General features: G+C 72.8%; 96 protein-coding genes, 2 tRNA genes and 2 pseudogenes (2 of these 100 cut by a window edge). 50 read left to right on the forward strand and 50 right to left on the reverse strand.

All coding sequences use genetic code 11. The features are described 5' to 3' along the window. The 3 genes from ACWCXH_RS04140 to ACWCXH_RS04150 form a co-directional block, all read right to left on the reverse strand. Positions 1-888, reverse strand: the 5' portion of a protein-coding gene (locus tag ACWCXH_RS04140; protein WP_449799759.1) for a LuxR C-terminal-related transcriptional regulator. 69 nt of this gene lie to the left of the window's left edge; the window shows 888 of its 957 coding nt (coding positions 1-888); its start codon is at positions 886-888; its stop codon lies off the left edge, out of view. Between the two features lie 43 nt (positions 889-931). Beyond that, positions 932-1,966 carry a LuxR C-terminal-related transcriptional regulator gene (locus ACWCXH_RS04145; RefSeq protein ID WP_449799760.1) on the reverse strand — a complete coding sequence of 345 codons (1,035 nt, stop codon included), beginning with the start codon at positions 1,964-1,966 and terminating at the stop codon, positions 932-934. A 628-nt stretch (positions 1,967-2,594) separates the two neighbouring features. Continuing rightward, on the reverse strand, positions 2,595-3,707 hold the full coding sequence (locus ACWCXH_RS04150; RefSeq protein WP_449799761.1) for a TDT family transporter: 1,113 nt from the start codon (positions 3,705-3,707) through the stop codon (positions 2,595-2,597). Positions 3,708-3,777: 70 nt separating this feature from the next. Here ACWCXH_RS04150 and ACWCXH_RS04155 point away from each other — a divergent pair, with 70 nt between their 5' ends. The 8 genes from ACWCXH_RS04155 (at position 3,778) to pyrE (ending at position 14,005) form a co-directional block, all read left to right on the forward strand. Further along, entirely contained in the window at positions 3,778-4,719 is a 942-nt protein-coding gene (locus tag ACWCXH_RS04155) for a LysR family transcriptional regulator (protein ID WP_449799762.1), read from the forward strand. Positions 4,720-4,791: 72 nt separating this feature from the next. After that, positions 4,792-7,413, forward strand: coding sequence for an ATP-dependent chaperone ClpB (clpB, locus tag ACWCXH_RS04160; protein ID WP_449799763.1), 2,622 nt, complete (start codon positions 4,792-4,794; stop codon positions 7,411-7,413). A gap of 216 nt (positions 7,414-7,629) precedes the next feature. Continuing rightward, positions 7,630-8,190: a YbjN domain-containing protein gene (locus tag ACWCXH_RS04165; protein WP_449799764.1), complete on the forward strand. Its 561-nt coding sequence runs from the start codon at positions 7,630-7,632 to the stop codon at positions 8,188-8,190. 118 nt (positions 8,191-8,308) lie between these two features. After that, positions 8,309-9,469: a pyridoxal phosphate-dependent aminotransferase gene (locus ACWCXH_RS04170; RefSeq protein WP_449799765.1), complete on the forward strand. Its 1,161-nt coding sequence runs from the start codon at positions 8,309-8,311 to the stop codon at positions 9,467-9,469. Between the two features lie 472 nt (positions 9,470-9,941). Continuing rightward, a complete protein-coding gene (locus ACWCXH_RS04175) occupies positions 9,942-10,472 on the forward strand; it encodes a DUF2617 family protein (protein WP_449799766.1) in 531 nt (176 codons plus the stop codon). Positions 10,473-10,611: 139 nt separating this feature from the next. Beyond that, a complete protein-coding gene (locus ACWCXH_RS04180; RefSeq protein ID WP_449799767.1) occupies positions 10,612-12,246 on the forward strand; it encodes a fused MFS/spermidine synthase in 1,635 nt (544 codons plus the stop codon). A 136-nt stretch (positions 12,247-12,382) separates the two neighbouring features. After that, positions 12,383-13,381, forward strand: a complete 999-nt coding sequence (locus ACWCXH_RS04185; protein WP_449799768.1) for a hypothetical protein — start codon at positions 12,383-12,385, stop codon at positions 13,379-13,381. Positions 13,382-13,468: 87 nt separating this feature from the next. Further along, positions 13,469-14,005, forward strand: a complete 537-nt coding sequence (gene pyrE, locus ACWCXH_RS04190; protein WP_449799769.1) for an orotate phosphoribosyltransferase — start codon at positions 13,469-13,471, stop codon at positions 14,003-14,005. A 100-nt stretch (positions 14,006-14,105) separates the two neighbouring features. On the opposite strand, the gene ACWCXH_RS04195 is transcribed toward pyrE, so the two are convergent. Beyond that, on the reverse strand, positions 14,106-14,822 hold the full coding sequence (locus ACWCXH_RS04195; RefSeq protein WP_449799770.1) for a DedA family protein: 717 nt from the start codon (positions 14,820-14,822) through the stop codon (positions 14,106-14,108). Positions 14,823-15,121: 299 nt separating this feature from the next. On the opposite strand from ACWCXH_RS04195, the gene fbaA reads away from it, so the two are divergent. After that, positions 15,122-16,144, forward strand: a complete 1,023-nt coding sequence (fbaA, locus tag ACWCXH_RS04200) for a class II fructose-bisphosphate aldolase (protein ID WP_449799771.1) — start codon at positions 15,122-15,124, stop codon at positions 16,142-16,144. Between the two features lie 72 nt (positions 16,145-16,216). Here fbaA and ACWCXH_RS04205 read toward each other — a convergent pair whose 3' ends face one another. Next, positions 16,217-16,636 carry a DUF3151 domain-containing protein gene (locus ACWCXH_RS04205; RefSeq protein WP_449799772.1) on the reverse strand — a complete coding sequence of 140 codons (420 nt, stop codon included), beginning with the start codon at positions 16,634-16,636 and terminating at the stop codon, positions 16,217-16,219. Between the two features lie 119 nt (positions 16,637-16,755). On the opposite strand from ACWCXH_RS04205, the gene ACWCXH_RS04210 reads away from it, so the two are divergent. After that, positions 16,756-17,619, forward strand: a complete 864-nt coding sequence (locus tag ACWCXH_RS04210; protein ID WP_449799773.1) for a DUF3152 domain-containing protein — start codon at positions 16,756-16,758, stop codon at positions 17,617-17,619. Then, positions 17,616-17,825: a hypothetical protein gene (locus ACWCXH_RS04215; RefSeq protein ID WP_449799774.1), complete on the forward strand. Its 210-nt coding sequence runs from the start codon at positions 17,616-17,618 to the stop codon at positions 17,823-17,825. Before ACWCXH_RS04210 ends, ACWCXH_RS04215 begins: the two co-directional genes overlap by 4 nt. Here ACWCXH_RS04215 and ACWCXH_RS04220 read toward each other — a convergent pair. From ACWCXH_RS04220 to purS, 4 genes are all read right to left on the reverse strand, one after another. Then, entirely contained in the window at positions 17,822-18,637 is an 816-nt protein-coding gene (locus tag ACWCXH_RS04220) for a sterol carrier family protein (protein WP_449799775.1), read from the reverse strand. The genes ACWCXH_RS04215 and ACWCXH_RS04220 overlap by 4 nt on opposite strands. Positions 18,638-18,702: 65 nt before the next feature. Beyond that, positions 18,703-20,958, reverse strand: coding sequence for a phosphoribosylformylglycinamidine synthase subunit PurL (gene purL / locus ACWCXH_RS04225; protein ID WP_449799776.1), 2,256 nt, complete (start codon positions 20,956-20,958; stop codon positions 18,703-18,705). Continuing rightward, positions 20,958-21,659, reverse strand: coding sequence for a phosphoribosylformylglycinamidine synthase subunit PurQ (purQ, locus tag ACWCXH_RS04230; RefSeq protein ID WP_449799777.1), 702 nt, complete (start codon positions 21,657-21,659; stop codon positions 20,958-20,960). Before purQ ends, purL begins: the two co-directional genes overlap by 1 nt. Further along, positions 21,656-21,910 (reverse strand): phosphoribosylformylglycinamidine synthase subunit PurS, encoded by a 255-nt coding sequence (gene purS / locus ACWCXH_RS04235; protein WP_030278336.1) that lies wholly within the window; start codon positions 21,908-21,910, stop codon positions 21,656-21,658. The genes purQ and purS overlap by 4 nt, the downstream gene beginning before the upstream one ends. Before the next feature lie 466 nt (positions 21,911-22,376). On the opposite strand from purS, the gene ACWCXH_RS04240 reads away from it, so the two are divergent. From ACWCXH_RS04240 to ACWCXH_RS04270, 7 genes are all read left to right on the forward strand, one after another. After that, entirely contained in the window at positions 22,377-22,694 is a 318-nt protein-coding gene (locus ACWCXH_RS04240) for a histone-like nucleoid-structuring protein Lsr2 (protein ID WP_030304494.1), read from the forward strand. 154 nt (positions 22,695-22,848) lie between these two features. Next, a tRNA-Gly gene (locus tag ACWCXH_RS04245) sits at positions 22,849-22,921 on the forward strand. 39 nt (positions 22,922-22,960) lie between these two features. Continuing rightward, a tRNA-Gly gene (locus ACWCXH_RS04250) sits at positions 22,961-23,033 on the forward strand. Positions 23,034-23,197: 164 nt separating this feature from the next. Next, a complete protein-coding gene (locus ACWCXH_RS04255) occupies positions 23,198-24,211 on the forward strand; it encodes an ABC transporter ATP-binding protein (protein ID WP_449799778.1) in 1,014 nt (337 codons plus the stop codon). Continuing rightward, positions 24,208-25,038: an ABC transporter permease gene (locus ACWCXH_RS04260; protein WP_449799779.1), complete on the forward strand. Its 831-nt coding sequence runs from the start codon at positions 24,208-24,210 to the stop codon at positions 25,036-25,038. Before ACWCXH_RS04255 ends, ACWCXH_RS04260 begins: the two co-directional genes overlap by 4 nt. 112 nt (positions 25,039-25,150) lie before the next feature. After that, positions 25,151-26,380 (forward strand): sensor histidine kinase, encoded by a 1,230-nt coding sequence (locus ACWCXH_RS04265; protein ID WP_449799780.1) that lies wholly within the window; start codon positions 25,151-25,153, stop codon positions 26,378-26,380. Positions 26,381-26,471: 91 nt separating this feature from the next. After that, the gene (locus ACWCXH_RS04270; protein ID WP_449799781.1) at positions 26,472-27,122 is read left to right on the forward strand and encodes a response regulator transcription factor; all 651 of its coding nucleotides are present in this window, start codon (positions 26,472-26,474) and stop codon (positions 27,120-27,122) included. 34 nt (positions 27,123-27,156) lie between these two features. On the opposite strand, the gene ACWCXH_RS04275 is transcribed toward ACWCXH_RS04270, so the two are convergent. The 4 genes from ACWCXH_RS04275 to purD all read right to left on the reverse strand — a co-directional run bounded on the left by ACWCXH_RS04275 (position 27,157) and on the right by purD (position 33,356). Beyond that, entirely contained in the window at positions 27,157-28,056 is a 900-nt protein-coding gene (locus ACWCXH_RS04275; RefSeq protein ID WP_449799782.1) for a phosphoribosylaminoimidazolesuccinocarboxamide synthase, read from the reverse strand. A 118-nt stretch (positions 28,057-28,174) separates the two neighbouring features. Further along, positions 28,175-29,719, reverse strand: a complete 1,545-nt coding sequence (locus tag ACWCXH_RS04280) for a N,N-dimethylformamidase beta subunit family domain-containing protein (protein WP_449799783.1) — start codon at positions 29,717-29,719, stop codon at positions 28,175-28,177. Positions 29,720-29,988: 269 nt separating this feature from the next. After that, a complete protein-coding gene (locus tag ACWCXH_RS04285; protein WP_449799784.1) occupies positions 29,989-31,548 on the reverse strand; it encodes a hypothetical protein in 1,560 nt (519 codons plus the stop codon). Positions 31,549-32,108: 560 nt separating this feature from the next. Then, the gene (gene purD / locus ACWCXH_RS04290; protein WP_449799785.1) at positions 32,109-33,356 is read right to left on the reverse strand and encodes a phosphoribosylamine--glycine ligase; all 1,248 of its coding nucleotides are present in this window, start codon (positions 33,354-33,356) and stop codon (positions 32,109-32,111) included. A 364-nt stretch (positions 33,357-33,720) separates the two neighbouring features. Here purD and ACWCXH_RS04295 point away from each other — a divergent pair, with 364 nt between their 5' ends. Continuing rightward, on the forward strand, positions 33,721-34,506 hold the full coding sequence (locus ACWCXH_RS04295) for an SLATT domain-containing protein (protein WP_449799786.1): 786 nt from the start codon (positions 33,721-33,723) through the stop codon (positions 34,504-34,506). A 79-nt stretch (positions 34,507-34,585) separates the two neighbouring features. On the opposite strand, the gene ACWCXH_RS04300 is transcribed toward ACWCXH_RS04295, so the two are convergent. From ACWCXH_RS04300 to ACWCXH_RS04310, 3 genes are all read right to left on the reverse strand, one after another. Continuing rightward, positions 34,586-35,233, reverse strand: coding sequence for a hypothetical protein (locus ACWCXH_RS04300; RefSeq protein ID WP_449799787.1), 648 nt, complete (start codon positions 35,231-35,233; stop codon positions 34,586-34,588). A 117-nt stretch (positions 35,234-35,350) separates the two neighbouring features. Next, the gene (locus tag ACWCXH_RS04305) at positions 35,351-36,334 is read right to left on the reverse strand and encodes a GntR family transcriptional regulator (RefSeq protein ID WP_449799788.1); all 984 of its coding nucleotides are present in this window, start codon (positions 36,332-36,334) and stop codon (positions 35,351-35,353) included. 179 nt (positions 36,335-36,513) lie between these two features. Further along, the gene (locus ACWCXH_RS04310; protein WP_449799789.1) at positions 36,514-37,311 is read right to left on the reverse strand and encodes a carbon-nitrogen family hydrolase; all 798 of its coding nucleotides are present in this window, start codon (positions 37,309-37,311) and stop codon (positions 36,514-36,516) included. Between the two features lie 173 nt (positions 37,312-37,484). Here ACWCXH_RS04310 and ACWCXH_RS04315 point away from each other — a divergent pair, with 173 nt between their 5' ends. Then, positions 37,485-38,306 carry a maleylpyruvate isomerase family mycothiol-dependent enzyme gene (locus tag ACWCXH_RS04315; protein WP_449799790.1) on the forward strand — a complete coding sequence of 274 codons (822 nt, stop codon included), beginning with the start codon at positions 37,485-37,487 and terminating at the stop codon, positions 38,304-38,306. Between the two features lie 195 nt (positions 38,307-38,501). On the opposite strand, the gene ACWCXH_RS04320 is transcribed toward ACWCXH_RS04315, so the two are convergent. The 3 genes from ACWCXH_RS04320 to ACWCXH_RS04330 form a co-directional block, all read right to left on the reverse strand. Continuing rightward, entirely contained in the window at positions 38,502-39,830 is a 1,329-nt protein-coding gene (locus ACWCXH_RS04320) for an MFS transporter (RefSeq protein WP_449799791.1), read from the reverse strand. A gap of 72 nt (positions 39,831-39,902) precedes the next feature. Beyond that, entirely contained in the window at positions 39,903-41,135 is a 1,233-nt protein-coding gene (locus tag ACWCXH_RS04325) for a M64 family metallopeptidase (protein ID WP_449799792.1), read from the reverse strand. Positions 41,136-41,315: 180 nt separating this feature from the next. Next, positions 41,316-42,557: a benzoate/H(+) symporter BenE family transporter gene (locus ACWCXH_RS04330; protein WP_449799793.1), complete on the reverse strand. Its 1,242-nt coding sequence runs from the start codon at positions 42,555-42,557 to the stop codon at positions 41,316-41,318. A 207-nt stretch (positions 42,558-42,764) separates the two neighbouring features. Between ACWCXH_RS04330 and ACWCXH_RS04335 the strand changes: the two genes are divergently transcribed. Together ACWCXH_RS04335 and ACWCXH_RS04340 are read left to right on the forward strand one after the other, a co-directional pair. Further along, positions 42,765-43,718 (forward strand): LAETG motif-containing sortase-dependent surface protein, encoded by a 954-nt coding sequence (locus ACWCXH_RS04335; protein WP_449799794.1) that lies wholly within the window; start codon positions 42,765-42,767, stop codon positions 43,716-43,718. 187 nt (positions 43,719-43,905) lie between these two features. Beyond that, positions 43,906-44,901, forward strand: coding sequence for an LAETG motif-containing sortase-dependent surface protein (locus ACWCXH_RS04340; protein WP_449799795.1), 996 nt, complete (start codon positions 43,906-43,908; stop codon positions 44,899-44,901). A gap of 70 nt (positions 44,902-44,971) precedes the next feature. On the opposite strand, the gene ACWCXH_RS04345 is transcribed toward ACWCXH_RS04340, so the two are convergent. The 3 genes from ACWCXH_RS04345 to pdhA are packed head-to-tail and all read right to left on the reverse strand — an operon-like array spanning position 44,972 to position 48,555. Beyond that, entirely contained in the window at positions 44,972-46,411 is a 1,440-nt protein-coding gene (locus tag ACWCXH_RS04345) for a dihydrolipoamide acetyltransferase family protein (protein WP_449799796.1), read from the reverse strand. Between the two features lie 15 nt (positions 46,412-46,426). After that, positions 46,427-47,401, reverse strand: a complete 975-nt coding sequence (locus ACWCXH_RS04350; RefSeq protein WP_449799797.1) for an alpha-ketoacid dehydrogenase subunit beta — start codon at positions 47,399-47,401, stop codon at positions 46,427-46,429. Then, positions 47,401-48,555, reverse strand: a complete 1,155-nt coding sequence (pdhA, locus tag ACWCXH_RS04355; protein WP_449799798.1) for a pyruvate dehydrogenase (acetyl-transferring) E1 component subunit alpha — start codon at positions 48,553-48,555, stop codon at positions 47,401-47,403. Before pdhA ends, ACWCXH_RS04350 begins: the two co-directional genes overlap by 1 nt. A 418-nt stretch (positions 48,556-48,973) precedes the next feature. Between pdhA and ACWCXH_RS04360 the strand changes: the two are divergent. Further along, positions 48,974-49,221, forward strand: a pseudogene (locus ACWCXH_RS04360) (DNA-binding response regulator); the annotation flags it as partial. Positions 49,222-49,340: 119 nt separating this feature from the next. Next, the gene (locus ACWCXH_RS04365) at positions 49,341-50,450 is read left to right on the forward strand and encodes a phosphotransferase enzyme family protein (protein ID WP_449799799.1); all 1,110 of its coding nucleotides are present in this window, start codon (positions 49,341-49,343) and stop codon (positions 50,448-50,450) included. 145 nt (positions 50,451-50,595) lie between these two features. Here the strand turns inward: ACWCXH_RS04365 and ACWCXH_RS04370 are convergent, their stop codons facing one another. The 9 genes and pseudogenes from ACWCXH_RS04370 to ACWCXH_RS04410 form a co-directional block, all read right to left on the reverse strand. Beyond that, positions 50,596-52,353, reverse strand: a complete 1,758-nt coding sequence (locus ACWCXH_RS04370) for a protein kinase domain-containing protein (RefSeq protein ID WP_449799800.1) — start codon at positions 52,351-52,353, stop codon at positions 50,596-50,598. Between the two features lie 113 nt (positions 52,354-52,466). Then, positions 52,467-53,858: a protein kinase domain-containing protein gene (locus tag ACWCXH_RS04375; RefSeq protein ID WP_449799801.1), complete on the reverse strand. Its 1,392-nt coding sequence runs from the start codon at positions 53,856-53,858 to the stop codon at positions 52,467-52,469. A gap of 312 nt (positions 53,859-54,170) precedes the next feature. Next, positions 54,171-54,758, reverse strand: a complete 588-nt coding sequence (locus tag ACWCXH_RS04380; protein ID WP_449799802.1) for a bacterial proteasome activator family protein — start codon at positions 54,756-54,758, stop codon at positions 54,171-54,173. 208 nt (positions 54,759-54,966) lie between these two features. Beyond that, on the reverse strand, positions 54,967-55,560 hold the full coding sequence (locus ACWCXH_RS04385) for a hypothetical protein (RefSeq protein ID WP_449799803.1): 594 nt from the start codon (positions 55,558-55,560) through the stop codon (positions 54,967-54,969). A gap of 121 nt (positions 55,561-55,681) precedes the next feature. After that, the gene (locus tag ACWCXH_RS04390) at positions 55,682-56,659 is read right to left on the reverse strand and encodes an NAD(P)H-quinone oxidoreductase (RefSeq protein WP_449799804.1); all 978 of its coding nucleotides are present in this window, start codon (positions 56,657-56,659) and stop codon (positions 55,682-55,684) included. A 144-nt stretch (positions 56,660-56,803) separates the two neighbouring features. Then, complete coding sequence (locus ACWCXH_RS04395) at positions 56,804-57,973, reverse strand: molybdopterin molybdotransferase MoeA (protein WP_449799970.1); 1,170 nt, start codon at positions 57,971-57,973, stop codon at positions 56,804-56,806. A 50-nt stretch (positions 57,974-58,023) separates the two neighbouring features. After that, positions 58,024-58,306: pseudogene (locus ACWCXH_RS04400) on the reverse strand (DUF6457 domain-containing protein); the annotation flags it as partial. A 150-nt stretch (positions 58,307-58,456) separates the two neighbouring features. Continuing rightward, positions 58,457-59,050: a molybdenum cofactor guanylyltransferase gene (mobA, locus tag ACWCXH_RS04405; RefSeq protein ID WP_449799805.1), complete on the reverse strand. Its 594-nt coding sequence runs from the start codon at positions 59,048-59,050 to the stop codon at positions 58,457-58,459. A gap of 31 nt (positions 59,051-59,081) precedes the next feature. After that, complete coding sequence (locus ACWCXH_RS04410) at positions 59,082-59,717, reverse strand: FMN-dependent NADH-azoreductase (RefSeq protein ID WP_449799806.1); 636 nt, start codon at positions 59,715-59,717, stop codon at positions 59,082-59,084. A gap of 106 nt (positions 59,718-59,823) precedes the next feature. Between ACWCXH_RS04410 and ACWCXH_RS04415 the strand changes: the two genes are divergently transcribed. Next, the gene (locus ACWCXH_RS04415; RefSeq protein WP_449799807.1) at positions 59,824-60,228 is read left to right on the forward strand and encodes a winged helix-turn-helix transcriptional regulator; all 405 of its coding nucleotides are present in this window, start codon (positions 59,824-59,826) and stop codon (positions 60,226-60,228) included. 99 nt (positions 60,229-60,327) lie between these two features. On the opposite strand, the gene ACWCXH_RS04420 is transcribed toward ACWCXH_RS04415, so the two are convergent. Then, complete coding sequence (locus ACWCXH_RS04420; RefSeq protein ID WP_449799808.1) at positions 60,328-61,092, reverse strand: polyprenol monophosphomannose synthase; 765 nt, start codon at positions 61,090-61,092, stop codon at positions 60,328-60,330. Positions 61,093-61,429: 337 nt separating this feature from the next. Between ACWCXH_RS04420 and manA the strand changes: the two genes are divergently transcribed. Next, on the forward strand, positions 61,430-62,629 hold the full coding sequence (gene manA / locus ACWCXH_RS04425) for a mannose-6-phosphate isomerase, class I (protein ID WP_449799809.1): 1,200 nt from the start codon (positions 61,430-61,432) through the stop codon (positions 62,627-62,629). A gap of 112 nt (positions 62,630-62,741) precedes the next feature. Here the strand turns inward: manA and ACWCXH_RS04430 are convergent, their stop codons facing one another. Beyond that, entirely contained in the window at positions 62,742-65,903 is a 3,162-nt protein-coding gene (locus ACWCXH_RS04430; protein ID WP_449799810.1) for a BTAD domain-containing putative transcriptional regulator, read from the reverse strand. A gap of 192 nt (positions 65,904-66,095) precedes the next feature. Here ACWCXH_RS04430 and ACWCXH_RS04435 point away from each other — a divergent pair, with 192 nt between their 5' ends. Beyond that, positions 66,096-66,830, forward strand: a complete 735-nt coding sequence (locus ACWCXH_RS04435) for a helix-turn-helix domain-containing protein (RefSeq protein WP_449799811.1) — start codon at positions 66,096-66,098, stop codon at positions 66,828-66,830. 33 nt (positions 66,831-66,863) lie between these two features. Here ACWCXH_RS04435 and dnaB read toward each other — a convergent pair whose 3' ends face one another. Continuing rightward, positions 66,864-68,447 carry a replicative DNA helicase gene (gene dnaB / locus ACWCXH_RS04440; protein ID WP_449799812.1) on the reverse strand — a complete coding sequence of 528 codons (1,584 nt, stop codon included), beginning with the start codon at positions 68,445-68,447 and terminating at the stop codon, positions 66,864-66,866. Between the two features lie 426 nt (positions 68,448-68,873). On the opposite strand from dnaB, the gene ACWCXH_RS04445 reads away from it, so the two are divergent. After that, a complete protein-coding gene (locus ACWCXH_RS04445; protein ID WP_449799813.1) occupies positions 68,874-70,208 on the forward strand; it encodes an MATE family efflux transporter in 1,335 nt (444 codons plus the stop codon). Between the two features lie 111 nt (positions 70,209-70,319). Here the strand turns inward: ACWCXH_RS04445 and rplI are convergent, their stop codons facing one another. The 4 genes from rplI to rpsF all read right to left on the reverse strand — a co-directional run bounded on the left by rplI (position 70,320) and on the right by rpsF (position 72,090). Next, a complete protein-coding gene (gene rplI / locus ACWCXH_RS04450; protein ID WP_270145722.1) occupies positions 70,320-70,766 on the reverse strand; it encodes a 50S ribosomal protein L9 in 447 nt (148 codons plus the stop codon). 17 nt (positions 70,767-70,783) lie between these two features. Further along, a complete protein-coding gene (gene rpsR / locus ACWCXH_RS04455; RefSeq protein ID WP_030304537.1) occupies positions 70,784-71,020 on the reverse strand; it encodes a 30S ribosomal protein S18 in 237 nt (78 codons plus the stop codon). Between the two features lie 80 nt (positions 71,021-71,100). Beyond that, positions 71,101-71,703 (reverse strand): single-stranded DNA-binding protein, encoded by a 603-nt coding sequence (locus ACWCXH_RS04460; RefSeq protein WP_449799814.1) that lies wholly within the window; start codon positions 71,701-71,703, stop codon positions 71,101-71,103. A gap of 96 nt (positions 71,704-71,799) precedes the next feature. Beyond that, entirely contained in the window at positions 71,800-72,090 is a 291-nt protein-coding gene (gene rpsF, locus ACWCXH_RS04465; protein WP_030233085.1) for a 30S ribosomal protein S6, read from the reverse strand. A 317-nt stretch (positions 72,091-72,407) separates the two neighbouring features. Between rpsF and ACWCXH_RS04470 the strand changes: the two genes are divergently transcribed. The 3 genes from ACWCXH_RS04470 to ACWCXH_RS04480 all read left to right on the forward strand — a co-directional run bounded on the left by ACWCXH_RS04470 (position 72,408) and on the right by ACWCXH_RS04480 (position 75,045). Then, positions 72,408-72,707, forward strand: coding sequence for a hypothetical protein (locus tag ACWCXH_RS04470; RefSeq protein WP_449799815.1), 300 nt, complete (start codon positions 72,408-72,410; stop codon positions 72,705-72,707). A 171-nt stretch (positions 72,708-72,878) separates the two neighbouring features. Continuing rightward, positions 72,879-73,997, forward strand: coding sequence for a lipid II:glycine glycyltransferase FemX (locus ACWCXH_RS04475; protein WP_449799816.1), 1,119 nt, complete (start codon positions 72,879-72,881; stop codon positions 73,995-73,997). A 13-nt stretch (positions 73,998-74,010) separates the two neighbouring features. After that, complete coding sequence (locus ACWCXH_RS04480; RefSeq protein WP_449799817.1) at positions 74,011-75,045, forward strand: alanine racemase; 1,035 nt, start codon at positions 74,011-74,013, stop codon at positions 75,043-75,045. Positions 75,046-75,077: 32 nt separating this feature from the next. On the opposite strand, the gene ACWCXH_RS04485 is transcribed toward ACWCXH_RS04480, so the two are convergent. Then, the gene (locus ACWCXH_RS04485) at positions 75,078-76,655 is read right to left on the reverse strand and encodes a glycosyltransferase family 87 protein (RefSeq protein ID WP_449799818.1); all 1,578 of its coding nucleotides are present in this window, start codon (positions 76,653-76,655) and stop codon (positions 75,078-75,080) included. A gap of 149 nt (positions 76,656-76,804) precedes the next feature. Further along, the gene (locus ACWCXH_RS04490; RefSeq protein ID WP_449799819.1) at positions 76,805-79,426 is read right to left on the reverse strand and encodes a transglycosylase domain-containing protein; all 2,622 of its coding nucleotides are present in this window, start codon (positions 79,424-79,426) and stop codon (positions 76,805-76,807) included. A gap of 353 nt (positions 79,427-79,779) precedes the next feature. On the opposite strand from ACWCXH_RS04490, the gene ACWCXH_RS04495 reads away from it, so the two are divergent. The 5 genes from ACWCXH_RS04495 to ACWCXH_RS04515 all read left to right on the forward strand — a co-directional run bounded on the left by ACWCXH_RS04495 (position 79,780) and on the right by ACWCXH_RS04515 (position 84,974). Then, complete coding sequence (locus tag ACWCXH_RS04495) at positions 79,780-80,463, forward strand: PadR family transcriptional regulator (protein WP_449799820.1); 684 nt, start codon at positions 79,780-79,782, stop codon at positions 80,461-80,463. A 127-nt stretch (positions 80,464-80,590) separates the two neighbouring features. Beyond that, positions 80,591-81,673, forward strand: coding sequence for an inositol-3-phosphate synthase (locus tag ACWCXH_RS04500; protein ID WP_238860443.1), 1,083 nt, complete (start codon positions 80,591-80,593; stop codon positions 81,671-81,673). A 208-nt stretch (positions 81,674-81,881) separates the two neighbouring features. Continuing rightward, positions 81,882-83,219, forward strand: coding sequence for an MFS transporter (locus tag ACWCXH_RS04505; protein WP_449799821.1), 1,338 nt, complete (start codon positions 81,882-81,884; stop codon positions 83,217-83,219). A gap of 97 nt (positions 83,220-83,316) precedes the next feature. Further along, complete coding sequence (locus tag ACWCXH_RS04510; protein WP_449799822.1) at positions 83,317-83,934, forward strand: LppU/SCO3897 family protein; 618 nt, start codon at positions 83,317-83,319, stop codon at positions 83,932-83,934. 56 nt (positions 83,935-83,990) lie between these two features. Further along, the gene (locus ACWCXH_RS04515; protein ID WP_449799823.1) at positions 83,991-84,974 is read left to right on the forward strand and encodes an LppU/SCO3897 family protein; all 984 of its coding nucleotides are present in this window, start codon (positions 83,991-83,993) and stop codon (positions 84,972-84,974) included. Between the two features lie 55 nt (positions 84,975-85,029). Here the strand turns inward: ACWCXH_RS04515 and ACWCXH_RS04520 are convergent, their stop codons facing one another. Next, a complete protein-coding gene (locus ACWCXH_RS04520; protein WP_449799971.1) occupies positions 85,030-86,457 on the reverse strand; it encodes a CCA tRNA nucleotidyltransferase in 1,428 nt (475 codons plus the stop codon). Positions 86,458-86,851: 394 nt separating this feature from the next. On the opposite strand from ACWCXH_RS04520, the gene ACWCXH_RS04525 reads away from it, so the two are divergent. From ACWCXH_RS04525 to trxA, 7 genes are all read left to right on the forward strand, one after another. Next, positions 86,852-89,350, forward strand: coding sequence for a DUF6049 family protein (locus tag ACWCXH_RS04525; protein WP_449799824.1), 2,499 nt, complete (start codon positions 86,852-86,854; stop codon positions 89,348-89,350). A 57-nt stretch (positions 89,351-89,407) separates the two neighbouring features. Continuing rightward, complete coding sequence (gene murJ, locus ACWCXH_RS04530) at positions 89,408-91,846, forward strand: murein biosynthesis integral membrane protein MurJ (protein ID WP_449799825.1); 2,439 nt, start codon at positions 89,408-89,410, stop codon at positions 91,844-91,846. A 305-nt stretch (positions 91,847-92,151) separates the two neighbouring features. Continuing rightward, a complete protein-coding gene (locus ACWCXH_RS04535; protein WP_449799826.1) occupies positions 92,152-94,185 on the forward strand; it encodes a protein kinase family protein in 2,034 nt (677 codons plus the stop codon). A gap of 38 nt (positions 94,186-94,223) precedes the next feature. Continuing rightward, positions 94,224-94,949, forward strand: coding sequence for an RNA polymerase sigma factor SigM (sigM, locus tag ACWCXH_RS04540; protein WP_449799827.1), 726 nt, complete (start codon positions 94,224-94,226; stop codon positions 94,947-94,949). Then, positions 94,946-95,872: a hypothetical protein gene (locus ACWCXH_RS04545; RefSeq protein WP_449799828.1), complete on the forward strand. Its 927-nt coding sequence runs from the start codon at positions 94,946-94,948 to the stop codon at positions 95,870-95,872. The genes sigM and ACWCXH_RS04545 overlap by 4 nt, the downstream gene beginning before the upstream one ends. 203 nt (positions 95,873-96,075) lie before the next feature. Continuing rightward, positions 96,076-97,041: a thioredoxin-disulfide reductase gene (trxB, locus tag ACWCXH_RS04550; protein ID WP_449799829.1), complete on the forward strand. Its 966-nt coding sequence runs from the start codon at positions 96,076-96,078 to the stop codon at positions 97,039-97,041. Positions 97,042-97,195: 154 nt separating this feature from the next. Beyond that, positions 97,196-97,522, forward strand: a complete 327-nt coding sequence (gene trxA, locus ACWCXH_RS04555; protein WP_449799830.1) for a thioredoxin — start codon at positions 97,196-97,198, stop codon at positions 97,520-97,522. Between the two features lie 81 nt (positions 97,523-97,603). Here the strand turns inward: trxA and ACWCXH_RS04560 are convergent, their stop codons facing one another. The 9 genes from ACWCXH_RS04560 to rpmH all read right to left on the reverse strand — a co-directional run bounded on the left by ACWCXH_RS04560 (position 97,604) and on the right by rpmH (position 104,346). Continuing rightward, complete coding sequence (locus ACWCXH_RS04560) at positions 97,604-98,221, reverse strand: GNAT family N-acetyltransferase (protein ID WP_449799831.1); 618 nt, start codon at positions 98,219-98,221, stop codon at positions 97,604-97,606. 125 nt (positions 98,222-98,346) lie between these two features. Then, positions 98,347-99,414 (reverse strand): ParB/RepB/Spo0J family partition protein, encoded by a 1,068-nt coding sequence (locus ACWCXH_RS04565; protein ID WP_449799832.1) that lies wholly within the window; start codon positions 99,412-99,414, stop codon positions 98,347-98,349. Beyond that, on the reverse strand, positions 99,411-100,361 hold the full coding sequence (locus ACWCXH_RS04570) for a ParA family protein (protein WP_449799972.1): 951 nt from the start codon (positions 100,359-100,361) through the stop codon (positions 99,411-99,413). Before ACWCXH_RS04570 ends, ACWCXH_RS04565 begins: the two co-directional genes overlap by 4 nt. A gap of 271 nt (positions 100,362-100,632) precedes the next feature. Next, entirely contained in the window at positions 100,633-101,463 is an 831-nt protein-coding gene (gene rsmG, locus ACWCXH_RS04575) for a 16S rRNA (guanine(527)-N(7))-methyltransferase RsmG (protein WP_449799833.1), read from the reverse strand. 178 nt (positions 101,464-101,641) lie between these two features. Continuing rightward, positions 101,642-102,172, reverse strand: a complete 531-nt coding sequence (locus ACWCXH_RS04580) for a Jag family protein (protein ID WP_449799834.1) — start codon at positions 102,170-102,172, stop codon at positions 101,642-101,644. A 67-nt stretch (positions 102,173-102,239) separates the two neighbouring features. After that, the gene (gene yidC, locus ACWCXH_RS04585; protein WP_449799835.1) at positions 102,240-103,397 is read right to left on the reverse strand and encodes a membrane protein insertase YidC; all 1,158 of its coding nucleotides are present in this window, start codon (positions 103,395-103,397) and stop codon (positions 102,240-102,242) included. Then, positions 103,394-103,765 carry a membrane protein insertion efficiency factor YidD gene (gene yidD / locus ACWCXH_RS04590; protein ID WP_449799836.1) on the reverse strand — a complete coding sequence of 124 codons (372 nt, stop codon included), beginning with the start codon at positions 103,763-103,765 and terminating at the stop codon, positions 103,394-103,396. The genes yidC and yidD overlap by 4 nt, the downstream gene beginning before the upstream one ends. Next, entirely contained in the window at positions 103,762-104,190 is a 429-nt protein-coding gene (gene rnpA, locus ACWCXH_RS04595; RefSeq protein ID WP_449799837.1) for a ribonuclease P protein component, read from the reverse strand. The genes yidD and rnpA overlap by 4 nt, the downstream gene beginning before the upstream one ends. An 18-nt stretch (positions 104,191-104,208) precedes the next feature. Further along, the gene (rpmH, locus tag ACWCXH_RS04600) at positions 104,209-104,346 is read right to left on the reverse strand and encodes a 50S ribosomal protein L34 (RefSeq protein WP_030059672.1); all 138 of its coding nucleotides are present in this window, start codon (positions 104,344-104,346) and stop codon (positions 104,209-104,211) included. A 364-nt stretch (positions 104,347-104,710) separates the two neighbouring features. Between rpmH and dnaA the strand changes: the two genes are divergently transcribed. The 7 genes from dnaA to gyrA form a co-directional block, all read left to right on the forward strand. Then, a complete protein-coding gene (gene dnaA / locus ACWCXH_RS04605) occupies positions 104,711-106,507 on the forward strand; it encodes a chromosomal replication initiator protein DnaA (RefSeq protein ID WP_449799838.1) in 1,797 nt (598 codons plus the stop codon). Positions 106,508-107,481: 974 nt separating this feature from the next. Beyond that, entirely contained in the window at positions 107,482-108,612 is a 1,131-nt protein-coding gene (gene dnaN, locus ACWCXH_RS04610) for a DNA polymerase III subunit beta (RefSeq protein WP_449799839.1), read from the forward strand. Between the two features lie 160 nt (positions 108,613-108,772). Then, entirely contained in the window at positions 108,773-109,648 is an 876-nt protein-coding gene (gene gnd / locus ACWCXH_RS04615) for a phosphogluconate dehydrogenase (NAD(+)-dependent, decarboxylating) (protein WP_449799840.1), read from the forward strand. 86 nt (positions 109,649-109,734) lie between these two features. Next, entirely contained in the window at positions 109,735-110,868 is a 1,134-nt protein-coding gene (gene recF, locus ACWCXH_RS04620) for a DNA replication/repair protein RecF (RefSeq protein WP_449799841.1), read from the forward strand. Positions 110,869-111,000: 132 nt separating this feature from the next. Then, a complete protein-coding gene (locus ACWCXH_RS04625) occupies positions 111,001-111,540 on the forward strand; it encodes a DUF721 domain-containing protein (RefSeq protein WP_449799842.1) in 540 nt (179 codons plus the stop codon). Positions 111,541-111,801: 261 nt separating this feature from the next. After that, complete coding sequence (gene gyrB / locus ACWCXH_RS04630) at positions 111,802-113,832, forward strand: DNA topoisomerase (ATP-hydrolyzing) subunit B (RefSeq protein WP_449799843.1); 2,031 nt, start codon at positions 111,802-111,804, stop codon at positions 113,830-113,832. 131 nt (positions 113,833-113,963) lie between these two features. Further along, positions 113,964-115,343, forward strand: partial view of a DNA gyrase subunit A gene (gene gyrA / locus ACWCXH_RS04635; RefSeq protein ID WP_449799973.1) — the 5' portion only. The gene runs 1,158 nt beyond the window's last position; the window shows 1,380 of its 2,538 coding nt (coding positions 1-1,380); the start codon lies at positions 113,964-113,966; its stop codon lies beyond the right edge, outside the window.

Below are 115,343 nucleotides of genomic sequence, written 5' to 3' on the forward strand. Positions count from 1 at the left end.
CAGTCGGGAGATGTGGCCGGCGACGGTGCGTTCGCTCAGGCCCAGGCGGGTGGCGACGGCGCGCTGGGTGAGGCCCTTGCTCAGCATCGTGACGACGCGGTCGGCGGTCCGGCCGGGGGTGGCGCTCGACCAGTCGGTGATGTCGGCCCGGGCCCAGTCGCGTTCGAAGACGGCGGCCATGGCGGTGACGGCGGCGGGGTCGGTGATGAAGGCGGCGGCGCCGTGGTCGGCGCGCGTGGAGACGATGGCGGTCCGCCGGTCGACGATGAGCATCCGGTCGAACGGCTCGTCCAGGACGCGGATCAGCGAGCCGTGCCGGGTCATTTCCCTCGCGTACGCGATCACGTGGGGCTGGCGACGGGCGACGGGCTGGTAGAGGGTCCGGATCCGCCGGCCGCTGGTGAGCAGCGGGAGGTCCTGGCGGAGGGCGAGTTCGAGGGTGTTCGCCTGCCGGGTGCCGGGCTGGGCGGTGAGCAGTTCCTCGTCGCACTCGGCGAGTGCCCGGGAGATCCGCAGGCGGATGGCGTCCTGGCCCTCGACGTGGGTCGCCTCGCCGGTGGGGGAGGTGGTGCGGGGCACGGCGTCGTAGGCGCGGGAGAGCGGGGCGAGGGCGGCGGGGAGGTCTTCGGCGTGGACGAGGAGGCGGGTGGCGCGGGTACGCAGTTCGGCGCCGAGGCGGTCGCCGACGGAACGCGGGTCGACGGCGGTGTAGCCCGCGGCGGTCGGGGTGAGCAGGCCGCGGGCGACGAGGACGGCGAGGGTGGGGCGGTCGGCGGGGGCGAGGTCGTCGGGGCGCAGCTGCCCGCCGCGGCGGATGGCGTCGAGGTAGAGGGCCCGCTCGGCGGCGGTGGGCTCAAGCGCCCACCTCGCTGCGCTCGGCAGGGGCATTCGCCCATGCGCATTCTTCGGATGATGACTTCGCTGCGCTCGCTCATCGGTCATCGCGGGAGCCTCGCATCAGCCAGCCGAGCTGGAAGAGGGTCTGGGCGCCGTAGCGGTCGCGCAGTCGGGAGATGTGGCCGGCGACGGTGCGTTCGCTCAGACCCAGGCGGGTGGCGACGGCGCGCTGGGTGAGGCCTCGGGCGAGCAGGCGGCCGACCCGGTCGGGGGTGCTGCGGGCGGGGCCGTGGCCGAGGGCGGCGGCGGCCTCGGTGGTGTCGGCGCGGGCCCAGTCCCGTTCGAACGCGCCGACCAGGTAGGTGATGGCGGCGGGGTCGGTGATGAAGGCGGCGGTGCTGTTGTCCTCGCTCGCGGAGATCACGGCGACGGTGCGGTCGAAGACGATGAGCCGCTGGAAGGGCTCGTCGAGGATGCGGATCAGCGAGCCGTGCCGGGTGACCTCGTCGGCATAGGCGAGGGCGGGCTGGTCGGCGAACGCGACCGGCTGGTAGATGGTGCGCAACGAGCAGCCGCGCTGGAGGAGTTGGACGTCCTGGAGCAGGGCGACCTGGAGCGTGTCGGCGGGCCGGTGGCCGGGCTGGGCGGTGAGGACCTCGGTGCGGCAGTCGGAGACGAGCTGGGAGATCCGCTGGCGGATGTGGACGTGGCCCTCGACGTAGACGGCGCCGCCGGCCCGGCCGGCCGGGCGGGGCATCGCGTCGTAGGCGCGGGTGAGGCCGTCGAGGGCGCCGGGGAGGTTCTCGGCGCGCACGAGCAGCCGGGTGGCCTCGCTGCGGAGTTCGGCGCCGAGGCGGTCGCTGACGGAGCGCGGGCTGACGGCGGTGTAGCAGGCGTCCAACGCGTTGGGCATCAACAGGCCGATGTCGACGAGCTGGTGCAGGGCGGCGTGGTCGGTCTCGTGGACGCCGCAGAACGGGATCCGGCCGCCCTCGGCGAGGATCGAGAGGTAGAGCTGACGGGCCGCCTCGTCGGGTTCGCCCGCTCCGGTGAGTCCGCCCGCGCCGGTGCCGGTGTGGCCCCCCGCGTACTGGCCGTGGTCCGGTGCGACCGCCGGTTCCGCCGTCACGTCGAACTCTCCCTGCCGGACGCCCTTCGGATGTGCCTGCCCCCGTGTCCCGTGTCCCCGCCGTCCGCGGCCGCGAGGGCCCGGCGGTCACGGTACCGGGCGGCCGGCGGACCCCTGGGGCCCGGGTGCCGTCGCACGTCCGGGAGGCCCAGGGGCCGCCTTGCCACGCCATGCCTAGGCGCTTCCGGCGAGGCGGAGCAGCAACGCCTCGCCGACTCCGGTTCCGGGGGCCATCACCACACATGGCGTCCCGGCCGGCGCTCTTCCCCCGTTATGCAGGCACGGGATGTCCTGCATCCATTTGAAGAGCAAGTCGCCACCATCGGGCCGCGGTTGCCCGGACGACTTGGCGTGACTCCACCATCACAGCGTGACCGCCGGTGAACAAGTGCCACCCGAGTGCAGGTTCTCGCAATTGCAGCTATCCGCACGGCGGGCCGGTTCCGACAGGCCGGGCGGCGGGCCGGATTCCGGTAAACGCCAAGGCTGGTGGGGTGTGCGGACGACCCCTGAAACCGGCCCGGTCGGCGGCGGACGGGCAGAAGCGGCCTGCGCGTTCCTGCAGCCGCGCGATTCCCGCGGCCCCGCGGCCGGCCCCGGCTTCCGGAACCGGAAGCCGGGGCGCCGCTCACCGCGCCAGCAGCCGCCCGCGCACCAGCCCGGCCACCGTGCCGCTCGCCGCGGCCACCCAGGCGACGGCCAGCAGCGCGTACAGCCCGACGGCCAGCCCGGAGAACCCGCCGAAGCCGGTGTGCCGGGCGAGCGCCGAGACGCCGGTGACGCAGGTGCCGACCGGGAAGGTGTACGCCCACCAGGTCATCGCGAACGGCATGCCGGCCCGCCGGGCGCGCAGGTTGGCGGTGAGCGCGACGGCCAGCCAGAGCATCGCGACGCCGATCACGGCCACGCCGTACAGCTCGGCGAGGGCCGTCATGGCGGGCGCCAGCGCGGGGAGCACCGGACGGGCGGCGTCGGCGAGCTGGTGGACGGCGGTGACGGACTGGCCGAGCGGCCCGAGCACCAGGAACAGCGCCGGGGTGAGCACGAGGGCCGGCACCTTGCTGTGGAAGAGCCCGGTGAACACGACCGGCAGCAGCACCAGGGTGGCGAGCAGCCCGACGCCGAACAGCCCCCAGCAGGCGTACAGCATGGCCTGCTGCGGCAGGCCGGCCGGCAGGTGCGGGACGAGGGCCGGGCCGCAGGCCGAGGCGACCAGCGGGGCGACGACGGGCAGCAGCCAGGTCGGGTCGGCCTCCAGCGCGGAGACCGGGTGCCTGGTGATCATCAGGTACGGGATGCCGCCGGCGACGGCGAGCGCGTACAGGGTGCCGACGGTCCAGAGCACGGCGTCGATCGCCACGGCCGGCCCGGTGCCGATCACGTGCGAGCCGAGCAGCAGCGTGCCGAGGCCGACCGCCAGCAGGGCCATCGGCGGGCAGCCGTAGAAGACGGCGGTGGCCGGGTTGTCCAGCAGCTGGGTACGGGCGGCCTCGCGGTGCCGGGTGAGGTGCACCAGCCGCGCACCGCCGAGCACCAGCAGGGCGGCCAGGCCGAGCGCCCACATCACCTCGCCGAAGCCGACCAGCCCGGGCGGGCGGACCGGCAGGAGGGCCGCGCCGTTGCCGAGGATCGCGGTGCCCATGACGGCGGCGTACCAGTTGGGGCCGAGCTGGGCGAGGTCGAACCGGGGACGGGCGACGGAGCGGCGGGTGAGCGGACGGACATCGGCCAAGGTGGACATGGCACCACCGTCGCTCCGCGAGGCCGCGGCCGGTAGCGCCCGCCGCTCTATGAGGACATAGCCTGAACCTATGGCCCTCTCCCCGCGCGTCCCCGAACTCGGCGCCCTGGAGCTGCTGCTCGCGGTGGCCCGGCTGGGCAGCGTCGGCCGGGCGGCGGCCGAGCTGGGCGTCAGCCAGCCGACCGCGAGCGCCCGGATCAAGGGCATGGAACGGCAGATCGGCGTCCCGCTGCTGGAACGCTCCCCCCGGGGCAGCCGGCCGACCGAGGCGGGCCGGCTGGTGGTCGAGTGGGCCGGGCACGTGGTGGAGGCGGCGCAGGCGCTGGACGCCGGGATCGACGCGCTGCGCGGGCGGCGGGACGCCAAGCTGACGGTGGTCGCCAGCCTGACCGTCGCCGAGTACCTGATGCCGGGCTGGCTGCTGGCGCTCGCCGAGGCCAGTCCGGGCACGGCGGTGACGCTGCGGACGGCGAACTCGGCGGAGGTCGCCGGGCGGGTGCTGGCCGGGGAGGCGGACCTCGGCTTCGTCGAGGGCCCGTCCACCCCGCCCGGGCTGGCCGGCGCCGTGGTGGCCGCGGACCGGCTGGTGGTCGTGGTGGCGCCCGGCCACCCGTGGGCGCGCCGCCGGGCGCCGCTGACCGGGCCCGAACTGGCCGGGACGCCGCTGGTGCTGCGCGAGCCGGGGTCGGGCACCCGGGAGGTGCTGGAGATGGCGCTGGCCCCGTACGGGGGCGCGGCGCGGCCGCGGCTGGAGCTGGCCTCGTCGACGGCGCTGAAGGCGGCGGCCATGACCGGCGCGGGGCCGGTCTGCCTGAGCGAGCTGGCGGTGATGGAGGAGCTGGCGACCCGGCGGCTGGTCGCGGTGCCGCTGGCGCCGGGGCTCGACCTGCGGCGCCCGCTGCGCGCGGTGTGGCCGGCCGGGCAGCGGCCGGGCGGGCCGGCCCGGGAGCTGCTGGTGCTGACCCGGCGTGCCCCCCGGGCATCGCGGGTGCCGCAGAAAAATCAAACCTGAGCGGAATAGACTCAACTTAGTGCATGCTGTTGGTAGCAGCAGTGAAGGACGACGAGGGAGGACCCCCCAGCAGTGGACGCCAGCAAGTTCACCACCAAGACGCAGGACGCCCTGTCCGCCGCGATCCGGCAGGCCGGCGCGGCCGGGAACCCGGACGTCAAGCCGGTGCACATCCTGATCGCCCTGCTGGAGCAGCCCGAGGGCATCGCCGGGCCGCTGCTGGAGGCGGTCGGCGCCGACGCCGCGCGGATCGACGCCGAGGCCCGCCGCCAGCTGACCGCGCTGCCCAGCGCGAGCGGCTCGACGGTCGCCGCCCCGCAGCTCGCCCGGGACACCCTCGCGGTGCTCACCGAGGCCGGCAGGCGCGCCGACGACCTCGACGACCAGTACGTCTCCACCGAGCACCTGATGGTCGGCCTGGCCGCCGAGGGCGGGCCGGTCGCCGAGCTGCTGGTGCGCCAGGGCGCGACGCCCAAGGCGCTGCTGGCCGCGTTCAAGGACGTGCGCGGCAGCGGCCGGGTCACCTCGCCGGACCCGGAGGGCACCTACAAGGCGCTGGAGAAGTACGGCACCGACCTCACCCAGGCCGCCCGGGACGGCAAGCTCGACCCGGTGATCGGCCGGGACCAGGAGATCCGCCGGGTCGTCCAGGTGCTCTCCCGCCGCACCAAGAACAACCCGGTGCTGATCGGCGAGCCCGGCGTCGGCAAGACGGCCGTGGTCGAGGGCCTGGCCCAGCGCATCGTGGCCGGCGACGTGCCGGAGTCGCTGCGCGGCAAGCGGCTGGTCGCGCTGGACCTCGGCGCGATGGTCGCGGGCGCCAAGTACCGCGGCGAGTTCGAGGAGCGGCTGAAGGCCGTCCTCAACGACATCAAGCAGAGCGACGGCCAGGTCGTCACCTTCATCGACGAGCTGCACACCATGGTCGGCGCGGGCGCCGGCGGCGACTCGGCGATGGACGCCGGCAACATGCTCAAGCCGATGCTGGCCCGCGGCGAGCTGCGGATGGTCGGCGCCACCACGCTGGACGAGTACCGCGAGCGGATCGAGAAGGACGCCGCGCTGGAGCGCCGCTTCCAGCAGGTGCTGGTCGGCGAGCCCAGCGTGGAGGACTCGATCGCCATCCTGCGCGGCCTCAAGGGCCGGTACGAGGCGCACCACAAGGTGCAGATCGCGGACGCCGCGCTGGTCGCCGCGGCCACCCTGTCCAACCGCTACATCACCTCCCGCTTCCTGCCCGACAAGGCGATCGACCTGGTCGACGAGGCGGCCTCCCGGCTGCGGATGGAGATCGACTCCTCCCCCGTCGAGATCGACGAACTCCAGCGCTCCGTCGACCGGTTGCGCATGGAGGAGCTCGCGCTGGAGAAGGAGTCGGACCCGGCCTCGGTCGACCGCCTCGCCCGGCTGCGGCGCGATCTCGCCGACAAGAGCGAGCAGTTGAGCGTGCTGACGGCGCGCTGGGAGCAGGAGAAGAAGAGCCTCAACCGGGTCGGCGAGCTCAAGGAGCGCCTGGACGACCTGCACGGCACCCTCGAACGGGCCCAGCGCGACGGGGACTTCGAGCGCGCCTCGAAGCTGATGTACGCCGAGATCCCGGCCGCCGAGAAGGAGCTCACCGACGCCCAGGAGCGCGCCGCGACCGCGAACACCGAGTCCGGGTCCAGCTCCACCTCGATGGTCAAGGAAGAGGTCGGCCCGGACGACGTGGCCGACGTCGTCGCCTCCTGGACGGGCATCCCGGCCGGCCGTCTGATGGAGGGCGAGAGCGCCAAACTCCTGCGCATGGAGGAGGAGTTGGGCAAGCGGCTGATCGGCCAGACGGAGGCCGTGCAGGCCGTGTCGGACGCGGTGCGCCGCACCCGCTCCGGCATCGCCGACCCGGACCGCCCGACCGGCTCGTTCCTGTTCCTCGGCCCGACCGGCGTCGGCAAGACCGAACTGGCCAAGGCGCTGGCCGACTTCCTGTTCGACGACGAGCGGGCGATGGTCCGCATCGACATGAGCGAGTACGGCGAGAAGCACTCCGTCTCCCGCCTGGTCGGCGCCCCGCCCGGGTACGTCGGCTACGAGGAGGGCGGCCAGCTCACCGAGGCGGTCCGCCGCCGCCCGTACAGCGTCGTGCTGCTGGACGAGGTGGAGAAGGCCCACCCGGAGGTCTTCGACGTGCTGCTCCAGGTGCTGGACGACGGCCGGCTCACCGACGGCCAGGGCCGCACGGTGGACTTCCGCAACTCGATCCTGGTCCTCACCTCCAACCTGGGCAGCCAGTTCCTCGTGGACCCGGCCATCCCGGAGGACCGGAAGAAGCAGCTGGTGCTGGACTCCGTCCGGGCCGCGTTCAAGCCGGAGTTCCTCAACCGGCTGGACGACATCGTGGTCTTCGACCCGCTGGGCACCGGCGAGCTGAGCCGGATCGTCGACCTCCAGGTGGCCCGCCTCGGCGAGCGGCTGCGCGAGCGGCGGCTCACCCTCCAGGTCTCCGAGGCCGCGCGCGACTGGCTGGCCCTCACCGGATACGACCCGGCGTACGGCGCCCGCCCGCTGCGGCGGCTGGTGCAGTCCGCGATCGGCGACCAGCTGGCGCGGGCGATCCTCTCCGGCCAGGTGCACGACGGCGACACCGTCCTGGTCGAGCGGGACGAGGCGCACGACCGGCTCACCGTCCGCGCTCGCGGACCGCTGGAGAAGTAGTCGACGACCGCGCGCGGGCCGTCGCTCCCAAGGGGGCGGCGGCCCCGTCCGCACGTCGGGAAAGCGCCGCGCCCCGGAGGCCGCAACACCACCCGGTACGAAGATCGACGGACGGCCGGGTACCCCTGTGAGGCGGGCCCGGGATGAGGCAGGATGGGAAGTGGAAAGGGCGGCCTCTCTTGCCGGCCACCACGTGCACTGAGGAAGAGGACCCCCATGAGCATCGACCCGTCGTCCATCCCGTCGTTCGGCGCCCCCCAGGGCGGGCAGCCTGGCGGCCAGGGACGGCCGGCCGGCCCTCCGCCGATCGTCGTCCCGGACCAGAACCTGGTCACCCAGCTGCTGGACCAGATGCAGCTCAAGCACGTCGTGGACGAGGAGGGCGACCTCACCGCCCCCTGGGAGGGCTTCCGCGTCTACTACATGTTCCGCGGTGAGCAGAAGGAGCTCTTCGCGGTGCGCGCCTTCTACGACCGCGCGTACCCGCTGGAGCGGAAGGGCGAGATCCTCGACCTGATCGACGAGTGGAACCGCGAGACCCTCTGGCCGAAGGTCTACACCCACACCCACGAGGACGGCGTGGTCCGCCTGATCGGCGAGGCCCAGATGATCGTCGGCACCGGCGTCAACCTGGACTACTTCGTCACCACCACCGCCAACTGGACCCAGGCCTCGGTCGGCTTCGAGCAGTGGATCGTCGAGCGCCTCGGCCTGCAGAAGGACATCGAGGGCGAGGAGGGCGAGGGCGAGGCCCCCGAGGGCACCGACGAGGACTGATCGCTCCCCCCGACGCGTCGGGACGGCCCGCCACCGCACGCACCGGTGGCGGGCCGTCCTTGTCCCCGGCCCCCGCCTGCCCCAGGATGGGGCCGACGACGACGCGGGAGGAGCCGTGATGGGTACGAGGCCGCTGCTGAACCGCAGGCTGGCGGGCATGGGGACGACGATCTTCGCCGAGATGTCCGCCCTGGCCACCGCCACCGGCTCGATCAACCTCGGCCAGGGCTTCCCGGACACCGACGGGCCCGAGGAGATCCGCGAGGCGGCCGTACGGGCCCTGCGCGAGGGCCGCGGCAACCAGTACCCGCCCGGCCCCGGCATCCCCGAGCTGCGCCGGGCGATCGCGGAGCACCAGCGGCGCTTCTACGGCCTCTCGTACGACCCGGACACCGAGGTGCTGGTCACCGCCGGCGCCACCGAGGCCCTCGCCGCCGCCCTGCTCGCGCTGCTGGAGCCCGGCGACGAGGTGATCGCCCTCGAACCCTTCTACGACTCCTACGCCGCCTGCATCGCGATGGCCGGGGCCACCCGCGTCCCGCTCACCCTCCGGGCGCCCTCGTTCCGCCCGGACCTGGACGAACTGCGCGCCCTGATCACCCCGCGCACCCGCCTCCTGCTCCTCAACACCCCGCACAACCCCACCGGCACCGTCCTCACCGCCGACGAGCTCGCGACGATCGCCGCGCTCGCCGTCGAGCACGACCTCCTGGTGATCACCGACGAGGTCTACGAGCACCTCGTCTTCGGCGCCGCCCACCACCCCATCGCCGCCCTGCCCGGCATGCGCGAGCGGACCGTCGCCGTCTCCTCCGCCGGCAAGACCTTCTCCTTCACCGGCTGGAAGGTCGGCTGGGTGACGGCGAGCCCGGCCCTCGTCTCGGCCGTCCGCACCGCGAAGCAGTACCTGACCTACGTCAGCGCGGGCCCGTTCCAGTACGCCGTCGCCGAGGCGCTCGCGCTGCCCGACGAGTACTTCGACACCTTCCGCTCCGACCTGCTGCGCAAGCGCGACCTGCTCGCCGAGGGGCTCGCCGAGGCCGGCTTCCGCGTCTTCAACCCCGAGGGCACGTACTTCATCACCACCGACATCACGCCGCTCGGCGAGAAGGACGGCATCGAGTTCTGCCGGGCCCTGCCCGAGCGCTGCGGCGTCGTCGCGATCCCGAACGCCGTGTTCTACGACAACACCGACGCCGGGCGCAGTCTGGTCCGCTTCACCTTCTGCAAGAAGGACGACGTGCTCACCGAGGCGGTCTCGCGGCTCCGGCAGCTCTGACGGCCCTGTCGGCCCCAACGGCCCCATCGTTCTGATGTTTCGTCAACTGACCTTCCATATAAGCCCTGTTGATGCCTGAGAGGCAATCACCTCAGCCTCCTTGGCACACGCCGCCGCCCGCCGGGCCCACCACCCGGCGGGCGGCGGCGCATTCGGCGCACGGCCCGCGCACAACCCGCGCGCACGGCGCACAGCCCGGAGCATGGAGCGCACGCTGTGCAGACTCGCACACCGGGTCGATCGGAGCCGGGAAGCCGGAGTGCTCGAACCGGTGAATGCTTGACACAGTTGGGTAAATCCCCGACGGACCCGGCGTATTCATGCTTCTCTGCTGCTGAATCTCCAGCCGGAATCCTTCCTTCCACGGTCGGCCGCGCCCAGCGCCGCACAGCCACGAACAGCCTCGCCATCGCCTAGGCCTAGTCGCTGCTGCTTCGGCGGGCGCGCACGGAGCTGAAACGCGGAGCCGAGCATGCTCACCACACTGCAGACCTCCTACACGGACACCCGCGCCGGTGACCTGGCGTGGCGCCTGGGCGGCGAACCGCTGCCCGCTCTCGCGGTCCGCGACCTGAGACTCGACGGCGACGGCCGCACCGGCACGACCGACACCCTCCAGCTGCGGCTGCTCGGCGCCTCGCACCAGGTGGTCATCGCGGCCGGCCCGGGCGAGTGCCTGGAGACCGTCGCCTGCCTGCCCGGCCGCCGCACCCCGCTGCCCGCCCGGGTGGCCAAACAGGTGGGCGGCTGGGAGTACGAGTTCGCCGCCCGCATCGAGGTGCTGCCGCCGCACGACTTCGCGGCCCGCGCCCAGGAGCTCCTGGCCCTCGTCGAGGGCCACCCGCGCGGCCTGGCCGGGATCTTCCCCGGCGACCCGAGCGCCTTCACCGCGCTGGTCACCCAGGGCGGCGTGGACCGGCTGCTCTGGCGCACCTGGCACGCCTATCCGCAGGAGGGGCAGCTGGTCTGCACGCGCTCCTCGCTCGTGGTGCCGCAGCCGTGAACCACACCGGCCGAGGGGGCGGCGACGAGCCCGCCATGATCCTTGAATCGCACGCTGGAACGATTCGTCAACCGGGCGCCCCCCACAGTCCGTCGGATGGGTGCAGCTATCCATCCCGCACGTCGCCTAGCGTTTGTTCGTGATCAATCATCCAGCCGGTCCGCCCACGCACCCGGGCCTCGACCTCGACGACGACAGCCCACCCCGGCCCGGGCGGAACCTCACCCCGCTGCCCGCCCGCCGCCGGTCCCGGCTGCGCTCCCACCCCCGGCTGGCCCGCCTCACCGTCCTGCTGGCCGCGTTCGTCTGCGCGGCCTGCGGACTCGTGTACGAGCTCGAACTCGTCGCGCTCGGCGACTACCTGCTCGACGACACCGTCACCCAGACCTCCGTCGTGCTCTCCGTCATGGTGTTCGCGATGGGCCTCGGCTCGCTGCTCGCCAAACGCCTCACCCGCCGCCCCGCCACCGCCTTCGCCCTCGTCGAGTGCGCCCTCGCACTCACCGGCGGCCTCTCCGTCCTCGCCCTGTACTCCTGCTGGGCCTGGATCGGCCGCTACCAGGCCGCCATGGTCGGCCTCACCTGCCTGATCGGCATCCTCATCGGCGCCGAGATCCCGCTCCTGATGACCCTCATCCAGCGGATCCGCCGCGAGGACGCCGGCCGGGCCACGGCCGACCTCTTCGCCGCCGACTACGTCGGCGCGCTCATCGGCGGCCTCGCCTTCCCGTTCCTCATCCTCCCCGCCCTCGGCCCGGGCACCGGCGCCCTCGTCACCGGCGCCGTCAACGCCGTCTCCGGAGCCGCCGTCGTGCTCTGGCTGTTCCGGGAGGAACCGGCCCCCCGGATACGCCTGCTGCTCTGGGCCGGCTGCGGGCTCGTCCTCGCCCTCCTCGCCGGCGCCGCAGCCGGCTCCGACGCCATCGAGCGCGCCGCCCGACACGCGCTCTACGGCGCCGACATCCGCTACGCCACCCACAGCCGCCACCAGGAGATCGTCCTCGCCGGGCCCGCCGACGGCCCGCTCCGGCTCTACCTCGACGGCCGGCTCGCCGTCTGCGGGCCCGACGAGTACCGCGGCAGCGAGGCCCTCGTCCACCCCGCCATGGCCGCCGGCCCGGACGCCCGCGTGCTGCTCCTCGGCGGCGGCGACGGGCTCGCCCTGCGGGAGGTGCTCCGGCACGGCGGGGCCCGCACGGTGCGGGTCGTCGACCCCGACCCCGTGCTCACCGGGCTCGCGCGCACCGACCCGGGCCTCGCCGCCCTCACCGGGCACTCCCTCGACGACCCCCGGGTCCGGACCACCACCGCCGACCCCCTGGAATGGATGCGGCACTCCCCCGACGACCACCCGTACGACGTCGTCGTCGCCGACCTGCCGGCCCCGGACGACGGCGGGCCGGTGAAGTTCCACTCCCAGGAGTTCTACGGCCTCGCCAGCCGGCTGCTCGCCCCCGGCGGCCGCATCGCCGTCCGGGCCGGCGGGGACGGGCACGGGCTCTGGCAGGTCGAGTCCGGGCTCAGGGCGGCCGGCCTGCGGACCGTCCCGTACGCCGTCCAGGGCACCGCCGCGGCGAGCTGCCGGCCCGCTGCGGCGGAGGGCACCCAGGACTTCCTGCTCGCTTCCGCGGCCGAACCACCGCTCACCCTCGCCGCGGACGCCCCGCCCCCGCGCGCCCTCACCGCCGACGCCCTGGGCGAGGCGGCCACCCGCCTCACCGCCCTCCGCCCGGCCCACCCCCCGGCCGCCTTCACCCTGCTGGGGCCACGCTGAACGCGGTGGACCGGGGCAGCCGCCCCGCGTGCTCCACGTACGGCCTGCGGCGCAGGGGGCGGGTGTCGGGGGTGGCGGAAAACCGGGTGGGCGGTAGGTGGGGACCAGGTGGGGTTGGGTCGGTAGGCTCCGTGGCATGGAGCATGAGGTTGTCGTCCCGATGGCTGCCGAGCTGGTGCGGCAGGCGCTGCAGGATCCGGCCGTGCTGGCCCGGAGTGTCCCGGGGCTGAGCACCGAGCCGGCGGCCGTCGGCGGGGGGCCGGCCGAGGAGATCGCTGGCCGGCTGCGGGTGCGGATCGCCGGCTCCACCATCACGTACAAGGGCGTGCTGTCGCTGATCGAGGGCCGGGAGGGCGTGCTGACCGTGCTGGCCGAGGGCCAGGAGGCGCGTGGCAGCGGCGAGGCGACGGCCACCGTTCGGGTGAGCGTCGCGGCCGGCGCCGAGGACGGCACCGCCGTGGTCCGCTTCACCGGCGACCTCAGCGCGACCGGCCGCCTCACCGAGTTCGACGACGACACGCTCGCCGCCGCCGGCCGCCGCCTGCTGGACCGGTTCGCCGCCGCGCTCGTCTCCCCGGACGAGGCGGCCGACGACGAGGCCGAGAACGAGCCCGAGAGCGAGACGGACGCGGAGTCCGGGACCGCGCAGGCGGACACCGCCGCCGGTCCCGAGGACGAGGCCAGCGTCCTGTTCATCGAGGAGCACCAGGACCGCCCCGGCGACGACCTCGACGACGACCTCTCCGACCTCATCGCCTTCTCCGACGCCGACGCGGAGCGCTTCGGCCTGCCCACCGGCGGCGCCGACGAGCACGAGGACGCGGTGGCCGAGGAGCTCCCGGCCGAGCTGCCGTTCGAGTACGAGGAGGAGCCGGTGCTGACCGGCCCCGTGCGCCGCAGCATCGTCGGCCGCTCCGCCGAGGAGGTCGATCACGCCCCGCCGCGCGGCCGCTACGCCCCCGCCCTGCCGGCCCGCAGCGCCCGCGCCCGCGCGGCGTCCCGCTGGGGCGGCGAGGCCGGCGGGATCGTCGTGCCGGGGCCGGGCGGCCGCAGCGCGGTGCCGTGGGTGATCGGCGGCGGGGTGGCCCTGCTGGGCGGCGCCGTGGTGCTGGTGCGGGTCCTGCGCCGCAGGTAGGGCCGACGGGCCACGGCCCCGCCCGGGGTTCTTGTCGATGCCGCCACGCAGGCAGGAGTTCGACGACAGGCCCTAGACTGGACGCTCATGAGCAACGACCGCGACGCCCTGCTGGCACAGATCAAGGACAAGGCCGTCGTGCACGGCAAGGTCACCCTTTCCTCCGGCAAGGAGGCCGACTACTACGTCGACCTGCGCCGGATCACGCTGGACGGCGAGGCCGCCCCGCTGGTCGGCCGGGTGATGCTGGACGCGACCTCCCACCTGGAGTACGACGCCGTCGGCGGGCTGACCCTGGGCGCCGACCCGGTCGCCGCCTCGATGCTGCACGCCGCCGCCGCGCGCGGGCAGAGGCTGGACGCCTTCGTCGTCCGCAAGGCGGGCAAGGCGCACGGCCTGCAGCGCCGGATCGAGGGCCCGGACGTGAAGGGCCGCCGGGTGCTGGCGGTCGAGGACACCTCCACCACCGGCGGCTCGGTGCTGACCGCCGTGGAGGCGCTGCGCGAGGCGGGCGCCGAGGTGGTCGGCGTCGCGGTGATCGTCGAGCGTGGCGGCGCCGCCGCCGTCGAGGCGCAGGGCCTGCCGTACGTGACCGCCTACACCGCGGCCGACCTGGGTCTGTAGTCCTCCGCGCAGGACCCCGAGCAGGACAGAGGGGCCCGGTCCCGTTCCACGTGTTTCACGTGGAACGGGACCGGGCCCCTCTGCTGGAAGCCTCGGGCACTCAGCCCCGCCGGTGGCGCCCGCCGCCGCTCTGCACGGCGTCGCCCACGGCCTCGACGCCGCCCGCCTTCTTCTTCTTGCGCTCCCGCACGACCTCGATGAGGATCGGCGAGATCGACAGCAGGACGATCAGCAGCACCGCGGGGATCAGGTACTTGTCGATCACCGGGGCGAGCGCGTCACCGAAGAAGTAGCCGATCAGCAGCATGGACTCGGTCCACAGCACACCACCGACGACGTTCCACAGGAAGAACGTCCGGGCGGGCATCTCCAGGGTGCCCGCGACCGGGTTGAGGAAGGTGCGGACGATCGGCATGAAGCGCGCCAGCACGACGGCCTTGCCGGGTCCGAACTTGGTGAAGTACTCCTCCGCCTTCACCACGTACTCGCGGCGGAAGATCTTCGACTCGGGCTTGTCGAACATCCTGGGCCCGACCTTCATCCCGATCAGGTGCCCGAGCTGGGCGCCCGCGACCGCCGCCACCGGGGCGCCGACGAGCAGGACCGCGATCGGCAGCTTGGCACCGGTGCCGAGCACCGACGAGGCGGCGTTCGAGGCGGCCACGCCGGCGATGATCAGCAGCGAGTCGCCCGGGAAGAAAAACCCGACCAGCAGGCCGGTCTCCGCGAAGATGACCGCGAGAAGCCCGATGGCGCCGAGGGACGAGATCAGTTGTTTGGCGTCGAGCAGGTTGACGGCCAGCTGGTTGGGGTCCATGGGCGCAGGATAGCGGTCGTTCCTTGACGGCAGCCTCCCCGTGCGCCCCCGCAGCGGCGTTCCGACAGGCGGGCTCCTGCTGACCTGCGAGCACGAGTCTGGGAAGATGGCACCGGCGTCAGGTCCGCGGTCGCAAAACACCCTCGTTGTCCGCCGCGGTGGTCGCCCCGAACCTTGGTACCGGTGAGCCGGACCCGCAGAGCCGCGCGTCGGCGGCCGGTACCCCGGAGTCGTCACGAAGGCGTACCCAGCGTCGGACAGCACCGTCCGTACGCCGCAACCCGACAGGAGCGGATCGCATGCCCATCGCAACTCCCGAGGTCTACAACGAGATGCTGGACCGGGCCAAGGCGGGCAAGTTCGCCTACCCGGCCATCAACGTCACGTCGTCGCAGACCCTGCACGCCGCGCTGCGCGGTTTCGCCGAGGCCGAGAGCGACGGCATCATCCAGATCTCGACCGGTGGCGCGGAGTTCCTGGGCGGCCAGCACAAGAAGGACATGGTGACCGGCGCCGTGGCGCTGGCCGAGTTCGCCCACATCGTCGCCGCCAAGTACGACATCACCGTCGCGCTGCACACCGACCACTGCCCGAAGGACAAGCTGGACGGCTACGTCCGCCCGCTGCTGGCGATCTCCGCCGAGCGCGTGGCCAAGGGCCAGAACCCGCTGTTCCAGTCGCACATGTGGGACGGCTCCGCCGAGACCCTGGCCGACAACCTGGCCATCGCCCAGGAGCTGCTGGCCCAGGCCGCCGCCGCCAAGATCATCCTTGAGGTCGAGATCACCCCGACCGGCGGCGAGGAGGACGGCGTCTCGCACGAGATCAACGACGAGCTGTACACCTCCGTCAACGACGCCGTCCGCACCGCCGAGGCGCTGGGCCTGGGCGAGAAGGGCCGCTACCTGCTGGCCGCCTCCTTCGGCAACGTGCACGGCGTGTACAAGCCGGGCAACGTCGTGCTGAAGCCGGAGCTGCTGCGCGAGCTCCAGGACGCGATCGGCAAGCAGTTCGGCAAGACCGACCCGTTCGACTTCGTCTTCCACGGCGGCTCGGGCTCGACCGCCGAGGAGATCGCCACCGCGCTGGAGAACGGCGTCGTGAAGATGAACCTCGACACCGACACCCAGTACGCCTTCACCCGCCCCGTCGCGGCGCACATGTTCCAGAACTACGACGGCGTGCTGAAGGTCGACGGCGAGGTCGGCAGGAAGAACACCTACGACCCCCGCACCTGGGGCAAGCTGGCCGAGGCCGGCATGGCCTCCCGCGTGGTGGAGGCCGCCCAGCAGCTGCGTTCGGCGGGCAACCGCCTGAAGTGAGCGCGGTAGCGGCGTGAACGTCGGTGCCCCCGGTGGTCCGTCCACCGGGGGCACCCGCGCATCCGTCCGCGGCTACTGCTTGAGCGCCTCGTACGCCTCTTCGCTGCTGTCCTTCAGGAACTGCCAGCAGCGGGTCTCCTCCTCCGTCTCCTTGATCGCGCCGGCCGCGCGGGCCAGCGCCGCCAGGCAGCGCAGGAAGCCGCGGTTGCCGCGGTGCTCCCACGGCACCGGGCCGTGGCCCTTCCAGCCGTTGCGGCGCAGCGCGTCCAGGCCGCGGTGGTAGCCGGTGCGGGCGTAGGCGTACGACTCGACGTAGCGGCCGGCCGCGTAGGCGTCGTCGGCGAGCATGGCCCAGGCCAGGCAGAACGTCGGGAAGTCGGCCGCGACCTGGGTCGGCGAGGCCGACTCCTCCGCCAGCATGCGGTAGGGCTGCTCGTCCTCCGGCAGAAGGGTCGGTTCGGGGCCGTCGAGAAGATTCCTGTGAATCGCCATGAAGTGCAGTCTGCCATCCGAGCCGCAGGGGTCAACCGCCGCCGCGGGTTCGTACCGGGTCTGAAATTGCATACCGAGTATGTAGACATTCACCGGTTCGCCATGTCAGGGTGTCGAGCGTGCCCACAGCCCGAACCGCCTCGCGCGGGAGTGCCCGCGCCGGCCGCAGACGCCGTCCGCGGCGCCGCCGAACAGGCCCTGCCACGCTCGTGGCGCTCGTCGCGACGGTGGTCGTCCTGTCCACGGCGATCGTCCTGCTGATGAGCCGCCAGTCCGGCGCGCCCGCCGCCGGCCCGACGACGCAGGCACGGGCCGTACCGCCGGCCGAGGTCAGCACCCCCGCTCCCACGCCGACACCCGCCCCCACGGCGACGCCGACGCCGACCCCCACGCCCACCCCCACGGCGCCCGACCCTGGCCCCACCAAGGGCGCCGGGACGTTCACGGCGGCCTCCGTCACGGCCCCGGCCGTCGGCAAGGGCAAGATCCGCCGCTACAAGGTCGAGGTCGAGGACGGCATCGGCATCGACGCCTCGGCGGCCGCCAGCCTGATCCACGGCATCCTCGGCGACCGGCGCGGCTGGACCAACAACCACGTGGACGGCTTCCAGCTGGTCTCGAACGGCTCGTCCGACTTCACCGTGAAGATCGCCTCGCCGGCCACCGCCGACCGGATCTGCGGCGCCGCGGGCCTGAACACCCACGGCGAGGTGAACTGCGACGTCGGCGACCAGGTGATCGTCAACTCCAAGCGCTGGAACACCGGTTCACCCGAGTTCGACGGTCCGCTGGACGAGTACCGGGCGCTGATCGTCAACCACGAGGTCGGCCACCGGATCGGCCACGGCCACGAGACCTGCCCCGGCCCGGGCAAGCCGGCGCCCGCGATGATGCAGCAGATCTACGGCCTCAAGGGCTGCACCGCCAACGCCTGGCCGTACTCGGCGGACGGGACGTACCTGAGCGGGCCGTCCGTGCCGTGAACCCGGCCACTCCCCTCGGACTCGCCCCCGGAAAGGGCACGGCTGCCCTCGCCCGGATCACTCCCGGGGGCGAGGGCGACATCGTCCCGCGCCTCGCCCAGGGCATCCGGAACACCGACCCGGATCAGGCCTTCACCGGCGAACCGCTCCGCAAGGCCGCCGAGGCCCTGGCCGGCCGGATCCGCCAGGAGCCCGTCCGGTTCTAGCCGAGGAGCGGCAAGTAGGCGCTCAGGTCGCTGCGTTCGCCCGAGGCCGAGACCGTGGCGGCGTCCACCGCCGCGGCCCAGCCGGTGCGGCCGGTGGCGAGCCGGATCCAGGTCAGCGGATCCGTCTCCACCACGTTGGGCGGGGTGCCGCGGGTGTGCCGGGGGCCCTCGACGGCCTGCACGACGGCGTACGGCGGGATCCGCAGCTCGACGGCGCCGCCGGGGACGCGGTCGGCCAGGGCGTCGGCCAGCAGCCGGGTGACGGCGGCGACGGCCTGGCGGTCGTGCGGGAAGCCGTCGAGGCCGAGCGCGTCGGCCAGGTCGTCGGCGTGCACGACGGCCTCCACCAGCCGGGTCACCAGGTAGTCGGTCAGGAGCATCGGGTGGCCGGTCCCGAGCGCGATCCGCCGCCCGGGTTCGGCCACCGCCGGGCCGTCGAGCACGGACCGCACGGCGGCGGTGGTCCGCTCGAACGCGGCGGCCACCTCCTCGGGCGGGCCGGCGAACCCGGCCGCCGTGAAAGCGGCTGCCGCGGCGTCGACCGCCTCGGCGAGCGCGCTGGTCAACCCGGTGTAGCCGGCCAGGGAGAGCGCCGGCCCGTCCGGCACCGGATCGTCCAGGCGGTCCGGCAGCGAGCCCAGCGCCAGGCTCAGGTGGGCCACCAACTCCCGCACCCGCCACGTCCCCAGACGGGTCGGCACGTCCAGCTGCTTCGCGGTGAGACCGTGCACGGCGGCGCTCAGCGCCCCGGTCTGGGCGGCCAGTGCGGCGCGGACCTTCTTCGGTTGGTACGTACGGGACTTGGGAGGCATGCGCCCCAACATACGCCGAGGGGCGGACGGTTCCGTCGGACCGTCCGCCCCTCAGGCCACGCGGGTCAGGCCAGCAGGGCCTCGATGACGCCGGTGTGGGCGTCCTCCAGCTCCGCCAGCGTGACGCTGAACTGCCCCTGGACGTCGATGCTGTCGCCGTCCACGACACCGATCCGGGTGGCCGGCAGGCCCCGGGCGGTGCACATGTCGTTGAACCGGAGCTCCTCGCTGCGCGGCACCGCCACGACGGCGCGCCCGGCCGACTCGGAGAACAGGAACACGAACGGGTCCATGCCCTCGGGCACGATGATCCGCGCGCCGTGGCCGCCCTTGAGGCAGCTCTCCACGAGCGCCTGGCCGAGGCCGCCGTCGGAGAGGTCGTGCGCGGCGTCGATCATGCCGTCGCGCGAGGCGGCGATCAGGATGTCGCCGAGCAGCCGCTCGCGGTCCAGGTCGACCCTGGGCGGCAGGCCGCCCAGGTGCTCGTGGACGACCTGGGACCAGGCCGAGCCGCCGAGCTCGTCCGCCGTGTCGCCGAGCAGGTAGAGCAGCTGCCCCTCCTCGGCGAAGGCGACCGGGGTGCGCCGGGTGACGTCGTCGATGACGCCGAGCACCGCGACCACGGGGGTCGGGTGGATGGCGACCTCGCCGGTCTGGTTGTACAGCGAGACGTTGCCGCCGGTGACCGGGGTGCCGAGGGTCAGGCAGGCGTCGGCCAGGCCGCGGGTGGCCTCGGCGAACTGCCACATGACGTCCGGGTCCTCGGGGGATCCGAAGTTGAGGCAGTCGGACACGGCGAGCGGCTTGGCGCCGCCGGCCGCGACGTTGCGGTAGGCCTCGGCGAGGGCCAGCTGGGCGCCGGTGTACGGGTCCAGCTTGGTGTAGCGGCCGTTGCCGTCGGTGGCGACCGAGACGCCGAGGTTGGTCTCCTCGTCGATCCGGATCATGCCCGAGTCCTCGCCGACCGAGAGCACGGTGTTGCCGAGCACGTAGCGGTCGTACTGGTCGGTGATCCAGGACTTGGAGGCCTGGTTCGGGTGGCCGGCGACCTTCAGCAGGTCGGCCTTGAGGCCCTCGCCGGTGGTCGGGCGGGCCAGCCGCTCACGGGTGGGGGCGTCGGCCTGCAGCGCGTCCTGCCAGCTCGGGCGGGCGTACGGGCGCTGGTAGGTCGGGCCCTCGTGGGCGACGGTGCGCGGCGGCACGTCGACGACGAGCTCGCCGTGCCAGAAGATCTCCAGGCGCTCGCCGTCGGTCACCTCACCGATGACGTTGGCGATGACGTCCCACTTCTCGCAGATCTCCAGGAAGCGGGCGACCTTGTCCGGCTCGACGATCGCGCACATGCGCTCCTGCGACTCGCTCATGAGGATCTCCTCCGGCGAGAGCGTGTTGTCGCGCAGGTGCACGGTGTCGAGGTCGATCCGCATGCCGCCGGAGCCGGCCGAGGCCAGCTCGCTGGTGGCGCAGGACAGGCCCGCGCCGCCGAGGTCCTGGATGCCCTTGACGAGCTTCTCGCGGAAGATCTCCAGGGTGCACTCGATGAGGAGCTTCTCCTGGAACGGGTCGCCGACCTGGACGGCCGGACGCTTGGCCGGCTTGGTGTCGTCGAAGGTCTCGGAGGCCAGCACCGAGACGCCGCCGATGCCGTCGCCGCCGGTGCGGGCGCCGTACAGGATGACCTTGTTGCCGGCGCCGGAGGCCTGCGCGAGGTGGATGTCCTCGTGCTTCATGACGCCCACGCACAGCGCGTTGACCAGCGGGTTGCCCTGGTAGCAGGAGTCGAAGACGACCTCGCCGCCGATGTTCGGCAGGCCCAGGCAGTTGCCGTAGCCGCCGATGCCCGCGACGATCCCGGGCAGCACGCGCCGGGTGTCCGGGTGGTCGGCCGCGCCGAACCGCAGCGGGTCCATGACGGCGACCGGGCGGGCGCCCATCGCGAGGATGTCGCGCACGATGCCGCCGATGCCGGTGGCCGCGCCCTGGTAGGGCTCGATGTACGACGGGTGGTTGTGCGACTCGACCTTGAAGGTCACCGCGTAGCCCTGGCCGACGTCCACCACACCGGCGTTCTCGCCGATACCGACGAGCATCGCGTCGGAATCGGGCTTCTTCTCGCCGAACTGCTTCAGGTGGACCTTGCTGCTCTTGTACGAACAGTGCTCCGACCACATGACCGAGTACATCGCGAGTTCCGCCCCGGTCGGGCGGCGGCCGAGAATCTCCCGGATCCGCGCGTACTCGTCCTCCTTGAGGCCGAGTTCGGCCCACGGCTGGGCCGTGTCCGGGGTCTGCTCGGCGTTCTTGACGGTGTCGAGGCTCATCAGGCGTTCACCAGCTGCTTCAGGACGGAAGTGAAGAAGCCCAGGCCCTCGGTGGTCGGACCGGTGAGCGGCTCCACGGCGTGCTCCGGGTGCGGCATCAGGCCGACGACATTGCCGGCGGCGTTGGTGATGCCGGCGATGTCGCGGTACGAACCGTTCGGGTTGCCGTAGCCATCAGCGGCGTTGCCGCGGGCCACGTACCGGGCGACCACCCGGCCCTCGGCCTCCAGTTCGTCCAGGACGTGCTCGTCGGCGACGAACCGGCCCTCGCCGTTCTTCAGCGGAACCACGATTTCCTGGCCCGCCGAGTAATCCCGGGTCCACGCGGTGCCGGCGTTCTCGATCCGCAGCTTCTGGTCGCGGCAGACGAAGTGCAGCGAGTCGTTGCGGGTGAGCGCGCCGGGCAGCAGGTGCGATTCGCACAGCACCTGGAAGCCGTTGCAGATACCGAGGACCGGCATTCCGAGCTTCGCCTGCTCGATGATGGTGGCCATGACCGGCGAGAAGCGGGAGATCGCCCCGCAGCGCAGATAGTCGCCGTAACTGAAACCGCCCGGCAGGACCACCGCGTCGACCTGGTGGAGATCCTCGTCACGGTGCCAGAGGGCGACCGGCTCGGCGCCGGCCAGCCGGACCGCGCGCTGCGCGTCGCGGTCGTCGAGGGAACCGGGGAAAGTGACGACGCCTACGCGGGTGGTCACTTCGCCGCCTCCTCGACGCGGACGGTGAAGTCCTCGATCACGGTGTTGGCGAGAAAGGTCTCGGCGGCTTCGCGGATACGGGCGAGCGCGGCGTCGTCGACCGGACCCTCCAGCTCCAGCTCGAAACGCTTGCCCTGGCGGACGTCGGCGATCCCGGTGAATCCGAGACGGGGCAGTGCGCGCTGCACCGCCTGTCCCTGGGGGTCGAGGATCTCCGGCTTGAGCATGACGTCGACTACGACGCGTGCCACTGGCACTCCCGGTGGTGTCTTCGTGAGGCGGGGGAACTCCAGACTACCGGTGGTTTCGGGCCGGATTGCTGGCCGGGGAGGGCGACGCGCGTAGACCCGAGACCCTTACGCCGCAAGGGATCCAGCGCCCCCGACCCCCACCCCGGGCACCCGATTTCAGCGGATTGGGCGGCCCGCGGGAGAACCCCCGAAGAACACCCGAATACGGCACTCCGGGACAGAACCGCCCGTCCCGCGCGCCGGTATCCGCAAGTCCCACGAAGAGACGTGAATATCCGGAAAAGAATGCCGGACTCTTCGATTTCGACCAGCTTCGGGTGCAGAATAGGGCCACCTGTCGCGGCAAGTGCTGCGTATCCGGCGGGCCACCAGGCCTGCCCGTATGCGCTTGCGCGAGTGGTGCACATCAGGCCCCGGGGCGCACCCCGCGCGCCGAAGGCCGAATTGCCCGAGAGGATTGACACCCATGGCTCAGCGTGTAGTTGTCACGCTCTCCGACGACCTGGACGGCGGCGCCGCCGCGGAAACCGTCCACTTCGGCGTCGACGGGAAGTCGTACGAGATCGACCTGTCCGTGGACAACGCGGAAAAGCTGCGGGAGGCCCTCGCACCGTTCGTCGCGGCCGGGCGCCGGCAGAGCCGCACCGGAAAGTCCTTCCGCCGCACCGCGCTGACCCCGGACCCGGCCGCGGTCCGCGCCTGGGCCCAGTCGCGCGGAATGGAGCTGCCGGCCCGCGGCCGGATCCCCAAGCACGTGTACGAGGCGTTCGCCGAGGCGAACTGACCCCGGCGGGGCGTCCGGCCCGAGCCCGGAGACCCCGCGGTCGCCCTGCCCGCCGAAAGGGTGGGGCGACCACCCCGAACGATGCTGTAGAGTATTCCTCGTCGCCGCAACGGAGAGATCCGAAGAGGCGGCGGGTGCCCCCACCGGGCACCACGCGGACGTGGCTCAGTTGGTAGAGCATCACCTTGCCAAGGTGAGGGTCGCGAGTTCGAATCTCGTCGTCCGCTCGCAGTGCGCGAGCACAGCACAACTCAATAGTTTGACCTGCGGACGTGGCTCAGTTGGTAGAGCATCACCTTGCCAAGGTGAGGGTCGCGAGTTCGAATCTCGTCGTCCGCTCCGAAACGAAGGGCCCCTCGGTCGAGGGGCCCTTCGGCATTTCCCGGCACGCGCGGGCGCGGCACCGACCGATGACATTTGTCATCGCCGACCCGTGGATCCGCGTCCCCTTCCGATGACGGCGCGCACTGACCGCGCGGCCCGGGCGCCGGAAGGCTGGAGCCATGGAAACGCGCCAGTCCGCCGGCTCCCCCGGCCCCGTGATCGAGGTCACCGACCTCCAGCGCCACTACGGCACCGGCACCACCGGCTACCACGCCGTCCGCGGCGTCGACCTGACCGTCGGCCGCGGCGAGCTCTTCGCCCTGCTCGGCACCAACGGCGCCGGCAAGACCTCCACCATGGAGCTCGTCGAGGGCCTGGCCGCGCCCAGCGGCGGCACCGTCCGGGTGCTCGGCCACGACCCGTACCGGGAGCGCGCCGCCCTCCGCCCGCGGATCGGCATCATGCTCCAGGAGGGCGGCTTCCCCGGCGAGCTCACCGTCGCCGAGACCGGCCGCACGTGGGCCGGCCTGACCAGCGGCGCCCGCCCGCTGGACGAGGCGCTGGAGCTGGTCGGCCTCGGCCACCGGCGTGACGTGCGGGTCAAGCAGCTGTCCGGCGGCGAGCGCCGCCGGCTCGACCTCGCGATGGCCCTGCTCGGCCGCCCCGAGGTGCTCTTCCTGGACGAGCCCAGCACCGGCCTGGACCCGGAGGCCCGCGCCGCCGTCTGGCGGCTGGTCCGCGAGCTGCGCACCCAGGGCACCACGGTGCTGCTCACCACGCACTACCTGGAGGAGGCCGAGGAACTCGCCGACCGGCTGGCGATCATGCACGGCGGCCAGGTCGTCACCACCGGCACCGTCGCCGAGGTGATCGCCGGACGGCCGTCCCGGATCAGCTTCGAGCTGCCCGCGTTCACCGGGGCCTCGCTCCCGCTGCTGGCCGGGGCCGAGGTCACCGTCGACGGCCGCAAGGTGACCGTGCAGACCTCCGCCCTCCAGCGGAACCTCCACGAGCTGCTCGGCTGGGCCCACCACCACGGCGTCGTGCTCGGCGCCCTGGACGCCCGCAGCGCCTCGCTGGAGGAGGCCTTCCTCGCCATCGCCTCCGAGGCCGCGGCCCACCAGGACCCGCCGCAGTCCCCCGCCGCCCGCACCTCCCGCACCTCCCGCCGCCTGATCGGATCCGCCCGATGACCACCGCCGTCCCCACCACCGCCGGCCCGCAGGGCACCACCACCCTCCGCCGCCTGGCCTCCCTCGGCCGCTCCGAGGCCACCCTGCTGCTGCGCAACCGCTCGGCCCTGTTCACCGCCCTGCTGCTGCCGGTGCTGATGATCGGCGCCCGGCGCGGCACGCTGAAGCAGCAGGCCTCCTCCCACCCCGGCCTGGACGTCGACTCGCTGCTGATCATCGGCACCATCGGCGGCATCCTGGCCTTCGTCGTCTACTACAACCTGACCGCCGCGTACGTCGGCCGCCGCAACGAGCTGGTGCTCAAGCGGCTGCGGACCGGCGAGGCCCGGGACCTGGAGATCCTGGCCGGCACGGCCGTGCCCTCGGTGAGCCTCGCGCTGCTGATGAGCGCGGTCGTCACGGGCGGCGGCGCCGCCTTCCTGCGCCTCGGTGCCCCGGTGAACCCGCTGCTGCTGGCCGCCGGGCTGGTCCTGAGCATCGCCACCATGATGGCGATGGCCGCGCTCACCAGCGCCTTCACCAAGACCGTCGAGACCGCCGGCATCACCACCCTCCCGGTGGTGCTCATCTCGCAGTTCGGCTCCGGGCTGTTCATCCCGCTGGAGGTCATGCCCGGCAAGGTGGCCGACTTCTGCCGGCTGCTGCCCACCACCCCGGGCTTCCAGCTGATCCGGATCGGCTGGACCGGCACCGACGGCTCGGCCGCCGCGACCGGCTTCGGCGGCACCTGGTCCACCGCCGTGCCGCACCTCGTCACGGCCGCCGTGTGGCTGGGCCTGGCGGTCTGGGGCGCGGTCCGGTACTTCCGCTGGGAGTCCCGCCGCTGATGCCCTCCGCTGACGCCCCGGCGAATGGCCTGCTGGAAGCGAAGGTCCTCTCCCCCTCCTCCCTCTGATATGAAGGCAGCGACATGATCGTGACCGAATGGGGAGGGATCCGATGGGGGTCCGGGGGCCGATCCGCCGCTGGAAGGGCTACGGCAAGCCGCAGCGCGCCGAGCTGTACTTCCGCTGGTCGCTGTACCTGATGGCGTGGATGATGCTGCCGATCAACCTCCTGGTCAGCGCCTCCCCCGCGAACCCCCCGCACTCCGGCACGGCCGTCCAGGTCGCCCTGGTCGTCTCGCTCGCCTCCACACTGGTCACGCTCCGGGCGTACCGCACCGCGCTCGACCACTACCTGAAGCGCCCGAGCGAGTACCGGCGCTGGCTGATCGTCAACGCCGCCCTGACGGCGGGCGGCTCCTGGACCGTCCTGCTGCTCGGCCCGTCCACCGGCGGGCCGGCGAACCCCCACGCGCCGCCGTTCACCGCGGTCGTCGCCGCCGCCCTGCTGGGCGCGGCGATCGGCCCGGCGGCCATCGCCCTCTCCCTGCCCAGGGCCTTCCTCACCGGACTCGGACTGGTCCTGCTGACCGCTCCCGCGATGGTGCTGGCCCGGATCGACGCCGGCACCACGGTCGGGACGCTGGTCGGGGCGTCGATCGGCCTGTCCTTCCTGATCGGCAGCTGCCGCAGCTTCGCGTGGGTGACCGCGATCGTCTGGGAACTGGACGCCGCCCGCGAGGCACAGTCCCGGCTCGCCGTCGCCGAGGAGCGGCTGCGGTTCTCCCGCGACCTGCACGACGTCATGGGCCGCAACCTCACCACGATCGCGCTCAAGAGCGAGCTCGCCGTCCAGCTCGCCCGCCGGGAGCGCCCGGAGGCCGCCGACCAGATGGCCGAGGTGCAACGGATCGCCCAGGACTCGCATCGCGAGGTCCGGGACGTCATCCGCGGCTACCGCACCGCCGACCTGCACGCCGAGGCGATCGGCGCCCGGGCGGTGCTCCGCTCCGCCGACGTCGCCTGCGAGATCGACCTCGGCGAGGACGCCGACCAACTGCCGTCCCCGGTGCAGTCGGTGCTCGGCTGGGTGATCCGCGAGGCCACCACCAACGTGCTGCGGCACAGCGAGGCCGCCCACTGCCTGATCCGGCTGCACCGCGAGGACGGGCGGGCGGTGCTGGAACTGGAGAACGACGGGGTGCCCGAGGTGCCGCTGCCCTCCCAGGGCAGCGGCACCGGGCTGCGCGGGCTCCGCGAGCGACTGGCCGCCCACGACGGCGAGTTGACCGTCCCGACGGCCGCGCCGGGCACCTTCCGGATGCGCGCCACCGTACCGATCTGACCGTTGTCCCCCAGCCTGACGGCTGGGTGGGGGTCCCCCCGGCCGAAGGCTGGGGGGACCCCCAGTCCGCCGACGCCGAGGAGGCCCACCGATGACCGAGACCCCGCCCGTCCGCGTCCTGCTCGCCGACGACGAGCACCTGATCCGGGGAGCGCTGGCCGCGCTGCTCTCGCTGGAGGACGACATCGAGGTCGTCGCCCAGGCCGGCTCCGGCCCGGAGGCGCTCGCGATGGCCCGGACGCACCGGCCCGACATCGCGGTGCTGGACCTGCAGATGCTCCCCCAGCCTGGCGGCCGGGAGGTACCCCCAAGCCTGGACGGCATCGAGGTGGCCACCGAACTGCGCCGGCTGCTGCCGGACTGCCGCTGCATGATCGTCACCGGCCACGGCCGCCCCGGCCACCTGAAGCGGGCGCTGGAGGCGGGGGTGCGCGGCTTCCTGCCGAAGACCGTCTCGGCGGCCGACCTGGCGGGGATCATCCGGACCGTCCGGGCCGGCGGCCGGTACGTCGACCCGGAGCTCGCCGCGGACGCGATCAGCGCGGGCGAGACGCCGCTGACGCCGCGCGAGACCGACGTCCTGGAGCTGGCCGCGGACGGCACGCCGATCGCCGAGATCGCCGCGCGGGCGGCACTGTCCCAGGGCACCGTGCGCAACTACCTGTCCTCGGCGGCCACCAAGCTGGGCGCGGAGAACCGGCACGCGGCGGTACGGATCGCCCGCGAACACGGCTGGATCTGAGCCGGGCCCGCAGGCGATCCGATCCCGAGGCGGCTCAGGCCCAGGTGGCGCCGGTCAGGCGCTCGTACACCTCGATGTACTTGGCCCGGGTCTGCTCGACCACCTCGGCCGGCAGCGCCGGCGGCGGCTCCTCGCTGTAGCGGTCCCAGCCGGACGCCGGGGAGACCAGCCAGTCCCGGATGAGCTGCTTGTCGAAGGACGGCTGCGAGCGGCCCGGCTGCCACTCGTCGGCCGGCCAGTAGCGGGAGGAGTCCGGGGTGAGCACCTCGTCGCCGATCACCAGCTCGCCGTCCAGCAGGCCGAACTCGAACTTGGTGTCGGCCAGGATGATGCCGCGGTCGCGGGCGATGTCCCGGGCGCGGGCGTAGACGTCGAGGGTGGTGCGGCGCAGCTGGGCAGCGAGCTCGGCTCCGATCCGGCGGGCGGTCTCCTCGTAGGAGACGTTCTCGTCGTGCTCGCCGACCTCGGCCTTGAGCGCCGGGGTGTAGATCGGCGCGGGCAGCTCGGAGCTGTTCTCCAGGCCCTCGGGCAGCGCGATGCCGCAGACCGTGCGGCTCTCGTTGTACTCGGTCAGGCCGGAGCCGGCCAGGTAGCCGCGGGCGACCGCCTCGACCGGGATCATCTCCAGGCTGCGGCAGATCAGGGTGCGGCCCTTCCAGTCGGCCGGGGCGCCGGCCGGGACCTCGGTGGAGATCACGTGGTTGGGCACGATGTCGGCGATCCGCTCGAACCACCACAGGGAGAGCTGGGTGAGGACGCGGCCCTTGTCGGGGATCTCGTTCGGCAGCACCCAGTCGTGGGCGGACATCCGGTCGCTGGCCACCATGACCAGCTCGCCCGACTCGGTGCGGTAGAGGTCGCGCACCTTGCCGGTGTGCAGGTGGACCAGGCCGGGTACCTGAACCGGCTCGGGCTTGGTGACAAATCCGCTCAAGGTGTCTCAGTCCTCAGGGGTCGTTCGCGAGCGTGGGGCACCGCGAAAGGGGAGGTCACTGCCTCCGCAGTCTTTCACGAACCCCCCGAGCGGCCTGCGGGTGCTTGCGGCGGCGGGCTCAGGACTCGTTCTTGCACAGCCGGTCGAGCAGGTTGGCGGTGGCGCGCTGGATGCGCTCGTCGGTGAGCCCGGGACGGCCCAGCGCGGGCGACCAGGCGAAGGTGCCGGCCGCGAAGACGTACGCGCCGCTGGGCGCGCGGTAGAGCGACGTCTCCTGGTAGCGGGTGCGGCCGGCGGGGTCCTGGTACGGGGAGTGGGCGAGCAGGACGCGCTCGGTGTGTTCGGGCAGCGCCACCTTGGGGTAGTAGCGGTCGGCCTCGCCGGCCACCAGGCCGGGCAGCTCGTCGCCCTCCTGGAGCCCGGTGCCGTCCCACAGCCAGTGCGCGGTGTGCCGGGCGATCAGCGGGACGGGCGCGGCGACCCGGCCCGAGTACTGCACGCCGAGCAGGTGCTGCTCGGGCTCGCCGGCGTCCCGCCACAGGGCGCTCGCGGCACCGGGCGCGCCGGCCGCCGGGCTGCCGGGCCCGACCTTCTGGCGCTTGCGGCAGTTGAGCAGCCGGTTGGGCTCGCCGGAGGCGGCGGCGGTCAGCTCGACCCGCCAGTACATGGTGTTGGCGGACAGGAAGACCAGCGAGGTGCCGCCGTCGCGGGCCCGCTCGGCGGCCCGGCGCATCGGTTCGGACCAGTACTCGTCGTGGCCGGGGAAGACCAGCGCCCGGTGCCTGGCCGGGTCGACCAGGCCGGCGTGCAGGTCGGTGGCGGTCGCGTAGGCGAGGTCGTAGCCGTAGCGCTCGGCCCAGCGGATGAAGTCGTAGGCGTGGCCGACGTGCAGCGGCAGCCCGGCGGTGGCGTGCGGGCGGTCGAAGGAGACGGTGACGGCCGCCTCCGACTCGCCGACCAGCCCGCCCTGGCCGTCCCACGCGTGGTAGAGGCTCGCGCCGCTGCGGCCGTCCTCGGGGAACAGGTTGTAGGCCTGCCAGGTCACGTCGGGGACCACCAGGAGGAGTTCGGCGGCGTGCGCCTGGTCCTCGAAGTCCCGTACGGTGAACGGGATGTGGCTGCGGTGCAGCATGTCCGCGGTGGTCAGCACGGCGACGTACGCGCCGGGCTTCCAGTGGGTGGGGACCTGCAGCCGCCAGGAGTGCCACCAGTGGTGGCAGGAGACCGTCCGGCCGACCACCAGCGGGGCGGGCTGGGCGAGGCCGGCGATGAGCGGGCTGGACGTCATGTGGCGGGCGCCGTCGCCGCCGTAGTGGCCGATCCGGTAGACGTCCACGGTGAACTCGCGGGGCGGGTTGACGGTGACCCGGAAGTCCACCGAGCCGCCGGGGCGGATCACGCCGGCGGAGGCGAAGCCCTTGATCTGCTGGACGACGTCGTCGGCGCTGCGCGGGGTGCCGACCGGCGGCCTGGGCCGGGCGCCGGCGGCCAGCGGCCGCTGGCCCGGGGCGTCCACGGAGACGTACCAGGGCACGGTGCCCTCGGCGTCGGCCAGGTACTCGTCGGGGCTGCGCAGCCAGGGCAGCGGGCCTTGGCCGAAGGGGTCGGAGGCGCTGTAGGCGAGCGTTCCGGACTCCCAGCGGCGGTTGAGTTCGGTACCCACGCGCCCCTCCCAGGTGCACTTCCGTCCGGCTGGCGCGTGCCCCCCGGATGTGCGTGCGGTCTAATACACCACACAGTGCTGGCGCTGCGTCACTCCGCGGTGGCAATTGGTGGCGACAATCTTCGGCCCTTCCGCGGCAGGCCCTCCGGCCTGCGGAGACGGCCGCCCACGGACCCTCCCGGGGGCGCGTGGAAGGGCGCCGAGCGCCGCCGTGGATCAGGGGTTGTCGGCGGACCTTCGTCGAACGCCCGAGGGCCGGGCCGACAGGCCTAGAGCCGGACGGGCTTCTCCAGGCGGACGTCGGCGGCGTCGAGCCAGGCGCGCAGGGGGCCGTCCTGGCCCTGCTCGACGGCCTGGGCGACGGGGGCGGCGAGGTCGGTGCGGCGGACGCCGCCGATCAGCAGGACGGGGCCGTCCAGCCAGTCCAGGCCGGGGGTGGCGCCCGCGGTGTCGACGGCGGCGCAGCAGACCATCGCGGTGACGTGGTCGACCAGCAGGTCGCGGCCGCTGCGGGCGGGTTCGAGCAGCGGGGCCGGGGCGGTGGTCCGGGCCAGCTCGGCGGCGAGGGCGGCGGCCAGCCGTTCGCCGTCGCCCTCGGCGAGGCGGACCAGCAGCCGGGTGAGCGTCGGGGCGCCGGGGCGGGCCTGGGGGGCGAGGCGGTCCAGGGCGCTCTGCAGGGCGGCGGCGCGGACCCGCCAGCCGACGTCCACCGCGTCGGCCGGGTAGTCGGCCCACTCCAGCTCGTGCCAGGACCCGGCGGCGGGGTGGCCGAAGAACAGCTCGGCGGCGAGCCGGGAGACCGCCCGGTCGACGGCGCCGGGCTCCTCCAGCAGGTCGCAGGCGGGGCGGTCGCCGAGCCGGGTGCCGTAGCCGTCGGCCAGCCGGTCGCGCCGGGACAGCTCGGTGAGGGCGGCGGCCACGCCGGCGTTGAGGTGGGCGGGGTGGCGGCCGAGCCGCCAGGCGGGCAGCGCGACCCGGGTGAGCAGGCGGTCCCAGCCGGCGTAGGCGAGGCCGACCTGCTCCTGGGCGGCGATCCGCAGGCCGTAGTCGACCGTCCGGGCCTGCTCGGAGGCCCAGCCCGCGACGGACCGCTCCAGCTCGGCCGCGTGGCCGCGGCAGGCGCCGAGGAGGCGGCGGGCGATCCGGTCGGTGAGGAGGGCCGGGCCTCGGCGCGGCGCCCGGGGCGGGCCGGTCAGGGTGGCGCCGCCGAGGCCGGCCGGGGCCCGGCCGGTGTCCAGGCTGGCGTCGAGGCCGCGCAGGAAGCGGCGGGCGGCGGCGATGTCCGGGTCGGCGGAGGCGGCGGTGCCGGCCACCACGGGCGCGAGGAGGGCGCGCAGCTCGTCGGCCCGCATCCACCACAGGAACGGCGAGCCGATCACGAGGGCGGGCGCGGGCGGCTCGTGCCGGGGGCGGTGCGGGTGCGCGGGCGGGACGTCCTCCAGCCAGCTGTCGCAGTCGGGGGTGAGCGCGATGGCGCAGGGCGCGGGGACGTCCAGCCGGTCGGCCAGTTCGCCGATCAGCCGGTACAGCTCGGGGGCCTCGGCGCGCTCCAGCACGACGGCCGGGGTGCGCGGCGGGACGGCCCGGCGGTAGGCGCGGGCGGCCAGGCCGGCCACCAGGAGGGTGAGCACGGCGACCGCGCCGACCGCCCAGCGGGCGGCGTCCCAGCCGGCCGCGTCGGAGGAGCCGGGCGCGCCGATGCGGCCGGTGAACCGGCCCGCCAGCAGGACCACCGCGACGGCGGCGGGCACGGCGGCGGCGGCCAGGGCGAGTCCGCGGATCCGCAGGACCGCCTGGGCGTGTGCGCGCGCGGTGTCGGCAGCGGCCATACGGTGCGGCACCCCCTTCGGAGCCCTCGGGCGCCCGCTGACGGGCCCCTGAGCCGACTCGAAACGATCAGTTCCGACCGGGAAGCGGTGGTGTCCGATCCCGGCAGTGCATGCTGTGTGGCGCTTCTGACATGTTCGACGCGCCGGTCCGGGTGGGTGTTCCGGATCGCCCCGGTTTCCACTCGTCCCGGTGACGTCGCCCGAACTTCCGGACGACACACCGGACGACCCTCGACCGGTCCGGTGCGAAGCACCCGGGCGACCGCCCGGCCGGACGCCGTCCAGCATCCCCCCGCCGGAACGCCGCTACCCGGCGGCGGCCCCGGCGCGCGGCCACGGCGCGGTGCGATCCAGCGCACCATAAGGCCGAGCGCCCGGTTGCGTCAGCCGGATGCGGTTGCTGTCACCCGATGGGCTGGAATCCGGCCGCCGAACGGTGCGCCGCCCACCACAACCGCTCCGGCCCCGGAACGCCGCAGGGCGCTGCGTCCATGGGGGTGCTTCCCACGACACGGCGCCCTGCGGGGTGCGCTCGGTGTTCCGGCTGCTCGGTGCTCCGGCTAGGCGGTGGCCGCCTTGAGCGCGATGTCGGTGCGGTGCTGGCCGCCCTTGAGCGAGATCCGCTCGACGGCGGCGTACGCGCGCTCGCGCGCCTCGGTGAGGTCGGCACCGGTCGCGGTGACGGACAGCACCCGGCCGCCGGCGCTCAGCACCCGGCCGTCCCCGGCCGCCTTCGTGCCGGCGTGCAGGACGAACGCGGTGCCGTCCGCCTCGGCCTCGGCGAGGCCCTCGATCGCGTCGCCGGTGCGCGGCGCGGCCGGGTAGCCCTCGGAGGCGACGACGACGGTCACGGCCGCGTCCTCGCTCCAGCGCAGCGGCTCCAGCTCGTCCAGCGTGCCGTTCGCGGCGGCCAGCAGGACGCCGGCCAGCGGGGTGCGCAGCCGGGCGAGCACGACCTGGGTCTCCGGGTCGCCGAAGCGGGCGTTGAACTCGATCACCCGGGTGCCGCGCGAGGTGAGCGCGAGGCCGGCGTAGAGCAGGCCGGAGAACTCGGTGCCGCGGCGGCGCAGTTCGTCCACGGTCGGCTGCAGGACGGTGTCCAGGACCTCCTGGACCAGCCCGGCGGGCGCCCACGGCAGCGGCGAGTAGGCGCCCATGCCACCGGTGTTGGGGCCCTCGTCGCCGTCCAGCGCGCGCTTGAAGTCCTGGGCGGGCTGGAGCGGGAGGACGGTGGTGCCGTCGGTGATCGCGAACAGCGAGACCTCGGGGCCGTCCAGGTACTCCTCGATGACCACGCGCTCGCAGGAGGCGGCGTGGGCCAGTGCGGCCGCGCGGTCGGAGGTGACGACGACGCCCTTGCCCGCGGCCAGGCCGTCGTCCTTGACGACGTACGGCGCGCCGAAGGCGTCGAGCGCCTCGGCGGCCTCCTCGGCGGTGGTGCACACGTAGGAGCGGGCGGTCGGCACGCCGGCCCCGGCCATCACGTCCTTGGCGAAGGCCTTCGAGCCCTCCAGCTGGGCGGCCGCGCCGGACGGGCCGAAGACGGGGATGCCGGCCGCGCGCACGGCGTCGGCGACGCCGGCGACCAGCGGGGCCTCCGGGCCGACCACGACGAGGGCGGCGCCGAGCCGCCCGGCCAGGTCGGCGACCTGGGCGCCGTCCAGCTGGTCGACCGGGTGGACCGTCGCCACCTGCGCGATCCCGGCGTTGCCCGGGGCGCAGTGCAGCTCGGTGACGGCGGGATCTTGGGACAGAGAGCGGCACAGGGCGTGTTCGCGGGCGCCGCCGCCGATGACGAGGACCTTCACGGTTGGCAAGGGTAGTCGGTGGCCTGTTCCGGCCGCTCTCCGGTCCCGTCGGAACCTCCAAGCAGAGAGCTCCGTACGCCGACGATATCGGAGGATCCTCCAAGCCGGGGCCCCGCCGGTCGGCGGCGGGTGGCCGGGTCAGGACGACGGGTCACCGGACCCTCGCTCGGACGGGTGAAATCCCGCCGACCCCCGCATCCCTCCCACCTCGGGTTCCGGTGGCCGAATCCGATAACGATCAAGGGGGAAGTGCCCCGCGGTCAGCCATTTGGCGGTAAGAAGTGCTGTTGGACAACCACTGGCAGACGATCCGTCAGCCGGACGCGTCGCCAGACCAAGCCGCCCGCCACAGGGAGCCCCACAGGTGAGCCAGCCGGAAATGCAGCCCGAGGAGAGTGCCTGGGGCAAGGAGATCGGCGAGGAGGACCCGCCCGCCGCCGCGGTCGCCCGCCGGGCCTCCACCCGCCGCCGGACCGATCTGAGCGCCCGCCAGTTCCCGCTCGGGGACTGGGGCGAGCCGGCCGAGCGGCTGGAGGAGCTCTACCGCTGGTCCGAGGAGCGGGCGGTCGAGGCGATCGAGTGGTACCGCCGGGACCGCGTCTGGAAGCGCCGCTGGGCCCGCCTGCTGCGGTTCGCCGCGGTCGGCTTCGCGGTCGGCGGGGTGACCGCCCCGCTGGTGGAGCTGACCGGCACCGTCGCACACGGCACCGGCTGGGGCTACGTCGGCCTGGCGCTCGCCGCGGCCTGCTACGGCACCGACCGGGCGTTCGGCCTCACCTCCGGCTGGATGCGGGACGTCAGCACCGCGCAGGCGCTGCAACGCCGCCTGGAGGCCTTCCAGTTCGACTGGGCGTCGGAGTGCGTGCGGGAGGTGCTCGGCCCGACCGAGGGCACCGCGGGCGAGGCCGCCGAACGCTGCCTGGGCGTGCTGCGCCGGTTCTGCGAGGACGTGTCGGACGTGGTCCGCACCGAGACCTCGGAGTGGATGCTGGAGTTCCGCGCGTCGATGACGCAGCTGCCCACCCAGGCCCCCGGGACGTGGAACGGGCGCACCGAGACCGGGGTCGGCGCCCAGGTGCGGGTGCCGCCCCCGCCGGGCACCCGGCCCACCATGCCGCGCCAGCGGCCGCCGGAGGGGCCGCTGCGGTAACGGGCGACGGCGCCCACGGGGCGGCCGGGGCGTTGCCGGAACGTCGCCGGGAAGGACGGGAGCTGCCGGGGCGGCCGGCTCAGGCGAAGACGATCATCGAGCCCTGGGCGACGCTCCGGGTCGCCGCCGCGTACAGGCCCGCCCACGCGTGCCGTTCCCTGGCGAAGGGGTGCAGGTCGTCCAGCGGCGGGCCGAACGGCTGCTCCAGGCCGGTCGGCCCGAGCGGCCGGGTCGGGGCCGGCGGGTTGTACGGGTCGAGGCCCAACGCCGGTGCCACGGCCTGGAGTTCGCGCAGCAGTCCGTGACTGGAGCCGAGCGGGCCGCCGACGGCGAGCAGCGCGTCGTCCACCAGCGGCACCGCGAACTCGATCGGCACGTAGGCGCCCGCGTGGTCGAAGTGCCAGACCAGGTGCGACTGTTCGGCGCTGTTCTCGAACATCTCCAGCAGCTGCTCGTAGTCGCCGCCGAGCGAGTCGACCGGCGTGATGTCGAGGCCGGTGAGGCCCAACAGGTAGGCGCGGCGCAGGAAGTGCAGCGAGTCGTAGTCGAAGGCGGCTATCGGCTCGACGGCACCGCTTATCCCCGGGACGTACTGGTAGACCGGCACCTCGGGCAGGCCGCGCGAGGTCAGCACGGCGTTGTAGAGCGCGAGGTCGTCCCGGAAGGGGTTGTCGGGGCTGTGGCTCAGCACGTCCACGAGCGGGACGAGCCAGAGGTCGCAGGCCATGGCCGGCTCTTCCTCTCCGGGCGGGGAGTCGTCCGCGCGGACGGGACGACTGCGGGCGGCGGTGTCGGCACCGGGACGGGCCCTGACGGCGGGCGTCCGGTTCGACGACCGCCCACCCTACCGGCCCGGCGCGCGGTGCGGGTCGGACCGTCCCTGCGGGTGCTCGGGGGGAGGCTCGGGCAGCCGCCGTCCGAATCGGCCGTAGGGCATCGCGCGCGGCTGCGGCACCAGGCCGAGCCCGAGGCCGAGTTCCCGGCCCAGCTCCCGGCCGATGTCCTCGCCCCGCCGTGGGCGGCCCGCCCCGGGCTCCGCGGCCGGCTCCGCCGCCGGGGTCCCGGCCGGCGCGGGGACGGGGGCCGGCTCCCCGTCCGCGGAGCCGGTGAGCAGCCCCAGCACGGCCACCGACCCCAGCGGCTGCCCGGCCAGCCCGGCCAGCAGCCGGACGGTGAACAGGTTGTACTCGCAGATGATCCGGTGCGCCCCGGCGAGGTCGCGCGCCTCGATCGCGTCCACCAGGTCGACGTGGTGGTCCCAGCACACCCCGCCCAGCACCGGCAGTCCCCGCAGGAAGGGCGCCGCGAACATCCAGGACTGCACCCGCAGCCAGTCCAGGTAGTCGCCGATCCGGCGGTTGCCGAGCAGCCCGGCGACCGCCTGCCAGAACCGGCGGTCGCAGCCCACCATCACGTCCAGGTTCCCGGCCCGGGCCGCCCGCACGGCCGCGTCCGCCCGGCGCCGCAGCGAGGGCAGCCGGGTGAGGTCGGGCAGCGCCCGGTGGGCGCGGTACTGGCGGTAGTAGCTGTCGGTGAGCAGCACCCGGGACTCGAAGATCTCCACGAAGTCGTCCCAGCCCAGCTCGGGCACGGTGAATCCGCGGTGGTGCTCGGTCCGCAGCAGGCCCTGGGCGCCGAGGTCGACCAGCGCCTCGCGGGCCGGGGTCGCGGAGACGCCGTACAGGTCGGCGATCTCCTTGACGGTGAAGTTGCGGCCGGCCTCCAGCCGGCCGGCCATCATCTCCTCGCGCAGCGCGCCCGCGATCTGCTCGCGCAGGCTGTTGCGCTGGATGACGGGACGGGTGTCGCCTGCGCCGTTGCCGGACATGCGCGCGACCTCCTCGGGCGGGCCGACCGGCCGCCCCTCGGCGGACCGGCCGAAGAACGGCTGGGAACACGACGAGTGCTCATCTTCTCAAACCCGTCCGGAGCAGGTACGAACCAACCCCGGGACGGCCGGAACCACCCGCCCGGCGCCCGCCCCGCAGCAGCGGCGCCCCGCCGCCGTCAGCGCTGGACCGGCGCCGGGATCCCCAGCAGGCGGTCCCGCAGCACCGGGAACTCCGCCCGCGCCTTGGCCACCTCGGCCGGGTCGAACTCGACGGTCAGCACCTGCTCCCCCGCCCCGGCCTCGGCCAGCACCCGGCCCCACGGGTCCACCACGATGCTGTGCCCGGCCTGCTCGACCCCGCCGTGCGTCCCGGCGGTGTTGCAGGCGAGGACGTACGCCTGCTCCTCGACCGCCCGTGCCCGGGCCAGCAGCGTCCAGTGCTCGCGCCGCCGCTCCGGCCAGGCCGCCGGGACGACCAGCAGCTGCGCGCCCGCGTCCAGCAGCGCCCGGAAGAGCTCCGGGAAGCGCAGGTCGTAGCAGGTGGCCAGGCCCAGCGTGCCGAAGTCGGTGGCCGCCGTGACGATCTCCTGCCCGGCTCCCATCACCACCGCCTCGCCGCTGTCGAAGCCGAAGCGGTGGATCTTGCGGTAGGTGTGCACGAGCTCGCCGTCGGGGGCGAACAGCAGCGAGGTGTTGTAGATCGGGCCGTCCGGATCGCGTTCGACGATCGAACCGGCGTGCAGCCAGACCCCGGCGGCCCGGGCGGCCGCCGCCATCGCGTCCGAGGTGGGCCCGTCGAGCGTCTCCGCGCCCTCCGACCAGAGGTCGTACGCGAAGCCCCCGAGCGGCCACAGCTCCGGCAGGACCACCAGGTCGGAGCCGCGCTGGGCCCGCACCAGGGAGGCGGCCCTGGCCCGTCGCTCGGCCGGCGGCTCGGCGTCGGAGACCGCGAGTTGGATCAATGAAGCGCGCACAGTACCACCGTCCACGGCAAGAGTCCTACGATCGTCACCCGAAAGCGCTGCCCGGCTGTCTCCCGGCAGCGTAACGTGCGGTTAGCGTGTGCGCCCGGGGGCCGGACCAACCCGGCCGGCCTCCGAAGCAGGGTGCGCGCGGCAAGGCAGCTGACGGAGGGCCGGAGATTCCCGTGACGGACAACCAGACCGTGCAGGCTTACACCGAGGCGTGGACGCAGAGCATCGAGTCCATAGCGGAACTGGTGACCCCCCTGCCGGAGGGTTCCTGGAACCGCGCCACCGAGTGCCCCGGCTGGTCCGTGCGGGACGTCGTCTCGCACATCATCGCCGTCGAGTCCGAGCTGCTCGGCGACCCCCGCCCGATCCACGCGCTGCCGCGTGACCTGCGCCACGTCACCAGCGAGTTCGCCCGCTACGTCGAACTGCCCGTGGACAAGCGCCGCTGCCACACCGCGCTGGAGATGACCAGCGAGCTGGAGTACACGATCATCCGCCGCTCGCGCGCCCTGCGGAACGCCAAGCGGACGCCCGAGGAGCCGGTCCGCTGGCCCGCCGGCCCGTACGCCCGGGACGTGCCGTACCGCGAGCTGCTGCGCCTGCGGGCCTTCGACGTCTGGGTGCACGAGCAGGACCTGCGCCGTGCCCTGGACGTGCCCGGCGACCTGGACTCCCCGGGCGCCCTGATCACCCGGGACGTGCTGCTGGAGAAGCTGCCCAAGGCCGTCGCCCACAACGCCGGCGCCCCGGCCGGGACGTCCCTCGTGCTGGACGTCACCGGCCCGGTCGAGTTCCTGCGCACCGTGCGGGTCGACGCGGCCGGCCGCGGCACCGTGGACGAGTCGATCAGCCTCGCGCCGGATGTCCAGCTGACCATGGACTGGGAGACGTACGTCCGCCTCGCCTGCGGCCGCGGCCGCCCCGGCCCGGTGAGCGTCGAGGGAGACAAGGAGCTGGCCGAACGGGTGCTGGCCACCTTCTCCGTCACCATCTGAAAGTTCTGGCGCACACTCCCCGGCGTACACGCACGGCCGCACGCCGGGGCGGCACCCCTCGTGCGTCCGTACGTCAACCTGGGACCAGCACCTCACTCGTTCGACATCGTCGTTCCGGGCAGTCCTGCCATCACCCGGAAGGAGGAAATCCGAGTACGGCCGCTGATCGACGACGCGCGCCGAACGGCGGTAACCCTACGCATCGACCCTCCGCCGCAGCCGCAGGATCATCAGCGTCCCGACCGCCAGGGGCACGTACTGCCAGCAGAACGCCCACCGGAAGGCGTCGGCCGAGTACGTGTCCGCGTCGGCCGGAGCCAGGGTGTCGAGCAGGATGCCGATGCCGAACAGGGTGATCATCGTGCCGATGAACCCGCCCATGTTGACGATGCCGGAGGCCGTCCCGAGCCGCTCCACCGGGTTCCCGGCCCGGGCGTAGTCGAGGCCGACCAGGGAGGCCGGGCCGTTGCCGCCCATCACCAGGATGATCCCGACGAGCAGCCACACCGGCGGGTGGCCGCCGGGCCAGGCCAGTACCAGCGCCCAGCCGAGGCCGGTGGCCGCGATCACCGAGAGCACGATCGGCATCCGGGCCCGGGGCGAGAAGGACAGCACCCGGCCGAACACGAAGCCGAAGCTCATGTTGCTGAGCACCAGCAGGGTCAGCAGCCCGCCGGCCTCGCCGCGCGTCATGCCCTGCGCCTCGACCAGGTAGGGCAGGCCCCAGAGCAGGCCGAAGGCGTTGCCGGGGAACTGGGTGGTGAAGTGCACCCAGAGCCCGAGTCGAGTACCGGGCTCCCGCCAGCACTCCCGGACCTGCCGCCCGGTCTTCGGCCGCGAGCCCGGCCGCTGTTCCACCGGCAGCCCGCCCGTCGGCGAGTCCTTCAGGAGGAGCGCGACCAGCGCGAACACCGCCACCCCCAGCAGCGCGATCGCCGCGAACGTCGGCGTCCAGCCCTCGCTGTGCAGCACCTGCGCGAGCACCACCGTGGTGATCAGGTTGCCGCCCATCCCGACGAGGCCGGTCAGCTGCGCGACGAACGGGTTCTTCGCGGCCGGGAACCAGCGCGCGGCGATCCGCAGCACGCTGATGAAGGTCATCGCGTCGCCGCAGCCCAGCACCGCCCGGGAGGCCAGCGCGGGGGCGAACGAGGAGCTGAACGCGAAGGCCAGCTGCCCGGTGCTGAGCAGCAGGACGCCGAGCAGCAGCACCCGGCGCGGCCCGAACCGGTCGACCAGCAGCCCGACCGGGATCTGCATGGCCGCGTAGACCAGCACCTGGAGGATCGAGAAGGCGGAGAGCGCCGAGGCGCCGATCCCGAAGCGCTCGGCGGCGTCCAGCCCGGCCACGCCGAGGCTGGTGCGGTGGATCACCGCGAGGACGTAGACGCTGACGCCGACGGACCAGGCCAGCCACGCGGCACGCCCGCCCGGCGGGGACGCCGGGGCGGCCGGGGGCTCGGCGGGAGAACGGGGAGCGGAGGCGGACAGGGGACGGACTGAACGGGCTGGCTCCACGGTCATAGTGCGCCCAGGCTAGTCATCCCATGATCGGATGCCCAGGGTGGGGTGCGGCCGATCGCTCACGAACCGGTCTCAGCCGGTGACCGTCCAGGACACCGAGCGGGTCATGTACTTGTCCCGGAACGCCTCGTCCCGCACCCAGTCGGTGTTGTCCCGGACGGTCGCCGTCACGGTGGCGGCGTGGCCGGGCGGGATGTTCAGCTGCGCGGTGTCCAGCCGCCCGTGGTCCGCCGTCTGCGGCTCCACCGGGACACCGTCCACCGTCCAGTCCACCCGCAGCTGGTGCGCCCCGGTCAGCGGCAGCGGCCGGACGTCCAGCTGGGGGCGGCCGGTCACCTCGCCCGGCGACGGCACCGGGGGGTCGTTCGGGCGGATCCTGCGGTACAGCTCCTCGATGATCGCCTCGCGCGACGGCAGGTTGTAGGCGCTGCCCAGGGTGCGCATCACCGAGTCCGGCGTCGGCCGGTAGAGCCCGTTGGTGCCGCGGTACGCCCCCACCGTCCCGGCGCCGTCCGGGGACTCGGCGCCCAGCCAGCGCCACCACTTGGTCTGCTTCCTGCGCATGTCGTCGGCGTCGAGGGTGGAGAGGTTCGGGTAGTCGGCGTCGTCCGGGGCGGAGTCGTACTCGTCCCCGAGGTCCCCCACGGTGTGGCCGATCTCGTGCTGGATGATCCGCCCCGCGTCCGGGCTGCCGCCCGCCAGGGTGGTCACCCCGGTGCCCCCGGCGCCGCCGTACTCGCTCGAGTTGGCCAGCACTATCAGGTACTGCGGCCCGGCGCTGTCCCCCGCGTACCGGGCGGTGGCCGGCTCGTCCGCGCAGAGCAGCCGCGCGGTGCCCTCGCACCAGAAGTGCATGCCGAGCGGGGTCGAGGGGTTGCGTCCGCGGCTCTCGGTCTCCGCTATCCCGGAGACCGGGGAGACCACCTCGACCCGCCGTATGTTGAAGAACGCCTGGTAACTGCGGAACGGCTCGATCTCCATCAGCGAGCGCCAGGCCCGGTCGGCCTGCTGCTGGAACAGCTCCTGTTCGGCGGCCGTGTAGCCGTCGCCGAGCAGCACCAGGGTGATCCGGTTGGCCGGGTCGCCGGTGCGGCGTATGTCGACGCTCGGGGCGGGCGCGGCGCCGCGCAGGTCGGCGCGCTGCGCCGAGTGCGGCGGCACCGCCCGGTCCACGGGGGCGCCGGGCCCGATCACGCCGAACGGCGAGGGGCCGGCCAGCTCCAGGGCGGCCGGGAGTACGGCGGTGGACACCAGTACGAGCGCGGCCAGACTCCGGACGAGACGGCCAGGGTTGCCAGACGGCATTCGGGTGCGTCCTCGGGGCTCCGGTCACCCGGTGTCGCCCGGGTGATGGAGCGGAGACGTACCCGGACCGGCGTGTCGCCCCTACCGGCGGACGAAAAAGTCACCGACCTGGCCGAACGATCCGTATCGCACCAGTCATACCAATGAATCTCGGCGCGGCCGCTTCCCGACCCGGCGTCCCTACGGCCTCCCAGGCCTGCGCAGGCTCCGCAGGTTCAGCACGAGGTGCGTCCCGAGCCCGAACAGCAGCCCCCAGAACGCCGAGCCGATCCCGAACAGGCTCATCCCCGACGCGCTCGCCAGGAACGTCACCACCGCCGCGTCCCGCCCCCGCTCCTCCGCGACCGCCGCCGCCAGGCTGCCCTGCAGCGACGCCAGCAGCGCGACCCCGGCGATCACCGCGATCAGTTCCTTCGGCAGCCCGGTGAACAGGCTCACCAGCACCCCGCCGAAGCTGCCCACCACCACGTACAGCGCCCCCGAGGACATCCCCGCGACGTAGCGCCGGCGCGGATCCGGATGGGCTTCCGGGCCCGAGCAGATCGCCGCCGTGATCGCCGCGAGGTTCACCCCGGGCGAGCCGAACGGCGCCATCAGCAGCGACATCGCACCGGTCGAACCGATCAGCAGCCGGTCGTCCGCCCGGTACCCGAAGGCCCGCATCACCCCGAGGCCCGGCGCGTTCTGCGAGGCCAGGACGACGATCGTCAGCGGCAGCGCGAGCCCCACCACGGCCGACCAGGAGAACGCCGGCACCGTCAGCACCGGCACGGTCGGCCCGCCCGACCCCACCCGCAGCGGCAGCCCGACCGTGACCGCAGCCAGCGCCCCGCCCACCAGCAGCGCCACCGGCACGGCGTACCGCGGCGCGAACCGCTTGGCCAGCAGGAACGCCGCGAAGCTCCCCACCACCAGCACCGGCGCGCTGTGCACGGCGCCGAAGATCCCGGCGCCGAACGAGAACAGGATGCCCGCCAGCATCGCGTTGACGATCCCCACCGGCACCGCCGCGATCAGCCGCCCGAACCAGCCGGTCACCCCGAACAGCGTCACCACGACCGCGCACACCGCGTACGCCCCGACCGCCTCCCGGTACGGGTACGCCCCCAGGCTCGTCACCAGCAGCGCGGCGCCCGGCGTCGACCAGGCCGTGATCACCGGCGTCCGGGTCCACCAGCTCAGCAGGAACCCGCTCACCCCGCTGCCGACGCCCACCGCCCAGATCCAGGACGCCGTGTGCGCCGCGTCCAGCCGCCCCGCCGAGGCCGCCGCGAGCACCACCACCAGCGGCCCCGAGAACGACACCGCGATGCACACCAGCCCCGCCAGCAGCGCCGTCCCCGACACGTCGCTCCGCAGCGACCGCCGCTCCTCGCCCCCGCCCGGCACCATTCCCGGACGGACAGTCAGCTCATCCGTCATTCCGGCAGTATCCCGAAGCAGGCCTCCGAGGACTCCTGAAAAAAACTTTTGCGCCACCTGCAACCCCAGCCGGGGATGCGCGTCTATACGGATGAAGGCACGGAGAGCGAGACCGGCAGAGCCGGGGGGCGCTTCCGCTCAGGAGGAGCGGAGCCGGTCGTCTTCACCCACCACACCGTCAGACCCATGACCCTGGGGAGTCACGTCATGCGCACGTCCGTTATCACCCGTTTCGCGAAGAACACCCGCTCGCTCTCCACCCGCCGCCGCATCGCCGTCCTCGCCGCCACCACCGTCCTCGCGGGCGGCGTCCAGGTCATCGCAGCCAGCGACTCCGCCTGGGCCTGTTCCGGCCCGTACGAGTCGGTGGCTCCCACCACGGCACCGACCGCCCCGACCACCACCCACCACGGGGACGTGACGCCCGGCTTCCACCAGACCCGGGACGGCCAGACCATCACCGCAGGCGGCCCGAAGGTCGAGGTGGGCGTCGGCATCACCAACTTCACCGGCGCCCCTTACGACAACGTCGTGGCGACGCTTTCCCTGTACAACCCGGACCACGGCACCAACCTGCGGCCCGAGGACTTCACGGTCGAGGCGAACGCCGACGGCACCTGGCAGCCGCTCGCCCTGCGCCACGGCTGCGACCCGACGCTCTTCACCAACTCCGCACCGGCCACCACGATCCAGCACCTGGAGGACGGCCGGGCCGCGCATCTCACCTTCCGCATCGGGCTCTCCGCGAAGGCCCCCAAGGACCTGACCAGGATCCAGATCGGCATCCTCGGGCAGGCCCCCGACTCACCCTCCGAGGTGGGCAAGTCCTTCCTCACCTTCCCGGTCGCCCGCTCGGCCGCGCCGACCACCGCCAAGCCGACCGCCACCGCCGAGCCCAAGCCCGCCCCGGCCGAGCCCGCCGCCGACCGGACGCCCACCGCGCCCGCCTCGGCCGCCGCGGAGGCCCCGAAGTCCCCGAAGTCCCCGGCACCGCAGGTCACCTCGTCCACTCCTGCCACCACCGCACCGGTCGGCACCCCGGAGCTGGCCCAGACCGGTTCGAGCGAGACCAACGGCTTCCTCGCCGCCTCCGCCGCCGCCCTCCTCGCCCTCGGCGCCGGCGTCCTGATCGCCGTTCGCCGCCTGCGCCACCAGCGCTGACCGGCTGACAGAGTCCGCCGAAAAAACTTTGCGCCACCTGCAACCCCAGCCGGGGATGCGCGTCTATACGGGTGAAGGCACGGAGAGCGAGACCGGCAGAGCCGGGGGGCGCTTCCGCTCAGGAGGAGCGGAGCCGGTCGTCTTCACCCACCACACCGTCAGACCCATGACCCTGGGGAGTCACGTCATGCGTACGTCCGTTATCGCCCGTTTCGCGAAGAACACCCGCTCGCTCTCCACCCGCCGCCGCATCGCCACCGTCGCCGCCACCGTCGTCCTCGCCGGCGGCATCCAGGCCCTCGCCACCGACAGCGCCTGGGCGTGCCCCGGCCCGTACGAGGCGAACAACCCCACCATCTCGAAGGAGGCCCGGGAGCGGCACCACAGCGGCACCCCGGTCGCCGGCTTCATCGCCCCGACCCCGGCCTCGCTGACCGCCGGCTCGAGTGCCGAACTCGGTGTGGAGTTCGCCAACTTCACCGGGGCCGACTACGACGACGCCGCACCCAGCCTCACCCTGCTGAGCCCCAGTGGTGTCGCGAACCGTCCCCTCCTGAAGTACCTGACGGTCGAGGGCAAGCGTGACGGCGCCTGGACGCAGCTCACCATCGACGACGGTTGCCTCGGCGAGGCCATCCGGGTCGACACCTCGCCGCTGTTGCAGCACCTGGCGAACGGCCGCGCGAGCCGGGCGATGTTCCGGGTCAGCCTGGCGGCCGACGCCCCCAAGGAGCTCACCTCGCTGTCGATCACCACCTCCGCGTGGGCCGAGGTCAGCGGCACCGGAAAGTCCGAGAGCACGACCGTCAAGGTCCTTCACGGCCCCGCCGAGCCCACGGCCACCACCACCGCGAAGCCGAGCGCCCCCGCCAAGCCCACCGCCACCGCGAAGCCGAGCGCCCCGGCCAAGCCCGCGCCCGCCAAGCCGGCCAAGCCCGCCGCCGACGAGACCAGGACCGCCGCCCTGGCCGCGCCCGCCACGCCCACCGCCGAGCCGTCCGGCTCCCCGGCACCGAAGCCCGCTTCGACCGCCCCGGCCACCACCGCACCGGCCGGCACCCCGGAACTGGCGCAGACCGGTTCGAGCGAGACCAACGGCTTCCTCGCCGCCTCCGCCGCCGCCCTCCTCGCCCTCGGCGCCGGCGTCCTGATCGCCGTTCGCCGCCTGCGCCACCAGCGCTGACCGGCCACGGCACACGCGAAGGGGCCCTTCTCCGCACGGCGGTGCGGAGAAGGGCCCCTTCTTCTGCGGCTCAGCCCCAGGTGATCAGGCGCTTCGGCTGCTCCAGGAGCGCGGCCACGTCGGCCAGCACCTTGGAGCCCAACTCCCCGTCCACCAGACGGTGGTCGAAGGAGAGGGCCAGCGTGGTCACCTGACGCGGGACCACCTTGCCCTTGTGCACCCACGGCAGTTCCCGGACCGCGCCGAAGGCGAGGATCGCGGCCTCGCCCGGGTTGAGGATCGGGGTGCCGGTGTCGACGCCGAAGACGCCGACGTTGGTGATGGTGACCGTGCCACCCTGCATGTCGGCCGGCGAGGTCTTGCCCTGGCGGGCGGTCTCGACCAGCTCGCCGAGCGAAGTGGCGAGCCCGGCAAGGGTCTTGGCGCCCGCGTCCTTGATGTTGGGCACGATCAGGCCGCGCGGGGTGGCCGCGGCGATGCCGAGGTTCACCTGGCCCTTGATGACGATCTCCTGGGCCGCCTCGTCCCACTGCGCGTTGATCCCCGGGTGCCGCTTGATCGCGGTGAGCAGCGCCTTGGCGACGATCAGCAGCGGGCTGACCCGGACGTCCCGGCCCAGCTCGCCGCTCTCCTTGAGGCGGCGGACGAACTTCATCGTGCGGGTCACGTCGACCTGGACGAACTCGGTGACGTGCGGCGCGGTGAAGGCCGAGGCCACCATGGCCTGCGCGGTGGCCTTGCGGACGCCCTTGATCGGCACCCGGACGTCGCCCGCGGTGGGCACGGGCACCGGCGCCTCGACCCGCTCGACCGGCTCGGCCACGACGGGCTCCGCGACCGGGGCCGCGACAACGGCGGCGAGCGCCGACGCGTGGGCGTGCACGTCCTCGCGGGTGATCACGCCGTCCCGGCCGGTCGGGGTGACCGCGCGCAGGTCGATGCCGAGGTCCTTGGCCAGCTTGCGCACCGGCGGCTTGGCCAACGGCCGCTCGCCGGCGGGCTGTTCGGCCAGGGCCGACGCCGGGGCCGTCACCGGGACGGCCCGGGCGAGCGGCGCCGCGGGGGCGGCCGGAGCGGCCACGACGGTGGTCGTGGTGGTCCGGCGGGCCCGGCGCTGGGCGGAGCCGGTCCGCGGACCGTAGCCGACCAGCACCTCGCGCCGCTCGGGCTCGGCCGGCGCGGCCGGAGCCGTCGCCGCGGGCGCCTCGACGGCGGGAGCGGCGGGGGCGGCCGGAGCCGGGGCCCCGCCCTCCCCGGCGACCGCGACCGAGATGATCACGGTGCCGACGTCGACCGTCGCGCCCTCCGGGAAGAAGAGCTGCTCGACGACCCCGTTGAACGGGATCGGCAGCTCCACCGCGGCCTTGGCGGTCTCCACCTCGCAGACGACCTGGCCGTCCGTCACCGTGTCACCGGGCTTGACGTACCAGCTGAGGATCTCGGCCTCGGTGAGGCCCTCGCCCACGTCGGGCATCTTGAACTCGCGGAGCGAGCGAACTTCGGTGGCCATCTTCGCTCCCCGGGATCAGTACGCGAGCGCGCGGTCGACGGCGTCGAGCACGCGGTCCAGGTCAGGCAGGAAGGCCTCCTCGACCCGGGACGGCGGGTACGGCGCGTAGTAGCCGCCGACCCGCAGGACCGGCGCCTCCAGGTGGTAGAAGCACCGCTCGGTGAGCCGGGCGGCCAGCTCGGCGCCCATGCCCAGGAAGACCGGCGCCTCGTGCACCACGACGGCCCGCCCGGTGCGCTTGACCGACTCCTCCAGGGTGGCGAAGTCCACCGGGGAGAGCGAGCGCACGTCGACGACCTCCAGCCGGCGGCCGTCCTCCTCGGCGGCCGCGGCGGCCTCCAGGCAGACCTTGACCATCGGGCCGTACGCGATCAGCGTCGCGTCGGCGCCGGGCCGGACGATCCGGGCGTCGTACAGTCCGAGGTCGGCGGCGTCGCCGACCTCGCCCTTGTCCCAGTAGCGGCGCTTGGGCTCCAGGAAGATCACCGGGTCGTCGGAGGCGATGGCCTGCCGCAGCATCCAGTGCGCGTCGTGCGCGCTGGACGGGGTGACCACGCGCAGGCCGGCGGTGTGCGCGAAGTACGCCTCGTGCGACTCGCTGTGGTGCTCGACCGCGCCGATGCCACCCGCGTAGGGGATCCGGATGGTGACCGGCATCTTGACGTGCCCGAGCGCGCGGGCGTGCATCTTGGCCAGCTGGGAGACGATCTGGTCGAAGGCCGGGTAGACGAAGCCGTCGAACTGGATCTCCACGACCGGGCGGTAGCCGCGCAGCGCGAGGCCGATCGCGGTGCCGACGATGCCGGACTCGGCGAGCGGGCTGTCGATGACCCGGCTCTCCCCGAAGTCCTTCTGCAGTCCGTCGGTGATCCGGAAGACGCCGCCGAGCTTGCCGATGTCCTCGCCCATCAGGACGGTCTTCGGGTCCTCCTCCAGCGACTTGCGCAGCGCACTGTTGAGCGCCTTCGCGATGCTGAGCTGACCGGCCATCAGAGGTTCTCCCCCGCCTCGAAGGAGGCCGCGTACTGGACGTACTCGGCCCGTTCCTCATCGACCAGTGCGTGCGGCTCGCTGTACACGTGGTCGAAGATCAGGGTCGGGTCCGGGTCCGGCATGCCGCGCACGCCCTCGCGCACCCGCAGCCCCAACTGCTCGCTCTCGGCGTCGACCGCGGCGAAGAACTCCTCGTCCGCGAGGCCCTCCTTCTCCAGGTGGGTGCGCAGCCGCAGGATCGGGTCCTTGGCCTTCCAGGCCTCGGTCTCCTCGGCGAGCCGGTAGCGGGTGGGATCGTCGGAGGTGGTGTGCGCGCCCATCCGGTAGGTGAACGCCTCGATCAGCACCGGGCCGTTGCCGCTGCGGGCGTGGTCGAGCGCCCAGCGGGTCACGGCCAGGCAGGCCAGCACGTCGTTGCCGTCGACCCGGACGCCCGGGAAGCCGAAGCCGGAGGCGCGGCGGTACAGCGGGATCCTGGTCTGGGTGGTGGTGGGCTCGGAGATCGCCCACTGGTTGTTCTGGCAGAAGAACACCACGGGGGCGTTGTAGACCGAGGCGAAGGTGAAGGCCTCGTTGACGTCGCCCTGGCTGGAGGCGCCGTCGCCGAAGTACGCGATGACCGCGTCGTCGGCGCCGTCCTTGGTGATGCCCATCGCGTAGCCGGTCGCGTGCAGGGTCTGCGCGCCGATCACGATGGTGTACAGGTGGAAGTTCTTCTCGTTCGGGTCCCAGCCGCCGTGGTTCACGCCGCGGAACATGCCGAGCAGGTTCAGCGGGTCGACGTCGCGGCACCAGGCCACACCGTGCTCGCGGTAGGTGGGGAAGGCGTAGTCGCCGGTGCGCATGGCGCGGCCGGAGCCGACCTGGGCGGCCTCCTGGCCGAGCAGCGAGGCCCACAGGCCCAGCTCGCCCTGGCGCTGGAGCGCGGTGGCCTCGCCGTCGAACCGGCGCACCAGCACCAGGTCGCGGTAGAGGGCGCGCAGCTCCTCCGGAGTGGTGGTGAGGGGGTAGTCCGGGTGCTCGACCCGCTCGCCTTCCGGCGTGAGCAGCTGTACGAGCTCCGGCTGGGCGTCCGTACCCGTGGCGCGGAGCTTGTCAGGGACGCCGGGGGCCGCCTTCTTGCGGGTCCTCGCCGTGCTTTTGACGGTCACGTTCACTCCTCGGTCTGTCCGGCCGCCCGGGGTCGCCGGTGACCGGTCCGGTCACCGCCTCGCGGGGCGCGTGGGTGTGCGCACCTGATGCGGGGCAGGTGGTGATCCTGTTCCGACGGCGTCCCTCACGAGAACGTTACCCAGCGTCCGCCCTTGGCGCGCTTGCGCTAGGACGTCCTACTTGTTCGGGGCCTACAACCCCGAGGGTGCCGCGCTCGGCGCGCCGTCGGTTGGGTGGGGGCGACGGACCGCGTGACGCAGCTCTCAATTCGGGCGCCTTCAGGACACCAGCGCACGTTATCCGGGCGACGGCCCGTACGTAAGGGGGTTCTCGATATCGGTTTCGGACCGTTCTGGCCGGATCACACCCCTGGGGCGATGCGGGCGAGAGGTGAATTGTGGGGTGATATGGGAGGTTTTGGGCGCGGCCGATAACGGACAAACCGGGGTTTTCCTGGTCGACGACCACAAGGCGGTCCGGCGGGGCGTGCACGATCCGCTCTCGGTCGAGGACGACATCGAAGTGCCTTCTCGGAGGACGAGGCACTGTTCGACTCGATCACGGCCGGCGCCTCCGGCCACGCCCTGAAGGCCATCCGCAGCACCGCCCCGATCGCCACCGTGCGCGACGTCGCGGCCGGGCGGTCGCCGCTCGAAGGAGCTGCGCACCCGGGCGGCGGCCCTCGCGGCTCGGCACCAGGCCGACCGGCGGCACCGATCCCGAGCTGCTGCACAGACATGACGGTTTGTCAAGGGCCCCCGCCAGGGGGCCATAACCTCTGGCTGTGACTTTCAGCCAGACCCTCGCCTGCGCCCCGGCCCGCCCCGACCTCTCCGCCCCACCGATAGGGACCCTCAGCCCACCCGTCCCGCGAGCCGCTCTGGCCGAGGTCCTGTGCCGCTACCCGGTCGGCCGGATACTGACCGTCGAACCGGTCGCCGAGGGCCTGCTGAACCGGGGCTACCGGGTCACCACCGAGGCCGGTACCCACTTCCTGAAGTGCTACGTCGACGCCGCCACCGCCAACCGCCCGAAGATCGTCGCCCACCACCGCGCGATGGCCGCGCTGCACGCGCTCGGCCTGCCCGTCGCTCCCCCGCTGACCCGCACCGACGGCGCCGGCACGGTGGCTTCCCACGGCGGCCGGCTGTTCGCCGTCTTCCCGTGGGTCGATGGCCGACACCGGCACGGTACGGAGCTCCCCCTCCCGCAGTGCGACGCGCTCGGCGCGCTGCTCGGACATCTGCACGGCGCGCTCGACGACGTGTGCGCCCCGCTCGACCAGCCCGACGGCTACCGCAGCGCCGACCCCCTCGACAGCGCCGACCTCGCCCGCGACCTGCTCGAACACGCCCGCGCCCACCGCCCGTACGGCGACCTCGACGCCCTGGTCGAACGGCGCCTCGCCGAACGGCTGGAACTGCTCGCCGACCACGCCCACCGCCGCCCCGCCCCGCAGGCCGCCCCGCCCACCGGCTGGACCCACGGCGACTTCCACGGCCTCAACCTGCTGCACGCCGAGCGGCCCGGGGGGTCCGGCGAAAGCGCCGTCGTGGCCGTCCTCGACTGGGACAAGCTCGGCCCGCAGCCGCGCGCCGAGGAGGCCGTCCGCGCCGCCACGCTGCTCTTCAACGACCGGACGACGGGCACGCTCGACCTCGTCCGGGTCCGGCACTACTCCCAGGCCTACCGGGCCACCGGCGCCGCCACCGCCGAGCACCTCGCCGCCGCGGCCCACCGGGTCTGGTGGGAGCGGCTGAACGACTTCTGGATGCTGCAGTGGCGCTACCAGCGGGCCGACCACCGGGCCGACCCGCTCTACCCCGCCTCGGCGGGCCAGTTGGCGTGGTGGTGCCAGGAGTACGAACAGGTCCTGGACGCCTTCGCCAACTGACCCGGGCCGCCCGCTGGTTCAGCCCCCGCTCGGCCCCCGGGCGACGGCGGCGCCGTGATCGGGGGCTCGCCCGTCGGCGTCGGCCGCCGGAGCGGTTCGGGACCAGCCCCGACGACCGCGCCCCGGACCGACCCGTTCCGTCAGGTCAGGGCGTCGCCGCCGGCGGGGTCACCGGTGCCGTCACCGGCGGCTGCGACTTGCTGGGCACCGGGTTGCCCGTCGCCGTGCTGCCACCGCTCGGCGTCGACGGCGCCGACGAGGCCGTGCCGGTCGCCGACGAGGAGGCCGTCGGGGTGTGCGTGGCGGTCGGCGACGGCGTCTGGGTGTACGTGTGGCGGCCCGTCGGCTGCGGCGACATGCTGTTGCCGCCGTAGCTGCCGCCGTAGTTGCCGTTGTCGGTCGGCTGCGTCGGTTTCCGGCTGCCGGTGTTGGCCGCCGGCGGACTCTGGCTGCCGGCCGCGGGCGACGTGGCGGACTCGGTGGTGCTCACCGCAGGGGCGGGCGAGCTGGGACCACCGTTCGTACCGCCGCCGCCACCGCCGCCACCGCCGCTGAGCGCGAGCGCGATGCCGACGCCGGCCGCGACCAGCACGGCCGCGATGCCGGCCACCCAGCCCCACGGCCCGCGCCGCCGCCCGTACCCGTCGTCGTCCCCGCCGTCGTAGCCGTGTCCGCCGTCGTACGGGCCGCCGGGCCCCTGGTAGGGCGGTGACGGGGTGTGCGGGGCGCCGGGCACCTGGCCGCCGTGGTACGGCAGCACCGAGGTCGCGTCGCCCGCGCCGACCGCGCCGAAGGCCGCGGTGGCCGCCGTCTCGTCCGGCCGGATCACCTGCGTGGCACCGGTGTTGCCCTGCCCCGCCGCGGCCAGCCCGGCCGCGGCACCGGCCCAGCCGGCCCCGGCCGCGCCGTGCATCTCGCGCAGCGCGTGCTGGACGTGCGCGCGGAACTCGTCGGCGTCCTGGAAGCGGTCGTCCGGGTTCTTCGCCAGGGAGCGCAGCACGAGCCCGTCGAGGCCGACCGGCACGCGGCCGTTGGCCTGCGAGGGCGGCACCGGCAGGTCCTGGACGTGCTGGTAGACCACCGAGAGCGGGGTGTCGCCGGTGAACGGCGGGCGCAGCGCCAGCAGCTCGTAGAGCATGCAGCCGGCCGCGTACAGGTCGGAACGGTGGTCGACCGGCTTGCCGAGGGCCTGCTCGGGCGACAGGTACTGCGGGGTGCCCATCACCATGCCGGTCTGGGTCATGGTGGTGGCCCCGCCGGTCAGCGCGCGGGCGATGCCGAAGTCCATCACCTTGACCGCGCCCGTGGTCGTGATGATCACGTTGGCGGGCTTGATGTCACGGTGCACGATGCCGTGCCGGTGGCTGTAGGCGAGCGCCTCCAGCACCCCGGCGATGATGATCAGCGCCTGGTCGACCGGCGGCGCGTCCTCGTCCACCAGCAGCTCGCGGACGGTCCGGCCCTCGACCAGCTCCATCACGATGTACGGGGTGGACTCGTCCCCGAAGTACTCCTCGCCCGTGTCGTAGACCGAGACGATCGAGTGGTGGTTGAGCGCCGCGACGGCGTGCGCCTCGCGGGTGAACCGCGCCCGGGCGATGTCGTCCTGTGCGAGCTCGCCGCGCAGCAGCTTGACCGCGACGGTGCGACCGAGCCGGATGTCCTCGGCGGCGAACACCTCGGCCATGCCGCCGCGGCCGAGCCGGTGGGTCAGCCGGTAGCGGCCGTCGCCGACCGTGCCCAGCGGGGCCGCGGTGCCCCGCCCGGGGGTCTGCGGGCCGCCGGGCGGCACCGGCGGGAACGCGGTGGTCGCGGCGTCGCTCCCGGGCGCGGGCGGCTGCCCACCGGCCTGGCCGGCCGCCCGGGCACCCTCGTCGTCGTCCGGATGCTGCGTCTGTGCCATCGCTCCTCGCCCCGGGCGTTCGCTCGGATCGCGGTGCCCTGTCGCTTTACGTATCCCCGAACGCTACCGCTTCCGGGCGACCACCGTGGCACGCCCGATCCGGCCGCTATCGGTCAGAGCAGGCCTGCGCGGTCGGCGGGGACGTCCACCACCAGCACCGCGGCGGGCAGCGTGCCGTGACCGTACTTGGTCGTCTTGGTGGTGGTCTCGTTCTTCGCCTTGTTGATCATGATCGCGATGATGATGCCCGTCAGGATGAGCACGCCGACGATGATCATGATGACCACCGCCGCCGTCGAGCAGCCGCCGCCGGCCGCCGGGGCCGGGGCCGGCCGGTACGGCGGCACGGGCTGCGGCGGCGGGGTGTGCGCGGGCCGCTGGAACGGCTGCGGCGTCTGGTACGCGGGCGGCGGCGTCTGGTACTGCGGCTGCTGCTGGAACGGCTGCGGCGTCTGCGGAGCCTGCGGGTGCGGCGTCTGGTACGCGGGCGGCGGGGTCTGGTACTGCGGCTGCTGCTGGAACGGCTGCGGCGTCTGCGGAGCCTGCGGCACGGCGTGCACCGAGCGCGGGCCCTCGTTGATCACCAGCGGCGTGCTCGCCTGCAGCGAGTGCCCGCCGCCGCCCTTCAGCTCGGCGATCAGCCGCTCCGCCTCGTCCCGCATCGCCTCCGCGCTCGGGAAGCGGTGCGCCGGGTCCTTGCGCAGCGCCTGGGCCACGAACGCGTCCACCGCCGGCGGGATCGACCGGTTCATCGTGGAGGGCGCCGGCGGCTCCTCCTGCACGTGCTTGTAGGCGATCGAGAACGCCGAGTCGCCGTCGAAGACCAGCTGGCCGGTGAGCATCTCGAAGAGCATCACGCCGACCGAGTACAGGTCGGAGCGGGCGTCCACCGGCTTGCCGAGCGCCTGCTCCGGCGACAGGTACTGCGGGGTGCCGACCACCATGCCGGTCTGGGTCATCGACGTGACGCCGGATTCCAGCGCCCGGGCGATGCCGAAGTCCATGACCTTGACGTTGCCCTTGCGGTCGAACATGACGTTGCCGGGCTTGATGTCACGGTGGACGAGGCCCATGTCGTGCGAGGCCTCCAGCGCGTTCAGCACGCCGACGGTGACCCGCAGGGCCTCCTCGGTCGGCATCGCGCCGTACTGCGCGACCGCCTCGTTGATCGTCTCGCGCAGGCCCTTGCCGTCGATCAGCTGCATGACGATGTACGGGGTGCTGGAGCCGTCGGGGGCGACGTCCTCGCCGCTGTCGTACACCGTGACGATGTTCGGGTGCTCCAGCCGGGCCACCGCCTGGGCCTCGCGGCGGAACCGCTCCTTGAACGAGTCGTCCCGGCCCAGCTCGCTGTGCATGCTCTTCAGCGCGACCTGCCGGCCCAGCACGCTGTCGAACGCGAGGTGCACGGAGGCCATGCCGCCCTCGCCCAGCAGCCGCTGCAACACGTAGCGGCCGTTGCCCAGGGAGTAGCCCTCGACCGCCGCGTTGCCGTGCTCGCTCATCTGCTGCTCCCCCTCGGCGCGGGCGTCGCCGCCGCGACCGTGACGTTCGGTCTCGTCCGTGCGTGGTGCGGTCCCGGCCCGCCGGCCGGCCCGACCCCTGCCGCGGCGGCCCGACCGGCCTGCGACAGGGGGCCAGGGTACCGGCTCTCGCCGACGGTGATCGGCCCAGGGCCGATCCCCGCTCCGGGCCCCGGCGGCTACCCACCGGTAACGCGCCCCGACGCGGACCGTCCCGGTACGACCGGCCCCGGTGCGGTCGTACGGGTGCGGACACAGGGGCGCGGCCGTACGGGTACGGCGTGTGCGGAGGGCCTACAGGTACGGGCCGGAGCGGATGCCGCGGCCGTGGCCGTGGCCGTGGCCCGGCTCGTCCTCGTCCAGCTCGCCCCCGTGCAGACCGGGCGGCAGCGCCCGGCGCATCTGCTCCAGCTGCGCCCGGGCGGCCATCTGCTGCGCGAACAGCGCGGTCTGGATCCCGTGGAACAGCCCCTCCAGCCAGCCGACCAGCTGGGCCTGCGCGATCCGCAGCTCCGCCTCGGTCGGGATGGAGTCCTCGGTGAACGGCAGCGACAGGCGCTCCAGCTCGGCGACCAGCTCGGGGGCCAGGCCCAGCTCCAGTTCCTTGATGGAGCTCGCGTGGATGTCCTTCAGCCGCGCCCGGCTGGCCTCGTCGAGGGGCGCCGCCCGGACCTCCTCCAGCAGCTGCTTGATCATGCTGCCGATCCGCATGACCTTGGCGGGCTGCTCGACCATCTCGGTCACCGGGAGCTCACGCGGCCCCTCGCCGTCGTCGTCCCCCGCCGGGCCCGCGAACCGCTGACCCACCGGCAGTCCGTCCGGTCCGACGATCAGCACCTTCTGGCCGTCCTGCGACGAGCTCTCGTTCATCGGATTCGTCATGAACAACATTCTCTCTCACTGAGGTTGGTCGGGCGGAAGCCCCCGGCCCGCACGGCCGGTCCCGACGGTACGCCCCGGTCGGCCCCTCGGGAATCCGTACAGATACTCAGCTCAGCTCAGTTCTCGCGCCCCTCGACTCAACGCCGAACCACCCGCCGATCCCCCGCGACCCCGCACACAACCTCCCCCGCACCGCCGCGCGGGGCGGCTACCGGCCCCTGCGGAGGCGGAGGCCGACGAGGCCGAGGCCACAGCCGATGAGACCCAGGCCGGCACCCAGGGGGAGTTGCAGGGTGGAGGCGTCGCGCCAGCGGGCGGGAATCACGGTGGGGGCGGCGATGGCCTGGGTGGTGGCGGTGTCCGGGGCCGCGTCGCCGGCCGGGGCCGGGGTGTCCGTGGTCTCGGCGCCGCCGACCTCGGGGGCCTGTGCGGCGGGCGGGTCCGGGGTCTGCTCGACAGCCCGGTCGGACGCCTGGTCGGGAGCCTGCGCCGGGGCCATGGCGACCCGCTCGGGAGCCGCGGGCCGGTGGCGGTGGGCGCGCAGGTCCCAGCCGCCCGGACGCGGGCGGATGAACGGACGTTCCCGCGGCGCCGCGGACGGGCCGAAGCCGGTGGACCCGTCCGACGCCTCCGCCGAGCTCGTCGCCGCCTCCGGTCCGGGGGCGGCGACGGCCACCGTCGCGGCGGCCAGCGGCAAAGCCAGCCCGAGCACGGCCACCGCCACCAGCCGGCGGGCCCGGGCGGGGCGGGGGGACGGAGCGGCGGGCAGCGGCCCGAGGTTCGCGTGCATTGGTGCGGCCACGGTCGGAGGTCCTTCCGACGGCCGACCGCGCGGGGCGGGGTCGGCGACGGGACAGCTCCGGACCAGCCTCACACAATCCGGCAATCAGGGCATTTCGGGCAGCACCCCCGCCGCGACCGCCTCAGGCCCGCAGCACGACCTTCCCGACCTGCTCGCCCTGCTCCAGCACCCGGTGCCCGGCCCCGGCCTCCGTCAGCGGCAGCACCCGATCGATCACCGGCTTGACCACCCCGGACTCGACCAGCGGCCACACGTGCTCCCGCACCGCCGCCACGATCGCCGCCTTCTCGGCCAGCGGCCGCCCGCGCAGGTTGGTGGCGACGACCGCGCCGCGCTTGCGCAGCAGCGTGTTGAGGTCCAGCTCGCCCTTCACCCCGCCCTGCAGTCCGATGATCACCAGCCGACCGTTGACGGCGAGCGCGTCGACGTTCCGCTGCAGGTACTTGGCGCCCATGATGTCCAGGATCACGTCCGCCCCGGCCCCGTCGGTGGCCACCCGGAGCGCCTCGACGAAGTCCTGCTCGCGGTAGTCGATCGCGATGTCCGCGCCGAGTTCGACGCACCGCGCGAGCTTCTCGGCGCTGCCCGCGGTGACCGCGACCCGGGCGCCGACGGCCTTGGCCAGCTGGATCGCCATCGTCCCGATGCCGCTGGCGCCGCCGTGCAGCAGCACGGTCTCGCCCGGCCGCAGGTGCGCGGTGAGGAACACGTTGGACCACACCGTGCAGGCCACCTCGGGCAGCGCCGCCGCCTCCTCGAAGCCGAGCCCCTTCGGCACCGGCAGCAGCTGCCCGGTCGGCACCGCGACGAGCTGCGCGTACCCACCGCCGGCCAGCAGCGCGCACACCTCGTCGCCGACGGCCCAACCGGACACGCCCGGCCCGAGGGCGGCGATCCGCCCGGCGCATTCCAACCCGGGGTAGAGCGGGGAGCCGGGCGGCGGGTTGTAGAAGCCCTGCCGCTGGAGCAGGTCGGCCCGGTTGACGGCGGTCGCCGCCACCTCGACCAGGACCTCCCCCTCGCCGGGCACCGGATCCGGCACCTCCGCCCAGACGAGCGCCTCGGGACCGCCGGGTACGGGAATCGTCATCGCATGCATGCCCCGAACCTACTGCGCTCCCGACCTGCGGCGCACCGACCCGTCCTCCTCGGCAACGACTGCGTCACCCCGCCGACTTGACGACGATCACCCCCAGGCCGTAGCCGTGGGTGAGCAGGCCTCGGGTTCCCGCGCTCCGCCCGCTCACGGGGCCTCCAGCAGCTCGACGAGGTCGCCGGCCTCCGCGCCGCCGGGCGGGACGACGGCGAGCGCCTCGGCGCGGGCGAGGCCGCGCAGCATGGCGGGCCCGTCGAAGGCGAGCGGGACGACGCCCTCGACGGTGCGCCGGACGGGCAGCAGCCGGGTGTCCGTCGGGTGCCCGGCCAGGGCGACGGCGGCGGGTGCGGGAGCCGGACCGCCGACGGTCCGTCCGCTGCGGGCGTGCAGCAGCGGCAGCGCGAGTGTGACGGTGCCGGCGACTGCGGCCAGCGGGTTGCCGGGCAGTCCCACCAGGTGGCGCCCGCCCGGGAGTCCGGCCGGTGGGAGCTCGGCGAGCAGCATGGGGTGGCCGGGGCGGACGGCGACGCCGTCGACCAGCAGCCGGGCGCCGACCTCGTCGAGCGCGCGGTGCAGGAAGTCGGCCGGGCCGGCCGCGGTGCCGCCGGTGGTGACGACGACGTCGGCGGCGGAGTGCCGCAGTGCGTCCCTCAGCAGCCCGAAGTCGTCGCGGACGGACCGGACTTCGGCCACGTCGGCACCGCACGCGTGCAGCCACGGCGGCAGGAGCGGGCCGAGCGCGTCCCGGACGAGGCCGGGGCCCGGCACCCCCGACTCGATCAACTCGTCTCCGAGGACCAGGAGTTCGACGACCGGCCGGCGGCGGACCGGGAGCCGGTCGTGGCCGCAGGCGGCGGCGAGGCCGAGCACCGCAGGGTCGACGGGGGTGCCGCCGGGCAGCAACGCCTCGCCCCGGCGGCACTCCTGGCCGCGCGGGCGGACGTCCTGACCGGTGGTCAGCGCACGGGGACCGCCGTCGCGCAGCAGGGTGCCGTCCGTCGACCCGTGCTCACGGCGCAGCACGGCGGTGGCACCGGGCGGCAGCTGGGCGCCGGTGGCGATCTCCACGGCGGCGCCGTCGGCCAGCGGCGCGACGGCGGCCCGGCCGGCCAGCAGCCGCCCGGCGAGCCGCCAGGGGCCGGGGCCGGCGACCGCCCAGCCGTCCATCGCGGAGGTGTCGAAGGCGGGCAGGTCGGTGAGGGCGGCGAGCGGTTCGGCGAGCGTGTGGCCGAGGGCCGCGGCGAGCGGCAGGACGACCGGTGGCAGCGGGCGCAGCCCGGCCCGGCGGGCTGTCTCGCGGGCCTGCGGCCAGGCCATGGTGCCGGGCCCGGCCGGCGGCACGGTCACGGCGGTCTCCTCGACGGCCGTCACTGCTCGCCCGGCCCGTGCGGCTCGCTCCAGCGCTCGGCGAGCACGGCGGTGCGCCGGGCCGCCTCGGCGACGGCCTCGGGGCCGCCGCCCTGCTGGGCGGCGGCGTACCCGATCAGGAAGGCGGTCAGCGGGGCGGCCGGCCGGGCCACCCCGTGCGCGACCACCCGGGTGAGGTCCAGCAGTCCGCGGACATCGACGTCCAGGTCGATCCCGAGTTCGGCGCGGACCTCCGCGATCCAGTCATCCAGCGTGCGCTCCATGCGCCCCATGCTGCCTGATCGGCGGTTTCCCCGGAATGTTCCCCCGGTGTGCGGGGCGCGTCGTTTCCCTCACGCCCCGCCCCACCCGGGGTGAACGTCCCCCGCAACACCCGTCCGACCATCGGACCACCGGGCAGTGTCGCCCAGCCGACCGCGGCCATGAGCCCCCTTATCCCCCTCCGCTCTCCTTCTCCCGCTCCCGCGCCTGTTCGAGGTCCTCCCACGTGTCGCAGTCGTACGCCGCGTTGTCCGTGTCCGCGACCAGCAGCCGCGCGAGGCCTCCGGTGAGGCGGCGCAGCGGGAGGCCGGACGGATCGCCGAGCGCGGACAGGGCGCCGCGCAGGGCTGCGGTGCGGTAGGCGGCGGCGAGGGGCTGGTCGCGGCCCCCCGCGTCGACCAGGACGGCGGCCTCGACCGCCGGGCCCGCGTCGTCCAGGGCGGTGACGAGCCGCTCGACCGTCCGCCGGTCCAGGAACGGCAGGTCGGCGGCGAGCAGCAGCACGGTCCCGTCGCCGACCAGGTCGAGTCCGGCCGCAACGGCGGCGACCGGTCCGCCGCCGGGCGGCTGCTCGCGGGTCCAGCGGACGCCGGTGCGGGCGGTGGGCCGGGCCGGGCCGACCACGACGGTGGTGCGGGCTCCGGCGCAGGCGGCGAGCACGCGGTCGAGCAGGGTGCTCTCGCCGACGGTGAGCCCGGGTTTGTCGGCCCCGCCGAGGCGCCGGGCCGCCCCGCCCGCGGGAACGATCACGTCGTACGGCGTCATGCGGCCAGTATCCGCCCTGCCCGGCCGCGCCTCAGACGGCGAGCGCCTTGGCCTTGCGGGCGGCGTCCTCCAGCGCCCGGACCTTCGACTCGGCGGCCTTCGGCACGAAGTCGGCCATCGCCGGGACCTTCGGGGCCAGGGTGAACTCCGGGACGATGAAGTCGACCTCCAGCCCGAGCATCCCGGTCAGCACCTTCTCCAGGTAGGTGGTGACGAACTCGTACGGCTCGCGCGGCGCGCCCGGCGCGTACGAGCCGCCCCGGGCGGCGACCACGGTGACCGGGGTGCCCTTGGCGGAGGGCGTCTCGCCGGCCGTGCGGCCCATCAGGATCACCTGGTCCAGCCAGGCCTTGAGGGTGGACGGGATCGTGAAGTTGTACATCGGGCTGCCGATGACGATCGCGTCGGCCTGCTCCAGCTCGGTCATGAGCTCCTCGCGCAGCGCGAGCGCGGCCTCCTGCTCGGCGGTGCGGCCCTCGGCCGGGACGAACGTCGCCGAGATCCCGTGGACGTCGAGGTGCGGGACCGGGGCGGCGGCGAGGTCGCGGTAGACCACCGTGCCCTCGGGGTGCTCGGCCTGCCAGGCCGCCCGGAACGCCGCCGAGACCTCGCGGGAGACGGAGCCGTCGGCGACGGCGGACGAGTCGATGTGCAGCAGGGTGGGCATGACAGTACCTCCATCGAATAAGTAGCTGCCGTTTCCGCTGCAGCTATAAGTACCGTAGCAGCTTACTTTTCTGCAGTCACTACGAATCCTCGGGTACCCTGGAGCCATGTCCGAGCACGAGGTAGTGACCGACCAGCCCCCGGCCGCCTCAGACGCGTGCGCCGACCAGCGCACCTGCTTCAACGTCGAGCTGGCCCTCACCCGGGTGTTCACGCTGCTCGGCAAGCGCTGGACCGGCCTGCTGGTGGGCGTGCTCAACCATGGCGGCCCCGCCTACTTCTCCGAGCTGCGCCGCGCCATCCCCGGCATCAGCGAGCGCATGCTCTCCGACCGCCTCACCGAGCTGACCGAGGCCGGTCTGGTCGTCCGCGAGGTCGACGCGGGCCCGCCGCTGCGCGTGAGCTACGGCCTCACCGACGCCGGCTCGGCCCTGCGGCCGGCGCTCAACGAACTGGCCGTCTGGGCCGACCGCTACCTGCCGGAGAGCGCCCTCAAGCAAGGCGGCTGCTGACGGCCACGGCTGTCCGCACAGACGACGGCCGTCCCCACACACGACGAACGCCCGCGCGCTGTCACACAGCACGCGGGCGTTCACCCGGACAAGAAGAACTCAGCGCCGCTTCGCGCCCCGCAGCCGGGCCACGCGGTCCGAGATGCCCCACGAGGTGACGCGCCACAGCGCCTCGATCACGATGTTGCGACTCATCTTGGACGCGCCCAGCTCGCGCTCGACGAAGGTGATCGGCACCTCGGCGACCTTGAACCCGGCCTTCACCGTCCGCCAGGCCAGGTCGACCTGGAAGCAGTAGCCGGCCGATGCCACCTGGTCCATGCCCAGCCCCAGCAGCGTCTCCTTGCGGAACGCCCGGTAGCCGCCGGTGACGTCGCGGATCGGCACCCCGAGCATGAGGCGCGAGTACGTGGAGCCGCCGCGGGAGAGCAGCAGGCGCGACTTCGGCCAGTTGACCACCCGGCCGCCGGGCACCCAGCGGGAGCCGAGCACCAGGTCGGCGCCGCGCAGCGCGGCGAGCAGCCGGTCGAGCTCCTCGGGCTGGTGCGAGCCGTCCGCGTCCATCTCGACCAGGACGTCGTAGCCGTTGTCGATGCCCCAGCGGAAACCGGCGAGGTAGGCGGCGCCCAGGCCCTCCTTGCCCTTGCGGTGCAGGACGTGCACGTTCGGGTCCTCGGCGGCCAGCTTGTCGGCGAGCTCGCCGGTGCCGTCGGGGCTGTTGTCGTCGGCCACCAGGACGTGCGCCTCGGGCACCGAGGCGCGGACCCGTCCGACGATCCGCTCGACGTTCTCCGCCTCGTTGAACGTCGGAATGATCACCAGCACCTTGCCGAGATCAGCAAAACGCGGCTGGTTCACGGTCACGTACAAACCTCTCGGCCAATGGCGGGAGTGCCGGTCACCGTCGCGCCCGCACTCCGGAACGCCGCTCCCGTCGGCGGCCCGCCGAGGGGTTCCGCGGCGGAAACTGCTGCGCACGGTGGAAACTAACTGGGTCCTGGCATCCTACTACCGCACCTGCCGGACACCGGCCCGATCGCTGCCGCGACCACGGCACTCGCACCGGACGCCCGCCGTTTCCCCTCACGTGACGCGGTTCGGCTAGGGTCGTTGCCTCGCCCCGGCCAGGACCGCCCGCCCGGCCCGTTTCCCGACGATCCGGCACACCCCGCCACCGCAGCGAAGGAGTAGGACCGCGCGCATGGACAGGCTCGTCAACACCATCCGCCCGTACGCCTGGGGATCGGTCACCGCACTCCCCGAACTCCTCGGGCAGGACCCCACCGGCGAGCCGCAGGCCGAACTGTGGATGGGCGCCCACCCCGGCGACCCCTCCCGCGCGGACCGGGGCGCGGGGCCGCGCCCGCTGGACGAGCTGATCGCCGCGGACCCCGGGGGCGAGCTCGGCACCGCGACCGTCGCCCGCTTCGGCCCCACCCTGCCGTTCCTGCTCAAGATCCTCGCGATCGGCATCCCGATCTCCATCCAGGCCCACCCCACGCTCGACCAGGCCCGGGCCGGCTTCGCCGCCGAGAACGCCCTCGGCATCCCGCTGGACGCCCCCCGGCGCAACTACCGCGATGCCAACCACAAGCCCGAACTCATTTGCGCGCTGGACGAGTTCGAGGCCCTGTGCGGCTTCCGTCCGGCCGCCGAGGCGGCCGCGCTGCTGGCCGGCCTGGCGGTGCCCGCGCTCGCCCCGGTCGTCGACCTGCTGGGCGCCGGAGACGAGTCCGAGGCCCTGCGCCGCGCACTGGCCGCGATCCTCACCATGGACGACGCGACCGCCGCCGACGCCGTCCGGCAGGCCGCCGCGCACGTGAACCTCGCCGCCGAGGAGGACCCCGGGGGCCCGTACGCGCCGTACGCCCGGATCACCCGGGACTTCCCCGGCGACCGCGGCCTGATCGCCGGCCTGCTGCTCAACCACGTCCGGCTCCACCCGGGCGAGGCCCTCTACCTGGGCGCCGGCGTACCGCACGCCTACCTGCACGGCGTCTGCGTCGAGCTCCAGGCCAACTCCGACAACGTGCTGCGCGCGGGCCTCACCCCCAAGCACATCGACGTGTCCGAGCTCATGAAGGTGGTCGTCTTCGAGGCCGGCGTCCTCGACGTCCTCCGTGCCACCCCGGTGGACGGCACCCCCGGCGAGGAGCTCTACCCCGTCCCGATCGACGAGTTCCGCCTCTCCCGCTTCCGGCTGGACGGCACCGAGCGCGAGATCGACGGCCGCGCCCCGCAGATCCTGCTCTGCACCGCCGGCACCGTCCGGCTCCGCGCCCCCGACGGCACCACCCTCGACCTCTCCCGCGGCGAGTCCGCCTTCCTCCCCGCCACCGGCGAAGCCACCCGCATCGCGGGCGACGCCGGCACCCTCTTCCGCGCCACCGTGACGATCTGAGGCCTCACGGCCGTCGCCCGGCCCGTCGGGTACGCGGTCGTCGGGTACGCGGTCGTCGGGTACGCGGTCGTCGGGTACGCGGTCGTCGGGTACGCGTGGGCGATCTCCTCCTTCAAGAAGCGAGCGTGACCTCGACCAGCCGGGACCAGCCGGTCCCCGCCCCCTCCCGAGCCGCCTCGGCGAACCCGTCGTCGCCGAGGAGGCTCCGTGCCGTCCGCTCGATCCGGGCCGCGTCCGGGTGGGAACGGTCCGGCAGTCCGCGCACGCCCGCGCTCGCCGCGAGCAGCCGCGCGGCCTGCTCGTGCTCGCCCCGGCGCAGCGCCAGGTCCGCGACCCCGACGAGCACCTGCGCGATCAGCGGCGCGTGCCCCGCCTCGGCCGCCGCCTCGCAGGCCGCCGCACGGTGCGCACGGGCCTCGTCCAGGTCCTCGGCGAGGTACCCGAGCAGGTCGTGCCGCAGCGCACGGATCCCCGCCCGCTCCGCCTCGGCGCCCAACATGGCCGTCGCGGCACCGAGTTGCTCGTACGCCTCCCCGGCCCTGCCGCCCCACCGGGCGAGTTCCGCCTTCGCGAGGGCCAACTCGGCCAGCGCGTCCGGCCAGGCGACCCGTTCCGCACACCGCTGCGCCTCGGCGAGGGCGGCCGCGCCGGCGGCCTCGTCGCCCGACAGCCAGTACAGCTGCGCCTGTCGTGACCGCATCCGGATGACGTCCTCGGTGGCGCCGAGCTCGGTGACCACCGCGGTCGCCTGCTCGTAGTACTCGCACGCGGCGGCGAAATCGCCGCGCACGGCGATCCGGTCCGCGAGCTCGGTCAGCGCGACCGAGATCCCGAACCGCTCGCCGAGCGCCCTGAACTCGGCCAGCGCCGCCTCCAGGTGCGCGTCCGCGTCCCGCCCTTCGTGACCGAGCACGATCCGCATCTTGCCCAGCTGCAGCCGGGCCAGCGCCCGCGCCCACGGGTCCTCGTGGTCCAGCAGCGGCTCCCACGCGGACAGGGTCGCGCCGGGCTCCTGGAGCATGCGGACCAGGGGCGCGACCAACCCCGGCGCCGGGTGGCGGCACCGGCGGCCCCGGCCGAACCGGTACGCCTTGTGGATCCACTCCGCGGCCTGGTGCTCGTCGCCCCGCCCGGAGCTCACGAACATCACGATGAGCGCGTACACCGTGGCCCGGACCTCGTCGGTCACCTCGCCGGGCGTCCCGGCGGCCGCGGTGATCAGCTCCATGCCCTCGGCCCGGCGCCCGCCGAGCCACCAGTACCAGCCCGCACCCGCCGCGAGCCGCATCGCCGCCTGCGCCTCGCCGGCCGCGAGGGCGCCGCGCATCGCCGAACCGATGTTGTCGCGCTCGGCCTCCAGCACGGCGAGCCACTCCAGTTGCTCGGCCCGGCGCAGGTGCGGATCCGCGGTCTCGGCGAGCTCGGTGACGTACGCGAGATGCGCCCGGCGCGCCGGGTCCGCCTCCCCCGCCTCCGCGAGCCGGTGCCCGGCGTACTCCCTGATCGTGCCGATCATGCGGTAGCGCGGCGCGCCCTCGCCGTCGGCGACCAGCAGCGACTTCTCGGTCAGCGAGGTGAGCAGTTCGAGCACCTGCTCCTCCTCGACGGCATCGTCCTCCTCGGCTGCACCGCCCGCGCAGACGCGTTCGGCCGCCTCCAGGCTCGCCCCGCCGGAGAACACCGAGAGCCGCCGCAGCACCGCCCGCTCGGCGTCGGTGAGCAGCTCCCAGCTCCAGTCGACCACCGCGCGCAGCGTCCTGTGCCGCGGCAGCGCCGTACGACTGCCACCGGTCAGCAGACGGAACCGGTCGTCGAGCCGGTGGGCGAGCTGGTCGACGGACATCGTGCGCAGCCTGGCCGCGGCCAGTTCGATCGCCAGCGGCATCCCGTCCAGGGCCCGGCAGACCCGGACCATCGTCGCCAGCGTGTGCGCGTCGGCCGCGAGGTCCCGGCGCACCGCCCCGGCGCGGTCCCGCAGCAGCCGGACGGCGGGTGAGGACGCGATCTCCTGCGGGTCCGCGTCCGCCTGCGGCAGGGCCAGCGGCTCGACCGACCACAGCGCCTCGCCGGTGATGCCGAGCGGCTCCCGGCTCGTCGCCAGGATCCGCAGCCGCCGGCACTCGCCGAGCACCCGGTGGGCGAACACCGCCGCCGACTCGATCACGTGCTCGCAGTTGTCCAGGATCAGCAGCGCCTCCCGCTCGCGGATCGCGGCGATGAGACGGTCCGCCGGGTCCGCGTTCGACGTCTCCCCGAGCAGGGCGTCGCGCAGGCCGAACCCGGCGAGCGTCGACTGCGCCACGTCGCCGTCGGCCCCGATCGCGGCGAGCTCCACCAGCCAGGCGCCGTCGGGCAGTTCGCCGAGCAGCGTGCGCGCGGTCTCGGTGGCCAGCCTGGTCTTGCCGGCGCCGCCCGGCCCGATCAGGGTGGTGAGCCGGTGCTCGGCGACGAGCGCGCGGACCGCGGCGACCTCGGTCTCCTTGCCGACGAACGTGGTGAGCTCCGCGCGCAGGTTGGTCCTTCGGGTCTCCTCGCGTCGCCCCAACTCTCCTCGCAGCAGCGCGATATGAAGAGCGGACAGCTCCGGGGACGGATCGACGCCCAGTGCGCCGGCCAGGGCCTCCCTCGCGTTCTGGAACACCTGCAGCGCCTCGCTGTCGCGACCGGCCGCGACGAGGGCGCGCATCAGCGCGGCGACGAGCCGTTCCCGCACCGGGTGCGCGGCCACCAGGTCGGTCAGTTCGGCGACCAGCTCCGCTCCGTGCCCGAGGGCGGCCTCCGCCTCGAACCGCTCCTCCGTGGCGGTCAGGCGCAGCCCCTCCAGCCGGACGACCGCGGCGTCGAACGCGCCGCTGTCCTGCAGTCCGACGTCCTGCATGGCCGCCCCGCGCCACAGTTCGAGCCCCTCGCGCAGCGGCCGCAGCCGCCGGGAACCGTCCGCGGCGTGGGCCTGACCCGGGGCGACGAGGCGTTCGAACCGTACGGCGTCGACGGCGTCGGGCTCCACCGCCAGCAGGTAGCCGTCCGTCCGCCCCTCGACCACCCCGTCCGGCAGCACCTTCCGCAGCCGGGAGACCAGGCGCTGCAGGGCGTTCGTCGCATCGGCGGGCGGGTACTCGCCCCAGATCCAGTCGACGAGCGACGCCTTGGGGACCACCTGCCCCGGCCTCAGCGCGAGGGCGACGAGCAGTCCGCGCAACCGCGCCCCCGGAACGTCGACCGAGCCGCCGTCATCCGTGCGAACCTGCAATGTCCCCAGCATCCCGATCTGCACCCGCTGATTTTGCCACGGGCGTTCGGGAGCCATCCCCGGATCGGCCGGCCTGGCCGCCCCGCTTTTCCCAGGGGGAAAAGCCACGTTGCACTCACACACATGGCAACATACTGGTTGCCAAGAATCAGCATCACCGCAGGTGCAAGCCGGTAAATCGTTGCACTGGCTTGAAGGACCTCGAAGGAGAGCGCGATGCCAGGGGCCAGGCTCACCCAGCACGACCGCCAGCAGATCTCGCTGGGGCTGGCCGACGGCCTCGCCTACGCGGAGATCGCCCGCCGGCTCGACCGTCCCACCTCGACGATCACCCGCGAGGTGATGCGCAACGGCGGCCCCACCGCCTACCGGGCCGACCTCGCCCACCGCGCCACCGAACACCGCATCCGCCACCGCAAGCAGGCCGCGCCCCGCGACCCGAGGACGGCCCCGCAGGTCCACGGACGCGACGCCGAGGCGGTGCGCGAGTACGAGGAGCTGTTCACCACCGTCCTCATGCAGTCCGGCATGGCGAAGATGATGTCCCGGGTGCTGGCCTGCTTCTACACCACCGACGCGGGCAGCCTCACCGCGTCCGAACTCGTCGAGCGCCTGCAGGTCAGCCCGGCGTCCGTCTCCAAGTCGATCACGTTCCTCGAAGGCCAGGGCCTCGTCCGCCGGGAACGCGGCGAGGGCCGGCGCGAGCGCTACTTCGTCGACGACGACGTCTGGTACCAGTCGATGATGGCCAGCGCCCGCGCCACCGCCCAGCTCGTCGGAACGGCACGCCAGGGCGTCACCGTCCTCGGCTCCGGCACCCCCGCCGCCGCCCGCCTGGAGAACATCGCCCGATTCCTCGACTTCGTCTCCGAGAGCATCACCCGCGCCGCCGAGCAGGGCCGCGAAGTCCTCCACACCAGGCCCGGGCCGACCCCGGACGGCACCGCCTGAGCCGCGGTCGCACGGCCCGGGTCAGGCCCGGGGTCAGTCCCGGGTCATGTCCACGAAGCGCGAGTAGTGGCCCTGGAAGGCGACGGTGATGGTGGCCGTCGGGCCGTTACGGTGCTTGGCGACGATCAGGTCGGCCTCGCCCGCGCGCGGGGACTCCTTCTCGTAGGCGTCCTCGCGGTGGAGCAGGATGACCATGTCGGCGTCCTGCTCGATCGAGCCGGACTCGCGCAGGTCCGAGACCATCGGGCGCTTGTCGGTGCGCTGTTCGGGGCCACGGTTCAGCTGGGAGAGCGCGATCACCGGCACCTCCAGCTCCTTGGCCAGCAGCTTCAGGTTCCGCGACATGTCCGAGACCTCCTGCTGGCGGTTCTCGGCCCGGCGGGAGCCGCCGGACTGCATCAGCTGGAGGTAGTCGATGACGATCAGCTTGATGTCGTTGCGCTGCTTGAGCCGGCGGCACTTGGCCCGGATCTCCATCATCGACAGGTTCGGCGAGTCGTCGATGAACAGCGGCGCCTCGCTGACGTCCGGCATGCGGCGGGCGACCCTCGTCCAGTCGTCGTCCGTCATGTTCCCGGAGCGCATGTGGTGCAGCGCCACCCGGGCCTCGGCGGAGAGCAGACGCATGGCGATCTCGTTGCGCCCCATTTCGAGCGAGAAGATCACGCTCGGGAGCTTGTGGTGGATCGAGCAGGCGCGCGCGAAGTCCAGCGCCAGGGTGGACTTACCCATGGCGGGACGGGCCGCGATGACGATCATCTGGCCGGGGTGCAGGCCGTTGGTGAGCTGGTCGAAGTCGGCGAAGCCGGTCGGGACGCCGGACATCTGCCCGTTGCGCGAGCCGATCGCCTCGATCTCGTCGAGGGCGCCCTCCATGATGTCGGCGAGCGGTGCGTAGTCCTCGTTGGTGCGCTGCTCGGTGACGGCGTAGATCTCCGCCTGCGCCGCGTTGACGATCTCGTCGACGTCACCCTCGGCCGCGTAGCCCATGCCCGCGATCCGGGTGCCCGCCTCGACCAGGCGGCGCAGGACGGCACGCTCGTGGACGATCTGGGCGTAGTACTCGGCGTTCGCGGCGGTCGGGACGGAGTTGACCAGGGTGTGCAGGTAGGGGGCGCCGCCGACGCGCTGGAGCTCGCCGCGCTTGGTGAGCTCGCCGGCCACGGTGATCGGGTCGGCCGGCTCGCCGCGGGCGTACAGGTCGAGGATCGCGCCGTGGATCATCTCGTGCGCGGGCCGGTAGTAGTCGGCCGGCTTGAGCACCTCGACGACGTCGGCGATCGCGTCCTTGGACAGCAGCATGCCGCCGAGGACGGACTGCTCGGCCGCGAGGTCCTGCGGGGGGACGCGCTCGAAGCCGTCCGAGCCGCCCGGGCCCTCGTCGTCGCGGCGGTCGCGGCGCTCGCCCTTGCCGTTCTGGGAGCCCTTCTGGAACCCGCCGCCCTTCTGGAAGCCGCCCTGGCCGCCACCGCGACCCCGCGAGACCGGGAGCCGGTCGCCGGGCCCGTCCGGGAACGGCGCGTCGTCGAACGCGCCGGCCGGGAAGGGGTCCTCGGCGGTCTGCCAGTCCTCCTCGGGCGGCGGGGCGTCGTGGTCGTCGTACTGGGGGCCGGTCACGCGTGTTCCCCGATCAGCGAGTGGTGCGAGTTGGAGCGGAGCCGCTCCTCTTTGTACGCCACGGGACCGACAAAACGGACGCCGGGGCGGGTGGGAGTTCCTGGCGGAGAGCCCACGCTAAAGGGCCGGACGCCCTACAGCCAACACGGTTATCCACAGGGGGTGTGGACGAGCGGCCCAGGGCTGTGGAGAACTGCCGCAAAGCTGTGGACACCCTTGTGGAAGGCCCTGTGGATAACCGGACTATCAGCCTTCCGTCAACTCGCTGACCTGGAGTTACCTCCTCCAGGGGCTGTGCATGAGAAATTCTTCACACACCACCGGATGGCTGTGGGCACGGAGCCCGTCGAGCACATCACTCAGGAGTTCGAGTAATGACTGGATATCACTAGCAGTCATTACCTGTGGATGAGTAGCCTGGAGCGCATGACCGCCGCCACCACCGAACCCTCCAGACGCCGGCACGACCGCGAGATCCTCACCCTCGCGGTCCCCGCCTTCGGCGCGCTCGTCGCCGAACCGCTCTTCCTGATGGCCGACTCGGCGATCGTCGGCCACCTCGGCACCCCCCAGCTGGCCGGCGTCGGCGTCGCCGCCACCGCGCTCTCCACCGCCACCGGCGTGTTCGTCTTCCTCGCCTACGCCACCACCGCCGCCGTGGCCCGCCGGATCGGCGCCGGGGACCGCCGGGCGGCCGTCCAGCAGGGCGTCGACGGCATCTGGCTCGCCCTGGCCCTGTCCGTCGCCGTGGTCGCGCCGGCCCTCCTGCTGGCCCCCCGGGCCGCGGACCTCCTGGGCGCCTCGCAGACGGCCGCGCCCTACGCCGTCACATACCTGCGGATCAGCGCCCTCGGCATCCCCGCGATGCTCATGGTGATGGCCGCCACCGGCGTGCTGCGCGGCCTCCAGGACACCCGCACGCCCCTCGTCGTCGCCGTCGCGGGCTTCGCCGCCAACATCGGCCTGAACGCGGGCCTGGTGTACGGCGCCGGGCTCGGCGTGGCCGGCTCTGCGTGGGGCACCGTGCTGGCACAGACCGGGATGGCCGCCGTCTACGTGGTCGTGGTGGTCCGCGGCGCCCGCCGGGAGCAGGCCTCGCTGCGGCCGGACGCGGCCGGCATCCGGGCGAGCGCCAAGGCGGGCGGTCCGCTGCTGGTCCGGACGATCAGCCTGCGGGCCGTGCTGGTGATCGCCACCGCGGTGGCCGCCCGGCTCGGCGACACCCAGGTGGCCGCGCACCAGATCGCCATGACGCTGTTCAGCTTCCTGGCCTTCGCGCTGGACGCGCTCGCGATCGCCGGCCAGGCGATCATCGGCCGCCACCTGGGCGCCTCGGACGTCCCGGGGGCGAAGGCCGCCACCCGGCGGATGGTCGAGTGGGGGGTCGGGTCCGGCGTGGTGCTGGGCCTGCTGGTGGTCGTGGCCCGCCCGCTGTACGTCCCGCTGTTCACGCCCGACCCGGCGGCGCAGGCGCAGCTGAGCACCGCACTGCTGCTGCTCGCGCTCACCCAGCCGCTGTCCGGCCTGGTGTTCGTGCTGGACGGGGTGCTGATGGGCGCCGGGGACGGCCCGTACCTCGCCCGGGCGATGCTCGCCACTCTGGCCGTGTTCGCGCCGGCGGCCCTCGCGGTCCCGGCGACCGGCACCGGGCTGGCCGGGCTCTGGTGGGCGATGAACCTGTTCATGCTGGTCCGCGCCGCCTTCATGGTCCGGCGGGCCCGGAGCGGCAGGTGGCTGGTCACCGGGGCGGTCCGGGGCTGAGCCCCGCCCCGGAGGGGCGCCGAAAGACCCGGCAGAGCTCCGGAGGCCCGGAAACGCACCGAGGGCCGGACTCCACGGAGGAGTCCGGCCCTCGGGCCACTGCTATGCGACTCAGGCAGCCACGACGGCGACGTCGAGGTTGGCCACGACGTCCGAGTGCAGCTTGACCGAGACCTTGTGGGTGCCCACGGTCTTGATCGGCGAGGCGATCGCGACGGCGCGCTTGTCCACCGCCGGGCCGCCGGCGGCCTTGATGGCCTCGACGACGTCGGACTGGGTCACCGAGCCGAACAGGCGGCCGGCGTCGCCCGAGCGGACGGCCAGCTTGACCTGGACGCCCTCGAGCTTGCCCTTGACCTCGTTGGCGGCCTCGAGGGTCTGGATCTCGTGGATCTTGCGGGCGCGACGGATGGCGTCGACGTCCTTCTGACCACCCTTGGTCCAGCGGATGGCGTAGCCGCGCGGGACCAGGTAGTTGCGGGCGTAGCCGTCCTTGACCTCGACGACCTCGCCGGCGGAGCCGAGACCCGGCACCTCGTGCGTGAGGATGATCTTCATTACTCGGTCACCCTCTCTTAGCGCGCGGTGCTGGTGTAGGGCAGCAGCGCCATCTCACGGCTGTTCTTCACGGCCGTGGCGACGTCACGCTGGTGCTGGGTGCAGTTGCCGGTGACCCGGCGGGCACGGATCTTGCCGCGGTCGGAGATGAACTTCCGCAGCAGGTTCGTGTCCTTGTAGTCAACGTAGTTGACCTTGTCCTTGCAGAAGACGCAAACCTTCTTCTTCGGCTTGCGAGCAGGCGGCTTCGCCATTGTGTGCTCCATTTGGGGTTCACGGCCCGGCGGGCGTCCGAGGACGCCCACGGCCGGGCCGCACGAAATCTGTCAGCTCTTTAGAACGGGGGCTCTTCCGAGAAGCCGCCACCGGACGGGGCACCCCAGCCACCGCCCTGGTTGCCGCCGGACGGGGCGCTGGACGCCCACGGGTCGTCGGAGGGGCCGGACTGGCCGCCGGAGTTGCCACCCCAGCCACCGCCCTGCTGGCCACCGCCGCCGCCCCAGCCGCCACCCTGGCCGCCGCCCTGCGGGCCGCCGCCGAAGCCGCCACCGGGACCACCGGGGCCACCGGACCGGTTGGCCCGGGTGACCTTGGCAGTCGCCGAGCGCAGGCTGGGGCCGACCTCGTCGACCTCGACCTCGAAGACCGTCCGCTTCTCGCCTTCCTTGGTCTCGTAAGACCGCTGGCGCAGTCGGCCCTGCACGATGACGCGCATGCCGCGCTGGAGCGACTCGGCCACGTTCTCCGCCGGCTGCCGCCACACGTTGCACGTGAGGAAGAGGCTCTCGCCGTCCTTCCACTCGTTCGTCTGGCGGTCGAAGGTGCGGGGGGTGGACGCGATGCGGAACTTCGCGACCGCCGCACCCGACGGGGTGAAGCGCAGCTCGGGGTCGTCGACGAGATTGCCGACGAGGGTGATGACGGTCTCGCCTGCCATGGTGGTGATGACCTCTCGGGAAGATGTCCGTTCACCGCTGTTTCACGTGAAACAGCGGACGCGAGCTACCCGAGACCCGAAGGCCTCAGAGGTGGCTCAGTGGGTGTCCGGGCGCAGGACCTTGGTCCGCAGAACCGACTCGCTCAGGCCCATCTGGCGGTCGAGCTCCTTGACGACCTCAGGCGTGGCCTTGAGGTCGATGACCGAGTAGATGCCCTCGGACTGCTTGTTGATCTCGTAAGCCAGACGGCGACGACCCCAGGTGTCGACCTTCTCCACCTTGCCGCCGCCGTTGCGGACGACAGTGAGGAAGTTCTCGATCAGGGGGGAGACAGCGCGCTCCTCGACCGACGGGTCGAGGATCACCATGACCTCGTAGTGACGCATAGGTAACCCACCTCCTTTGGACTCAACGGCCACGGTCTCTCCGTGGCAGGAGGGTTGTGCAGCGTCGGCACCGGAGCGTGTGACGACACCGGCCCACCGTAGCGGCCGGGTCCGACAGTCGGGCCCCGCTCACCCGATCGGGCAGCCACCCGGAAGAGGGTGCAAGGGGGCACAACTACACCAGTGCAGACGGCACAGCCTACCCGCACCCGTACGGCCGAACAAAACGCATAGGGGTTGTGAGACGCGTCCAACCACCGCAATCTGGACGGAACGGGATTCCTGCCCGTTCGTCTCCACGCCAGGAGGTGGGACACATGGCCCAGCCCGTCAACCGCATGCCCGCCCTCACGCTCAACACCGACGGCCACCCGCACCCGCGGGAGAACACCCTGGTGGCAATCACCGCCCTGCTGGGCGTGGTCGCCTTCACCACGTCGTTCTTCCACAACCTGCACCTGCTGACCTCGTGGACGGGCCTGCTCGGCATCGTCACGGGCCTCTGGGGCATGTTCGTCTCGGTCACCACCGCCGAGCGCTTCGTCCTGATGATCACCCTCGGCGCCTCCGCCATCGGCTTCTACCTCGGCGTCGCCCGGGGCGGTCTCTGGGGCTGACCCCGGCCCCTGCCCCCAGGAACCCTCCGCGCCCCCGTCGCGTGTCTGCAGGAGACAGCTACGCACGGGGGCGCCGTCACGCCCGCGCCCACGGGCGCCGGTGCCACCGGACGATAAGGTCACCCCGAGAACAAGGGGCCACCACCGCCCGACCGACGAGGAGCACCGAGCATGAGCCTGCGCCTGAGGACGATCACCCGCGAGGAGCACCTCGCCTTCATCAGGAGCCGCGCCTCGGCCAGCCACATGCAGGTGCCGTCCTGGGGCGACGTGAAGGCCGAGTGGCGTTCGGAGTCGATCGGCTGGTTCGACGACGCCGACCAGCTCGTCGGCGCCGGCCTGGTGCTCTACCGCCAGCTGCCGAAGGTCAAGCGCTACCTGGCCTACCTGCCCGAGGGCCCGGTCATCGACTGGTTCGACCGCGACCTCGACCGCTGGCTCTCCCCGATGCTCGCCCACCTCAAGTCGCAGGGCGCGTTCTCGGTGAAGATGGGCCCGCCGGTCGTCATCCGCCGCTGGGACGCCCCCACCATCAAGGAGGCCATCGCCGGCAAGCAGGCCAAGCGCCTGCGCGACGTCGAGGCCGACTGGTACGAGGCGCGCGCCTTCGAGGTGGCCGACCGGCTGCGCAAGGCCGGCTGGCTGCAGGGCGAGGACGGCGGCGCCGGCTTCGGCGACGTCCAGCCGCGCTACGTCTTCCAGGTGCCGCTGGCCAACCGCTCGCTGGACGACATCCACAAGAACTTCAACCAGCTCTGGCGCCGCAACATCAAGAAGGCCGAGAAGAGCGGCGTCGAGGTGTACCAGGGCGGCTACGACGAGCTGCCGATCTTCCACCAGCTCTACCTGGTGACCGCCGAGCGCGACAAGTTCACCCCGCGCCCGCTGTCCTACTTCCAGCGCATGTGGAAGGCCCTCACCGCCGAGGACCAGAACCGCATGCGGCTCTACATCGCCTACCACGAGGGCGAGCCGCTGGCCGCGACCACGATGCTCGTGGTCGGCGAGCACGTCTGGTACTCCTACGGCGCCTCGGCCAACCACAAGCGCGAGGTCAAGCCCTCCAACGCGATCCAGTGGCGCATGATGCGCGACGCCTACGCCCTCGGCGGCGGCGTGTACGACCTGCGCGGCATCAGTGACACCCTGGACGAGAACGACCACCTGTTCGGCCTGATCCAGTTCAAGGTCGGCACCGGCGGCCAGGCGGCCGAGTACCTCGGCGAGTGGGACTTCCCGCTCAACAAGCTGCTGCACAAGGCCCTCGACCTCTACATGTCCCGCCGCTGAGGAGGCTGACCCGATGACGCTGTCGCTCTACCTCGACACCGAACGCTGGCGCAACCACCAGCGCTCCGTCCTCGCCGAGTTCCCCGGCCTGGTGCCGGTCGCCAAGGGGAACGGCTACGGCCTGGGCAACCACCGGCTGGCCGAGGAGGCGACGCTGCTCGGCACCGGGGTGCTGGCCGTCGGCACCGCGTACGAGGCGGCCGACGCCGCCGAGTGGTACGGCGGCGAGCTGCTGGTGCTCACCCCGTACCGGGTCGGCGAGGAGGCGCTCCCGCTGCCGCACGCCCGGGTGATCCGGACGGTGGCGAGCGTGGACGCCCTGCGCGCCCTGCACGGCGCCCGGGTGGTCCTGGAGTGCATGACCACCATGCGCCGGCACGGCGTGAGCGCGGCCGACCTGCTGACGGTGGCCGGCGAGCTGGAGAACGTGGCCTTCGAGGGCCTCGCGCTGCACCTGCCGATGGACCGCCCGGACGGCTCCAGCCCGGTCGAGGAGGTCGCGTACTGGGTGGACACCGCCAGGGCGGCCGGGATCCCGGTGCACACCGTGTTCGTCAGCCACCTGGGCGCGGCCGGCATGGACCAGCTGACCCAGCGCTACCCGGACACCGTCTTCCGCGCGCGGATCGGCACCCGGCTCTGGCTGGGCGACCACGGCGCGCTGGAGGTCCGGGCGACGGTCCTGGACGTCACCCCGGTGAAGAAGGGCGACCGCTACGGCTACCGCCAGCACCCGGCGCCCTCCGACGGCCACATCGTCGTGGTCGCCGGCGGCACCGCGCACGGCATCGGCCTGGAGGCGCCCAAGTACGTGGCGAGCATGGGCGCGCGGGCCAAGGGCATCGCCCGGGCCGGCCTGGCGACCGTCAACAAGACCAAGTCGCCGTTCCACTGGGCCGGCAAGCAGCTGTGGTTCGCCGAGCCCCCGCACATGCAGGTCTCCCTGCTGTTCCTGGACGGGGAGACCAAGCCGCCGGCGATCGGCGACGAGCTCGGTCTCCAGGTCCGGCACACCACCACGCACTTCGACCGCGTGGTGGACCGCTGAGGCCTCCCCGCTGAGGCCTCCCGCCTCCGCCGCTACGCCTTCTCGGCCGGCTCCGGCAGTCCCGGCTCGTCCAGCCACTGCTCGGGGCCGGCCGCCGCGTAGGCGGCGTAGCTCTCGTCCTCGCGCAGCCGGCGGGCGGCGCCGAGCACGACCACGTCGGGGGCCCGGTCGAGCACCCCGCCGGACGGGTCGTCACTGCCGTCCCAGCGCACCGGGTCGCGGTCCGGCAGCAGGATGTCGCGGACCACCAGGCCGACCAGGTAGAGCGTGCCGAGCAGGTGCAGCACGATCGCGAAGTGGTACCAGGCCTCGCCGATCCCGTGCTGCTTGGTCCCGGTGACGAAGCCCAGGTGGGACCAGATGCCCAGGGTGTACAGCACCTCGCAGGCCTGCCAGATCAGGAAGTCCCGCCAGCGCGGCCGGGCCAGCACCGCGAGCGGAAGCAGCCAGAGCGAGTACTGCGGCGAGTACACCTTGTTGACCACGACGAACAGGGCGACGACCAGGAAGGCCAGCTGCGCGAAGCGCGGGCGACGGGGCGCCGAGAGGCCCAGCCACGCTGTGGCGGCGCAGCCCAGCACCATGAGCGCCGCGATGCAGGCGTTGAGGTACTCCAGCCCGACCCCGCGGTTCTGCATGATGATCAGCCAGAACGAGCCGTAGTCCTCGGCGCGGTGGTTGCTGAAGACGTAGAAGGTCGACCAGCCCTGCCAGTTGGCGATCATGATCGGCAGGTTGACCACCAGCCAGGCGCCGACCGCGCCGCCCAGCGCCGCGCGGAACTCGCGCCACTTGCCGGCCCGCCAGCACAGCACCAGCAGCGGGCCGATCAGCAGCAGCGGATAGAGCTTGGCGGCGGTGGCCAGGCCGATGAACACGCCGGCCCAGAGCGGCCGGGAGCCCGCCCACCAGGCCATCGCGACGGCGGCCAGCGCGACCGCGAGCAGGTCCCAGTTGACGGTGCCGTTCAGCAGCAGGACGGGCGCGAGCGCGAACAGCATCGCGTCCCACGGGCGGCGCCGGTGGGTGCGCGAGAGCGCCACCGCGGCGACCACCGCGCAGGCCATCAGCAGACCCGCGTTGATCGCCCAGAACCACTGCTCCTGGTCCTGCTGGGTGCCGCCACCGGGCGTCAGCCAGGCCGCGATCTGCATGAACAGACCGGTCAGCACCGGGTACTCGAGGTACTGCAGGTCCCCGGAGGTGCCCGGGATGCGGTCCACGTACGGGTGCAGCCCGGCGGCGAAGCCGCGTCCGGCGAACAGGTGCGGGATGTCGCTGTAGCACGCGTGGATGTACTGCGGCGAGCCCGGCTGGAACCACGCGTGGCTGTAGCACGGCGCCTTCTGCACCATGCCGAGCACCGAGATCACGATGACGGCGAGCGCCAGGACGCGCACCGGGATCCACCACGAGACGCCCAGCAGCGCCCGGCGGCCCGGCGGCCCGCCGAAGACCTCGCTGCCGGCCGCCGCCACCGGGTCCTCGTCGGCCGGGACCACCACGGTGTTGGCCGGCGGCCCGGCCGTGGCGACGGGTGCCGGGGCCGGCCCGACGGCGTCGCTGGGCCCGGTCAGGCCGGCGGATTCGTCAGGTGCGCTCGACGTCATGCCGGACATCCTGCCGCACCCGCCCCGCCGGGACGAGGAGGCCCCCGCGACGGAGCCGTCCCGGCCTCGGCGAATCATGACGAAACGGCGGTGGCGGTCCTCCGGGGAGGACCGCCACCGCCGTTTCACCGGTGTCCGGGTCGGTTCGCCTAACCGCCCTGGACGCCGCCTCCCGGCGGGGCCGACGGCGTGGGCTTGCCCGTCTTGGTCGGCACCGGGCTGCTGTCCGTCGGCGTCGACGAGGGTTGCTGTGTCGGGCACAGCAGGACACAGCTGCTCGTCGGGCCGGGGTGGGTCTTGGGCGGCTGGCTCGGCTGGGGGGCCGGGCAGTCGACGCCCGGGACGCAACCGCCCTGGGTGGGCTGCGGCGGCTGCGGCTGGCCGCCCGACGGGGACGGGTTGCCGCCGGCCGGCGGCTGGGTGACCGGCGCCGACGGGGTGTCGGTCATGGTCGGCGTGGCGGTGGCGGTCGGCGAGACCGGGGCGCCCGAGGAGTCGACCTCGTTGCCGATCGGGGTGGGCGCCGGGAAGTCCAGCTTCTTCTCGTTCGCCAGCGCGGCCTTCATGTACCGGGTGAAGATGTCGGTCGGGATGTCACCACCGTGGATCGACTCCTTGCCGCCGGTGCCCTTGAGCGAGAGCCGCACGTGGTTGCTCGGGTCCTCGCGCCACATCGCGACGCTGGTGACCAGCTGCGGGGTGTAGCCGACCCACCAGGCCGACTTGTTCTCGTCGGTGGTACCGGTCTTGCCGGCCACCGGGCGGCCCAGGTCCTTGGTCTTCGAACCGGTACCGTTCTTCGCCACGTTCACCAGCACGTCGGTGACGTTGTCCGCGACGGGCTGCTCCAGCGCCTGCTTGAGCTCGGGCTTGGTGAAGGCCGGCTTCTGCACGCCGCTCACCTCGACCTTGGTCACCGAGTAGGGCTCGGCCTCCTTGCCGCTGGCGTCCAGCGTCGCGTAGGCGGTGGCCATCCGGATCGGGCTGATGGTCGAGGTGCCGAGCGGGAAGGTGGCGGTCTTCGGGTCGGCCAGGCTCTCCTTCTTGATGCCCATCTGCATGGCGATGTCGGCCACGTTCGGGCCGCCGACGTCCTGGTTGAGCTGGACGAACGGCACGTTGTACGAGTTCTGCATGGCCTGCCGCAGCGAGACGTAGCCGCGCTTGCCGGGGTCCTCGTTCTTCTGCCGGTAGGGCTTGCCGTCGTCGCCGATCACCAGCGAGCCGTCCGGCTTGCGGATCTCGGACATGTCGTCGGCGAGGTAACGGCTGTCGGCGTTGATCCGCTTCGGCTTGCCGTTGTCGTCCTTCGCGGTCTGGACGCCGACCTGCATCGCGGTGGCCAGCACGAAGGGCTTGAAGGTCGAACCGACCTGGACACCGGTGGCCTCGGCGTTGTTGTCGAAGTGGCCGTTCTCCACGCCGTCACCGCCGTAGATGGCGACGATCGCGCCGTCACCGGGGCGGATGCTGGCGGAGCCGAACTGGATGAACTTGTCGTTGTCGGGGCGCTTCTGCGGGTCGAGCGTCTCGCCCTTGACGTCGTCGACGGCCTTCTTCAGGGCGTCGACCTTGTCCTTCTCGAAGGTCGTGTAGATCTTCAGGCCGCCCTTGTCGATCACCTGCTGGGTGATCGAGGGGTCCTTGCTGGTGACGTACCGGTTGGCGGTGTCGACCAGGTAGCTGATCTCGCCGTTCATGTTCGACGAGACCTTGCGCGGGACCGGGTCCGGGAACGTGGTGCACTTGGCACGCTCCTCGGGGGTGGCCGCCTTGATCTTCACCATGTTGTCGAGGATCCACGACCACCGCCCCTGGGCCCGTTCCTTGTTGGCCGGGTTGGTGGGGTCGTAGTACGCCGCGCCCTTGAGCAGGCCCGCCAGCATGGCGCTCTGGCAGAGGCTGAGGTCCTTGGCGTCCACCCCGTAGTACGCCTGCGCGGCGGCCTGGGCGCCGTTCGCGCCGCGGCCGAACCAGCTGGTGTTCAGGTAGCCCGTGAGGATGTCGTCCTTCCCCATCTGCTGGTTGATCTTCAGCGTGATGAAGAACTCCCTCAGCTTGCGGCTGAGGGTCTGCTCCTGGCTCAGGTAGGCGTTCTTCACGTACTGCTGGGTGATCGTCGAGGCGCCCTGGGTCTCGCCCCCCTTCGCCATGTTGTAGACGGCGCGGAGCATGCCCTTGGGGTCGATGCCGTTGTCGTTGCGGAAGTCCTGGTTCTCCGCGGCGATGACGGCGTTCTGCAGGTTGGGGCTGATGTCCTTGAGCTCGACGATCTGGCGGTTCGTCTCACCCTTGCGGACCATCTCCGTGCCGTCGGCCCAGTAGTAGATGGTGTTCTGGTCCTTCACCAGGTCGTTCAGCTTCGGGACCTGGGTGGTCTGGTACAGGTAGAACACCAGGCCCACGAAGCAGCCGAAGACCAGCAGGAAGCCGCTCAGCCACTGCTTCCAGGACGGCAGCCAGCGCCGGATCCCGGTCTTGCCGAACCGCGGGTAGTCGATGAAGCGCTTCTTGCCGGGCCCGGCCGCTGCGGCGGAGGCCGCGGCAGCACCGCCCCGGCCGCCCTTGCCCTTCTTCTGCGCGGCCTTGCGCATCTCCGCACGGCCCATCCGGGGCTGCTGAGCGGTCTCCCGGACACCTGGCGGGCGCCGGCGGCCGACCCCGTCGGAGCGCAGCTCGTCGGGACCCGGCCCTCCCTGACGGCCACCGCCTCCCGGGGGCTGCGGCCCGTCCCCGCCCGGGTTGGGCGTCCTGCGCCGTCGTTCGCTCATCTTGCAGCCACTCCTCGCCAGGCGGTTCCAGCCTGAAGGCAGGGTTCACGTCCGATGCCCGCCAACCGCCCTAACCCCGGAGGTGGTCCTCGTGCACACGCGACAGCGTACGCAGGCCTGAAATGCAACTAATCGGGCATCAGTCGCCAATAGCCGCAAAACGGCAGCAGATCATTACACGCCCGTTGCCAACCTTCCCCGCGCGTCGGCTTGTGATCACATTCACGCGTGCCCCCCTTGCCCGTTTCGGGGGCCAGGTTTACTGTTCTCGATATATCGAGCCGATACATCGAAGCGGCATACCGCCGGACACGGCGGCCGGACACCGGTCAGAGGGAAGGAGGACGACGGCATTGGGCAGGCGCTCAGGAGTGCTGGAGTTCGCCGTTCTCGGCCTGCTCCACGACGCCCCGATGCACGGGTACGAGCTGCGCAAGCGGCTCAACGTCCTGCTCGGCTCGTTCCGTGCCTTCTCCTACGGAACGCTCTACCCCTGCCTGAAGAGCCTGGTCGCCCAGGGTTTCCTGGTCGAGGACAACCCGGACGTCGAGTACGTCCCGGCCACCGCGCTCAACGGCAAGCGGTCCAAGATCGTCTACCGGCTCTCCCCCGAGGGGAAGCAGCGCTTCGAGGAGCTGCTCGCCGACTCCGGCCCCGACGCGTGGGAGGACGAGCACTTCGGCGTCCACTTCGCGTTCTTCGGCCAGACCGACCGGGCGGTGCGGATGCGCGTCCTGGAAGGTCGCCGCAGCCGGCTGGAGGAGCGCCTGGAGCGGATGCGCAACTCGCTGGCCCGGGCCCGCGAGCGGTTCGACGACTACACCGTCGAGCTGCAGCGGCACGGACTGGAGTCGGTGGAGCGCGAGGTCCGGTGGCTCAACGAGCTGATCGAGACCGAGCGCGCCAACCGCACCGGCCGGACCGGGCCCGCCGCCGGCGGGAACCCCGCCGCCGCACCCCCCAAGACTTCGGACGGCCGTGGCCAGGTGACCGGGCCACCGTACGACCGCCCGGGGCGCTCCACCGAGGAGCGCTGACACCGCGTCAGGCCTGTGCCACGCGGCAGGAGTGGGCGCCTCGCGCCCGTACAAGCAGTCATTCGAAGAAGCAGGACGAGTGCCGCCGACCCCGGCGGCCCTCATGAGATCACAGGGAGCAACCGGAATGGGTTCGGTTCGCGTAGCCATCGTGGGCGTGGGCAACTGCGCCGCGTCGCTGGTGCAGGGTGTCGAGTACTACAAGGACGCCGACCCGGCCGGCAAGGTCCCCGGGCTGATGCACGTCCAGTTCGGTGACTACCACGTCCGTGACGTGGAGTTCGTCGCCGCCTTCGACGTCGACGCCAAGAAGGTCGGCTTCGACCTGGCCGACGCCATCGGCAACAGCGAGAACAACACCATCAAGATCTGCGACGTGCCGCCGACCGGCGTCACCGTCCAGCGTGGCCACACCCTCGACGGCCTGGGCAAGTACTACCTGGAGACCATCGAGGAGTCCGACGAGGCCCCGGTCGACGTCGTCCAGGTCCTCAAGGACAAGCAGGTCGACGTCCTGGTCTGCTACCTGCCCGTCGGTTCCGAGGACGCGGCCAAGTTCTACGCGCAGTGCGCCATCGACGCCAAGGTCGCCTTCGTGAACGCCCTGCCGGTGTTCATCGCGGGCACCAAGGAGTGGGCGGACAAGTTCACCGAGGCCGGCGTGCCGATCGTCGGTGACGACATCAAGTCCCAGGTCGGCGCCACCATCACGCACCGCGTGATGGCGAAGCTGTTCGAGGACCGCGGTGTCATCCTCGAGCGCACCATGCAGCTGAACGTCGGCGGCAACATGGACTTCAAGAACATGCTGGAGCGCGAGCGCCTGGAGTCGAAGAAGATCTCCAAGACCCAGGCCGTCACCTCGCAGATCCGCGACCGCGAGCTGGGCGCCAAGAACGTCCACATCGGTCCGTCGGACTACGTGGCCTGGCTGGACGACCGCAAGTGGGCGTACGTCCGCCTGGAGGGCCGCGCGTTCGGTGACGTCCCGCTGAACCTGGAGTACAAGCTCGAGGTCTGGGACTCCCCGAACTCCGCCGGTGTCATCATCGACGCCGTGCGCGCTGCCAAGATCGCCAAGGACCGCGGCATCGGCGGCCCGATCCTGTCGGCCTCCTCCTACTTCATGAAGTCGCCGCCGGTGCAGTACTTCGACGACGAGGCCAAGGAGAACGTCGAGAAGTTCATCCGCGGTGAGGTCGAGCGCTGAGCGCAGCGAGGTTCGCGACTGTCGAGTGCTGGGCGCTGAGCGCAGCGAGGTTCGCGACTGTCGAGTGCTGAGCGCTGCGTGAACTGACGGTTCATAACCGCTCGTAGTGCCTCGGAAGGGCCCACGATCACGAGATCGTGGGCCCTTCACCATTTCCCGGCGAATGTTTCACGTGAAACGGCGACCGGTTCCGTGGCACCCTGGGCGGGTGGCGATCACCGAGAACGGCAGCACCCACCAGTCCGCGCAGCGCGCCACGCTCCTCCAACTGCTCCGGGGCCGCGACTTCCGGAGACTGCTGACCGCCCGGGTGCTCTCCCAGCTCTCGGACGGCGTCTTCCAGGTCTCGCTGGCCGCCTACGTCGTGTTCTCCCCGGAGAAGCAGTCCTCCCCCGCCGACATCGCCTCGGTGCTGGCCGTGATGCTGCTGCCGTTCTCGGTGATCGGCCCGTTCGCCGGCGTCCTGCTGGACCGCTGGCGCCGCCGCCAGGTGCTCTACATCGGCAACCTGGCCCGCTTCGGGCTCGGTCTCGCGACCGCGACGCTGCTCCTGGCCGAGGCGCCGACCTGGCTGTTCTTCGCCTCGGCGCTGCTGGTCACCGCGCTCAACCGGTTCATCCTGGCGGGGCTGTCCGCCGCCCTGCCCCGGGTGGTGCGGCAGGACCGGCTGGTCACCGCCAACGCGCTCTCCCCCACCCTCGGCACCGTCGCCGCCGCCTCGGGCGGGGGCATCGGCTTCCTGCTGCACCAGGTGATGACCCCGGGGCCGAAGGCGGACGCCGCGCTCGTCACGGTGGCCGCGCTGCTCTACCTGTCGGCCGCGCTGGCCGCCCGCCGGATGGACCGCGACCTGCTCGGCCCCGAGCGTCACGGGGACCACCCGGCGCTCGGCCAGGTCCTCGTGAGGGCCGCGGTCGAGCTCGGTGCCGCCGTCCGCCACCTGGTGCGCGACTGCCGGCCCGCCGTGCACGCGCTCGCCGCCGTCACCGCGGCCCGGTTCTGCTACGGCATGCTGATCGTGGTCGTGGTGATGCTCGCGCGGTACACCTTCAACGACCCGGCCGACAGCGCGGCCGGGCTGGTCACCCTCGGCCAGGCGGTCGGCCTGTCCGCCGCCGGGTTCTTCATCGCCGCGGTGGTCAGTCCGTGGTGCTCCCGCCGCCTCGGCCTGGCCGGCTGGATGACGGCCTGCCTGGTGGCGCCGGTGGTCTTCGTCCCGGCGCTCGGGCTGAGCTTCTCGCTGGCGCCCTGCCTGCTGGCCGCGCTGCTGCTCGGAGTGGTCACCCAGGGCACCAAGATCTGCGCGGACACCGTGGTCCAGGAATCGGTCGAGGACGACTACCGCGGCCGGGTGTTCGCCATCTACGACGTGCTGTTCAACGTCGCCTTCGTGGCCGCCGCGCTCGTCACCGCCCTGGTACTGCCCCTGTCCGGGCGGTCGGTGGTGGTGGTCGTCGGGGTGGCGGCGGTGTACGCGCTGGCGGCGCTCCTGTACTTCCGCGCGGCCCGGCGCCACGGGCCGCTCCCCGGTGACCAGGCCTCCTGAGGGTCCGCGGGGACTCGGAACGGGTGGCGTCCGAGAGGGTCGCTAAGGTACGTCAGACCTGTCGGAGCGACAGCACTCGGTCACGGGGGACTACCTGATGAGCACACCGCCCGGCCCGTACGGGCCTCCACCGCAGTACGGGCCACCCCCGCAGACCCCGCAGTACGGCCCGCCGCCTGCGTACGGATCGCCGCCGTACGGGCCGCCGCCCCCGCAGGTGCCCGCCCAGCCCGGCCCTCCCGGCTACGGGCCGCCGCCCGCGTACGGGGCGCCGCAGCCGCCGTACGCCGGGGCGCAGCCGTACCCGCCCGCCAGACCGTACGGCTACCCGCAGCCCGCTCCGCCCGCCGGTCCGGCGGGCGGCAAGCGCACCGTCCGGTCGAAGCTGAAGGCGGTCGGCGTGCTGATCGCCGCCGCGGTGGTGGCCGTCGGCTACTTCGTCAGCGGCCCGAGCGTCAGCAGCGCGAAGCCCGGCGACTGCGTCCGGGTGGGCGGCACGCGCGATGTCGAGATCGTCAAGTGCACTGACAGCAAGGCGAATTACCGAGTCCTCTCGAAGTTCGAGGACACCACCGACACCAGCCGCTGCCGGCAGAATCCGCAGTCCACCAGCGCGGTCTCCGGCAAGAGCGGACGCCGCTGGAACAAGAAGCGGTACGTGCTCTGCCTCGGCCCGCTCAAGCCCACCGGTGCCCCGCCGGTCGGCGCCTCCTGACCGCTCCGCCCGACTTCCCGCCCGACCTCTCCGCCACCGCTTCCCCAGGGGACCCCTTGTCCGTTCCACCGCCCCAGATGCCCTACGGCGCCCCGCCGCCCAACAACTCCAACCCGTACGCCGGCGGGAACCCGTACGGCCAGCCGGCCCCGCCCCCGCCGCCGATGAACTACGGCTACCCGCCCGCGCCCGACCCGGCAGCGTACGGCTACGGCTACCCGGGCGGTGCCCCGCAGGGTCCGGTCTGCCGCTTCTGCGGCGGCTTCCCGGCCGTGGAGGCCACCGTCCGCGGCCACCAGGGCATCATCGTGATCATGCGGTTCCTGAAGATGCGGGGTCCGTTCTGCCGCGTCTGCGGCGACGCGACGGTGCGCGACATGTCCGCGCGCACCCTCGTCCAGGGCTGGTGGAGCTACCTCGGCGCACCGATGACCATCATCACCCTGCTGCTGAACCTGGGCCCCCACAACAAGTTCAAGCAGCTGCCGCCGCCCGCCCCCGGCACCCACGGCCCGCAGCTCGACCCGGGCGTCCCGCTGTCCAAGCGCCCGCACGTGTTCATGCTGCTGCTGCCGGTCGGCTGGATCATCACGGTGATCGCCCTGATCGCCGCCGGCGCCTTCGCCCCCAAGAACGACCCGTACGTGCCCCACCCGATCGTCATGCCCAGCGTGTCGGTGCCGCCGATGCCCAGCTTCAGCCTCCCGCCGATACCGACGCCGACGTTCTCGCTCCCGCCGGACAACTCGGCCAAGCCGCAGGCCCCGGTCCCGGCGCCGAAGACCATCGACTCCGCGAAGGTCGGCGACTGCCTGCGCAACGAGAACGGCACCGGGGCGACGCACGACCCGAACCCCCGGATCTCCATGCTGCCGTGCAGCGACCAGCGCGCCCAGTACAAGGTGCTCTGGAAGTACCCGGCGACCTCGGACTCGAAGGTCTGCGAAGCGCAGCCGAAGTCCGACAGCACCTACGTCAGCGAGGACACGGCGTCGCAGGCGCTGAACTACGTCCTGTGCCTGCAGTCGATCCACAGCTGACCGGGCACGCAGAGGGGCGGTCCCGGATCCCGGGACCGCCCCTCACCGCGTTCGCTCAGCCCTGCTGCTGCTCCGCCCACCACGCGTGCAGTGCGGCCACCGCCTCGTCGTGCTCCATCGGGCCGTTCTCCAGCCGGAGTTCGAGCATGTGCTTGTAGGCCTTGCCGACCTGCGGGCCTGGCCTGAGGCCGAGCAGCTCCATGATCTGGTTGCCGTCCAGCGCCGGGCGGATGGCGTCCAGCTCCTCCTGGGCCTTCAGTTCGCCGATCCGCTGCTCCAGGCCGCCGTAGGTGCGCGACAGCGCCGCCGCCTTCTTGCGGTTGCGGGTGGTGCAGTCGGAGCGGGTGAGCTTGTGCAGGCGCTCCAGCAGCGGCCCGGCGTCGGTCACGTAGCGGCGCACCGCGGAGTCGGTCCACTCGCCCCCGCCGTAACCGTGGAAGCGCAGGTGCAGCTCGACCAGGCGCGAGACGTCCTCGGTGAGCTCCTTGGAGTACTTGAGCTCGCGCATCCGCTTGCGGGTCATCTTGGCGCCGACCACCTCGTGGTGGTGGAAGGAGACCCGGCCGTCCGACTCGAAGCGGCGGGTGCGCGGCTTGCCGATGTCGTGCAGCAGCGCGGCCAGCCGCAGGGTGAGGTCGGGGCCCTCCTGCTCCAGGGCGATGGCCTGCTCCAGGACGGTCAGCGAGTGCTCGTAGACGTCCTTGTGCCGGTGGTGCTCGTCGCGCTCCAGCCGCAGCGCGGGCAGCTCGGGCAGGACGTACCCGGCCAGTCCGGTGTCGACCAGCAGCCGCAGGCCCTTCACCGGGTGGGCGGCCAGCAGCAGCTTGTTGAGCTCGGCCTGGACCCGCTCGGCCGAGACGATGGTGATCCGCTCGGCCATCGCGGTCATCGCGGCGACGACCTCGGGGGCCGGGTCGAAGTCGAGCTGGGCGGCGAAGCGGGCGGCGCGCATCATCCGCAGGGGGTCGTCGGAGAAGGACTCCTCGGGGGTGGCGGGGGTGCGCAGCACCCGGGCCTCCAGGTCCTCCAGGCCGCGGTGCGGGTCGACGAAGCCGCGGCCGGGCAGGTCGACGGCCATCGCGTTGACGGTGAAGTCGCGGCGGACCAGGTCCTGCTCGATGGTGTCGCCGTAGGTGACCTCGGGCTTGCGGGAGGTGCGGTCGTAGGCCTCGGACCGGTAGGTGGTGATCTCGATCAGGAACGAGCCCTGCGGGGTGTCCTTGCGGGCGCCGACCGTGCCGAAGGCGATGCCGACGTCCCAGACCGCGTCCGCCCAGCCCTTGACGAGCTTGAGGACCTGCTGCGGGCGGGCGTCGGTGGTGAAGTCCAGGTCGTTGCCGAGCCGGCCGAGCAGTGCGTCCCGCACGGAGCCGCCGACCAGCGCCAGCCGGTGCCCGGCCGCCTGGAAGCGGCGGGCGATCTCGTCGGCGACCGGCGACACCCGCAGCAGCTCTTGCAGGCCCAGGGTCTGGGCCTCGCTCAGGCTTGGTACGACCCGGGTCGCGGTGCTGGAAGGATGGGTACGGGCGGCGGGCTCATTGGCAGTGGACACGGCTCACAAGGGTACGTGGCTCGGCAGGTCAACCGCCCGCGCGTTTTGGGCGTCTCACCCCAAGGCCCGCAACACCGCACCCGGGGCCGCATCGTTACCATGCCGGTGAACGGGTTCTCGGGCACCGGACAGGGGATGCGGTGCCGCGTGCCACCACGGCCGACCGGGCGACCGGAGGCCTCCTCTTCACGGCTGCCCTTTCCCGGCTGCTTCGCACGGCTGATCGTTTCGGCCCGCGGCAGCGGCCGCGGCATCGAGCGGCGAACAGCATCAGGCGAACAGCATCAGCAGCATCGAGCGAGCGAGAACGGCGAGGGCGAAACGAGTGAGTGAGCCGGCACGGCACTCGGGCCTGGGAGCGTACGGACGGCCCGCGCGGCCCGGGGAACCCGCCGACGGGCGGCGTCCCGGCCGCCGCACGGCACGGCGGCTCGCGGCCGCCCTGGGGGCCGCGCTGGCGGTGGTCGCGGCCACGCCGGCCGGCGCGCTGCCGGCCGGCGGCAACGTGCCGGACTCGGCCGGCTCGGCCTCGGCCGAGTCCCCGGTGGTCATGACGATCGACACGGTGGCCCCGCAGGTGGCCAGCCCGAACGGCACGGTGACGATCACCGGGCACGTGACCAACGGCGGCAAGTCGGCGCTCAAGGGCGCCCACGCGGCCGTCCGCAGGCCGTCGTCGGGCAAGCCGCTGCAGCGGCGCAGCGAACTGCAGAACGTGGCCACGCGCACCGCCCCGCTCAGCACGGACGGCGTGGAGCTGGACAGCCCGCAGTACGCGCTGCCCGAGCTCGCCCCGGGCCAGAGCCAGCCGTACACCCTCGGCGTCGCGGTCAACGACCTCCAGCTGAACGGCGACGGCGTCTACGAGCTCGCCGTGGACGCCTGGGGCGCGACCGCCGACAACCAGCACGAACGGGCGCTGGGCATCGCCCGCACCTTCCTGACGTACGGCTCGAACCCCGGCGACGCCCAGCCGACCAAGGTGGCCACGGTCTGGCCCCTGGTGCACGGGCCGGTGCTGGCCGCGCAGACCTACGCCGACAACGACCAGACGATCCCGGTGCTGCGCGACGACAGCCTGGCCACCGAGTTCGCCCCGGGCGGCCGGCTGTACGAGCTGGTGGACACCGGCTCGAAGCTGACCGGCCTGACCTGGACGATCGATCCGGACCTGCTGGACACCGCGTTCGCGATGACCAGGCCGTACCGGGTGCAGAAGCCGGGCACCGAGGTGAAGGGCCTCTCGGCCAAGGACGACACCACCGTCCCCGGCGCCGGCACGGCCGCCGCGAAGGACTGGCTGGAGAAGCTGCGGGCCGCCGTCGCCAAGCCCGGCAACCAGGTGGTGGCGCTGCCGTACGCCGACCCGGACGTCGCCTCGATCGCCCACAACGGCGCCGACCTGACCGGCATGGGCACCGCCCTGAACAAGGCCGCCACCGCCGGGCGGCTGACCGTCGAGGGCCGGCTGTCCGTGGACACCCGCTCCGACGTCGCCTGGCCCTACCAGGGCTACCTGGACCAGCAGGTCGCCGGCGTCGCCCAGCAGGCGGGCAGCAGCCTGCTGCTGGTGGACGGCGCGAGCATGCCGGAGCCGGACGCGCTCAACCACACACCGAACGCGGTGCGCCCGATCGGCAACGGGCAGAGCGCCGTGGTGTCCGACGAGACCGTCTCCGCGCTGTTCGACGGCGACCTGAGCACCCCGCAGGCGCAGACCCTGGCGACCCAGCGCTTCCTCGCCGAGACCTACGCGATCACCCACGAGCAGCCGCAGAACCAGCGCGGCCTGCTGGTCCTGCCGCCGCGCGACCTGACCGTGAGCACCGCGAAGGTGCTGGCGAACGCCCTCCAGACGGCGGCGAACGGCAAGTGGGTGGAGCCGACGAAGCTGGACGTCGTGGCGCAGTCCGCGCCCGACCCGGGGGCCGCCACCGCCGTCCCGGCCGCCGCCGACTACCCGGCCAAGGCCCGCGCCTCCGAGCTGCCGGCGGCCGACCTGAGCGGCACCGACAGCGTCCAGCACGACCTCGACACCCTGATGCAGGTGCTCACCCTGCCGCAGCGGGTGCGCGGCCCGTTCAGCGCGGCCATGATCCGCTCGCTGTCCACCGAGTGGCGCTCCGACGCCCCCGGGGGGAGCAACTACCGCACGGGTGTGAGCAGATACCTCGCCGAGCTGACCGGCGCGGTGCAGGTGCCCAAGAAGACGGTGGTCACCCTCGCCGGGAACACCGGCCAGCTGCAGGTCAGCGTCCGCAACGACCTCACCCAGACCGTCACCAACCTCAAGCTGCGGCTGACCTCGCACCAGCAGAACCGGCTGTCGGTCAGCAACGACGTGGACCTGGTCATCCCGGCCTCGCAGGGCGTCACCGTGCGCTTCCAGGCCCTGGCGCGCAACAACGGCCCGGTCGAGATGACCGCCCAGCTCTACACCACCGGGCCGGACGCGCGCCCGTACGGACTCCCGCAGAACTTCCGGGTGGAGGTCACCTCGGTGACCAACGGAGTGCTGTACGTCTTCGCGGGCGGGGTGGTGCTGCTCCTGCTCGCCGCCCTGCGGTTCTTCCGCCAGCGCAAGCGGCGGGCCGGGCAGCCGCACGAGGACGGCGACCAGCCGGTCGGCGACGCCGGGACGGGCGGCGCGGCCGGGGAGCCCCCCGCCGAGCCGGACGACGCCGCCCCCGCCGACGGCCCCCACGACCCCTCCGGCCCCTCCGACGGGGGCGGCTCCGCAGGTGGCGCTCCCGCACAGACACCGCGCGGCAGCAGCGCGGATGGCCGGGATCGGACCTCCAGTGATGAGAAGGTTGGTCCTTGATACCGCCGACCCCGCACCCGACCGGGCCGGCCTCCCCCACGAACGCGAAGAGGTGACATGACCGGGCGCAGCGAGGAGCGGCCGCCGGGCCGCGGTGAGAACCGGCCGGGTGCCGAGTCGCCGTCCGGCGACTGGTACGTGGCCGACACCTACGCCCAGGACCCGTACGCGGCCGACGCGTACCAGGGCCCGCAGGACGGCCAGGACCCGTACGGTCTCCGGGCCGCCCGGCCCGCCGTGGCGCAGCAGCAGGCCGCCGCGTACGACGTGCCGCCGCAGCTGCCGCCGCAGGCCGGCGGCTACCCGGCGCCGGTCGCGCCGACGCCGTTCGCGCCGCCGGTACCGCCGGTGCAGCCCGGTTGGGACACCCCGGCCGGCTGGCGGGAGCCCCACGAGGAGGTCCCGGCGGCCGACGGCCAGTGGGGTGCCGCGGAGCAGCCGCAGCCGCAGCCGCAGTGGGAGCCCGGTCCGGCGCACTCCCGGTGGGACACCGAGACCACCGAGTACGTCGGCGTGGACTCGCTGTTCGGCGGCCGGTCCGAGGCCGCGGCCGAGCCCGCGCCCGTCCCGCCGGCCGCCCCCGCCGGGCCGCCTCCGGCGCCGCCCGCGCCCGTGCCGTTCCCGCCCTTGGGCGGGCACCCGGCGCAGGAGGGCCGCGGGGACGAGCCGCGGCCGTTCGTGCCCCCGATCGAGTTCGACCCGCCGCTCTCCGAGGAGGAGGCCACCATGCAGGTGGCCGCGGTGGCGCTGCCGCCCGCGGTGGAGCCGCTGGACGACCTCGCCGCCGAGGGGCACGCCGCGCAGGCGCCTGCCGCCGAGTCCGCCCCGGCGGCCGGTGGCGGTGGCGGTGGCGGCAAGGTCGCGAGCCTGCTGAACTCCAGCGCGATCATGGCGGCCGGCACGCTGGTCTCCCGCGGCACCGGCTTCCTGCGCACGATGGTGATCGCGGGCGCGATCGGCATCGCCGTCATGGGCGACTCGTACAACGCGGCGAACACCCTGCCGACCCTGCTCTACATCCTGATCGGCGGCGGCGCGCTGAACGCCGTCTTCGTGCCGCAGCTCGTCCGCAGCATGAAGAACGACGAGGACGGCGGCACCGCCTACGCCAGCCGGCTGCTCACCCTGGTGATGGTCGGCCTCGGCGGCGTGGTGTTCCTGGCAGTGCTCGGGGCTCCCCTCCTGGTGCAGCTGATCGCCCACCCGATGATGGAGAACCCGGCCCGCGCCGACACGACGGTGGCCCTGGCCCGGTACTGCCTGCCCACCATCTTCTTCATGGGCATCCACGTGGTGATGGGCCAGATCCTCAACGCCCGTGGCCGGTTCGGCGCCATGATGTGGACCCCGGTCCTCAACAACATCGTGGTGATCTTCACCTTCGGCGCCTACATCTGGGTCTACGGGGGCTTCAACTCCACCCAGGTGACGCCGGAGAACATCACCCCCGAGGGCGTGCGGCTGCTCGGACTCGGCACGCTGATCGGCCTGGTCGTCCAGTCGTTGGCGATGATCCCGTACCTGCGGGCGGCCGGCTTCCACTACCGTCCGCGCTTCGACTGGCGCGGCCACGGCCTCGGCAAGGCCGCCCGCCTCGCCAAGTGGACGTTCTTCTTCGTGCTCGCCAACCAGGCCGGCTACCTCGTCATCACCCAGCTGGCCACCGCCGCCGGCAGCGCCGCCGAGCACGGCGGACACGGCGGTGTCGGCCTCTCCGCGTTCTCCAACGCCCTGCTGATCTGGCAGCTCCCGCAGGCCGTCATCACCGTCTCGATCATGAGCGCGGTGCTCCCCCGGCTCTCCCGGGCGGCGGCCGACGAGGACGCCGGCGCCGTCCGCGACGACCTGTCGTACGGGCTGCGCACCACCGCGGTGGCGGTCGTCCCGGCCGCGTTCCTGTTCCTGGCCCTCGGCCCGGCGATCGGCCGCTCGATCTACGCGGTCGGCGGCGGCACCGCGGCCCTGGACAACGCGACCAACGTCGGTCTGATGCTGTCCGCCTTCGCGCTCGGCCTGATCCCGTACTCGGCGCAGTACGTCATGCTGCGCGGCTTCTACGCCTACGAGGACACCCGGACGCCGTTCTCCAACACCGTCTGGGTGGCGGCCTGCCAGGCCGGCTTCTCGCTGGTCTGCTGGCTCGCCCTGCCGCCGGAGTGGACGGTGACCGGCATGGCCTTCGGCTACGGCCTCGCCTACGCCGTCGGGGTGACGGTCGCGGTGCCCAAGCTGAAGAAGAAGATCGGCGGGCTGGACACCAAGCGGATCGGCAAGACGTACAGCCGCCTGGCCGCCGCGTGCATCCCGGCCGCCCTGATCGGTCTCGGCGTCAGCCTGGCGGTCCAGCGGGCGCTCGGCGGCTGGCCGGGCAGCGTGGTCTCCCTCGTCGCGGCGGGCGGCCTCCAACTGGCCGTGTTCGTGCTCATCGCGAAAAGACTGCGGATCGAGGAGCTCAACGCCATGCTGGGCATGGTGCGCGGCCGACTGGGCCGCTGACCCATCGCACCAACCGGCCGGACCGGCGCGCACCCTGACCGCGCGTCAACCCGCACGATCGGCTCACGAGCCGGTCCGGCCCGACACCGGGCCGCCACCCGCACCGGGCCCGACCGGGCCCGCAGGTGGCGGCCCGGTGTCGGTTCTGCACCACATCTCTCCACCTTCACGCAACCGAGCGGCCCCCTCAGCGGTCGTACCCGGTGGAGAAGAGTGGGCACAATTGTCCTGGAGCACAGGGCCGCCAACCCGCGTGCTCCAGCGACTCTCTCAGCCGGGGCGACACAAGGGGAGGCAGGACCACGGTGGCTGATGGCACCAAGGCGGTCGTCGACACGTCAGCAGCTGACGCGGCGGCGGACGACGCCGCACTGGCCGCGGCGATCGACGAGCTCGCGGGCGCGAAGGCCGCCCCGGCCGACGACGCCCCCTCCCCCGGCAGCTCCTCCTCGGACGGCTCCTCCTCGGACGGCTCCTCCGCCGCCGACGCCTCGTCGGGCGACGCCTCGTCGGGCGACGCCTCGTCGGGCGACGACGCCTCATCGGGCGACTTCGACGCCTCCACCGACGACGCCCCGGTCGGTGAGGAGACCTCGGAGATCACCGCGCCGCTCTCGGTCGACGAGATCGCCGCCGAACTCGCCGCCGGCGGCGTCGGGCCGAAGCCGGCCGGGCCCGCCGGGCCCGTGCACGGCACCCCTCGCCGCACGCCCACCGACCCGCAGCCCACCGTCGACCCGCGCGACACCGCCACCCTCCCCCGCACCCTCCCCGCGCCGCTGCGGCACAGCGGCGACAAGATCGGCCACCGGTACCGGCTGGAGGAGTGCATCTCCCAGACCGAGACCTTCAGCAGCTGGCGCGCCGTCGACGAGAAGCTGCGCCGGGCCGTCGGCGTCCACCTGATGGCCTCCGGCCACCAGCGCGCCCGCAAGGTGCTCGCCGCCGCCAAGTCCGCCGCCCTGCTCGGCGACCCGCGCTTCGTCCAGGTCCTCGACGCCGTCCAGGAGGGCGAGCTGGTCTACGTCGTGCGGGAGTGGCTGCCGCACGCCTCCGACCTCGCCAAGCTGCTCGTCGGCGGCCCCATGGAGCCGCACGAGGCGTACCAGATGGTCCGCCAGGTGACCGACGCGGTCGCCGCCGCACACCGCCGCGGCCAGGCCCACCTGCGGCTCACCCCGCGCTGCGTGCTGCGCACCGACAGCGGCCAGTACCGGATCAACGGCATCGCGGTGGACGCCGCCCTGCGCGGGCTGCCCGCCGAGGACGACACCGACGACGCCAAGCGCACCGACACCCGCGCGATCGGCGCCCTGCTGTTCACCGCGCTCACCCACCGCTGGCCCTACCCGGAGGACCGCTACGACCTCCAGGGCCTGCCGAAGGGCCTCCAGAACGCCGCCCCCGACCAGGTCCGGGCGGGCGTCCACAAGGGCCTGTCCGAGCTCGCCGCGCGGGCCCTGTTCGACCACCCGCCGCACCACGCCGAGCCGATCACCACGCCGGAGGAGCTGGCCAAGGCGATCGCGCTGATGCCCCGCATCCGCCAGCCCGAGCCCGAGCTGCCCGCCTTCACGCCCCCGCCCCGGCACAACACCCACTCCCTGCCGACGGCGCCCAACCCGACCCGGGTGATCGACGGGCCCGTCGTGGCCCCGCTGCCGCCCTCGTCCCGTCCGGCCACCGTCCGCCGCACCCGCCGACGGCTGCGCCGGGCGATCAAGGCGACGGCCTGGACGGTCGCGCTGGGCGCCATCGGCATCGCCTCCTGGCAGCTCGTCGACAACCTGCGCCACCAGGGGTCGACGGTCGCCGCGCCCCAACCCTCGGCCAGCAGCGCCTCGCCGACCGTGCACACCGCCCCGCAGCACACGCCGGTGCCGATCCAGATCAAGGACGCGCTGTCCTACAACCCGAGGGGCGACTCCCCGGAGTCCACCTACCTGCTCCCGAAGGTCTTCGACGGCGACCCGAGCACCTCCTGGGTGACCAAGAGCTACATCGACCCGTTCGGCCCCAAGCCGCCGCTCAAGGACGGCACCGGCCTGCTCATCGACCTCGGCTCGGAACAGTCGGTCAGCTCGGTGAACGTCCAGTTCGGCGGCCTCCACACGGCCGAGCTGCGGGTGCCGGACGCCCAGGCGGCTGCCAACCCCAAGGATGCCCAGCCCGAGGCCTACACGGTGCTGGACAAGAAGAGCGGCAGCACCATCGACTTCGCCCTCACCAGCCCGACGAAAACGCGCTACCTCTTGATCTGGCTGACCAGCCTGCCCAAGGATCCTGATGGCAGTGGTAAGTTCCGCGGTCAGGTCAACGAAGTCAAGGTCTTCGGCTGACCGGACGACCGCGCACACCGACGGCAAGGGGTCCAGGGGTGACAGTGGCGGACGACGACGCGACGCTGCTCGCCCGGCACGTCGCCGGTGATCCGGACGCCTTCGGCCTGCTGGTGAACCGCCACCGCGACCGGCTCTGGGCGGTCGCCCTGCGCACCCTGGGCGACCGCGAGGAGGCCGCCGACGCGCTCCAGGACGCCCTGGTCTCCGCCTTCCGCGCCGCGCCCGGCTTCCAGGGCCGCTCGGCGGTCACCACGTGGCTGCACCGGATCGTGGTCAACGCCTGCCTGGACCGCGCCCGGCGCAGCGCCACCCGCCGCACCAGCCCGCTGGACGACGACCCGCAGCGGCTGGACACCCTGGTCGGCTCCGCCGAACCCGCCGACTCCCCCGTCGTCCGGGCCGAGGTGCACCGCGAGGTGACCGCGGCGCTCGCCGAACTGCCCGCAGACCAGCGGGCCGCCCTGGTCCTGGTCGACATGCAGGGCTACCCGGTCGCCGAGGCGGCCGAGCTGCTGGGCGTGCCGGTGGGCACGGTGAAGAGCCGCTGCGCCCGGGGGCGGGCCCGGCTGCTACCGCTGGTCCGCCACCTCCGCGAGGGCGGCGGAGCCGCTGTTTCACGTGAAACGGCGTCCGCCCCGGGGGCCGCTCCACCGCGGCGGAGCGCACCGGGGAACCCGAAGGACGCCCGCACCGTCACAGGAACAGGAACAAGTACGGCCGCAGGCCGGACGATTCTGGAAGGAGATGCGAGCACGCGATGACGGCCCCCTTCTCCTTCTCCGACTCCTCCGGCTCCCACGGGTCCCACCCCTCCGTCGACGAGCTCGCCGACCTCGCCGAGGAGCTGATCGAGGACGCCGACACCGTAGGGGCGCTGCGCCGGCACCTGGCCGACTGCACCGAGTGCCGCGGCACCGCCGACGCGCTCGGCGAGGTCCGGGCGCTGCTCGGCGAGGTCGAGGCCCCGCCGATGCCGGCCGACGTCGCCGCCCGGCTGGACGCCGCCATCGCCGCGGAGGCCGCCCGGCGCGACGCCGTCGACGGCCCGCACCAGGCCTCCGAGAGCACTCGTGGACGGGCCGCACCGACCCCGCCGTCCCGGCCCGCCACGGCCCCCGTCGCGCCGCCCGCTCGCCCCCTCGGCGCCACCGGCCCCGGCCGCCCCCGTCCCCGGCGGCGGCGTGTCGGCCTCCTGCTCGGTGCCGCCGCCGCGCTCGCCGCGCTCGGCCTCGGTGGCGCACTGCTGGACCTGGCGGATTCCGACTCCCACAACGCGACCGCCTCGGCCGTGGCACCGTCCACCGCCGAGGCCGGCCACAGCTCCAAGGGGGAGCACGCCCTGGGCACGGGCACCGAGTACCGCGACGGCCAGCTCGCCGCGCAGATCCAGCAGCTGCTGGCCCGCTCCGGCGCCACCGTGGGCCCGCCCCCGAACGGCGTCGCCAAGCCCTCCGCCGCCGCACCGGCCGATGGGCGGCTCACCTCGGAGGCGGCGCCCGGGACCCCCCGGACCTGCCCGGCCCCCGCCGGCGGCACGCCGCTGGCCGCCGACCACGGCACCTACGCCGGCTCCCCGGTCGACGTCCTGGTCTACCCCGTGCCCGGAAAGCCCGGCGAGGTCGACGTCTACCTGCGCTCCCCCGACTGCGCGATCGCGCTGCACCAGGCGGTCCCCGCCCGCTGACCGCCCGGGCCGGCTCCGGCTCCCATGCGATCGACGGGTCCCATGCGATCGACGCCGGAGCCACCACGCCGCTTCCGGAGTGCGGGCACCTGGTACTGATCCGCCTGGGAATGCGAGACACTGGTCAGTCGTTGTCCCGGGCGGCGGAGCAGGACCGCCCTCCCCGCAGCAAACGCGGGTCGCGATGCGAACCAGGAGATGCAGTGAGCGACGTCCGTAACGTGATCATCATCGGTTCCGGCCCGGCCGGCTACACGGCCGCGCTCTACACGGCCCGTGCCTCCCTGAAGCCGCTGGTCTTCGAGGGGGCCGTCACCGCCGGCGGCGCGCTGATGAACACCACCGAGGTCGAGAACTTCCCGGGCTTCCGGGACGGGATCATGGGCCCCGAGCTGATGGACAACATGCGGGCCCAGGCCGAGCGCTTCGGCGCCGAGCTGATCCCGGACGACATCGTCGCGGTCGACCTCACCGGAGACATCAAGACCGTCACCGACTCCGAGGGCAACGTGCACAAGGCCCGCGCGGTGATCGTCACCACCGGCTCCCAGCACCGCAAGCTCGACCTGCCGAACGAGGACAAGCTCTCCGGCCGCGGCGTCTCCTGGTGCGCGACCTGCGACGGCTTCTTCTTCCGCGACCAGGACATCGCGGTCGTCGGCGGCGGTGACACCGCCCTGGAGGAGGCCACCTTCCTCTCCCGCTTCGCCCGCAGCGTCACGATCATCCACCGCCGGAACACCCTGCGCGCCTCCAAGGCGATGCAGGAGCGCGCCTTCGCCGACGAGAAGATCCGCTTCGAGTGGGACAGCGCGGTCGAGGCCATCCACGGCGACCCGAAGCTCAGCGGCGTGACCCTGCGCGACACCACCACCGGCGAGACCCGCGAGCTGGACATCACCGGTCTGTTCATCGCGATCGGCCACGACCCGCGCACCGAGCTGTTCAAGGGCCAGCTGGACCTCGACGCCGAGGGCTACCTCAAGGTCGAGTCCCCCTCCACCCGGACCAACATCCCCGGCGTGTTCGCCGCCGGTGACGTCGTCGACCACACCTACCGCCAGGCCATCACCGCCTCCGGCACCGGCTGCTCCGCCGCCCTGGACGCCGAGCGCTACCTCGCCGCGCTGGACGACCTGGAGGCCAAGGCCGCCGCCGTCGCGGTCTGAGCGGTCCGAGTCCCACCACACCGACCGATCCCCCGCGGGGGTGTCGCGCGTTGTTCCACGTGAAACACCCCCGCCCCGCCCAGGCAGAAACAGAACGGGTCCGCCCGTTGTTCTCCTGGCAGCAGCCCTCTTTGTCCGAACCCGAGGAGTTCCCGTGGCCGGCGCCACCACCACCGTCACCGACGCGACGTTCCAGGCCGACGTCCTGGACAGCGACAAGCCCGTACTGGTCGACTTCTGGGCCACCTGGTGCGGCCCGTGCCGCCAGGTCGCCCCGATCCTGGAGGAGATCGCGGCCGAGCACGGCGACAAGATGACCGTCGCCAAGCTCGACGTGGACGCCAACCAGGTGACCGCCGCCCAGTACAACGTCATCTCGATCCCGACCCTGATCGTGTACAAGGGCGGCGAGCCGGTGAAGTCCATCACCGGTGCCCGTCCGAAGGCCGCGCTGCTGCGCGAGCTGGCCGAGTTCATCTAGGTCCTCGACCACCCGCGGAGGCGGGGCTCCCCATCACCGGGGAGCCCCGCCTCCGTCGTTCCCGCTGCGACGCGGAAGGGATCAGAACGGCCGCAGCGCCGGCTCCTTGCGCCCGCCGCCCAGCAGCCGCTCCAGCGCCACCTCCACGTCGCCGCGCCAGGACAGCGTGGTCCGCGCCTCCAGCCGCAGCCGCGGGTAGCGGGCGTGCGGACGGACGGTCTTGAAGCCGACCGCGAGCAGGTGATCGGCCGGGAGCACACAGCTCGTCGGCACCCGTCCCGTCGAGCCGAAGGCCTCGATCGCGCGCACGCCGCGCCCCAGCAGGTCCTTGGCCACCGTCTGCACGAGCACCCGGCCGAGCCCCTGCCGCTGGTAGCCCGGCAGCACCCGGCTGACCATCAGCTGAACGGCGTCCGGGGACACCGGGCTGGTCGGGAAGGACTGCGAGCGCGGCACGTAGGCCGGCGGCGCGTAGAGCACGAACCCGGCGGGCTGGTCGTCCACGTAGACGATCCGGCCGCAGGACCCCCACTCCAGCAGCACCGCGGAGATCCACCCCTCCTTCTCCAGCTCGGGTTTGCCTGACTCCACCGCGGCCTTGCCGCTCACCGGGTCCAGCTCCCAGAACACGCAGGAGCGGCAGGTCGTCGGCAGATCCGCGAGGTTGTCCAGTGTCAGCGGAGCGATCCGGCGTCCCATGCCCCGCACCTCCTCGTCCACTCCACAGTCGAGCATTCCCCCCGAACGCCGACGGGTGCATGTTTCACGTGAAACAGCGCTCACGCGGAACACGCACCCATCGGGTCACGCCTCTTCGACCGGGCTCAGCCCTGCGACAGCCGCAGTCCGTCCTCGCCCGGGGCCAGACTGTCCAGGATCCGGTTCAGGTCCTCCACCGAGCCGAACTCCAGCACCACCTTGCCCTTGCCGAGCTTGCCGCCGCGCTGCGAGACCTCGACCTTGACCCGGGTGTCGAAGCGGTCCGACAGCCGGCTGGCCAGGTCGTTGAAGGCCGGGGAGATCAGCTTGCCCGCCTTCGGCGCCTGGCGCTTCGGCTTCTGCTCCAGCTTTATCACCTTGACGATCTCCTCGATGTTGCGCACCGTGAGACCCTCCGCGACGATCCGCGCGGCCAGCTGCTCCTGGAGCTCGGCGTCCGGCACCCCGAGCAGCGCGCGGGCGTGCCCGGCCGTCAGCACCTGGGCGGCCACGCGACGCTGGACGGACGGCGGGAGCTTCATCAGTCGCAGCGTGTTGGAGACGTGCTCGCGCGAGCGGCCGATCCGGTCGGCCAGCTGATCGTGGGTGCAGGAGAACTCCTGCAGCAACTGGTCGTAGGCGGCGGCCTCCTCCAGCGGATTCAGCTCGGCCCGGTGCAGGTTCTCCAGGAGGGCGTCCAGCAGCAGCTTGTCGTCCTCGGTCGCCCGGACGATCGCCGGGATCCGGTCCAGCCCGGCCTCCCGGGAGGCGCGCCAGCGGCGCTCGCCCATGATCAGCTCGTAGCGCTCCGGCTCGATCTGGCGCACCACGACCGGCTGGAGCAGACCCACCTCCTTGATGGAGGTGACGAGCTCGGCCAGTTTGTCCTCGTCGAAGACGTCACGCGGCTGGCGCGGGTTGGGCGTGATCGCGTCGAGCGGCAGCTCGGCGAAGAAGGCACCGGCCACCGGCGCCGGCTGCTCCCGCAGGCTCTCCGCGGCCGCCCTGGCCGCGACCGTGCCGCGACCGCCCGGCAGCGCCGGCACCGCGGCCGGCGAGACCGCGCCGGTCGCCACCACCGAGGCCGACGCGGGCGCGGCCGTGGCGGGCTGCCCCGCCGCCCCGCCGTCCGCCGGCGTGGCGGGGCCGATCAGCGCCCCAAGCCCTCGTCCCAGACCCCTGCGACCACTCACTGATGACCCTCCGTCGTACCGTGCTGTGCCACCGGGGCACCGTGCCCCGTACCGCTGCCGCTCCGCTGCTGACCCACCAGCGAGCCCCCGGCCTGGCCCACCGCACGCAGCGCGAGCTCACGGGCCGCCTCCAGGTAGGAGAGCGCGCCGGTCGAACCCGGGTCGTAGGTGAGCACCGTCTGACCGTAGCTGGGCGCCTCCGAGATGCGCACCGAGCGCGGGATCGCCGTGCTCAGCACCTCCTGCTGGAAGTGGGTCCGGACCTCCTCCGCCACCTGGGCGGCCAGCCTGGTCCGGGCGTCGTACATGGTGAGCAGGATGGTCGAGACGTGCAGCACGGGGTTGAGGTGCGCGCGCACCAGCTCGACGTTGCGCAGCAGCTGGCCGAGGCCCTCCAGCGCGTAGTACTCGCACTGGATCGGGATCAGCACCTCCTGGCCGGCCACCAGGGCGTTGACCGTCAGCAGGCCCAGCGAGGGCGGGCAGTCGATCAGGATGTAGTCCAGCGGCTGCTCGTAGGCGGCGATGGCGCGCTGGAGGCGGCTCTCCCGGGCCACCAGCGAGACCAGCTCGATCTCCGCGCCGGCCAGGTCGATGGTGGCGGGGACGCAGAAGAGCCCCTCGACGTCCAGCACCGGCTGCACCACGTCGGCGAGCGGCTTGCCCTCCACGAGGACGTCGTAGATCGACGGCACGTCGGCGTGGTGGTCGATGCCGAGGGCGGTGGAGGCGTTCCCCTGCGGGTCGAGGTCGACGACCAGGACGCGCAGTCCGTGCATCGCGAGCGAGGCGGCCATGTTGACGGTGGTGGTCGTCTTGCCGACCCCACCCTTCTGGTTGGCGACCACGATCACCCGGGTCGCGGCGGGCCGCGGAAGGCCCTCACCCGCCCGGCCGATCGCCTTGACCGCAGCCTGGGCAGCACGCGCGATGGGCGTGTCATCGATCTGGTCGATGGTCTCCGAGTCCTGCATGGGGCTCAGTGTTTCACGTGAAACCGGAGCGGCGACAGTCGCCGCCCGGCCGCGACCAAGGATTCCGGAGAGCAAGGAGCGACGTTTCACGTGAAACACCATGCCCGCTATGTCGGAAATCTGACGTTGCGACACTCCGATGTCCGGATGTCGGCCTTCCCGTCACCCCAACAACGACGGGCGGACGGTTCTCCGTTCAGGAGCACCGTCCGCCCGTCGTGGCGAGTGTCGGGCGTCGCCCGGGTCAGCGGCTCCGGCGCCGCCCGCCCCGGCCGCGCTCGCCGGCGCGGGCGTTCGCGGACCGTCCGGCCCTGGCCGCCTTGGCCCGCCGGGTCGCGGCCTTCACCCCGCCGGGGCTCTCCCCGGCCTTGACCTGGACCACCCGGGTCGAGGTCTCCAGGGTGCCCTCGCCGACCGAGATCACGCTCCACTCGACCGCGCCCAGCTTGGTCAGTCCGGCCCGCGAGTCGGCCAGCTCCTGCTCGGCGCTGTCGCCCTTGAGCGCCAGCATCTGCCCGTGCGGGCGGAGCAGCGGCATGCCCCAGCCGGCCAGCCGGTCCAGCGGGGCCACCGCCCGGGCGGTCACCACGTCCACCGCGAGCTTGCCGACCATCTCCTCGGCCCGGCCGCGCAGCACCGTGACGTTCTCCAGCGCCAGCTCCCGGACGACCTCCTCCAGGAAGGTGGTCCGCCGCAGGAGCGGCTCCAGCAGCGTCACCGTGACGTCCGGGCGGGCCAGCGCCACCGGGATGCCCGGCAGGCCGGCACCGGAGCCGACGTCGCACAGGGTGGCGCCGGTCGGCAGCAGCTCCGCGAGCACCGCGCAGTTCAGCACGTGCCGGTCCCAGAGCCGGGGTACCTCGCGCGGCCCGATCAGCCCGCGCCGGACGCCCGCAGTGGCCAGCAGCTCGGTGTAGCGGACCGCGGCGTCGAAGCGGTCGCCGAAGACCTCCCGGGCGACGGGCGGTGCCTCGGCCGGCTCGACCACGGCCGGTGTCTCGACGCCCTCGTCCCCAGCGGCCGGATTGACGGCACCCGCCCCCGGCTGGCCGTCAGCCGTGCTCTCCGTGTCCATCTCGACCTCTCCGATCCCCGGATCCACCGACCCGCTCTCCGCACAGTTCCACGTGAAACATCTCTCGCCGGGCCATCGCCCCGCGAAGGGACGACGACCCCGCCCGCACGAAGCGGACGGGGTCGCGTCCTGTGAAGCGCACCGACCGCCACGGCGACCGGTCATCGACCTGCCGGCCTCAGGCCGGAAGCACGACCACGCACCGCTGGGGCTCTTCGCCCTCGGACTCGCTGCGCAGACCCGCCGCGGCGACCGCGTCGTGGACCACCTTGCGCTCGAAGGGCGTCATCGGCCGCAGCTTGACCTGCTCGCCCGTGCGCTTGGCCTGCTCGGCGGCCTTGGCGCCGAGCGCGGCCAGCTCCTCGCGCTTGCGGGCCCGGAAGCCGGCAATGTCCAGCATGAGGCGGCTGCGTTCACCGGTCTCCCGGTGGACGGCCAACCGGGTCAGCTCCTGCAGGGCCTCCAGTACCTCGCCGTCCTGGCCGACCAGGCGCTGGAGCGAGCGGTCGTTGCCGTCGCTGACGATCGACACCAGGGCGCGGTCGCCCTCGACGTCCATGTCGATATCACCGTCGAGGTCGGCGATGTCGAGCAGACCCTCCAGGTAGTCCGCCGCGATGTCGCCCTCCTGCTCCAGGCGGGCGACGAGGCTCTCGTCGGCGCTGGCGGCGGCCTCGGCCTCGACGGCGGAGGTGGTGCCTTCCGTCACTGATGGACTCCTTCGGAGATGAGGCCCAGGTTGGGTGGGCCGGGAACGAAGCTCTGGACGAAGCCGGTCAGGACTTCTTCTTCGGCCGCTGGCCGCCCTGCTTCGGCTGCTGCCGGGCGGTTCCGGGCTTGGCGCCGCCGGGACGGGAGGTGCCCGGCTTGGTGGCGGCCGGCTTGGCGCCGCCGGCGTCGGCCGGGGCGGCGTCCGCGCGCTCCTCCTCCGCCGGGGTGTCCTTGGTCAGGCTCGCGGTCTGGCCGCCGGTCTGCTGGCGCTGGGCCTTGGTCTGCTTGCGGGGCTGCTGGCGGCGCGCCTGCACCGACTCCTCGACCGCGGTGGACGCGGAGGCGGCGGCGCTGATGGCCGCCTTCGACGGGGGCAGCATGCCCCACAGCGGGCCCTTGATCTCCGAGCCGTCCGGGTTCAGGCGACCGGCCTTCTTGAGGCGCGTCTGCCGCTCCTGCCAGGCCTTGCTGCCCGGAGTCGGGTTGTTGCGGATGACAATCAGCTGCTGGCCCATCGACCAGACGTTGGTGGTCAGCCAGTAGACCAGGACACCGACGGGGAAGTTGATGCCCATGACGGCGAACATGATCGGGAAGACGTACATCAGCATCTTCTGCTGCTGCATGAACGGCGTCTTCACCGTGAGGTCGACGTTCTTGGTCATCAGCTGGCGTTGGGTGATGAACTGCGACGCCGACATCATGATGATCATCACCGCGGTGACGAGCTTGACGCTGGTCTCGCTGCTGCTCACGAAGGTGGCGGAGAGCGGGGCGCCGAAGATGTGCGCCTTGCCGGCGCTCAGCAGCAGGTCGCCGTGGATGACGCCGATGTCGTGGCCCTTGGCGACGTTGGCGAGCACACCGTAGAGGGCGGTGAAGAACGGCGCCTGGACGATGATGGGAAGGCAGCTGGAGAACGGGTTGGTGCCCGCCTCCTTGTACAGCTTCATCATCTCTTCGGACTGGCGCTGCCGGTCGTTCTTGTAGCGCTCCTGGATGGCCTTCATCTTCGGCTGGATCGCCTGCATGGCCCGGGTCGCCTTGATCTGCTTCACGAAGAGCGGGATCAGGCAGATCCGGATGACGACCACCATCGAGGCGATGGACAGACCCCAGGCCCAGCCACCGTCCGGGTCGAAGACGTGGCTGTACAGCGTGTGGAACTGGACGATGATCCAGGACACCGCTGTGTACAGGGGATTCAGGAAGGAGAAGGTCACCGGTCAGGCTCCTTGGACATGTGGATCGGCCGCTCCGGGCCAATGGTCGCCGGGCCCTCGGGGGCCGGACCGGCGGGGGTGGTGGCCACCGGCGCCCCGGTGGCGGACCGGCGGCTCAGCCAGTCTCGCAACCGGCGGTGCCACACCGGATGCTTGCGCGGCGGAACGTGATCGACCCCGCCAGGGCTCCACGGATTGCAGCGCAGGATGCGCCACACGGTCAGCCCGCCGCCCTTGACCGCCCCGTGCACCTTCACGGCCTCGTAGCCGTAGCGCGAGCAGGAGGGGTAGTAGCGGCAGACCGGACCGAGCAGTGGGCTGATCGTCCACTGGTAGACCCTGATCAGACCCATCAGCAGGTACTTCATCGCCCTGCTCCCGTCGGCGCCGTCTGGGCGGGCTCCGCCTTCAGCAACCGCTTGAGCGCCGCGTCCAGGTCACGTTCGAGGTCCTGGTACGAAGCGGACGCGGCCTGGGGCAGCGCACGCACCACTATCAGGCTACCGGCGGGCAGCCTGAACAGACGATCACGAACGAGGTGGCGCAACCGGCGCTTGACCAGATTGCGGACGACCGCCGGGCCAACGGCCTTGCTCACGACGAAACCCGCACGCGCCGAAGGAGTCCCCTCGGCGACGTGCGGGCGGGAGTCGCTGGTCCGGTCGGCCTGGCCCTTGGGGTCACCGTCTCTGCTGAGATGAACGACCAACAGGGGCCGGCCGGCCCGGCGACCGCGTTTCACCGCGGTCGCGAAGTCCTGGCGCCGCCGCAGCCGATTCTCGGAGGGCAGCACAACAGACTCTGTCGTGGATCAGGCGGACAGGCTGGCGCGGCCCTTGCCACGGCGGGCAGCCAGGATGGCGCGGCCGGCGCGGGTACGCATCCGCAGCCGGAAGCCGTGGGTCTTCGCGCGACGACGGTTGTTCGGCTGGAAGGTGCGCTTGCTCACTCGGGGGCTCCTGAGGTGAATCGTAGGATGACGGGGAGTCGCTTGGCCGTCACCGTGCGTCCGCGTGATCTCCCCTGATTCGGAAATCCGGCCCATCTCCCCAGTTCGGCTGGGGTTTGAGGCAATCCACGGCGCCCGTGCTGCGCGCCTTATGGAGCGGGTGGACCCGCGGACATGCGGCAGCGGCCATCGACAACTCGACCTGGTTACGGTACGCGGGACGGGGCGCGAGGGTCAAACCAGCCGCCCCGGGGCCTCCGCGGGGCCGCTTTGCCCACAGCCTGTGGACAACGACTTGATCCGACCCTGTTCGCTGACTACCGTTGCAGAACTTGTCTGGTTTGTTCTTGGAAAGCGTGCACCAGTGGCTGATGTCAACAGCGACCTCGTCCCGGTCTGGGCGAGGGTCGTCGAGCGGCTGGTCAGCGACCCGGACGTCGGGGAGATGGACAAACAGTGGGTGCAGCGCACCCAGCCGATGTGGATGATGCACGACACCGCCCTGCTGGCGACCCCGAACGAGCGGGCCAAGCAGGTGCTGGAGGGCCGGCTGCTGCCGCAGCTGACCGAGGCCCTCAGCCGTGAGCTCAGCCGCCCGGTGCGCATCGCCGTGATGGTCGACGCCAACGCCGCCCCCACGACCCCCGCGCCGGCCCCGCAGGCCCCCGCGGAGCCCTACCCGGGTCCCGTCCAGGACGACGGCGGCTACGGCGGCCAGGGATACCCGCAGCCGTACGAGCAGGACTACGACCGCTCCCGGTACGACACCGGCGGCTACGAGCAGCGCCCCGCGCCCTACGGCGGTCCGGCGGCCCCCTCGTGGTCCGGCTACCAGGAGCACGAGGCCGCGTACCACGACGCCGACGAGCCCGCGCCCCGTCCAGCGCCGCGCCCGATGCCCGGACCGCCCGCGACCACCCAGGGCGACCTCTTCGGCGGCGCCTACGGACCCGGCCCGAACGAGCAGCCCCGCACCAGCGGCGGCCGCCGCTCCCCCGCGGCCCGCCCCGTCGGCGGGCGTCCGGCCGACAGGCCCGCGCCGGAGCGCGCCACCGAGCGCCCGGCCGTCCCCGGCGTGCCCGCTCCTCCGGGCGCTCCGCCGGCCGGCGGCTCGCGCAAGGACGAGCCGGCCGCCCGGCTGAACCCGAAGTACCTCTTCGACACCTTCGTCATCGGCGCGAGCAACCGCTTCGCGCACGCGGCGGCGGTCGCGGTCGCCGAGGCCCCGGCCAAGGCGTACAACCCGCTCTTCATCTACGGCGAGTCCGGGCTGGGCAAGACCCACCTGCTGCACGCCATCGGGCACTACTCGCGCAGCCTCTTCCCGGGCACCCGCGTGCGGTACGTGTCGTCGGAGGAGTTCACCAACGAGTTCATCAACTCGATCCGGGACGGCAAGGCGGACACCTTCCGCAAGCGCTACCGGGACATGGACATCCTGCTCGTGGACGACGTGCAGTTCCTCGCGCAGAAGGAGTCCACGCAGGAGGAGTTCTTCCACACCTTCAACACCCTGCACAACGCGAACAAGCAGATCGTCCTCTCGTCGGACCGGCCGCCCAAGCTGCTGACCACGCTGGAGGACCGGCTGCGCAACCGCTTCGAGTGGGGCCTGATCACCGACGTCACCCCGCCGGAGCTGGAGACCCGGATCGCGATCCTCCGCAAGAAGGCGATCCAGGAGCAACTCAACGCCCCCGCGGACGTGTTGGAGTTCATCGCGTCCCGGATCACCCGCAACATCCGGGAGCTGGAGGGCGCCCTCATCCGGGTCACCGCCTTCGCCAACCTCAACCGGGCGCCGGTGGACCTGGAGCTGGCCGGCATCGTCCTCAAGGACCTGATCCCGGGCGGGGACGAGGACGCCGGCCCGGAGATCACCGCGCAGGTCATCATGCAGCAGACCGCCGCGTACTTCGGGCTGGGCGTGGACGACCTCTGCGGATCCTCGCGCAGCCGCGTGCTGGTGACGGCCCGCCAGATCGCGATGTACCTGTGCCGGGAGCTCACCGACCTGTCGCTGCCGAAGATCGGCGCGCAGTTCGGCGGCCGCGACCACACCACGGTGATGCACGCGGACCGCAAGATCCGCTCGCTGATGGCCGAGCGGCGCTCGATCTACAACCAGGTCACCGAGCTCACCAACCGCATCAAGAGCTAGGCCTTCCACAGCCGTTGGGGTCGGCCGCAGCCACCGGTGGCCGACCGGCGCAGCGCGACCCGCCGAGGGCGTCAGGAGCGATCCTGACGCCCTCTTGGCATATCCACAGGTGTGCATCACCCGAATGCCGGGCAGAGATGCCTCGACGGATGCTCCGCCAGTCCACGGCCCGCGTCGAACATCTGACCGGCGATTCGAAAACCGGCGGCGCACGGGGCGGTCGTCCACAGGCGGCGGGCTTTCTCCACCGTCCACAGGGTGGAGAGCCCGAAGTTATCCAGAATTCCTCCACAGGCGGGCCACCGCTACGCTCTTCCGCGCAGGTCAGGTGCCTGTGGACTTGTGCACAACGGTTATCCACAGGCTGTGGACAATTGACGGGCCGCCAGTGGGCCGTCCGGGTTATCCACCGCTTGTCCCCAGGTCCGGGGCGGTTATCCCCAGCTTGTCCACAGCGACGTCCACAGTTCGACAACTTTGGGGTGGCGTTCACGCCCAGGTGTGAAAGGCGTCACGAAAAGTTGACCGGCCCCCGTGGATAACCGGGCCCGGATCTGGGGACAGCGCTGGGGAAAACCTGTGGATACGCTCGGTACCCTGTGGGTAACGCTCCGCCGTCCACAGCGGGCCCTGTCCGTCCACAGCCGCCGTCCACACCCACTGTGGACAAAATTCTGGCGCTGACCTGCGGAAACGGGGTTATCCACGGTTTCCACAGGCCCTACTACTACCACTACACAGTTAGAGCCATCGATGCGTTTCAAAGCGGGTGGGCTCGAAATCTGTGGACAACCGGACCCCGACATCTGTTCGGGTTGCTTCCGCCCGTCTGCCCCGTCTGTCGGCGGAGTACGTCAGACTGTCCTCGGCAACTGGAAGCGGAGTGGCAGAGCTCGGCGGACAGGCCGACCGACGATCAAGATCAGACGAACCAGAGTGCGAGCGGGAGCGCTCGATCCAGGAGGCGGTTACCGGTGAAGTTCCGGGTGGAGCGTGACGTCCTCGCGGAGGCGGTGGCCTGGGCTGCCCGCAGCCTCCCGGCACGGCCGCCGGTGCCGGTGCTGGCCGGCCTGCTGCTGACCGCACAGGACGGCAGCCTGGCGCTGTCCGGCTTCGACTACGAGGTCTCGGCCCGGGTCGAGTTGGAGGCCGACATCGAGGAGCCCGGCACCGTCCTGGTCTCCGGTCGCCTGCTCAACGACATCTCGCGGAACCTCCCCAACAGGCCTGTGGAGATCTCCACCGACGGCCAGCGGGTCAGCGTGGTCTGCGGCAGCTCCCGGTTCACCCTCCCCACCCTCCCGGTGGACGAGTACCCGGCGCTGCCCCAGATGCCCACCGCCACCGGCACCGTCTCCGGCGACGTCTTCGCCTCCGCGGTCAGCCAGGCCGCCGTGGCCGCCGGCCGCGACGACACCCTCCCGGTGCTCACCGGTGTCCGGGTCGAGATCGAGGGCGACCGGATCACCCTGGCCGCCACCGACCGCTACCGCTTCGCCGTCCGCGAGCTGCTGTGGAAGCCCGAGCAGTCGGACATCTCCGCCGTCGCGCTGGTCCCGGCCAAGACCCTGCAGGACATCGCCAAGTCCCTGGGCAGCGGCGACAACGTCTCGATCGCGCTGTCCTCGGGCGGCGCGGGCGAGGGCCTGATCGGCTTCGAGGGCGCCGGCCGCCGCACCACCACCCGGCTGCTGGAGGGCGAGTTCCCCAAGTTCCGCAGCCTCTTCCCGACCGAGTTCAGCGCCGTCGCCGCGATCCAGACCCAGCCGTTCCTGGAGGCGCTCAAGCGCGTCTCGCTGGTCGCCGAGCGCAACACCCCGGTCCGGCTCAGCTTCGAGCAGGGCGTGCTGACCCTGGAGGCCGGCTCGGGCGACGACGCGCAGGCCACCGAGCGGATCGACGCCGACCTCGAGGGCGACGACATCTCGATCGCCTTCAACCCGGGCTACCTGGAGGAGGGCCTGAAGGCCATCGACTCCGCCTACGCCCAGCTGAGCTTCACCACCCCGACCAAGCCCGCCCTGCTCAGCGGCAAGGCCTCGGTGGACGCCGAGGAGGACAAGGCGTACCAGTACCTGATCATGCCGGTCCGCCTCTCCGGCTGATCCGTACGAGCGATACCCACAGGCCGTACCCACAGCCTGTGGACGGCCTCCCCCGGTCGGCCCGACCGGGGGAGGCCCTGTTCGTTCAGCGCGTAGGCTCAGGGAGTGTGCGGCAACGGCGCCGCCGGCAGGCACATCACCACAGGTAAGGACTTGAGTCATGGAGCTCGGCCTCATCGGTCTCGGCAAGATGGGCGGCAACATGCGCGAGCGGATCCGCCGCGCCGGCCACACCGTCATCGGCTACGACCGCAACCCGGACATCTCCGACGTCGAAAGCCTCCAGGAGCTCGTCACCAAGCTCCAGGGCCCGCGCGTGGTCTGGGTGATGGTCCCGGCCGGCGCCGCCACCCAGGCGACCGTCGACGAGCTCGCCGAGCTGCTCTCGCCCGGTGACATCGTGGTCGACGGCGGCAACTCCCGCTGGACCGACGACATCAAGCACGCCGAGGCGCTGGCCGCCAAGGGCATCGGCTTCGTCGACTGCGGCGTCTCCGGCGGCGTCTGGGGCCTGGAGAACGGCTACGCCCTGATGTACGGCGGCGACGCCGAGCACGTCGCGCGCGTCCAGCCGGTCTTCGACGCGCTCAAGCCCGAGGGCGACTTCGGCTCGGTGCACGCGGGCGCCGTGGGCGCCGGCCACTTCGCCAAGATGGTCCACAACGGCATCGAGTACGCGATGATGCAGGCCTTCGCCGAGGGCTGGGAGCTGCTGGAGGCCGCCCCCGAGGTCACCGACGTGCGCGAGGTCTTCCGCAGCTGGCAGGAGGGCACCGTCATCCGCTCCTGGCTGCTGGACCTGGCCGTCCGCGCCCTGGACGAGGACGAGCACCTGGACAAGCTGCGCGGCTGGGCCGCCGACTCCGGCGAGGGCCGCTGGACCGTCGAGGCCGCGATCGACCACGCCGTGCCGCTGCCGGCGATCACCGCCTCGCTGTTCGCCCGCTTCGCCTCCCGCCAGGACGACTCGCCGCAGATGAAGATGATCGCCGCGCTGCGCAACCAGTTCGGCGGCCACGCGGTCGAGTCCAAGTAGCGAGAACCGGCCGGGGGCCCGGGGGTCTTCCCGCGGGAAGACCCCCGGGAAGACACAGTCACAGAAGGCGAGCGCAGTCCACAGCCATGTACGTCGCGCACCTGTCGCTCGCCGACTTCCGGTCGTACGCCCGGGCCGAGGTGCCCCTCGACCCGGGCGTGACGGCCTTCGTCGGTCCCAACGGCCAGGGCAAGACCAACCTGGTCGAGGCGATCGGCTACGTCGCCACCCTGGGCAGCCACCGGGTGGCCACCGACGCCCCGCTGATCCGGCTGGGCGCCGAGCGGGCGGTGATCCGCACCTCCGTGGTGGACCGCGGCCGCTCCACGCTGGTCGAACTGGAGCTCACCCCGGGCAAGGCGAACCGGGCCCGGATCAACCGCTCCGACAACGTCCGCCCGCGCGACGTGCTGGGGCTGCTGCGCACCGTGCTGTTCGCCCCCGAGGACCTCAGCCTGGTCAAGGGCGACCCGGGCGAGCGCCGCCGCTTCCTCGACGAGCTGCTGACCTCCCGCGCCCCCCGCCTGGCCGGCGTCCGGCAGGACTACGAACGGGTGCTCAAGCAGCGCAACGCCCTGCTGAAGACCGCCGCGATGGCCCGCCGGGCCGGCGGCGGCAAGGGCGCCGACCTCTCCACCCTGGAGGTGTGGGACGGCCATCTCGCCCGCGCCGGAGCCGAGTTGACGGCCTTCCGGATCCAGCTGGTGGCCGCCCTGCAGCCGCTGGTGGCGGCCGCGTACGGGCAGCTGGCGCCCGGTGGCGGCGAGACCGCGCTGGAGTACCGCAGCTCCTTCGAGGGCGAGCTGCCGACCAGCCGGGAACAGGCCGAGGAGCAGCTCCTCCAGGCCCTGCAGGCGGTGCGCAGGCAGGAGGTCGAGCGCGGGATCACCCTGGTCGGGCCGCACCGCGACGAGCTCGTGCTCAAGCTCGGCCCGCTGCCCGCCAAGGGCTACGCCAGCCACGGCGAGTCGTGGTCGTTCGCGCTCGCGCTGCGGCTGGCCTCGTACGAGCTGCTGCGCGCTGACGGCGGCGAGCCGGTGCTGATCCTGGACGACGTGTTCGCCGAGCTCGACGCGGCCCGCCGGGACCGGCTGGCCGAGCTGGTGGCCGACGGCGAGCAGGTCCTGGTGACCGCGGCGGTCGCCGAGGACGTGCCGAAGGCGCTGGCCGGCGCCCGCTTCGCGGTGGCCGACGGCGCCGTGCGCCGCATCGACGCCTGACCTTCACCATTTCCCCGGAAAACCCCCAAGAGCCCCCGAACGCCCCCGTCGGTGGGCGGATCCCGTCCGCCCCGGCGCTCCCGTACGCTGGACCGCTCACCGTTGTCCACAGGCTGGGGAAAGGAGATCGTCGTGAGTGAGTCCGCGGAGACCTCCCCGCAGCCTGACGCCGCGGAGCTGACCGGCGCCGACCTCGCCCGCTCGGCTCTGCGGGCGGCCCGGGCGCAGGCGCGTCAGCGCGGCGAGCAGGTGCGGGAGAAGCGCGAGGCGAAGCGGCACGGCCTGCGCAGCGGGGCCCGCTCGGACGGCCGCGACCCGGTGCCGCTGGGTGCCGCGCTGAACCGGCTGCTGACCGAGCGGGGCTGGGAGTCCTCGGCCGCGGTCGGCGGGGTGATGGGCCGGTGGCCGCAGATCGTCGGCCCGGACATCGCCGCGCACTGCCATCCGTCCTCCTACGACGACCAGGCCGCGGTGCTCACCGTGCAGTGCGACTCGACCGCATGGGCGACCCAACTGCGCTGGCTGGCAAGGCAGTTGGTGGCGCGCCTGAACCACGAGCTGGGCCACGGCACGGTCCGCACCATCAAGGTGCTGGGCCCGGCCGCGCCCGCCCGCGGCTACGGCCGGCTGCGTGCGCCGGGCAGCAAGGGCCCGGGCGACACCTGGGGCTGATCGGGATGTCGGCCCGGTGTCGGACGAGTGCCGAGCGGACCACGGCCTTCCGGAACCCCTGACGGCCCTTCCAGGCGCTCTGGGCCCCCCGGGCGAGTATCGGGACATGTGCAGAGGGGATTCAGGGCGGCATATCTGCCCTCAAGGGCTGCCAAACGCCCATCTCTGTCAGTCGTACCGGTAGACTGGGAGCCAAACACTGTTGCTAGTGGCAACCGAGTCGAAACGCCGTGGTCGCACGCCCGCCCACACGGGGTGGGGATGCGGCCCGCGCTGTGCCAGAGAGGGCGCTTCGTGGCCGATTCCGGCAACCTCAGCCAGACCCCAGACCAGACCGACCAGGGCGAGAAGTCCTACAACGCCAGCAACATCCAGGTGCTGGAGGGCCTCGACGCCGTCCGCAAGCGTCCCGGCATGTACATCGGCTCGACCGGTGAGCGTGGCCTGCACCACCTGGTGCAGGAGGTCGTGGACAACTCCGTCGACGAGGCCATGGCCGGGCACGCGGACACCATCGACGTCACGATCCTGCCGGACGGCGGCGTGCGGGTGGACGACAACGGCCGCGGCATCCCGGTCGGCATCGTCCCCGGGCAGGAGAAGCCGGCCGTCGAGGTCGTGCTCACCGTGCTGCACGCGGGCGGCAAGTTCGGCGGCGGCGGGTACGCGGTCTCCGGCGGTCTGCACGGCGTCGGCGTCTCGGTGGTGAACGCGCTCTCCACCAGGCTCGCGGTGGAGATCCACACCGAGGGCCACCGCTGGACGCAGGAGTACAAGATGGGCGCGCCGACCGCGGCGCTGGCCAAGAACGAGGCCACCGACCGGACCGGCACCAGCGTCACGTTCTGGGCCGACCCGGACATCTTCGAGACCACGGTCTACTCGTTCGAGACGCTCTCCCGGCGCTTCCAGGAGATGGCCTTCCTCAACAAGGGCCTGTCCATCTCGCTCACCGACGAGCGCCCCGAGCACGTCGACGAGGACGGCAAGCCGCTCACCGTCACCTACAAGTACGACGGCGGCATCGCCGACTTCGTCGCCCACCTCAATTCCCGCAAGGGCGAGGTCATCCACCCCTCGGTGATCGACTTCGAGGCGGAGGACAAGGACAAGTCGATCTCGGTGGAGATCGCGATGCAGTGGAACTCCTCCTACACCGAGGGTGTCTACAGCTTCGCCAACACGATCCACACCCACGGCGGCGGCACCCACGAGGAGGGCTTCCGCGCGGCGCTGACCGGCCTGGTCAACCGCTACGCGCGCGACAAGAAGCTGCTCCGCGAGAAGGACGACAACCTCTCCGGCGAGGACATCCGCGAGGGTCTGACCGCGATCATCTCGGTCAAGCTCGGCGAGCCGCAGTTCGAGGGCCAGACCAAGGACAAGCTCGGCAACACCGAGGCCAAGACCTTCGTCCAGAAGGTCGTCCACGAGCACCTGAACGACTGGCTGGACCGCAACCCCAACGAGGCCGCGGACATCATCCGCAAGTCCATCCAGGCCGCCACCGCGCGCGTCGCCGCCCGCAAGGCCCGCGACCTCACCCGCCGCAAGGGCCTGCTGGAGTCCGCCTCGCTGCCGGGCAAGCTGTCCGACTGCCAGTCCAAGGACCCGTCCGAGTGCGAGATCTTCATCGTCGAGGGTGACTCCGCCGGCGGCTCGGCCAAGCAGGGCCGCGACCCGCGCACCCAGGCCATCCTGCCGATCCGCGGCAAGATCCTGAACGTCGAGAAGGCCCGGATCGACAAGGTGCTGCAGAACACCGAGGTCCAGGCGCTGATCTCGGCCTTCGGCTGCGGCATCCAGGAGGACTACGACGAGTCCAAGCTCCGCTACCACAAGATCGTCCTGATGGCGGACGCCGACGTCGACGGACAGCACATCCGCACCCTGCTGCTGACCCTGCTGTTCCGCTTCATGCGGCCGCTGGTCGAGGCCGGGTACGTCTACCTCGCCATGCCCCCGCTGTACAAGATCAAGTGGGGCAAGGACGACTTCGAGTACGCCTACTCCGACCGCGAGCGCGACGCGGTGATCGCCGCCGGTGTGGAGGCCGGGCGCCGGCTGCCCAAGGACGACGCGATCCAGCGGTTCAAGGGTCTCGGCGAGATGAACGCCGAGGAGCTCCGGGTCACCACCATGGACACCGAGCACCGGCTGCTGCTCCAGGTCACCCTGGAGGACGCCGCCCGCGCCGACGAGCTGTTCTCCGTGCTGATGGGCGAGGACGTCGAGGCCCGCCGCTCCTTCATCCAGCGCAACGCCAAGGACGTCCGCTTCCTGGACGTGTGACGCCGCCCGACCGGCAGCCGCACGTACCAGTCCGCGTGAAAGGAAACTGACCACCAGTGGTCGACGACAACCGTCCCGAAGGCGAACAGCCCGAGACCCCCGCGCCCGCCGAGGCCACCGCCCAGGCGACCATGCGGATCGAGCCGGTCGAGCTCGAGACCGAGATGCAGCGCTCGTACCTCGACTACGCGATGAGCGTGATCGTCAGCCGGGCGCTCCCCGAGGTCCGCGACGGCCTCAAGCCGGTGCACCGCCGCGTGCTCTACGCGATGTACGACGGTGGGTACCGGCCCGAGAAGGGCTACTACAAGTGCGCCCGCGTCGTCGGCGACGTCATGGGCAACTACCACCCGCACGGCGACACCTCGATCTACGACACCGTGGTCCGCCTGGCCCAGCCGTGGTCGCTGCGGATGCCGCTGGTGGACGGCAACGGCAACTTCGGCTCCCCGGGCAACGACCCGGCCGCGGCCATGCGCTACACCGAGTGCAAGATGATGCCGCTGGCCATGGAGATGATGCGCGACATCGACGAGGAGACCGTCGACTTCGCCGCCAACTACGACGGCCGCTCGCAGGAGCCGACCGTCCTGCCCGCGCGCATCCCCAACCTGCTGATCAACGGTGCCACCGGCATCGCCGTCGGCATGGCCACCAACATCCCGCCGCACAACCTCCGCGAGGTCGCCTCCGGCGCGCTCTGGGCGCTGGAGCACCCGGACGCCTCCAACGAGGAGCTGCTGGAGGCCCTGATCGAGCGGATCAAGGGCCCGGACTTCCCGACCGGTGCGCTGATCGTCGGCCGCCGCGGGATCGAGGACGCCTACCGCACCGGCCGCGGCTCGATCACCATGCGCGCCGTCGTCGAGGTCGAGGAGATCCAGGGCCGCCAGTGCCTGGTGATCACCGAGCTGCCCTACCAGGTCAACCCGGACAACCTCGCGCTGAAGATCGCCGACCTGGTCAAGGACGGCAAGATCGCCGGCATCGCCGACGTCCGCGACGAGTCCTCCTCGCGCACCGGCCAGCGCCTGGTGGTCGTGCTCAAGCGCGACGCCGTCGCCAAGGTCGTGCTGAACAACCTCTACAAGCACACCGAGCTGCAGACCAACTTCGGCGCCAACATGCTGGCCCTGGTCGACGGCGTGCCGCGCACCCTGTCACTCGACGCCTTCATCCGGCACTGGGTGAACCACCAGGTCGACGTGATCGTCCGGCGCACCACCTTCCGCCTGCGCAAGGCCGAGGAGCGCGCCCACATCCTGCGCGCGCTGCTCCGCGCCCTGGACGTGATCGACGAGGTCATCGCCCTGATCCGGGCCTCGGCCAGCGCCGACGCCGCCCGCACCGGCCTGATGGGGCTGCTCTCCATCGACGAGCTCCAGGCCAACGCGATCCTGGAGATGCAGCTGCGCCGCCTGGCCGCCCTGGAGCGCCAGCGGATCACCGACGAGCACGACGAGCTCCAGCGCAAGATCGACGAGTACAACGTCATCCTCGGCTCGCCGGCC

Source organism: Kitasatospora sp. NPDC001660, assembly GCF_053596725.1.

Coding starts and splice junctions, on each gene's coding strand:
- ACWCXH_RS04435 (WP_449799811.1), top strand. CDS start 66,096: ATGCCAGGGGCCAGGCTCACCCAGCACGACCGCCAGCAGATCTCGCTG.
- ACWCXH_RS04220 (WP_449799775.1), bottom strand. CDS start 18,637: ATGCCTCCCAAGTCCCGTACGTACCAACCGAAGAAGGTCCGCGCCGCA.
- ACWCXH_RS04285 (WP_449799784.1), bottom strand. CDS start 31,548: ATGGCCGCTGCCGACACCGCGCGCGCACACGCCCAGGCGGTCCTGCGG.
- rpsR (WP_030304537.1), bottom strand. CDS start 71,020: ATGGCGAAGCCGCCTGCTCGCAAGCCGAAGAAGAAGGTTTGCGTCTTC.
- murJ (WP_449799825.1), top strand. CDS start 89,408: ATGACCGGGCGCAGCGAGGAGCGGCCGCCGGGCCGCGGTGAGAACCGG.
- ACWCXH_RS04490 (WP_449799819.1), bottom strand. CDS start 79,426: ATGAGCGAACGACGGCGCAGGACGCCCAACCCGGGCGGGGACGGGCCG.
- gyrB (WP_449799843.1), top strand. CDS start 111,802: ATGCGGCCCGCGCTGTGCCAGAGAGGGCGCTTCGTGGCCGATTCCGGC.
- ACWCXH_RS04305 (WP_449799788.1), bottom strand. CDS start 36,334: ATGTCCGGCAACGGCGCAGGCGACACCCGTCCCGTCATCCAGCGCAAC.
- ACWCXH_RS04335 (WP_449799794.1), top strand. CDS start 42,765: ATGCGCACGTCCGTTATCACCCGTTTCGCGAAGAACACCCGCTCGCTC.
- ACWCXH_RS04265 (WP_449799780.1), top strand. CDS start 25,151: ATGGGGGTCCGGGGGCCGATCCGCCGCTGGAAGGGCTACGGCAAGCCG.
- ACWCXH_RS04185 (WP_449799768.1), top strand. CDS start 12,383: ATGGAGCATGAGGTTGTCGTCCCGATGGCTGCCGAGCTGGTGCGGCAG.
- ACWCXH_RS04150 (WP_449799761.1), bottom strand. CDS start 3,707: ATGTCCACCTTGGCCGATGTCCGTCCGCTCACCCGCCGCTCCGTCGCC.
- ACWCXH_RS04270 (WP_449799781.1), top strand. CDS start 26,472: ATGACCGAGACCCCGCCCGTCCGCGTCCTGCTCGCCGACGACGAGCAC.
- ACWCXH_RS04325 (WP_449799792.1), bottom strand. CDS start 41,135: ATGCCGTCTGGCAACCCTGGCCGTCTCGTCCGGAGTCTGGCCGCGCTC.
- ACWCXH_RS04500 (WP_238860443.1), top strand. CDS start 80,591: ATGGGTTCGGTTCGCGTAGCCATCGTGGGCGTGGGCAACTGCGCCGCG.
- ACWCXH_RS04480 (WP_449799817.1), top strand. CDS start 74,011: ATGACGCTGTCGCTCTACCTCGACACCGAACGCTGGCGCAACCACCAG.
- ACWCXH_RS04205 (WP_449799772.1), bottom strand. CDS start 16,636: ATGGCGATTCACAGGAATCTTCTCGACGGCCCCGAACCGACCCTTCTG.
- ACWCXH_RS04560 (WP_449799831.1), bottom strand. CDS start 98,221: ATGGGACGCCGGATCGCTCCGCTGACACTGGACAACCTCGCGGATCTG.
- ACWCXH_RS04475 (WP_449799816.1), top strand. CDS start 72,879: ATGAGCCTGCGCCTGAGGACGATCACCCGCGAGGAGCACCTCGCCTTC.
- ACWCXH_RS04300 (WP_449799787.1), bottom strand. CDS start 35,233: ATGGCCTGCGACCTCTGGCTCGTCCCGCTCGTGGACGTGCTGAGCCAC.
- ACWCXH_RS04255 (WP_449799778.1), top strand. CDS start 23,198: ATGGAAACGCGCCAGTCCGCCGGCTCCCCCGGCCCCGTGATCGAGGTC.
- ACWCXH_RS04485 (WP_449799818.1), bottom strand. CDS start 76,655: ATGACGTCGAGCGCACCTGACGAATCCGCCGGCCTGACCGGGCCCAGC.
- ACWCXH_RS04390 (WP_449799804.1), bottom strand. CDS start 56,659: ATGCATGCGATGACGATTCCCGTACCCGGCGGTCCCGAGGCGCTCGTC.
- ACWCXH_RS04375 (WP_449799801.1), bottom strand. CDS start 53,858: ATGAGCGAGCACGGCAACGCGGCGGTCGAGGGCTACTCCCTGGGCAAC.
- ACWCXH_RS04395 (WP_449799970.1), bottom strand. CDS start 57,973: ATGGCCTGGCCGCAGGCCCGCGAGACAGCCCGCCGGGCCGGGCTGCGC.
- ACWCXH_RS04260 (WP_449799779.1), top strand. CDS start 24,208: ATGACCACCGCCGTCCCCACCACCGCCGGCCCGCAGGGCACCACCACC.
- ACWCXH_RS04350 (WP_449799797.1), bottom strand. CDS start 47,401: ATGGCCGGTCAGCTCAGCATCGCGAAGGCGCTCAACAGTGCGCTGCGC.
- ACWCXH_RS04410 (WP_449799806.1), bottom strand. CDS start 59,717: ATGCCCACCCTGCTGCACATCGACTCGTCCGCCGTCGCCGACGGCTCC.
- ACWCXH_RS04510 (WP_449799822.1), top strand. CDS start 83,317: ATGAGCACACCGCCCGGCCCGTACGGGCCTCCACCGCAGTACGGGCCA.
- pyrE (WP_449799769.1), top strand. CDS start 13,469: ATGAGCAACGACCGCGACGCCCTGCTGGCACAGATCAAGGACAAGGCC.
- ACWCXH_RS04345 (WP_449799796.1), bottom strand. CDS start 46,411: ATGGCCACCGAAGTTCGCTCGCTCCGCGAGTTCAAGATGCCCGACGTG.
- manA (WP_449799809.1), top strand. CDS start 61,430: ATGGACAGGCTCGTCAACACCATCCGCCCGTACGCCTGGGGATCGGTC.
- yidD (WP_449799836.1), bottom strand. CDS start 103,765: ATGAAGTACCTGCTGATGGGTCTGATCAGGGTCTACCAGTGGACGATC.
- ACWCXH_RS04170 (WP_449799765.1), top strand. CDS start 8,309: ATGGGTACGAGGCCGCTGCTGAACCGCAGGCTGGCGGGCATGGGGACG.
- ACWCXH_RS04165 (WP_449799764.1), top strand. CDS start 7,630: ATGAGCATCGACCCGTCGTCCATCCCGTCGTTCGGCGCCCCCCAGGGC.
- ACWCXH_RS04330 (WP_449799793.1), bottom strand. CDS start 42,557: ATGACGGATGAGCTGACTGTCCGTCCGGGAATGGTGCCGGGCGGGGGC.
- ACWCXH_RS04415 (WP_449799807.1), top strand. CDS start 59,824: ATGTCCGAGCACGAGGTAGTGACCGACCAGCCCCCGGCCGCCTCAGAC.
- purL (WP_449799776.1), bottom strand. CDS start 20,958: ATGAGCCTCGACACCGTCAAGAACGCCGAGCAGACCCCGGACACGGCC.
- rpsF (WP_030233085.1), bottom strand. CDS start 72,090: ATGCGTCACTACGAGGTCATGGTGATCCTCGACCCGTCGGTCGAGGAG.
- ACWCXH_RS04460 (WP_449799814.1), bottom strand. CDS start 71,703: ATGGCAGGCGAGACCGTCATCACCCTCGTCGGCAATCTCGTCGACGAC.
- ACWCXH_RS04545 (WP_449799828.1), top strand. CDS start 94,946: ATGACGGCCCCCTTCTCCTTCTCCGACTCCTCCGGCTCCCACGGGTCC.
- ACWCXH_RS04175 (WP_449799766.1), top strand. CDS start 9,942: ATGCTCACCACACTGCAGACCTCCTACACGGACACCCGCGCCGGTGAC.
- ACWCXH_RS04155 (WP_449799762.1), top strand. CDS start 3,778: ATGGCCCTCTCCCCGCGCGTCCCCGAACTCGGCGCCCTGGAGCTGCTG.
- gnd (WP_449799840.1), top strand. CDS start 108,773: ATGGAGCTCGGCCTCATCGGTCTCGGCAAGATGGGCGGCAACATGCGC.
- ACWCXH_RS04370 (WP_449799800.1), bottom strand. CDS start 52,353: ATGGCACAGACGCAGCATCCGGACGACGACGAGGGTGCCCGGGCGGCC.
- recF (WP_449799841.1), top strand. CDS start 109,735: ATGTACGTCGCGCACCTGTCGCTCGCCGACTTCCGGTCGTACGCCCGG.
- ACWCXH_RS04340 (WP_449799795.1), top strand. CDS start 43,906: ATGCGTACGTCCGTTATCGCCCGTTTCGCGAAGAACACCCGCTCGCTC.
- ACWCXH_RS04195 (WP_449799770.1), bottom strand. CDS start 14,822: ATGGACCCCAACCAGCTGGCCGTCAACCTGCTCGACGCCAAACAACTG.
- mobA (WP_449799805.1), bottom strand. CDS start 59,050: ATGACGCCGTACGACGTGATCGTTCCCGCGGGCGGGGCGGCCCGGCGC.
- fbaA (WP_449799771.1), top strand. CDS start 15,122: ATGCCCATCGCAACTCCCGAGGTCTACAACGAGATGCTGGACCGGGCC.
- rsmG (WP_449799833.1), bottom strand. CDS start 101,463: ATGGACACGGAGAGCACGGCTGACGGCCAGCCGGGGGCGGGTGCCGTC.
- ACWCXH_RS04445 (WP_449799813.1), top strand. CDS start 68,874: ATGACCGCCGCCACCACCGAACCCTCCAGACGCCGGCACGACCGCGAG.
- ACWCXH_RS04470 (WP_449799815.1), top strand. CDS start 72,408: ATGGCCCAGCCCGTCAACCGCATGCCCGCCCTCACGCTCAACACCGAC.
- ACWCXH_RS04380 (WP_449799802.1), bottom strand. CDS start 54,758: ATGACGAATCCGATGAACGAGAGCTCGTCGCAGGACGGCCAGAAGGTG.
- ACWCXH_RS04240 (WP_030304494.1), top strand. CDS start 22,377: ATGGCTCAGCGTGTAGTTGTCACGCTCTCCGACGACCTGGACGGCGGC.
- rplI (WP_270145722.1), bottom strand. CDS start 70,766: ATGAAGATCATCCTCACGCACGAGGTGCCGGGTCTCGGCTCCGCCGGC.
- ACWCXH_RS04320 (WP_449799791.1), bottom strand. CDS start 39,830: ATGACCGTGGAGCCAGCCCGTTCAGTCCGTCCCCTGTCCGCCTCCGCT.